97 protein-coding genes and 3 pseudogenes (1 of these 100 cut by a window edge) are annotated in these 114,142 nt (G+C 63.2%); 43 read left to right on the top strand and 57 right to left on the bottom strand.

The annotated features are described in order from the left end of the window. Positions 1 to 33 precede the first annotated feature (33 nt). The 3 genes from OCX61_RS17985 to OCX61_RS17975 are packed head-to-tail and all read left to right on the top strand — an operon-like array spanning position 34 to position 1,480. Positions 34 to 447: a thiol-disulfide oxidoreductase DCC family protein gene (locus OCX61_RS17985; RefSeq protein ID WP_261940738.1), complete on the top strand. Its 414-nt coding sequence runs from the start codon at positions 34 to 36 to the stop codon at positions 445 to 447. Next, complete coding sequence (gene folE, locus OCX61_RS17980) at positions 432 to 992, top strand: GTP cyclohydrolase I FolE (protein ID WP_261940737.1); 561 nt, start codon at positions 432 to 434, stop codon at positions 990 to 992. The genes OCX61_RS17985 and folE overlap by 16 nt, the downstream gene beginning before the upstream one ends. Before the next feature lie 35 nt (positions 993 to 1,027). Next, a complete protein-coding gene (locus tag OCX61_RS17975) occupies positions 1,028 to 1,480 on the top strand; it encodes a DUF3429 domain-containing protein (RefSeq protein ID WP_261940736.1) in 453 nt (150 codons plus the stop codon). 112 nt (positions 1,481 to 1,592) lie between these two features. Here OCX61_RS17975 and OCX61_RS17970 read toward each other — a convergent pair whose 3' ends face one another. Next, a complete protein-coding gene (locus OCX61_RS17970; protein ID WP_261940735.1) occupies positions 1,593 to 1,895 on the bottom strand; it encodes a putative quinol monooxygenase in 303 nt (100 codons plus the stop codon). A 29-nt stretch (positions 1,896 to 1,924) separates the two neighbouring features. Next, positions 1,925 to 2,917, bottom strand: a complete 993-nt coding sequence (locus OCX61_RS17965) for a zinc-binding dehydrogenase (RefSeq protein ID WP_261940734.1) — start codon at positions 2,915 to 2,917, stop codon at positions 1,925 to 1,927. Positions 2,918 to 3,018: 101 nt separating this feature from the next. Here OCX61_RS17965 and OCX61_RS17960 point away from each other — a divergent pair, with 101 nt between their 5' ends. Beyond that, entirely contained in the window at positions 3,019 to 3,921 is a 903-nt protein-coding gene (locus OCX61_RS17960; protein WP_261940733.1) for a LysR family transcriptional regulator, read from the top strand. Positions 3,922 to 4,028: 107 nt separating this feature from the next. On the opposite strand, the gene OCX61_RS17955 is transcribed toward OCX61_RS17960, so the two are convergent. Beyond that, positions 4,029 to 4,283: a hypothetical protein gene (locus OCX61_RS17955; protein WP_261940732.1), complete on the bottom strand. Its 255-nt coding sequence runs from the start codon at positions 4,281 to 4,283 to the stop codon at positions 4,029 to 4,031. A 316-nt stretch (positions 4,284 to 4,599) separates the two neighbouring features. Beyond that, positions 4,600 to 5,481 (bottom strand): LysR substrate-binding domain-containing protein, encoded by an 882-nt coding sequence (locus OCX61_RS17950; RefSeq protein ID WP_261940731.1) that lies wholly within the window; start codon positions 5,479 to 5,481, stop codon positions 4,600 to 4,602. A 115-nt stretch (positions 5,482 to 5,596) separates the two neighbouring features. Here OCX61_RS17950 and OCX61_RS17945 point away from each other — a divergent pair, with 115 nt between their 5' ends. Beyond that, positions 5,597 to 7,087 carry a UbiD family decarboxylase gene (locus tag OCX61_RS17945; RefSeq protein WP_261940730.1) on the top strand — a complete coding sequence of 497 codons (1,491 nt, stop codon included), beginning with the start codon at positions 5,597 to 5,599 and terminating at the stop codon, positions 7,085 to 7,087. Then, positions 7,084 to 7,704: a UbiX family flavin prenyltransferase gene (locus OCX61_RS17940; RefSeq protein ID WP_261940729.1), complete on the top strand. Its 621-nt coding sequence runs from the start codon at positions 7,084 to 7,086 to the stop codon at positions 7,702 to 7,704. The genes OCX61_RS17945 and OCX61_RS17940 overlap by 4 nt, the downstream gene beginning before the upstream one ends. A gap of 194 nt (positions 7,705 to 7,898) precedes the next feature. Here OCX61_RS17940 and OCX61_RS17935 read toward each other — a convergent pair whose 3' ends face one another. The 6 genes from OCX61_RS17935 to OCX61_RS17910 all read right to left on the bottom strand — a co-directional run bounded on the left by OCX61_RS17935 (position 7,899) and on the right by OCX61_RS17910 (position 14,094). Further along, entirely contained in the window at positions 7,899 to 8,843 is a 945-nt protein-coding gene (locus OCX61_RS17935; protein ID WP_261940728.1) for a PDR/VanB family oxidoreductase, read from the bottom strand. Then, a complete protein-coding gene (locus tag OCX61_RS17930) occupies positions 8,840 to 10,270 on the bottom strand; it encodes an amidohydrolase family protein (RefSeq protein ID WP_261940727.1) in 1,431 nt (476 codons plus the stop codon). The genes OCX61_RS17935 and OCX61_RS17930 overlap by 4 nt, the downstream gene beginning before the upstream one ends. A 16-nt stretch (positions 10,271 to 10,286) precedes the next feature. Further along, positions 10,287 to 11,015: an ABC transporter permease gene (locus OCX61_RS17925; protein ID WP_315973282.1), complete on the bottom strand. Its 729-nt coding sequence runs from the start codon at positions 11,013 to 11,015 to the stop codon at positions 10,287 to 10,289. Between the two features lie 85 nt (positions 11,016 to 11,100). After that, positions 11,101 to 11,955 carry an ABC transporter ATP-binding protein gene (locus OCX61_RS17920; RefSeq protein WP_261940725.1) on the bottom strand — a complete coding sequence of 285 codons (855 nt, stop codon included), beginning with the start codon at positions 11,953 to 11,955 and terminating at the stop codon, positions 11,101 to 11,103. Between the two features lie 66 nt (positions 11,956 to 12,021). Continuing rightward, positions 12,022 to 13,047 carry an aromatic ring-hydroxylating dioxygenase subunit alpha gene (locus tag OCX61_RS17915; protein ID WP_261940724.1) on the bottom strand — a complete coding sequence of 342 codons (1,026 nt, stop codon included), beginning with the start codon at positions 13,045 to 13,047 and terminating at the stop codon, positions 12,022 to 12,024. Between the two features lie 36 nt (positions 13,048 to 13,083). Next, positions 13,084 to 14,094 carry an ABC transporter substrate-binding protein gene (locus OCX61_RS17910; RefSeq protein WP_261940723.1) on the bottom strand — a complete coding sequence of 337 codons (1,011 nt, stop codon included), beginning with the start codon at positions 14,092 to 14,094 and terminating at the stop codon, positions 13,084 to 13,086. A 638-nt stretch (positions 14,095 to 14,732) separates the two neighbouring features. Here OCX61_RS17910 and OCX61_RS17905 point away from each other — a divergent pair. Next, a complete protein-coding gene (locus OCX61_RS17905) occupies positions 14,733 to 15,539 on the top strand; it encodes an outer membrane protein OmpK (RefSeq protein WP_261940722.1) in 807 nt (268 codons plus the stop codon). An 82-nt stretch (positions 15,540 to 15,621) separates the two neighbouring features. On the opposite strand, the gene OCX61_RS17900 is transcribed toward OCX61_RS17905, so the two are convergent. Then, positions 15,622 to 16,113 (bottom strand): DUF1543 domain-containing protein, encoded by a 492-nt coding sequence (locus tag OCX61_RS17900; RefSeq protein ID WP_261940721.1) that lies wholly within the window; start codon positions 16,111 to 16,113, stop codon positions 15,622 to 15,624. Between the two features lie 251 nt (positions 16,114 to 16,364). Here OCX61_RS17900 and OCX61_RS17895 point away from each other — a divergent pair, with 251 nt between their 5' ends. From OCX61_RS17895 to OCX61_RS17885, 3 genes are read left to right on the top strand one after another with little or no spacing between them, the layout of a single operon-like run. Continuing rightward, positions 16,365 to 16,670 carry a DUF6482 family protein gene (locus OCX61_RS17895; protein ID WP_261944334.1) on the top strand — a complete coding sequence of 102 codons (306 nt, stop codon included), beginning with the start codon at positions 16,365 to 16,367 and terminating at the stop codon, positions 16,668 to 16,670. An 8-nt stretch (positions 16,671 to 16,678) separates the two neighbouring features. Further along, on the top strand, positions 16,679 to 18,205 hold the full coding sequence (locus OCX61_RS17890) for a cryptochrome/photolyase family protein (protein WP_261940720.1): 1,527 nt from the start codon (positions 16,679 to 16,681) through the stop codon (positions 18,203 to 18,205). Beyond that, entirely contained in the window at positions 18,202 to 18,357 is a 156-nt protein-coding gene (locus OCX61_RS17885) for a DUF2256 domain-containing protein (RefSeq protein ID WP_261940719.1), read from the top strand. The genes OCX61_RS17890 and OCX61_RS17885 overlap by 4 nt, the downstream gene beginning before the upstream one ends. Before the next feature lie 56 nt (positions 18,358 to 18,413). Here OCX61_RS17885 and OCX61_RS17880 read toward each other — a convergent pair whose 3' ends face one another. Then, complete coding sequence (locus tag OCX61_RS17880) at positions 18,414 to 18,860, bottom strand: PAS domain-containing protein (RefSeq protein WP_261940718.1); 447 nt, start codon at positions 18,858 to 18,860, stop codon at positions 18,414 to 18,416. Positions 18,861 to 19,014: 154 nt separating this feature from the next. Between OCX61_RS17880 and OCX61_RS17875 the strand changes: the two genes are divergently transcribed. After that, a complete protein-coding gene (locus OCX61_RS17875) occupies positions 19,015 to 19,902 on the top strand; it encodes a MerR family transcriptional regulator (RefSeq protein ID WP_261940717.1) in 888 nt (295 codons plus the stop codon). 6 nt (positions 19,903 to 19,908) lie between these two features. Here OCX61_RS17875 and OCX61_RS17870 read toward each other — a convergent pair whose 3' ends face one another. From OCX61_RS17870 to OCX61_RS17820, 11 genes are all read right to left on the bottom strand, one after another. After that, a complete protein-coding gene (locus OCX61_RS17870) occupies positions 19,909 to 20,694 on the bottom strand; it encodes an ABC transporter ATP-binding protein (protein WP_261940716.1) in 786 nt (261 codons plus the stop codon). A gap of 11 nt (positions 20,695 to 20,705) precedes the next feature. Further along, on the bottom strand, positions 20,706 to 21,461 hold the full coding sequence (locus OCX61_RS17865; protein ID WP_261940715.1) for an ABC transporter permease: 756 nt from the start codon (positions 21,459 to 21,461) through the stop codon (positions 20,706 to 20,708). Positions 21,462 to 21,471: 10 nt separating this feature from the next. Then, complete coding sequence (locus OCX61_RS17860; protein ID WP_261940714.1) at positions 21,472 to 22,224, bottom strand: ABC transporter permease; 753 nt, start codon at positions 22,222 to 22,224, stop codon at positions 21,472 to 21,474. Positions 22,225 to 22,422: 198 nt separating this feature from the next. Continuing rightward, positions 22,423 to 24,870 carry a TonB-dependent receptor plug domain-containing protein gene (locus OCX61_RS17855; protein ID WP_261940713.1) on the bottom strand — a complete coding sequence of 816 codons (2,448 nt, stop codon included), beginning with the start codon at positions 24,868 to 24,870 and terminating at the stop codon, positions 22,423 to 22,425. Positions 24,871 to 24,936: 66 nt separating this feature from the next. Further along, on the bottom strand, positions 24,937 to 27,180 hold the full coding sequence (locus tag OCX61_RS17850; protein WP_261940712.1) for a TonB-dependent receptor: 2,244 nt from the start codon (positions 27,178 to 27,180) through the stop codon (positions 24,937 to 24,939). Between the two features lie 207 nt (positions 27,181 to 27,387). Beyond that, the gene (locus OCX61_RS17845; RefSeq protein WP_261940711.1) at positions 27,388 to 28,446 is read right to left on the bottom strand and encodes an ABC transporter substrate-binding protein; all 1,059 of its coding nucleotides are present in this window, start codon (positions 28,444 to 28,446) and stop codon (positions 27,388 to 27,390) included. Next, positions 28,443 to 29,507: an ABC transporter substrate-binding protein gene (locus OCX61_RS17840; RefSeq protein WP_261940710.1), complete on the bottom strand. Its 1,065-nt coding sequence runs from the start codon at positions 29,505 to 29,507 to the stop codon at positions 28,443 to 28,445. Before OCX61_RS17840 ends, OCX61_RS17845 begins: the two co-directional genes overlap by 4 nt. Positions 29,508 to 29,526: 19 nt before the next feature. Further along, positions 29,527 to 30,675 (bottom strand): LLM class flavin-dependent oxidoreductase, encoded by a 1,149-nt coding sequence (locus tag OCX61_RS17835; protein ID WP_261940709.1) that lies wholly within the window; start codon positions 30,673 to 30,675, stop codon positions 29,527 to 29,529. Positions 30,676 to 30,888: 213 nt separating this feature from the next. After that, positions 30,889 to 32,739, bottom strand: coding sequence for an ABC transporter ATP-binding protein (locus OCX61_RS17830; protein WP_261940708.1), 1,851 nt, complete (start codon positions 32,737 to 32,739; stop codon positions 30,889 to 30,891). Beyond that, positions 32,732 to 34,507 carry an ABC transporter ATP-binding protein gene (locus tag OCX61_RS17825; protein ID WP_261940707.1) on the bottom strand — a complete coding sequence of 592 codons (1,776 nt, stop codon included), beginning with the start codon at positions 34,505 to 34,507 and terminating at the stop codon, positions 32,732 to 32,734. The genes OCX61_RS17830 and OCX61_RS17825 overlap by 8 nt, the downstream gene beginning before the upstream one ends. A 93-nt stretch (positions 34,508 to 34,600) precedes the next feature. Next, positions 34,601 to 35,833 carry an acyl-CoA dehydrogenase family protein gene (locus OCX61_RS17820; protein WP_261940706.1) on the bottom strand — a complete coding sequence of 411 codons (1,233 nt, stop codon included), beginning with the start codon at positions 35,831 to 35,833 and terminating at the stop codon, positions 34,601 to 34,603. 378 nt (positions 35,834 to 36,211) lie between these two features. Between OCX61_RS17820 and OCX61_RS17815 the strand changes: the two are divergent. The 7 genes and pseudogenes from OCX61_RS17815 (at position 36,212) to OCX61_RS17785 (ending at position 44,540) form a co-directional block, all read left to right on the top strand. Then, positions 36,212 to 37,272 (top strand): annotated as a pseudogene (locus tag OCX61_RS17815) (ABC transporter substrate-binding protein). Positions 37,273 to 37,290: 18 nt separating this feature from the next. Then, complete coding sequence (locus tag OCX61_RS17810) at positions 37,291 to 38,022, top strand: class II aldolase/adducin family protein (protein ID WP_102683988.1); 732 nt, start codon at positions 37,291 to 37,293, stop codon at positions 38,020 to 38,022. 51 nt (positions 38,023 to 38,073) lie between these two features. Then, positions 38,074 to 39,261 (top strand): LLM class flavin-dependent oxidoreductase, encoded by a 1,188-nt coding sequence (locus OCX61_RS17805; RefSeq protein WP_261940705.1) that lies wholly within the window; start codon positions 38,074 to 38,076, stop codon positions 39,259 to 39,261. Between the two features lie 10 nt (positions 39,262 to 39,271). After that, positions 39,272 to 40,846, top strand: a complete 1,575-nt coding sequence (locus OCX61_RS17800) for an ABC transporter substrate-binding protein (RefSeq protein ID WP_261940704.1) — start codon at positions 39,272 to 39,274, stop codon at positions 40,844 to 40,846. Continuing rightward, complete coding sequence (locus tag OCX61_RS17795) at positions 40,839 to 41,915, top strand: ABC transporter permease (RefSeq protein ID WP_261940703.1); 1,077 nt, start codon at positions 40,839 to 40,841, stop codon at positions 41,913 to 41,915. Before OCX61_RS17800 ends, OCX61_RS17795 begins: the two co-directional genes overlap by 8 nt. Beyond that, positions 41,908 to 42,735, top strand: coding sequence for an ABC transporter permease (locus tag OCX61_RS17790; RefSeq protein ID WP_261940702.1), 828 nt, complete (start codon positions 41,908 to 41,910; stop codon positions 42,733 to 42,735). Before OCX61_RS17795 ends, OCX61_RS17790 begins: the two co-directional genes overlap by 8 nt. Next, complete coding sequence (locus OCX61_RS17785) at positions 42,732 to 44,540, top strand: dipeptide ABC transporter ATP-binding protein (protein WP_261940701.1); 1,809 nt, start codon at positions 42,732 to 42,734, stop codon at positions 44,538 to 44,540. The genes OCX61_RS17790 and OCX61_RS17785 overlap by 4 nt, the downstream gene beginning before the upstream one ends. Positions 44,541 to 44,561: 21 nt before the next feature. Here OCX61_RS17785 and OCX61_RS17780 read toward each other — a convergent pair whose 3' ends face one another. The 6 genes from OCX61_RS17780 to OCX61_RS17755 all read right to left on the bottom strand — a co-directional run bounded on the left by OCX61_RS17780 (position 44,562) and on the right by OCX61_RS17755 (position 53,479). Then, the gene (locus tag OCX61_RS17780; RefSeq protein WP_261940700.1) at positions 44,562 to 45,650 is read right to left on the bottom strand and encodes an LLM class flavin-dependent oxidoreductase; all 1,089 of its coding nucleotides are present in this window, start codon (positions 45,648 to 45,650) and stop codon (positions 44,562 to 44,564) included. A gap of 27 nt (positions 45,651 to 45,677) precedes the next feature. After that, entirely contained in the window at positions 45,678 to 48,254 is a 2,577-nt protein-coding gene (locus OCX61_RS17775) for a TonB-dependent receptor plug domain-containing protein (RefSeq protein WP_261940699.1), read from the bottom strand. A gap of 146 nt (positions 48,255 to 48,400) precedes the next feature. After that, on the bottom strand, positions 48,401 to 49,954 hold the full coding sequence (locus tag OCX61_RS17770) for an ABC transporter substrate-binding protein (protein ID WP_261940698.1): 1,554 nt from the start codon (positions 49,952 to 49,954) through the stop codon (positions 48,401 to 48,403). A 4-nt stretch (positions 49,955 to 49,958) separates the two neighbouring features. Further along, the gene (locus OCX61_RS17765; protein ID WP_261940697.1) at positions 49,959 to 51,158 is read right to left on the bottom strand and encodes an LLM class flavin-dependent oxidoreductase; all 1,200 of its coding nucleotides are present in this window, start codon (positions 51,156 to 51,158) and stop codon (positions 49,959 to 49,961) included. Between the two features lie 12 nt (positions 51,159 to 51,170). Then, entirely contained in the window at positions 51,171 to 52,394 is a 1,224-nt protein-coding gene (locus OCX61_RS17760; protein ID WP_261940696.1) for a lipase family protein, read from the bottom strand. A gap of 11 nt (positions 52,395 to 52,405) precedes the next feature. Continuing rightward, positions 52,406 to 53,479: an ABC transporter substrate-binding protein gene (locus OCX61_RS17755; protein ID WP_261940695.1), complete on the bottom strand. Its 1,074-nt coding sequence runs from the start codon at positions 53,477 to 53,479 to the stop codon at positions 52,406 to 52,408. Positions 53,480 to 53,772: 293 nt separating this feature from the next. Between OCX61_RS17755 and OCX61_RS17750 the strand changes: the two genes are divergently transcribed. The 3 genes from OCX61_RS17750 to OCX61_RS17740 all read left to right on the top strand — a co-directional run bounded on the left by OCX61_RS17750 (position 53,773) and on the right by OCX61_RS17740 (position 57,316). Beyond that, positions 53,773 to 54,831, top strand: coding sequence for a sigma-54 interaction domain-containing protein (locus OCX61_RS17750; protein WP_261940694.1), 1,059 nt, complete (start codon positions 53,773 to 53,775; stop codon positions 54,829 to 54,831). Between the two features lie 315 nt (positions 54,832 to 55,146). After that, positions 55,147 to 56,709 (top strand): glycosyltransferase family 39 protein, encoded by a 1,563-nt coding sequence (locus OCX61_RS17745; RefSeq protein WP_261940693.1) that lies wholly within the window; start codon positions 55,147 to 55,149, stop codon positions 56,707 to 56,709. A 97-nt stretch (positions 56,710 to 56,806) separates the two neighbouring features. Next, positions 56,807 to 57,316, top strand: a complete 510-nt coding sequence (locus tag OCX61_RS17740; protein WP_261940692.1) for a hypothetical protein — start codon at positions 56,807 to 56,809, stop codon at positions 57,314 to 57,316. Positions 57,317 to 57,334: 18 nt separating this feature from the next. On the opposite strand, the gene OCX61_RS17735 is transcribed toward OCX61_RS17740, so the two are convergent. Continuing rightward, on the bottom strand, positions 57,335 to 57,514 hold the full coding sequence (locus OCX61_RS17735) for a hypothetical protein (RefSeq protein ID WP_261940691.1): 180 nt from the start codon (positions 57,512 to 57,514) through the stop codon (positions 57,335 to 57,337). 143 nt (positions 57,515 to 57,657) lie between these two features. On the opposite strand from OCX61_RS17735, the gene OCX61_RS17730 reads away from it, so the two are divergent. Continuing rightward, on the top strand, positions 57,658 to 58,536 hold the full coding sequence (locus OCX61_RS17730) for a LysR substrate-binding domain-containing protein (RefSeq protein ID WP_261940690.1): 879 nt from the start codon (positions 57,658 to 57,660) through the stop codon (positions 58,534 to 58,536). An 87-nt stretch (positions 58,537 to 58,623) separates the two neighbouring features. Here OCX61_RS17730 and OCX61_RS17725 read toward each other — a convergent pair whose 3' ends face one another. The 3 genes from OCX61_RS17725 to OCX61_RS17715 all read right to left on the bottom strand — a co-directional run bounded on the left by OCX61_RS17725 (position 58,624) and on the right by OCX61_RS17715 (position 63,982). After that, a complete protein-coding gene (locus OCX61_RS17725) occupies positions 58,624 to 59,079 on the bottom strand; it encodes an REP-associated tyrosine transposase (RefSeq protein ID WP_261940689.1) in 456 nt (151 codons plus the stop codon). Positions 59,080 to 59,241: 162 nt separating this feature from the next. Further along, positions 59,242 to 60,596 (bottom strand): IS3 family transposase gene (locus tag OCX61_RS17720; protein ID WP_409261959.1). Its coding sequence is split into 2 segments (ribosomal slippage): positions 59,242 to 60,123 and positions 60,126 to 60,596, totalling 1,353 coding nucleotides; the frame shifts between segments, so codons are not numbered across the junction. Between the two features lie 2,168 nt (positions 60,597 to 62,764). Continuing rightward, complete coding sequence (locus tag OCX61_RS17715; RefSeq protein ID WP_261940687.1) at positions 62,765 to 63,982, bottom strand: amidohydrolase family protein; 1,218 nt, start codon at positions 63,980 to 63,982, stop codon at positions 62,765 to 62,767. A gap of 280 nt (positions 63,983 to 64,262) precedes the next feature. On the opposite strand from OCX61_RS17715, the gene OCX61_RS17710 reads away from it, so the two are divergent. Next, positions 64,263 to 65,417 carry an MFS transporter gene (locus tag OCX61_RS17710; protein ID WP_261940686.1) on the top strand — a complete coding sequence of 385 codons (1,155 nt, stop codon included), beginning with the start codon at positions 64,263 to 64,265 and terminating at the stop codon, positions 65,415 to 65,417. Positions 65,418 to 65,483: 66 nt separating this feature from the next. On the opposite strand, the gene OCX61_RS17705 is transcribed toward OCX61_RS17710, so the two are convergent. From OCX61_RS17705 to OCX61_RS17695, 3 genes are all read right to left on the bottom strand, one after another. After that, positions 65,484 to 65,669, bottom strand: coding sequence for a hypothetical protein (locus OCX61_RS17705; protein ID WP_261940685.1), 186 nt, complete (start codon positions 65,667 to 65,669; stop codon positions 65,484 to 65,486). Positions 65,670 to 65,968: 299 nt separating this feature from the next. After that, a complete protein-coding gene (locus OCX61_RS17700; RefSeq protein WP_261940684.1) occupies positions 65,969 to 66,742 on the bottom strand; it encodes an AraC family transcriptional regulator in 774 nt (257 codons plus the stop codon). A 33-nt stretch (positions 66,743 to 66,775) separates the two neighbouring features. Next, positions 66,776 to 68,011, bottom strand: a complete 1,236-nt coding sequence (locus tag OCX61_RS17695) for an MFS transporter (protein WP_261940683.1) — start codon at positions 68,009 to 68,011, stop codon at positions 66,776 to 66,778. Between the two features lie 358 nt (positions 68,012 to 68,369). Between OCX61_RS17695 and OCX61_RS17690 the strand changes: the two genes are divergently transcribed. Further along, positions 68,370 to 68,657, top strand: coding sequence for a DUF3303 domain-containing protein (locus OCX61_RS17690; protein ID WP_085674329.1), 288 nt, complete (start codon positions 68,370 to 68,372; stop codon positions 68,655 to 68,657). A 9-nt stretch (positions 68,658 to 68,666) separates the two neighbouring features. Here OCX61_RS17690 and OCX61_RS17685 read toward each other — a convergent pair whose 3' ends face one another. Then, positions 68,667 to 68,903 carry a hypothetical protein gene (locus tag OCX61_RS17685; RefSeq protein WP_261940682.1) on the bottom strand — a complete coding sequence of 79 codons (237 nt, stop codon included), beginning with the start codon at positions 68,901 to 68,903 and terminating at the stop codon, positions 68,667 to 68,669. Beyond that, a complete protein-coding gene (locus tag OCX61_RS17680) occupies positions 68,896 to 69,675 on the bottom strand; it encodes an MlaA family lipoprotein (RefSeq protein WP_261940681.1) in 780 nt (259 codons plus the stop codon). The genes OCX61_RS17685 and OCX61_RS17680 overlap by 8 nt, the downstream gene beginning before the upstream one ends. 168 nt (positions 69,676 to 69,843) lie before the next feature. Between OCX61_RS17680 and OCX61_RS17675 the strand changes: the two genes are divergently transcribed. Together OCX61_RS17675 and OCX61_RS17670 are read left to right on the top strand one after the other, a co-directional pair. Further along, positions 69,844 to 70,554 (top strand): response regulator, encoded by a 711-nt coding sequence (locus OCX61_RS17675; protein ID WP_261940680.1) that lies wholly within the window; start codon positions 69,844 to 69,846, stop codon positions 70,552 to 70,554. Continuing rightward, positions 70,551 to 71,906 carry an ATP-binding protein gene (locus OCX61_RS17670; protein WP_261940679.1) on the top strand — a complete coding sequence of 452 codons (1,356 nt, stop codon included), beginning with the start codon at positions 70,551 to 70,553 and terminating at the stop codon, positions 71,904 to 71,906. The genes OCX61_RS17675 and OCX61_RS17670 overlap by 4 nt, the downstream gene beginning before the upstream one ends. Here OCX61_RS17670 and OCX61_RS17665 read toward each other — a convergent pair whose 3' ends face one another. The 3 genes from OCX61_RS17665 to OCX61_RS17655 form a co-directional block, all read right to left on the bottom strand. Continuing rightward, the gene (locus tag OCX61_RS17665; protein ID WP_261940678.1) at positions 71,907 to 72,371 is read right to left on the bottom strand and encodes a nuclear transport factor 2 family protein; all 465 of its coding nucleotides are present in this window, start codon (positions 72,369 to 72,371) and stop codon (positions 71,907 to 71,909) included. A gap of 404 nt (positions 72,372 to 72,775) precedes the next feature. Further along, the gene (locus tag OCX61_RS17660) at positions 72,776 to 73,219 is read right to left on the bottom strand and encodes a hypothetical protein (protein WP_261940677.1); all 444 of its coding nucleotides are present in this window, start codon (positions 73,217 to 73,219) and stop codon (positions 72,776 to 72,778) included. Next, the gene (locus tag OCX61_RS17655) at positions 73,216 to 73,782 is read right to left on the bottom strand and encodes a hypothetical protein (protein ID WP_261940676.1); all 567 of its coding nucleotides are present in this window, start codon (positions 73,780 to 73,782) and stop codon (positions 73,216 to 73,218) included. Before OCX61_RS17655 ends, OCX61_RS17660 begins: the two co-directional genes overlap by 4 nt. 79 nt (positions 73,783 to 73,861) lie before the next feature. On the opposite strand from OCX61_RS17655, the gene OCX61_RS17650 reads away from it, so the two are divergent. After that, the gene (locus OCX61_RS17650; RefSeq protein ID WP_261940675.1) at positions 73,862 to 74,335 is read left to right on the top strand and encodes a sn-glycerol-3-phosphate transporter; all 474 of its coding nucleotides are present in this window, start codon (positions 73,862 to 73,864) and stop codon (positions 74,333 to 74,335) included. Between the two features lie 76 nt (positions 74,336 to 74,411). Here the strand turns inward: OCX61_RS17650 and OCX61_RS17645 are convergent, their stop codons facing one another. The 6 genes from OCX61_RS17645 to OCX61_RS17620 all read right to left on the bottom strand — a co-directional run bounded on the left by OCX61_RS17645 (position 74,412) and on the right by OCX61_RS17620 (position 80,317). Next, positions 74,412 to 75,581: an MFS transporter gene (locus tag OCX61_RS17645; protein WP_261940674.1), complete on the bottom strand. Its 1,170-nt coding sequence runs from the start codon at positions 75,579 to 75,581 to the stop codon at positions 74,412 to 74,414. After that, positions 75,578 to 75,922: a MoaF-related domain-containing protein gene (locus tag OCX61_RS17640; RefSeq protein ID WP_261940673.1), complete on the bottom strand. Its 345-nt coding sequence runs from the start codon at positions 75,920 to 75,922 to the stop codon at positions 75,578 to 75,580. Before OCX61_RS17640 ends, OCX61_RS17645 begins: the two co-directional genes overlap by 4 nt. Then, a complete protein-coding gene (locus OCX61_RS17635; RefSeq protein WP_261940672.1) occupies positions 75,919 to 76,866 on the bottom strand; it encodes a TIGR03571 family LLM class oxidoreductase in 948 nt (315 codons plus the stop codon). The genes OCX61_RS17640 and OCX61_RS17635 overlap by 4 nt, the downstream gene beginning before the upstream one ends. Positions 76,867 to 76,870: 4 nt before the next feature. After that, positions 76,871 to 77,674, bottom strand: a complete 804-nt coding sequence (dkgB, locus tag OCX61_RS17630) for a 2,5-didehydrogluconate reductase DkgB (RefSeq protein WP_261940671.1) — start codon at positions 77,672 to 77,674, stop codon at positions 76,871 to 76,873. A 512-nt stretch (positions 77,675 to 78,186) separates the two neighbouring features. Next, positions 78,187 to 78,681 (bottom strand): DUF934 domain-containing protein, encoded by a 495-nt coding sequence (locus tag OCX61_RS17625; protein WP_261940670.1) that lies wholly within the window; start codon positions 78,679 to 78,681, stop codon positions 78,187 to 78,189. After that, positions 78,665 to 80,317, bottom strand: a complete 1,653-nt coding sequence (locus OCX61_RS17620) for a nitrite/sulfite reductase (RefSeq protein ID WP_261940669.1) — start codon at positions 80,315 to 80,317, stop codon at positions 78,665 to 78,667. The genes OCX61_RS17625 and OCX61_RS17620 overlap by 17 nt, the downstream gene beginning before the upstream one ends. Before the next feature lie 214 nt (positions 80,318 to 80,531). Between OCX61_RS17620 and OCX61_RS17615 the strand changes: the two genes are divergently transcribed. Further along, positions 80,532 to 81,608 carry an ABC transporter substrate-binding protein gene (locus tag OCX61_RS17615; protein ID WP_261940668.1) on the top strand — a complete coding sequence of 359 codons (1,077 nt, stop codon included), beginning with the start codon at positions 80,532 to 80,534 and terminating at the stop codon, positions 81,606 to 81,608. A 276-nt stretch (positions 81,609 to 81,884) separates the two neighbouring features. Here OCX61_RS17615 and OCX61_RS17610 read toward each other — a convergent pair whose 3' ends face one another. Beyond that, a complete protein-coding gene (locus tag OCX61_RS17610) occupies positions 81,885 to 82,103 on the bottom strand; it encodes a DUF2970 domain-containing protein (RefSeq protein WP_054885148.1) in 219 nt (72 codons plus the stop codon). 151 nt (positions 82,104 to 82,254) lie between these two features. Next, a complete protein-coding gene (gene metH, locus OCX61_RS17605) occupies positions 82,255 to 85,962 on the bottom strand; it encodes a methionine synthase (protein ID WP_261940667.1) in 3,708 nt (1,235 codons plus the stop codon). A 181-nt stretch (positions 85,963 to 86,143) separates the two neighbouring features. Between metH and OCX61_RS17600 the strand changes: the two genes are divergently transcribed. From OCX61_RS17600 to OCX61_RS17580, 5 genes are all read left to right on the top strand, one after another. Next, a complete protein-coding gene (locus OCX61_RS17600) occupies positions 86,144 to 88,444 on the top strand; it encodes a fatty acid cis/trans isomerase (RefSeq protein WP_261944333.1) in 2,301 nt (766 codons plus the stop codon). Positions 88,445 to 88,677: 233 nt separating this feature from the next. Beyond that, entirely contained in the window at positions 88,678 to 89,712 is a 1,035-nt protein-coding gene (locus OCX61_RS17595; protein ID WP_261940666.1) for an acyltransferase family protein, read from the top strand. A gap of 58 nt (positions 89,713 to 89,770) precedes the next feature. After that, a complete protein-coding gene (nfuA, locus tag OCX61_RS17590) occupies positions 89,771 to 90,355 on the top strand; it encodes a Fe-S biogenesis protein NfuA (RefSeq protein WP_016393607.1) in 585 nt (194 codons plus the stop codon). Between the two features lie 197 nt (positions 90,356 to 90,552). Beyond that, positions 90,553 to 91,161 (top strand): SCO family protein, encoded by a 609-nt coding sequence (locus tag OCX61_RS17585; RefSeq protein WP_060511040.1) that lies wholly within the window; start codon positions 90,553 to 90,555, stop codon positions 91,159 to 91,161. Then, the gene (locus OCX61_RS17580) at positions 91,161 to 91,649 is read left to right on the top strand and encodes a copper chaperone PCu(A)C (protein ID WP_261940665.1); all 489 of its coding nucleotides are present in this window, start codon (positions 91,161 to 91,163) and stop codon (positions 91,647 to 91,649) included. The genes OCX61_RS17585 and OCX61_RS17580 overlap by 1 nt, the downstream gene beginning before the upstream one ends. A gap of 48 nt (positions 91,650 to 91,697) precedes the next feature. On the opposite strand, the gene OCX61_RS17575 is transcribed toward OCX61_RS17580, so the two are convergent. After that, positions 91,698 to 91,925, bottom strand: coding sequence for a hypothetical protein (locus OCX61_RS17575; protein WP_027593874.1), 228 nt, complete (start codon positions 91,923 to 91,925; stop codon positions 91,698 to 91,700). Between the two features lie 42 nt (positions 91,926 to 91,967). Here OCX61_RS17575 and OCX61_RS17570 point away from each other — a divergent pair, with 42 nt between their 5' ends. Continuing rightward, on the top strand, positions 91,968 to 92,141 hold the full coding sequence (locus tag OCX61_RS17570; RefSeq protein WP_261940664.1) for a hypothetical protein: 174 nt from the start codon (positions 91,968 to 91,970) through the stop codon (positions 92,139 to 92,141). A 183-nt stretch (positions 92,142 to 92,324) separates the two neighbouring features. Then, positions 92,325 to 93,569 (top strand): MFS transporter, encoded by a 1,245-nt coding sequence (locus tag OCX61_RS17565; RefSeq protein ID WP_261940663.1) that lies wholly within the window; start codon positions 92,325 to 92,327, stop codon positions 93,567 to 93,569. A gap of 53 nt (positions 93,570 to 93,622) precedes the next feature. On the opposite strand, the pseudogene OCX61_RS17560 reads toward OCX61_RS17565, so the two are convergent. The 7 genes and pseudogenes from OCX61_RS17560 to OCX61_RS17530 form a co-directional block, all read right to left on the bottom strand. Next, a pseudogene (locus OCX61_RS17560) lies at positions 93,623 to 94,454 on the bottom strand (helix-turn-helix domain-containing protein). Then, a complete protein-coding gene (locus tag OCX61_RS17555; protein ID WP_254480475.1) occupies positions 94,451 to 94,765 on the bottom strand; it encodes a branched-chain amino acid transport AzlD family protein in 315 nt (104 codons plus the stop codon). The pseudogene OCX61_RS17560 and the gene OCX61_RS17555 overlap by 4 nt, the downstream one beginning before the upstream one ends. Then, complete coding sequence (locus tag OCX61_RS17550; protein ID WP_315973258.1) at positions 94,762 to 95,463, bottom strand: AzlC family ABC transporter permease; 702 nt, start codon at positions 95,461 to 95,463, stop codon at positions 94,762 to 94,764. Before OCX61_RS17550 ends, OCX61_RS17555 begins: the two co-directional genes overlap by 4 nt. Before the next feature lie 175 nt (positions 95,464 to 95,638). Continuing rightward, on the bottom strand, positions 95,639 to 96,328 hold the full coding sequence (locus tag OCX61_RS17545; RefSeq protein ID WP_261940661.1) for an SEL1-like repeat protein: 690 nt from the start codon (positions 96,326 to 96,328) through the stop codon (positions 95,639 to 95,641). Positions 96,329 to 96,484: 156 nt separating this feature from the next. Further along, a complete protein-coding gene (locus OCX61_RS17540; RefSeq protein WP_261940660.1) occupies positions 96,485 to 97,579 on the bottom strand; it encodes a hypothetical protein in 1,095 nt (364 codons plus the stop codon). A 41-nt stretch (positions 97,580 to 97,620) separates the two neighbouring features. After that, positions 97,621 to 98,250 (bottom strand): LysE family translocator, encoded by a 630-nt coding sequence (locus OCX61_RS17535; RefSeq protein ID WP_261940659.1) that lies wholly within the window; start codon positions 98,248 to 98,250, stop codon positions 97,621 to 97,623. 2 nt (positions 98,251 to 98,252) lie between these two features. Next, positions 98,253 to 99,035: a YqcI/YcgG family protein gene (locus OCX61_RS17530; RefSeq protein ID WP_261940658.1), complete on the bottom strand. Its 783-nt coding sequence runs from the start codon at positions 99,033 to 99,035 to the stop codon at positions 98,253 to 98,255. A 161-nt stretch (positions 99,036 to 99,196) separates the two neighbouring features. Here OCX61_RS17530 and OCX61_RS17525 point away from each other — a divergent pair, with 161 nt between their 5' ends. From OCX61_RS17525 to OCX61_RS17490, 8 genes and pseudogenes are all read left to right on the top strand, one after another. Beyond that, complete coding sequence (locus tag OCX61_RS17525; protein ID WP_261940657.1) at positions 99,197 to 100,117, top strand: LysR substrate-binding domain-containing protein; 921 nt, start codon at positions 99,197 to 99,199, stop codon at positions 100,115 to 100,117. A gap of 90 nt (positions 100,118 to 100,207) precedes the next feature. Continuing rightward, positions 100,208 to 102,568 carry a DNA polymerase II gene (locus OCX61_RS17520; RefSeq protein ID WP_261940656.1) on the top strand — a complete coding sequence of 787 codons (2,361 nt, stop codon included), beginning with the start codon at positions 100,208 to 100,210 and terminating at the stop codon, positions 102,566 to 102,568. Between the two features lie 78 nt (positions 102,569 to 102,646). Continuing rightward, positions 102,647 to 107,131: an NEL-type E3 ubiquitin ligase domain-containing protein gene (locus tag OCX61_RS17515; protein WP_261940655.1), complete on the top strand. Its 4,485-nt coding sequence runs from the start codon at positions 102,647 to 102,649 to the stop codon at positions 107,129 to 107,131. A 69-nt stretch (positions 107,132 to 107,200) separates the two neighbouring features. Next, entirely contained in the window at positions 107,201 to 111,637 is a 4,437-nt protein-coding gene (locus OCX61_RS17510; RefSeq protein ID WP_261940654.1) for an NEL-type E3 ubiquitin ligase domain-containing protein, read from the top strand. A gap of 215 nt (positions 111,638 to 111,852) precedes the next feature. Beyond that, positions 111,853 to 112,413: a DUF4174 domain-containing protein gene (locus OCX61_RS17505; protein WP_261940653.1), complete on the top strand. Its 561-nt coding sequence runs from the start codon at positions 111,853 to 111,855 to the stop codon at positions 112,411 to 112,413. A gap of 133 nt (positions 112,414 to 112,546) precedes the next feature. Then, positions 112,547 to 112,786: pseudogene (locus OCX61_RS17500) on the top strand (HvfA family oxazolone/thioamide-modified RiPP metallophore); the annotation flags it as partial. An 89-nt stretch (positions 112,787 to 112,875) separates the two neighbouring features. After that, complete coding sequence (locus OCX61_RS17495) at positions 112,876 to 113,712, top strand: HvfB family MNIO-type RiPP peptide maturase (RefSeq protein WP_261940652.1); 837 nt, start codon at positions 112,876 to 112,878, stop codon at positions 113,710 to 113,712. Then, positions 113,693 to 114,142: the 5' portion of an HvfC family RiPP maturation protein gene (locus OCX61_RS17490; protein WP_261940651.1), read on the top strand. The gene runs 246 nt beyond the window's last position; the window shows 450 of its 696 coding nt (coding positions 1–450); the start codon lies at positions 113,693 to 113,695; its stop codon lies off the right edge, out of view. Before OCX61_RS17495 ends, OCX61_RS17490 begins: the two co-directional genes overlap by 20 nt.

Genomic DNA, 114,142 nt, shown 5'->3' with positions numbered 1-114,142 from the left:
ATACAAAACCTGTACAAAATTGAGGTGTTGTACATGTTTTGCCAGTGGCCTTTGACCCTTTACTTTGACGGGGCCTGCCCATTGTGCGCCAGAGAGGTGGCCTTCCTGCGCAGGCGTTCAACGGCAGCAAGGCTCATCCTGATCGATATTGACGGTGATGACTTCGATCCCACTCGGTTCGGCCTGACGATTGAGCAACTGAGATCGTGCTTGCACGCAAGGTTCGCGAACGGTCAGTGGGTAACAGGCTTGGACGCTACACTTTGGAGCTGGCGTGCTGCCGGTGTGGGGATGTGGGCAGCTCCACTGGCTTGGCGTCCGCTCCGTCCTTTGCTTTCGGTTTTGTACAGGTTGTTCTGTCTTTTAAGGCCAAGTTTGGCATGGTTACCCCATCCCGAGGGTAGGCAGCGTTGCAAAGGCGAGGCATCAAAATGTCACATTCGCTAGCCGAGCATTATCGCGAAATCCTTGTTGGCGTTGGTGAAAACCCACAGCGAGAAGGGCTTTTGGACACGCCTCAACGCGCTGCCAAAGCGATGCAATATCTATGCAATGGCTATACCCAAAGCCTGGCTGAGATAGTCAATGGTGCTTTGTTCGAAAGTCACAATGATGAGATGGTGATCGTTCGCGATATTGAGCTGTACTCATTGTGCGAGCATCACATGCTGCCGTTTATCGGCAAAGCGCATGTCGCCTACCTTCCAACAGGGCGAGTACTAGGGCTTTCCAAAGTGGCGCGCCTAGTCGATATGTTTGCCCGCCGTTTGCAGATTCAAGAGAATCTGACTAGACAGATTGCGTGTGCCATGCAGGAAGTGACTGATGCGGCAGGGGTCGGGGTAGTTATCGAGGCCAAGCACATGTGCATGATGATGAGAGGTGTAGAAAAGCAAAATTCAGTGATGATTTCATCGGTAATGTTAGGTGAGTTTCGAGACTCGCCGACTACCCGGCACGAGTTCCTCAAACTCATTGGTCGAAACACCTGATATCTGATACTGAACCGTATAGGAAGGGCGAGCCAATGAGTGCAGTTTCCAGTACGTTATCTCCAAGTCGCTTTGCAGTCCTTGGTTACGGTGGCTTGCTGCCGTTTGTTGGTGTGGCACTGCTGATGTGTTTGGCGACTGATTATCGAGACCTCCTGTCTGTTGCATTGGTTGGCTACGGGGCGGTGATATTGAGTTTTGTCGGGGCCCTGCATTGGGGGTTCGCTATGATATTACAGGGGTTACCTGCGAACGAGCGGCAGGTGAGGCTCGCGTGGAGTGTCATTCCAGCACTCATCGGTTGGGTTAGCATGTTGTTACCTGTGTCATGGGGCTGCTTGGTATTGGCCTTTGGCTTCATTGGGCATCTTTGGCAAGATCGTAAATGGGTTGATATTGTGCCTGGGTGGTATTGGCCTATGCGAGTACGTTTAACCATCGTGGCAAGCGTGTGTTTGCTTGTTGGTGCGCTTGTGGTGGTCTTTTAAAACTGAAATAACTATTCCGATGTTAGTGTCTGAGTCATCACTGAGGCATTACCACCTAGACTAGGCTAGCCCTTTGGTTGGGGCTTGTTCGGGGCCTGACGCTATTAACTGACTACATGACTTTCTCAAACGTATCGATGGTCGGTTGTTCGGCCAGCATGCTTGCAGCTTTTAAGGAAAAATTTAGATAGTGCGGCTGCAGCGTGTGTTCATCCAAAGATTTCTGACTTTTCCAGATCTCATAAATCATGAAATCAGTAGGTACATCCTCTGATCGATGTAGGGTGTACTGGATACATCCCTCTTCTTTTTGAGAGGCCTCGACCAAGCTGCGGAGCTCGGTGAGTAGGCCTTCTTCCAGACCTTCTTCCGCTTTCAATCTAGCGATAATCACAATGGGTGAATTGTTGGGCATACGATCTTTCTCCAAAGCGGGAAGCCGGTTTACCGAGTGATGACGACTTTACCTATAGCCTTTCCGGACTCCAGGCGTGCATGAGCTGCTTTTACACCTTCCGCTGTGAACGGATGTCGTTCGTCTATAAGGGGCTTGACTAAGCCGCGATCCACCAAACTGCTCAGCTTTGTAAGAATCTTGCCGTGATGACTACGGTCAAGATCATGGATGATTGAAACCGCCATGAAGACCAAGTCCAGCCGTAGTGCCTTGAAATGCATATCTGTGAGGTCGTAGGTGTCATAGCCGATGATGGATATGACGTGGCCCTTGAGCTTGGCAGCCTTCAGCGAGTTTGTGAGCACGGCGCCGCCGAGCGTATCGAACACTGTGTCAAAGCCAGAGCCGTTGGTAATACGGCTGGTGTATTCTTCTGGCGATTCTTCCCGGTAGAAAGCGACATCGTCGGCACCCAGGGAGCGGGCAATCTCTGCTTTCTGTACAGTCGAGACCGTAGTGGCAACACGGGCTCCCATGAGTTTTGCCAACTGAATGCCGATGTGGCCGACGCCACCCGTTCCACCATGAACCAAGACTGCATCATCCGGCTGGATGGAGGCTCGATCAATCAAAGCTTCCCAGGCAGTGATTGCCACGAGCGGAAGACTCGCCGCATCAGCAAAATGCAATGAGGCGGGCTTGAGAGCGATCAATCTTGCGTCGGCTTCAACTTTCTCCGCCAAGGCGCCAGGAATACCCACGATTCCTCCGACGCATCCATAAACCTCATCACCTACCTTGAATTGGCTAACGCCTTCACCCACGGAGCTGATGATGCCGGCGACGTCCATATGCAGGATGGCTGGAAAGGTGAGACCTGCGGTGCCTTCGCTCCCGCTGCGAATCTTGGTATCAACCGGGTTAACACTGGTGGCCATAACATCAATGACGACGTGGCCTGGGCGTGCTGAAGGGGGAGCTGTTTCGATTTCTTCAAATACTTCCGACTGGCCGTGCTGGTTTATCACGATTGCTTGCATCGATTATCGCTCCGCTTGAAAACCCAAAATCTATCAGCAATGCAAATTCGCGAATATGCTATTCTTGTTGCTTCATTCGGTCTTAAAAGTTGTTAATTTTTATGCTCGACTCCCTTGATGAGCTTCGCTTGTTTCTTGCCGTTTATGAGGAGGGAACCATCCGTGCGGCGGCGCAGCGACTGGGTCTCACAGCGGCGGGAGGGAGCAAGAAATTGCTTGCCCTTGAGGATCGACTAGGGCGAAGGCTTTTTAACAGAACGACTCGGAAATTAAGTCCAACCGCTGATGCCGAAAAGCTCCAACGGTTTGCCAGGCAGATACTGGATGGCGTCATGGAGGCGGAGCGGACTTTTTCTGAAGCGCAGGACGTCTCAGGATCTTTACGTATCACAGCTTCTGCCACGTTCGCACAGGGCTACCTTGCTCGAGTGCTGAGCAGCTTTCTAGCTGCCTATCCGAAGGTTGTAGTAGATCTTCACCCTACCGACCAGGTCGTCGATGTCGTTGCAAAGGGGTTCGATTTGGCCATCCGTCATGGGGTGTTGGCGGATTCTTCCATGATTGCCCAGCGTATAAGCGATTCGCGGCGAGTAATTTGTGGTGCTCCCGGGTATTGGGACAAGGTCGGGGTACCCCGGTTGCCTAGAGACCTTTCGAATCTGGATGGTCTCATTGTGGGGAAAGAGGTTAATTGGTCACTGTCCAAAGGTGGTAGCCAGCAATCGATCAAGATCAAGCGCCGATTCGAATCGAGCCAGGCGGAGGTCGTCAGGCAGATGGCGTTGGATGGCCATGGCATCGCGCTCTTGGCAGACTGGCATGTCAAACCCGATCTTGTATCAGGTAGGTTGGTCGAGGCGTTGCCCGATTGGAATGTGGAACCGAATGTAGGCGTCTATGCCGTGTACCCGTCCAGGGAGAATATGGCCCCACCTGTGCGAGCGTTCATCGAGCACTTCAAAGAATGGGCTACGATCCATCCGATCGAGGCCGAGGTAAAGTGAGTCGCGCCCAGGCGCATGAGTTGGCCAACGGTTATGCTCAGGCCGAGCAGCGGGACAGGCCCAGAAGCTCTGGGCCAACAGTGCAGGAGGCCATTGCACTCAATGATCTAGACGAGGGCGAAGTCCGTTATCCGGCCGTTCCCGTCGATCGCTACTGTGAGCACCTGAGGGTCGCCAAGGGCTAAATCCAACTCCGTATACGCAAACTGCCAGCGCAATAGCCTCACATCACCCCAAGTCTCACATTTTTCGGAAGGGCCAAACAGACGCTCGAGTTCACTCAATGTGGATTGTCCGCGAATGACGAGTTTCAGTTGCTCTTCAACCGGGGTTGAACTACTGCTGCAGTCTTCGAGCAGCATCTGATGCTCTAGAACGTTCAATAGACGATATGAATCCGCTCGCATCGACTCAATAGGCTCCGAGTAACAGATCGTTAGTTTGTAGAACAATTAGCAATGGACGCGGATTCTAATCATGGAATGTACCGAATGGTACAAAAAGGCGACAAGGGGTAGCGTGCAACCTGATTAGCGCTGTGGCAATTCTGCTCAAGCCGCAGGAGAGATGAGCAAGCATTCGTGTGAAGCGCCCCTGGTTTCCCGGGCATTCTCCAGGCTCACAAAATGGCGTTTCTCATACCGCTGGCGACAGCTGCATGCACTGCCGTGTCGGCGTTCAAAGAAGCTCAAGAAAGCGCTCGATCGCCGGAGTCACTCGTCCTGCATCCCAGATGTACCATAACTCGGAATAGGCGCCCTCATCGGCCAAGGGCCGGAAACACACCGTCGGCATGGTCAGGTTGGCAATTGATGCCGGAACGATACCGTACCCCAAGCCTGCTGCCACGAGCCCGAGGATGCTTGCCACCTCGGGTACCTGCCATGCCACCTTGAGCGTTACTCCAGCGCGCTGCGCCAAGGTGCTGACGATTTGCTGAATAGCAAAGTTGGAAGGGTCGCTGAAACTGATCAAAGGTTCGTCAGCCAGCTCGGAAATAGTCAATAGCGGCTTCACCAGCAAAGGGCTGTCACTTGGCAAAGCCACGATCAGCGGATTACGCACACCGGCTTTTTTAACATGGTTCGGCGCGAGCACTCCGAGAGGGCCACGCACGACTGCGATGTCGATTTCACCACGCAGCAGTGACTGCAGTTGTTCCTCGATACGCTGTTCATCGAGCGTCAACGCAATGCCGGGAAACCTATGGCGCAGGCGCTTGAGCAGTGCAGGAAATTCAGGCTCGAACATCGCCGAACCGATATACCCCACGTGGATCGATCCCAGCTCGCCTCGTGCTGTGCGTTGAGCGACTTCGTTGGCGTGCCGGTGCATGGCAAGCAGGCGCTGCACCTCTGTTCGATACGCTTGCCCTGCGATCGTCAGCTCGATGCCACGCTTGCGGCGCAAGAACAGCTGCACGCCTGTTTCCGTCTCCAGCTTCTTGATTTGCTGGCTAAGAGCCGGTTGCGCAATACCCAGCCGCTCAGCAGATTTACCAAGATGAAGGGTTTCGCACACGTCGAGAAAGTAGGCCAGGCGGCGCAGGGAAGTGTTCATGAGCTAATCATAAGTTTTTTCTTATCGATAATGCACCTTCTGCTGTATGGTTTCAGCGCTCTTTTCCCTTCATCGTTTACCTCATCTTACGTGCAGCCAAGCGAGGTAACGACCCATGGAAAAGCAGCCTATCAATGACCTGCGCACTGCCCTGGCACGATTGCAGGCACATCCGGGGCAACTGCTGGAAACCAGTCACCCTGTGAGCCCCAAAGCGCAATTGGCCGGGGTATATCGCCGTGTGGGGGCAGGTGGCACGGTCAAGCGACCGACTCAGCTTGGCCCGGCGATGATCTTCAACAACATCGAAGGCTATCCAGGCTCACGGGTTCTGGTCGGGTTGATGGCTAGCCGCGAGCGGGTGGGCCTGTTGCTGGACAGCGCGCCCGACAAGCTTGCAGAACGCATGGGTGAGGCAGTCCAAAATCCAATCGATCCGGTGATGGTCGACCGTGCCGATGCACCGTGCCAAGAGATCGTGCTTGATGCCCGCGATCCTGACTTTGACCTGCGTACCCTACTGCCGGCGCCGACCAATACTGCTGAAGACGCAGGCCCGTTTTTCTGCTTGGGTCTGGTGCTGGGCAGTGATCCGGATGAGGGGCATACCGATGTGACGATCCACCGACTTTGCGTCCAGGATCGCGATAAGCTGACGATCTTCTTTGCTCCAGACCGCCATATCGATCACTTCCGTCAGAAGGCTGAAGCCGCCGGCAAGCCCCTGCCGATTACCATCAACATGGGGCTCGATCCCGCCATCCCAATCGGTGCGTGCTTCGAAGCACCGACCACGCCGCGGGGTTTCGATGAACTGAAAATTGCAGGGGGCCTGCGCGGCCAGGGTGTCGAGCTCGTTGACGCGGTGACCGTGAAGCAAAAGTCGATCGCCCGAGCGGAAATAGTGATCGAGGGTGAGATCCTCCCGAACGAGCGGATGCGCGAGGATATCAACACAGATACGGGGCACGCGATGCCTGAGTTTCCCGGCTACAACGGCCCGGCCAATCCTTCTCTGCCGGTCATTCGGGTCACCGGCGTCACCATGCGGCGCGGGGCGATTCTGCAAACCCTCGTCGGGCCCGGGGAAGAGCATACAAGCCTTGCAGGTATCCCTACTGAGGCCAGTATCCGAAACGCCGTCGAACTGGCGATGCCAGGCTTCTTGACCAATGTTTACGCTCACACCGCCGGCGGCGGGAAATTATTGGCGATCCTTCAGGTTGCCAAGCGCAAGGCAAGTGACGAAGGGCGTCAACGCCAGGCTGCGCTTATCGCACTGGGTGTGTACCGGGAACTGAAAAACGTGATCATCGTGGATGAGGATGTAGACCCCTTCGACTCCGACGATGTGCTGTGGGCCATGCAAACCCGCTATCAAGGCGACATGGACACGCTCTTCATCCCCGGCGTTCCGGGGCATGTGCTGGATCCTTCGCAGGGGCCTGAATACAACCCCGCGCTTCTGGTGCGTGGCCTGACCTGCAAGACCATCTTCGACTGCACCGCGCCGTTCCACTTGCGCGATCATTTCACTCGTGCGGAATTCGTCGACGTCGACCCACATCCATACGCGCCAGAGCTTTTCCCACGGAGTAACGCATGAGTAGTTCACGACAGCGTCTGGTAGTCGGCATCAGCGGCGCTACTGGGATTATTTACGGCATCCGGGCCCTGCAAATGCTGAAGGCACTTGGGGTCGAAAGTCACTTGGTGGTATCCAAGGCGGGCGAGATGACGCGCGCATACGAAACGGATCTCAGCCGTGATGAGTTGTACTCACTGGCTGACCATGTGCACCGGATTGGAGACGTGGGAGCAAGCATTGCCAGTGGCTCGTTCCGCACCCTGGGCATGCTGATAGCCCCTTGTTCGGTACGTACCTTGGCTGAGGTTGCCAGCGGGGTCACGACCACGCTGCTTACGCGGGCGGCGGACGTCGTGCTCAAAGAGCGGCGCCGGTTGGTACTCATGGTTCGTGAGGCTCCGCTGCACTCAGGCCATTTGCGCAACATGCTGACTGTGAGCGACCTGGGAGGCGTTATTCATCCGCCAGTGCCGGCATTTTACACGCGCCCTAAAACGCTCCAGGATGTTGTCGATCATTCGGTAGCACGTGCGCTCGATAGCTTTGGATTGGAAGTAGAGGATATGCCGCGCTGGGGTGAAAACATTGATGTCTCGCCCAGTGCCCGCAAACACACCGAAACCACCGTCAACTAGCAATCGTCCATCTGGATGTGGCGTTTCAGCGCGACATACGCCAACGGGGCCCGGCAACGTGTAAAAAACGCCGCCGATCAGTGCCACGCTGAGCGTTGTGCTGATTAGCGATGTCGCGCTGGTGGTGCCTGCGATCATCCCGGCCTGCGCATCGTTCATTCCTGCCAGTGCCGCCTCACCTCATCTGCCCGAGGTCAGGCATCCAGCGCCAGGCGAGCACCGCGTGCGCCCGAGACGCAGGGGGCGATCCATTCCCCACTGTTGCGCTGGGCCTCGCTGAGGCAGTCGTCACGGTGCAACGGCTCGCCATCGGTGACCCGGCACAGGCAGGCACCGCAGATGCCCATGCCGCAGGAAACAGGCAGCTCCACCCCAGCTCGCGCGGCGGCCTGCACCAGGCTTTCGCCGGCGCGGACTTGAACCTCGCACCCGCTGCGTTGCAGCACCAGGACACAGCTACCGTCAGCCTGGGCTGGCGCCTCGACTGCTTTGAAGTGTTCGCGGTGCAGCGCAGTGGCAGGCCAGCCAAGGGCCAAGGCGGCCTGCTCGACACTTGTCATGAACCCGGCTGGCCCGCAGCAATACACGCTGGCCTCAGGTTGCCAGGCTGGCAGTTGCTCAGCCAGGCACTCGCGAACCTGCGCAGCGCGCAGGCCTGCGAACACTTCAGGTTGCGGCCCCTGGCGCGGGACAAGCGGTGCCTGGTGCACGTGCCGGGTGAAATACAGCAGGCGCACCGCGCGGCCCTGCAGCTGGCAGTGGCGGTACATGGGCAACAGGGGGGTGATGCCGATGCCGGCCGCCACCAGGATCACCGGGCCGGTGCCAGACGCCAGGGCGAACTGGTTGCGTGGCGTGCCGACTTCCACGCAGGCCCCCAAGCGCAGCTGTTCATGCAGCCATTGCGAACCACCCCGCGAAACAGGCTCACGTTTGACAGCCAGGTACAGGTGGCCGTCTTCGGGCAGGCTGATCACCGAGTACTGGCGCACCAGGCCGTTGCCCAGGCGCAGATCGACATGGGCGCCGGCGGCCCAGCTGAAGGGCAAGGGGCCGCCGCCGGGCAGGTCCAGTTCGATACCCAGCACGTCTTCGGCTTCCAGGCGCAGGGCGCGCACGTGCAAGGATACCCAGCTCATGCGCGCACCCCCGCTGCCCGTTGCAGACGCACCACGGCCTCGCGGGCCTGGTGGCCCAGCTCAGTGAGGTCGATACCAGGGAGCGTGTCGTTTTCCACCCGCAGCTGGCCGCCAACCAGCAATGCCCGCAAGGTCGGCCGCCCACCGCCGACCACCGGTGCAATACCCAGGTCATGCAGCCCAAAGTAGCGCGGCTGATCAAGCCGATAGAGCGCCAGGTCAGCCGCCATCCCCACCTGCACTGTACCCACCGCGTCAAGCCCCAGCACCTGGGCGCCACCGGCCGTGCCCCAGCGCACCACGTCCTCCACGCAGGCGACATGCGCGCCGCCTTCGCGTGTGCCTGCGGCATGGCCGGGCAAAGCCCGTTCGCCGCCCTTGGCTCGTTGCATGAGCCAGGCGGCATGGGTTTCGCTGATCATGTCACAGGCTTCGTTGGAAGCTGCCCCGTCCACCCCGATCGAGATCGGCACGCCCGCTGCCTCCAGGGCGACGATATCGGCGATGCCACTGCCCAACCTGGCGTTGCTCTGCGGGCAGTGGGCGACGCCGGTGCCGGTTGCGCCCAGCAGGCGGATTTCCTCGGTATCGAGCTTGACCAGGTGGGCGAACCAGACGTCCGTCCCGAGCCACTCGTGCTCGGAACAGAAGGCCACGGGTGAGCATTGATGGCGGCGCTGCACTTCGTTCTGGTACTCCACCGTCTCACTCAGGTGACTGTGCAGGCGGATCCCCAGCTGGCGGGCAGCGCGGGCCGTTTCACGCAGATGTTCCGGTGGCATCGAGTAGGGCGGGCTGGTCGGTGCCATCACCACGCGGCGCCAGGCGTCGGCGGCGCTGTCGTGGTAGGTGCGCACCAGGCGCCCGACATCGTCCAGGTACTGCTCCAGGGTTTCCGGCCCTGCGCTCGTCGGCCCCTCGGCCTGGCGCACCTGGGTTGCGCCGCCTCGGCACAGCACGAAGCGCAGGCCCAGCCGCTGGGCTTCCTCGAACAGAATCTGCGCGCTGTCGAAGGCCATGCCTGGCAGGTAGAGGTAATGATGGTCGGCGACCGTACTGCAACCGGAGCGGGCCAGTTCCACCAGGCCGATGCGCGCGGCCAGGCGGAAGCTGTGCTCGTCGAACAGCCCGCGGTAGCGATAGGGGACAGCAGCCAGCCATGCCCCGAGGTTCTGGTCGATGCCTGCCGGGATGCCCTTGAGCAGCGACTGGAACAGATGGTGGTGGGTGTTCACCCAGCCTGGGTAGACCACGCAGTCGGTCGCATCGAGCACCTGCTCGCCGGGTTGTGGCTGCAAGGCGCCAAGGGCCGTGATGCGCCCGTGGCTGATGCGGATATCGGGCCCGGCATGGCGCGCTGCTGCGCCACGCAGGCCGGTGAGAATGGCGCTGGCGTTACGGATCAGCCAGCTGTCGGAATACGTCATGTGAGTCTCCAAGGGCCTAAACCAGTTCACTTTCGTGCCAGTGACGCAGGCTCAGGCGAGCCAGTAGGGCCATCAGGCTGAACAGCGCGACGCCAGTCAGGGCGATCAGCACCAGGGCGGCGAACAAGCGCGGGATGTTGAGCTGAAAGCCCGCTTGCAGGATCTGGTACGCCAGCCCCGCGCTGCTGCCACCGGTGCCGGCCACGAACTCGGCCACCACCGCGCCGATCAGTGCCAGGCCGCTGGCAATCCGCAGGCCGGCGAAGAAACACGGCAAGGCACTGGGGATGCGCAGGCGCAGCAGCACCTGCCAGCGGCTGGCGCGGTTCAGGCGGAACAGGTTGAGCAGCCCGGGGTTGACGCTGCGCAGCCCCAGCACGGTATTGGCGATGATCGGAAACACTGCCACCAGGGTGGCGCAAATCACCAGCGCCAGTGTCGTGTCGCTGCACCAGATGATGATCAGCGGTGCAATGGCCACCACCGGCGTCACCTGCAGCAAGATGGCGTAGGGGAACAGGCAGGCCTCGACCAGGCGGCTCTGCACGAAGACGAACGCCGCCAGGGTACCGATGATCACGGCGAGGGCGAACGAGAGGAAGGTGATCTTCAGGGTCATCCACAGCGCGCCCAGCAACATCGGGCCATCACTGATCAGCGTTCGGGCGATGTCGGCCGGCGAGGGCACCAGGTAGACCGGCACCTGCCAGGCAATACATGCCAATTGCCAGAGACCCAGCAGCACGGCGCCAACCAGCAATGGCGAAGCGATGCGCAATACGGTGGGGTTGTGTAGCCAGGGAGCGGGAAGTCGGTTCATGGCGGAGCTCTCAGCAGTGCTCGCTGTTGGCCTGGGCCAGCAGCCGGGACAGGTGGGCGCATTGGGCGATGAAGGCCGGCGAGGTGCGGTAGGCCTCGTCGCGTTCCAGCGGGCCATCGATGGCGACATCGGCGATCACCCGGCCGGGGCGGGCGCCCATCACCACCACGCGCGACGACAGGTACACCGCCTCGAAGATGCTATGGGTGACGAAGACCACCGTCAGGTCGCGCTCTGCCCAGAGGCGGCGCAGGTCGGTGTCGAGCTTGTTGCGGGTGAACTCATCAAGCGCACCAAACGGCTCGTCCATCAGCAGCAGGTTGGGCTCGGTGGCCAGCGCCCGGGCAATCGATGCGCGCATCTGCATGCCGCCCGATAGCTCGCGCGGGTAAACCCCGCCGAATGCACCCAGGCCCACCTGTTCCAGCGCTGCCTGCACCTTGGCCTGGCTGTGGGCCCGGGGCACACCGGCCAGGTCCAGAGGCAGCCGTACGTTGTCTTGCACCTTGGCCCAAGGCATCAAGGTGGCTTCCTGGAACACCATCGCCAGGCGCTGGCTTGCTCCGCCCGCTTGTGGGTCACGCTCCTGGGCCTCCTTGCCCCACCAGCGCACATGGCCGGCAGAGGGTTGTTCCAGGCCCGCGAACATCTTCAACAAGGTGCTTTTGCCGCAACCCGAAGGGCCCAGCAACGAGACGAACTCGCCGCGCTGGATCGCCAACCTGACGCGGCGCAAGGCGTGGGTGCCATTGCTGTAGGTCTTTTCAACCTGGTTGGCGAACAGCGGGGTCTCGGCGCTTATGACATCGGCAGGCAAGTTTGCCTGTGGGCGGGCGTCGGCTTCGGGCAAGGTCTGTATCAACATGGGCGCTTTCCCATTTGGCTATGAGCGGTGGCAGATGCCCCGGCGCACCGGGGCGCTGAACGGCTGTCAGTGGCTGGCGAACACTTCGCTTTCGCCATGGGCTTCGAGCAAGCCCAGCAATTGCCGGCGAATCACCAGCCCGGGCTTGTCCGAGGGCATGTGCAGCTCGACGCGCCGACGGGTATCGACACAGGCATCGGGGTCGGTGGCCTCGAGAATGTCGCGGTCTTCGGCGGTGATCGCTGCGTCCCAGTCGATCAGCGCCTGGGTCGAGCATTGAGCTTCGCTGTCGTTGCGGTACAGCCACTGCACCAGCATCAGGCGCCCATCGTCGATCGGCGTGGCGCAGTTGTAGATGATGTGATGGATGCCGCTGTCCGGGTACATGCAGCCAAAGCGTCGCGAAAATGGCAGGTAATAGCGGTTGACCAGGTGGCGTTCGGTGATCGGTGCGCGGCTGCCGGTGATGGCGAAGCTTGCCTCAGGGTTGCGGATTGGCACGCGGGTCTCGGCTTCGAAGCCGTAGTCGGTTTCGCGGAACTCGTAGCTGGCCGGTTGCGGCTGGTCGAACAAACCGAAATTGGCCTTGTGCACAAAGGAGAAGTGCGAGTTGTCGAATGAATTTTCCATGACCCGAAGCGGGCTGGTTTTCCATTCTTCGTAGAACTGGAAGATGCGCCGGTAGCCGGGTGCGCCGTCCTCGGGGAAGTCGGGTATTGGCTGCAGCGGATCGTCCAGGGCCACCCAGGCATAGCCATAGCGCTCCTGGCAGTGATAGGCCTTGACGGCGGCACCCGCTGGGATCGCACCTGTCGGGTTCTGCGGGATCTTCACGCATGCGCCGCTGCAGTCGTATTCCCAGCCGTGGTAGCCGCAGGCGATGTTGCCGTCTTCGCTGACGAAGCCTTTGGATAGCCTGGCGGTGCGATGGCAGCAGCGGTCGCGCATCGCCACCGGGGTGCCATCGGGGCGTTTCCACAGCACCAGGGCTTCACCCAGCAGGGTGAAGGGTTTTGGCCCATCGTCCAGCGCGGACATCGGCAGAAGGGCGTACCAGAAACGGCGCAATACAGGTTGTTTGGTGACCAACATGATTCGGCTCCTTGCAGTTGGAAGTGACGGGCCGGGTTAGCGGCTGGCGGTGCTGGGCAGCACGCTGAGGTCTTGTACGAAGCGTGTGGTGTAGGCCTTCTGCCAGGGCGCGGTGGCGCCGAGCAGGCCGGCCTCGACCATGAAGTCGCGGGTGGCTTGCCAGCGGGCGTCGCTCATGGTGCCGATGCCTCGGGTAGCCGCATCGCCTCGGGTCAGCAACTGGTGTTGCTTGAGGGTCGAGACGCCCCAGGCCAGCAGCTCATCGCTCATGTTGGGGTTGTCGCGCTTGATCAGCGCATTGCCTGGGGCGGGGTTTTCCAGATAGCGCTGCCAGCCCTCCAGCGAGGCCCGCACGAACGCGGCCACGCGCTGTGGGTGTTGCTCGATGATGTCCTGGCGGGTGGCTATGGTGGAGCCATAAGGCGGGTAACCGGCATCGGCGAACAGAAAGAAGTTGGGTTTCTGACCGGCCTTGATGGCCTGAAACAGCTCCGAACTGGCGTAGGCCTGCTGGGTAGTGTCAGGGCCTGCGAGGAACGGTTGCAGGTTGAAGGTGTAGGGGCGCGCCTGGTTGTCCTTGAGCTGGTATTTGCCTTTGAGCCAAGGCCACCAGGTTTGCTGGCCGGAGGTGGACACCAGCACCTGCTTGTCTTGCAGGCGGTCCAGGCCGCTGATGTCCGCGTGGGTCATCAGGCCTTGCGGGTCGCCCTGAAACGGGGCGGCCACCGCTACCACCGGCAGGCCTTGCTCTACGCTCTTGAGAATCTGCAGGTCGTAATTGACGATGAAGTCGGCCTGTTTGCTGACCAGCAACTGCATGCCGTTGACCTGGGGGCCACCCATGCGGATGGTCACGTCCAGGCCTTCGCGCTGGTACAGCCCCTCTGCCAGGGCCTGGTAGAAGCCACCCTGTTCGGCCTGGGCGTACCAGGAAGTCAGCAGCACGACTTTGTCGCCGGCCATGGCCAGGGGTGCGCCGGCGAGCAGCGCACCGAGCCCTGTCAGCAGCGAGCGAAGCGGTCGAGTCAAGCCAAAGCGGTTTTTCATGATTGTTCTCCACCTCGATTCGAAATCCGTCGGGGGGCCAGGTCAGCCCCTCGGCGAGAAGACCGAGTGGAGAAGCGACGCAACTGGAGAAGGGCGAGCGTTCACGGCTGACACTGCTCTCTTGCCCAGGGCCCAAAGGCCGCGCGCAAACATCCACTCGGATGTACGCCCGTTCAGGGGCGCAAGAGCAATGTCCCATGCCTGATCAAGGCACTGACCGCTTCTACTCGAAAGTCTGTAAAGCCAGAAGCGTGCCAGTTCCTGCAAGCCACCCAGCGCCATGGCAGATGGCAGCTTGCAGGGTGCTGCCGGGGCAGGGCAGTGTGCCGCGACGGTGCATGTTGGTGCCTGCCGGCGCCATTAAGGTGCTCAATGTGAGTGCCGGATGGTATTCATTAGGTTGCCCAATTGGTCACAATAGTTGCGGTTCGCTGTATTCGATCGACTGGCACGCGCCCTGCAAGGGCATGCCCGAGTAGAAGCGGTCAGTGCCTTGATAAGGCATGGGACATTGCTCTGGCGGCGTCACGCCGCACACCCGGCAAGGGTGGCACCATGCGCAGTTGCGTGGTCAGAGGCGAGGTCTGTCCGCTGTCCCTTGCCGGTGAACTTCACCGACCTCGACCCAAGGGATGCCCATGAAACTCAACCCACTCGCCTGGTTCTGCCACAGCCTCCTGCCGCTCTGCACGCTGGCAAGTGCCAGTGCCCAGTCCGCCCCGCTGATGTGGAGCGACAACAGCCTCAGCTACCTCTATGGCCACAACTACAAGGTCGATGGCACCGGTAACGACATTCAGCAGACCATCACCTTCGAACATGCCAGCGGTTGGACGTGGGGGGATGTGTTTCTGTTCGTCGACAACAAATGGTCGAACGGATTGTCCGGCAGCGAGGGGTATACGTATTACGGGGAGTTCTCTCCGCGGCTGTCGCTGGGCAAGATCAGCGGGCAGAACCTGCGCTACGGTGTGATCAAGGATGTGCTGATCGCGGCGACCTACGAGCGCGGCGAGGGGCGCATTCGCCGATACCTGCTGGGGCCTGCAGTGGACCTGCAACTGCCAGGTTTCGATCGCTTCTCGCTCAATACCTACTATCGCAAGCCCGATGGCATCACCGGCAAGGCATCGGGGCAGTGGCAAATCAACCCGACCTGGGCCATGACTCTTCCGCTGGGGCGTTCGGACATTCTCTTCGACGGTTACCTGGAATGGTATGTGAATGACGTCGGTCGCAAGGGCACCTCGAACTATGTGGCCAAGAGTTTTCACTTCAACCCGCAGATCAAGTACGACGTCGGCAAGGCGTTGGGGTACACGGCCAAGCGGTTTTACGCCGGTGTGGAGTGGGACTACTGGTCAGACAAATATGGGATCGAGGACAGCCATGGGTTCCCGACCGATCAGAATGCGCTGAGTGTATTGCTCAAGGCGCATTTTTGAGCCTGCCAGGCTGAACTGACGACCCGTAGCCGCCGCTGGCAAGTGGAAGTGACCGCAAGGGTGGCGGCGGCACGTGGAGCGCTCAGAGCAGAATATAGTCGCTGTATTGCCGTAAGCCGCCATGGGTGCCTTCCATCAGGTGCACGTAGCGGCCGTTCACCCAGTCGATCGGCAAGCAGTCGTCGACATCCAGCACCGTATCGGTATGCGGCTTGAGCCAGCTTGCCTGCAGGCGTTGTTTGCCCAGTTGCCTGGCCTCGGCCTTATCCCTGGCCACCACCAGCAGGTAGCGGTGAGCCTCGCCAAATGTCCTGTCCTCGTAGCCGCCAAGGTTGATGAAGAACAGGCGGGGCTCGTCCGGGCCCGGCGCCACGTCACTGAACTCGACACGGTACCGGTCAATACCGTCGACCTCCATCCATGAGTCGATGTGCAGGCCTGGGCGGCTGCCGAACCAGGCCTGGCACAGTTGCGGGTAGGCCTGGTCAAGGGAGTCAGCCTGCACGAACACCACATCGTGTACTTCGATGCTGGCCCGTGGATGGCGACCACCGAGCATGACTATGTACAGCATGAGCAATTCCTTCCAGTTCCGCTTTGCGTCGTCCGTTACCCGTTGGCCGACAGGAGCGAACCGACTATTGAAATCTATACAAGGCGATATAATATCTGTACAAAATACAATTGTTGTACAGTATTTTTGGCGTGATCGAGGTCAGTATGGCGCACTCTGCTGCGCAGATGACGACATCCCTGATCAACCGCTCGAGTTGTGAAGAGGGTTCCGATCACCCTGTTCTCCGCCGCCTGCCCGAGGGGCACACCATGAACCTGATCGCGCTCACTCAATTGATCTCTACCGGCGAGGCAAAGGAACTTGAACTGCTCTCCCTGGAGGGGGGCTTCTACCTGCTTCGCGCCTTGACCGACGCTGGCCCTTTGACATTGAACGATGCCCATGGGCAGCCCGTTCGTGTGCGCTCCACGACCGAACTGCGGCAGGTGCTGGCAGACCTGCCCCCGGTGCCTTGCATGCTGGTTCAGCAGGTGGTGCACGATGAGATGTGCGGGCAACGTGACGGCCCCATTGCGCCGCTGCGTCTGCCGATATCGCTCACCCGCCAGTGGTAGCCAGAACGATGCGCCTGGGCCTGGTGCTGGGTGACCAGCTGTCGTTCGACTTGGCAAGCCTGGCCACGCTTGACCCTGCCCGCGATGCTGTTCTGATGGCGGAAGTGGAGAGTGAGGCCCGGTACGTGCCGCATCACCCGCTCAAGATCGTTCTCATCTTCAGCGCCATGCGCCACTTTGCCCAGGCCCTGCGTGAGCGGGGTTGGCAAGTGCATTATGTCGAGCTCGACGCTGACGGCAACAGCGGTAGCATCGTTGGCGAGTTGCGTCGCTGGCAGCAGGCCTTGGGCGCCACGCACATTCACCTCACCGAGTGCGGCGAGTGGCGCTTGGAGCAGGCTTTGCGCGACGCCGCATTGCCCCTTGTGTGGCATCGGGATACGCGTTTTCTGTGCTCGCGCGAAGCCTTCGCGCGCTGGGCCCACGAGCGACGCCAGCTGCGCATGGAGCACTTCTACCGAGGCATGCGCAAGCGAACCGGCCTGCTCATGGAGCCCGACGGCAGTCCGGCAGGTGGGGCCTGGAATTTTGATGGCGAGAATCGCAAGTCGTTACCTGGCCAGTTGCGCGGGCCGTTCGCTGCGCATTTCGCCCAGGACGGCATCACGGCAGCGGTGATCGCCCTGGTACGTCAGCGCTTCAGCGACCACTACGGGGCCATCGACGGCTTCGACTACCCCGTGACCCATGGCGAGGCACAACAGCTCTGGCAGCATTTTCTGGACTTCGGCCTGGCGGCTTTCGGTGACTACCAGGACGCCATGGCCGAAGGCGAGCCGTATCTGTTCCACGCGCGCATCAGTGCGGCGCTGAACATCGGGCTTCTGGACGTGCGTTGTCTGTGCCAGGAGGTCGACAGGGCTTGGCGCGAAGGGCGGGTACCGCTCAATGCAGCCGAAGGTTTCATTCGCCAGTTGATCGGCTGGCGCGAATATGTGCGGGGCATTTATTGGCTGCGCATGCCGGAGTATGCCGGGCTCAATTACCTGGGCAACGAGCGCGCGTTGCCGCAATTCTACTGGACCGGGCGCACCCGCATGCGCTGCATGGAGCAGGCTATCGGGCAAACCCTGCGGTTGGGGTACGCTCACCATATCCAGCGGTTGATGGTTACCGGCAACTTCGCCTTGCTGGCCGGTATCGTGCCTGGCGCGATCTGCGAGTGGTACCTGGCGGTCTACATGGATGCCTTCGACTGGGTCGAACTGCCCAACACGCTAGGCATGGTCATGCATGCCGATGGCGGCTATCTGGGGTCCAAGCCCTATTGCGCCAGTGGTCGTTATATCCAGCGCATGTCCAATCATTGCAAGGCTTGCAGCTACAGGGTCGACCAGGTGATCGAGGAAGATGCCTGCCCGTTCAATGCCTTGTACTGGCATTTTCTTATTCGCCATCGCTCACTGCTTTCGGCTAACCCGCGCCTGGCGCTGGTCTATCGTAGCCTCGATGGGATGTCGGCCAGCCGCCGCGATGCGGTGTGGCAGCGTGGCCAGTCACTGTTGGCGCGGCTCGATGCCGAGCAAGTGGTATGAAAAAGAGCCATCTGCCCAGCAAGGTCTGCGTGGTGTGCGGCCGGCCGTTCAACTGGCGCAAGCGCTGGGCGCGCTGTTGGGAGCAGGTGCGCTACTGCTCCGAGCGATGCCGCAGGTCAGCGCCACGCCGCAAGGCGCCAGAGCAGGCGTAGGGCGAAGGCCCGTATCGGCACCCGTAGCAGGCCTGTTTCCATCGCGCCCGGTTTAGTCAGCGCTCGGCCTGCCCCAGTTGTCGGCGCAATTCAGCCACTTCAGCCTCTAGCTCGCGTACCTTTTCCTCAGCGAAAATCTGTGCTGTGACGTCGCGCTGGATACCGATGTAGTACGTCAGCTGATCCGCCTCGTTGCGCACGGGCGTGATGGACAACTCGTTCCAGAACAGGCTCCCGTCCTTGCGATAGTTGCGCAGCACCTGGCGGCAGGGGTTGCCTTCGCGGATCGCCTCGCGGACGGCTGCAAGGCCCTCTTGGTCATGATCCTTGCCCTGAAGAAAACGGCAGTCCTGATAGAGGATGTCGTCGGCGCAGTAGCCGGTCAGCCGTTCGAACGCGGGGTTGGCGTAGATAAGGATGCTGTCGTCGCCTTCCTGCTCGGCGACGACGATGCCATCGTTTGAATGCTCGACCATCAGTTGCAGGAGTTTCGCGTTGATCATAGGGCCCACCTACAGGCGTTTCGTATGCGATAGGCGCAGCGTAGCTTCTGTACAGAAGGCTCAGGCGCCGTAAGTTGCATGATGAACCAAGGAGGCTCGTCGCAGAAGGTGCATATGGGTTTAGAATGTTCTTCCATCTGGAAACCCCTTCGTGATGACTGACGCCACCCCACCCGATTTGCTACCCATGCGCGATGTGGTCAGCTTGACCGGCGTCAACCCGGTGACCTTGCGTGCCTGGGAGCGGCGCCATGGATTGCTCAGCCCGCAGCGCACCGAGGGCGGCCATCGCCTGTATACGGCGCGAGATGTCCAGCGCATACGCGACATCTTGCATTGGACCGGCAACGGCGTGCCGATCAGCAAAGTCGGCGACAGGCTCGCAGGCCAGCCTGAGGTGTCTGCCCAGCAGCGTTCTGCCTTTGACCAATGGCGCGCCGCCGTGGAATCCGCATCCAAGGCATTCGATGTTCAGGCACTGGAAGGCATCCATGGTCAGTTGTTCACACTCTTTCCCAAGGCCACCGTGCTGCGAGACGTGCTGATGCCGGTGTGGCATGACTTGGCTTCAGGGGCGGCGCCAGGTCAGCGTAGCCAGTGGTTGTTTCTCGACACGTTCTTGCGCGCCCGCTTGCTGCTGCGTCTGCAGATGAACCAGGTCGACGCGCCGCGGGTGTTGCTTGCCGCTGCCGAGGGCCAGGCCGAACTCAAGGTGTTGTGCACAGGGCTTCTGTTGAGCAGCGAGCAACAGCGTATCGAAGTGCTCGGTTGCGGGCAGCCGCTGGAAGAGCTCCCGATGGTGTGTGCGGCCATGCAGCCTGCGGCGCTGGTGATAAAAGTTCAGGCGCCGGTAAGCCCCACCTTGATCAGGCGCTTGCGTGCGTTGCAGATGGCGATCGTGTGTCCGTTGGCCTTGATAGGCGACGGGCTGGCCGATTCACAACCCGCCTTGAGTGGCACCGCGCTGTTCCTGCTGGACGAGGGCGGCGCTGACGCCGCGCGCATGCTGAACGCCTTGCACCGTGGTGCGCTTGACCTTTGACCCAAGTCAGGTTCCGGCCAGTTCTTGCACCAGACGCTGTTTGAGCTCGTGCAGGCGTGCGCTGTCTCGTCGGCGTGGATGGGGCAGGGAGATGCTGATGTCTTCCTTTATCCTGCCAGGCTGCGCATCCATCACGATCACCCGGTCACCCAGGTAGAGCGCCTCTTCGATGTCATGGGTCACCATGATCACGGTGCAGCGCTCCTGTACCCAGATGCGTTGCAGCTCCTGCTGCAAACGCACCCGGGTCAAGGCATCCAGCGCGCCGAGCGGTTCGTCCAGCAACAGCACCTTGGGCTTGTTCACCAGTGCCCGGGCAATTGCCGCGCGCTGGGCCATGCCGCCAGACAGCTGGTGCGGATAGGCCTGCTCGTAACCGCCCAGGCCCACCAGTTCGATATGCTCGGCCACCAGCCGGTTCTTTTCAGCTGTTGGCAACCTATGGTTCTTCAAGGCCAGGGCAATGTTCTGCTGCAGGGTCATCCACGGGAACAGGCGGTGGTCCTGGAACACGATGCCGCGCTCAAGGCCCGGCCCGCGCAGCGCCTGCTGGTCCAGCAGGATCTGCCCCTGGTAATCCTGGTCAAGGCCGACGATCAGCCGCAGCAAGGTCGACTTGCCGCAGCCGCTGGCGCCGAGAATGCTGACGAACTCGCCGGGGCGAATGTCCAGGTCGATGCCTTCGAGTACCGGCACCGGCTTGCCCTTGAGCGGGTAGGTCTTGCTCAGGCCGCGGATGGTCAGGGCGCCAGGGCTGGCGCTGGTGGGTAAGGCATGGGCGATAGCGTTCATGATAGGGCCTTTCAACGGGTGGGCTGCCAGCGCAGCAGGCGGCGGGTAAGCAAGGAACACAGCCAGGACATCAGGTAGCCGCACAGGCCGATACACAGCACGCAGACCACGATGATCTCCATGCGCGCCGCGGCCTCGGCGTTCATCATCAGGCTGCCAAGGCCAGCCCCGGCGGACAGGAACAACTCGCTGCCTACCGAGGTTACCCAGGCAAAGGCCAGCGCTTGCAAGACGCCGGCGGCAATGCCTGGCAACGCCGCCGGCAGCAGGATCAGCCACAGTTGCTGCCAACGGCTGAGCATCAATACTCGCGCGGCTTCACGGTGCGGGCCGGCGACCTGGCGCAGGCTTTCAAAGGTGTTCAGCACCATCGGGTACAACGCCGCCAGGCTGACGATCAGCAGCTTGGCGCCTTCACCGTTACCCAGCCACAGGGCAATCAACGGGATCCAGCCCAGCATCGGCACCTGGCGCATGGCATGGAACAGCGGCGCGATCAGGCGGTTGGCCGGTACGGACAGGGCCATCAGCGCCCCCAGGCCGACACCGCCGACGATGCCGATGGCGAGGCCGCTGCAGGTGCGCAACAGGCTCGCCCACAGGTTGACCAGCAACTCGCCGCTGGCCAGCAGTTCGGCCAGTGCGCTACCTACCTGCGCCAGCGGTACGAAGGCATAGGCGCCAGTCGCGCCCTGGCGCGAGGCGTATTCCCAGGCACCGAGCAGCAACAGCGGTAACACCAGGCTACGCACATTCTGCAGTTTCATCGCATCCTCCTCAGCGGCTTTGCCAGGCAGACAGGCGCCGCTCCACACGGCGCAGGGTGAAATCCAGGCAGAAACCGATCAGCCCGGTCAGCACCACGCCGACCATCACTACATCGATGCGCAGCATCTGCCGGCCCATCTCGATCATCTGCCCCAGGCCGCTGTCGGCCGCCAGCAGTTCGCAGGCCACCAGCACCACCCAGGCACGGGTGAGGGCCACGCGGATACCGGTGACAATGGCCGGGACCGCGGCGGGCAGGGCAATCCGGCCTACCAGGGTGGGCCAGCGCAGGCGGTACACCGCTGCCACTTCGAAATGACTGCGCGGGATCGCGCGGATGCCTTCGCAGGTGGCCAGCGCCACCGGGAAGAACGCGGTCTTGGCGACGATCACCACCTTGAAGGTTTCGTCGACGCCGAACAGCAGCACGAACATCGGGATCAGCGCAATGCTCGGCACCTGGCGCAGGGTATGGAACAGCGGCGCGCAGTAAGCCTCCACGGTTTTCGACAGGGCCAGTGCCGCGCCAAAGGCCAGGCCGGCCAGTGCGCCACTGCTAAAGCCCAGGGCCAGCCGCGACAGGCTGCCGGCCAGGTGCTCCTGCAGCTCGCCGCTGGCCAGCAGGTCGGTGAGGCTGCGCCACACTTCCAGCGGCGGGATCAGCAGGTTGGCCGGAAACAGTCCGGCATTGGCCACCACGGCCCAGAGGGTGAGCAGGGCCAGGGGTGAGATGAACCAGGTAAGGGACGAGAGCACGCGCATGGCTGGCCTTGGAAGAGCAGAGGGTAACGGCTTATCGCAAGAGCTGTGCCAGGCGGCGCAGGCCCTGGATTACAGGGCTGCAGGGAGGCGGGTGGTGCTGGGGAAGCAGCGGGGTGTTGCTGCAGCAGCAGTCGGTCAGCAGTGTCGGTGTTGGCGGCTTCGCGGGTTTGCCCGAGAAGCCGCCCACTCGTTTTCAGATCAGAAATCGTAACTCACACTGGTGTAGTAGAACGCCCCCTGCGCCCCCTCCGGGCTGGTAATGGAGTATTTCGGCACGCCATACAGCTGCGCGCCCTTGAGCTTGTCCGGGTGGCTGTCGAACAGGTTGATCGCGCCCGCCGACAAGGTCAGGCCCAGGTCGAAGTGGTACGACACGTCCAGGTCGGTAACCCACTGCGGGCTGAAGGTCTGGTCCAGGGCGGGGTTGGCGGCGTTGCGGTTCTGCCACTCGCCATAACGGCGCTGGGCCACGGTGACGCTCCAGCCGTCATACAGCCAGTTGGCGCTGAGGGTCAGCTTGTCCTTGGGCGTGCCGTCTTCGATCAGGCCCTGGGTGTTGCGGCCGATGATCTGGTTGCCGGGGATGTTGCCCACGTCGTCCAGGCCGGTGATGCGGGTGTTGTTGCGCGCATAGCCGCCATTGAAGTCCACGCGCCCCCAGCGGCCCACGTCCAGCTGGTAATGGCCGGCCAGCTCGAAGCCGTCGGTGCGGGTGTCGGCGATGTTGGTGTAGAACGCCGCGCTCTGGATGTTGGCGTAGGGCGTGCCGGCGAAGATCGGGCCGACCACCGATGCGGGCAACTGGTCGGACAGGGTGATGCGGTTGTCGATGTCGATGCGGTAGGCGTCGAGTGTGACCGAGGCGTTGGGCAGTGGCTGCCAGACCAGGCCCACGGAGAAGTTGGTCGACTCTTCCGGTTTCAGCGCCTTGCCGCCGAGCAAGGCTGCCTCTGGGCTGTCGGCGCGCAGGGTGCGCTGCTGCACCTCGACCCAGTTGCCACTGCCCGGTGGCTGTTCCACCACCTGCACGCTGAATGACGACAACCCGCTCTGCACCAGCGAGGGCGCGCGGTAGCCGGTGCTGGCGCTGGCCCGTGCGGCAATTTGCGGGGTGAAGTCGTAACGCAGCGACAGCTTGCCGTTGGTGGTGTCGCCAAAGTCCGAGTAATGCTCGCTGCGCACCGCCACGCCGGCCTGGAATTTCTCGGTCAGCTGGGCTTCGACATCGAAGTAGGCACCGATCACGCGGCGGTCCAGCGACACCGCATCGACCTGGGTGATCCCCGAGTAGTAACCAGGAATGCGTCGGCCCGTAATGGGGTCGATGGTGTTGAACAGCGGCCCGTTGGACCAGCCGGCAGCGTCGCCCTCGCTGAGGTCGTAGTTTTCCTGGCGCCAGGCCAGCCCGGCGGACACGGTCAATGGCTTGAACAGCCACTCGTTGGCGAAGTCGCGGGTCCAGTCCAGGGTCAGGTTGGTCTGGTCTGCTTCGCGGCGGCCGGTATAGATGGTCGACGGGCTGATGGTGCCCCAACTGGGGTTGATGGCGTTGCGGTCGGTGGAGTCGACGCGGTTGTTACCGTAGTTCAGTGCCAGGTCGAAGTTGCCCAGAGTGTCGTTTTCAAAGCGCAGGCCACCGGTGACGGCATAGTCTTCCAGGCCGTAGCGGGTGACTGGCAGACGGCCGTCCTGGTAGCGCGCCAGGGCTACGCTGCCATAGTTGCTGCGCAGGGTGGTGGGTGGGTCGAAGAAGTTTTCGGCGTCGGTGTTCTTGTGGGCGTAGGTCGCGAAACCATAGGCGCTCAGGCCCTCGCTCAAGCCCATTTCGGCGTTGGCGGTGAAGTTGTACTGGTCCGAGACATTGCCCGAGCCCCAGCGCCAGTTGCGGTAGCGGTTGTTCTGCTCGCGCGGTGTGTTGATGCTGGTGGAGCCGGGGTAGAAGAGGCGGTTGTCGTCACGGGTATCGCTGGCGGGGTCCTGGCTGCCGGCGTCGAAGGCCAGGGTCAGGAAGCCGTCGTTGGGCAGGGCAAAACCCTTCCAGCCGCTGAACTTGCGCTGCAGGCCGTCGCCTTTCTTGTAGCCCCCGAAGCGGTAGCCGGCGTTGCCGCCTTCGTCGCGCTCCTTGAGCACGATGTTGATCACCCCGGCGATGGCATCCGAGCCGTACTGGGCGGCGGCGCCGTCGCGCAGGATTTCCACCCGTTCGATGGCCGACAGCGGGATCAGGCTGAGGTCCACTGCTGCTGCGCCCCGGGCGTTGACCAGGCCCTGGCGGGTGACGTTGGCGCTGGTATGGCGGCGCTTGCCGTTGACCAGCACCAGTACCTGGTCCGAAGCCAGGCCGCGCAGCGAGGCGCCTTGGGCGATGGAGCCGGCAAACGCACCTTGCGGCGACTGTGGGAAGCTGAAGGAGGGCGACAGCGCGGTAAGCGCGGCGGACAGGTCGCTGGCACCGGTTTGCTGGAGTTTTTCGCCGCTCAGCACATCGACCGGGGCGGCGCTTTGCAGGGCGGTGACGTCGCTGCGATGGGTGCCGACCACGACAACGGTGTCGAGGCGGTCGTTGGGTTCGGCGGCGAATGCGGGCACGGCAAGGCCGGCGATGGCCAGGGCGATGGCGCTGGCCAAGGCGGTGGGATGGGGCATGGAGTATTCCTTTTATGCAGCGTGATGCTTTGGGGCTGCTGCACAGCAGCCCCAATGGCTTGATAATCAGAACCGGCTGGTAACGCTGAGCCCGACGGTGCGCGGGTCGCCGTAGGTGATCACGTACTGCCCGGCGGTGCCGTTGGGCCGGCCGTGCACCTGGTAGCGGCGGTCGGTGAGGTTGTTGACGAAGCCTGTCACGCTCAGCTTGTCGTCATGGCTGAACCAGCTCAGGCGGGCGTTGGCCAGGGTGTAGTGGGGTTGGCTGAGGGTGGAATCGACGCTGCTCTGACGGTCGGCCAGGAAGTACTCTTTGTCACGGAAGCTCACGTCGCCGCCGGCCACCAGCTTGCCGCCCACTTCCAGCGGGATGGTGTAGTCCGCACCCAGCGACACCACGTTGCGCGGCGAACGCACGAAGCTGTTGCCGCTGTAGTCGCCGGTCACTGCGCCGGTGGTGGGGTTGGTGTTCTTGAAGTCGGTGTATTCGGTGTCCAGGAACGATACCGCTGCGCGCAGGTGCAGGCGTTCGGTCGGTTGGCCCTCGATTTCAAGTTCCGCGCCCTTGACCTTGCCCTTGGCGCCGTTGGTCAGTGCGGTGGTGAGCACGCCATTGTTCACCGTCAGCAGGTTCACCTGGATGTCGGAGTAGTCGTAGTAGAAGATGTTCGCGTTGACCGTCAGGCGGCGGTCGAACCACTCCGACTTCAGCCCCAGCTCGTAGGCGTCCAGCTTTTCCGGGTCGACCGTGGTCAACTGCGCCAGGCTGGTCGACAGCCCGGTGTTGAAGCCGCCCGAGCGGAAGCCGTGGGCGTAGCGGAAGAACACCCGCAGGTTGTCGTTGATGCGGTATTCAGGCGTCAGGTCGTAAGTCCAGGCTTCCCAGGTCTTGTCTTCCTGGCGGTTGCCGTTGGTGCCTGCTCCGGCCAATGGGATCAGCGGGCCACTGGCCGTGGCACGGGTCAGCTGCACCAGGTCCAGGTCGATGTCCTTTTTCTCCTGTGTCCAGCGCAGGCCGCCGGTGACGCTGAAGTCATCGGTGAAGTCGTAGGTCAGGTTGCCGAACAGGGCGTAGCTGTCGGTGCGGTGATCGTAGCCCAGGTCGCGGAGCGCGGTGGTGCCCACCTGGTTCGAGCCGGTACCGTTGGGGGTCGGTCCCGGCGTGACGATACGCTGCGCAGAGCTGTCCAGGTCTTCATGGAAGTAGTGGGTGCCCACCAGCCAGTGCAGAGGGCGGTCTTCCGGCGAGGCCAGGCGCAGCTCCTGCGACCACTGGCGGTAGCTGTTGTCGGTGATGGCCGCGCCGTTGACCTCGTAGGGGGTGTAGTCGGCATCGCTGGTCGAGCGGTTGCGGATGTAGTCGTAGGCGCTGATCGAGGTCAAGGTGTAGTCGCCCAGGTACCAGTTGAAGGTCAGCGAGGCGCCGTCGTGGTCCAGGCGATAGTCTTCATTGACGTTCAACGAGATGTCGCGCCCGTGCGGGCGTTCGTAGCCGACGTTGTAGTAGCGGCCCACCGGCAGCGAGCCGTTGCTGCCGTCGCCCTTGAACTGGCGGCTGTGCAGCTTGAGCAGGGCGTCCAGGTCAGGGTTGAGCTGGGCCAGGAACTGCAGGCGGATGGCCTTCTTGTTCACGTCGCCGTAGGTGTTGCCATCGAAGTCGTTGTTCTGGAAACCGTCGCGCTCCTCGGAGTACAGCGCTACCCGCCCAGCCAGTTTTTCATCCACCAGCGCACCACCGATGGCACCGGTGACGATGCGCTCGTTCTTGGTACCGAAGCCGACCGTGCCGTAGCCGTCGGTGTCGAAGGTCGGCTTTTTCGAGATCACGTTGACCGCGCCGGCCGTGGTGTTCTTGCCATACAGGGTGCCTTGCGGGCCACGCAGGATTTCGATGCGTTCCAGGTCGAACAGCGGCCCACCACCGGCGATGGGCGCGTTGAGGTACACGTCATCGGCGTAGATGCCCACCGGGTAGACCGTCGCCGCGCCGGTGTCGCCGGTGCCCAGGCCGCGGATGTACCAGCGCGGGCGACCGTCGCCGTCGGGGTTCTTGGCCGAGGCGTTGGGCACGAAGGTGGTGATGTCGCCCATCGCGCGCACCCCGTCGGCGGTGATGCTGGTGCCCTTGATGGCCGACACGGCGACCGGGACTTCCTGCAAGGTTTGTTCGCGGTGCTGGGCGGTGACGGTGACGGTTTCCAGGGCCGGTTCGTTCTTGTTGTCTTCGTTGGCGGCGATGGCCTGGGTGCCGGTGCCGGCCAGCAGCAGCGCAAGGCTGATCTGGCGAGCGAGTGGATGACGTTGGTGCATGGTGGATCTCCCCGTATGTAAAGCGTTGTTGGGGAGGGCTAGAGCAGGGACTGTGCCACATTGCTAACTAATTGATTTGTATGGATTTAATGCCTGAGCTTGGACAGTCTTGCAGGTTGGGCAGCAGTGGGGTGCTGGGCGGGTGCTGCTGGGGCAGCAATGGGGTGGCAGAAATGGCTGGGGCTGCTGCTCAGCAGCCCCAACATCTTAAACGGCCAAGCGCGAGGTCGAGCCGATCACATTCTCCAGCACGCGAAAATCAATCCACTCCCGCACATCAAAGCGCCGAGGTATGAACCCCCACCTGAACAGGAATTCGGTAAAGTCCTGCAGCGCCTCGATCGAGCGGCTGTCCAGCGTCGTGCGCAACCGCCGGTGCGCATCGTCGCCATACGCCGCCGCTACCCAGTACTCGCTGGTGTTGAGCTCACGCGCCAGAAAGCGCCGAGTCTCTTCGGGGTTGGCCCAGGCCCATTGCTCGGTGCGCAGTACCGTGTCGACCAGCGTGCGGCTGGCCTCGAAGTGGTTCTCCAGCAAGTGCCGGTCGACGGTCAGCGTGCGCGGCGTGCCGTTGTTGCTGCGGATCAGTGGGTCGGGGTGGCTGCCGGTGTCCACCACCACGCGCAGGCCGAACTCATGGGCCAGGTGTACCGCATGGGCGCCCTTGAGGAAGATGGCGTCGATGTCGCCACGCAGCAGGCCGATCAGCTCATTGTTGCGGCGGCTGAAGCGGCTGGTGTCCAGGCTCACTTCGGCGCCATACAGGTGCTGCTTGGCATCGTCGCTGTAGGTGCCGCCGTAGGGGTAGTCGACCAGCTCCACATCGGCCACCGCCAGGCCCTCGAGCTTCAGGGCGTTTTCCAGCCCGCGCAGGGCCTGGGCACGGGTGAAGTCGATCTGCACATTGGCCCACTTGGGCAAGCCGAAGCGGCGGTTCTTCAAGTCGCGGATACTGCGTACACCACTTTCTTCGGTGGTGAGGATCAACTGCACCTCATCGCTCCACGACAGCCCCAGCACGCGGGTCTCGACGCCGCTGGCGTAGGCCCAGATCGCCGGGATGTTGCCGCCGTGGCGCACCGAGTTCTGCAGGTGGTGGTCGTAGTGGGCCTCGCGCACCTCGCGTTCGCTGGACTCGCGCAGCGACTGGATATTGGTGCCGAATGGCGCAAAGGCCTCGGCCAGGCGCCCCGACTGCACGGCAATGCCGAGGCCGGTGGGCACCGGGCTGTGGGTGTACCAGAGGGTTTCCAGGGGCTTGGTCATGGGGTAACGGGTTTCCTGTCCATGGGGGTGGGGGCCAGCAGCTGGTCCAGGGGTTGGCGGGCGATCCAGTCGCGCACCTCGAAGCGCGCCGGAATGAAGCGCCAGCGTTCGAGGAACTCGACAAAATCCTGCAAGGCCACGATGGCCTGCTCGTCCAGGCGGGTGCTCAGGCGCAGGTGGGCGTCATTGCCATAGGCCACTTGCACCCAGTACTCGCTGCTGTTGGTTTCCCGCGCCAGGTAGCGGCGGGTTTCATCCGGGTGCTGGTGCGCCCAGCGCTCGGCGCGCAGCACCGAACCGAGCAGGGTGCGTACCACCTGTGGGTGCTGCGCCAGCAGGTGGCTGTCCACCGCCAGGGTGCGTGGTGTGCCGTTGTTGCTGCGGATCAGTGGGTCGGGGTGGCTGCCGGTATCGATCACCGTGTGCAGGGCAAAGGCGTGGGCCAGTTGCACGGCGCTGGCACCCTTGAGGAAGATGGCGTCCACTTCGCCGCGCAGCAGGCCAGCCAGCTCCAGGTTGCGGCCTTCGCTCTGGGTGCTGGACACCGGTGTGCCGGCCACGTTGCGTACTGGGCGGTCGCTGAAGGTACCGTCGTATCGGTAGTTGACCAGCGCCACGTCGCCCACTTGCAGCCCTTCGAGCTTCAAGGCGTTTTCCAGCCCGCGCAGGGCCTGGGCACGGGTGAAGTCGATCTGCGCGGCGGCCCAGTCAGGCAGGCCGAAGCGCCGGCCCTTGAGGTCTTTCACGCTGTGGATGCCGCTGTCCGGCCGGGTCAGGATCAACTGCGCCTCATCGGCCCACGACAGGCCGATCACGCGGGTTTCGCGGCCCTGGGCGCGGGCCCAGATGGCCGGGATGCTGCCGCCATGGCGTACCGAGTTGAGCAGGCTGTGGTCGAAGTGCGATTCGCGCACCGCCTGCTGGTCGGCTTCGCGCAGCGATTGCACCTGGGTGCCGAGGCTGGCCAGGTCGTCTTGCAGCCAGCCTTGCTGCACGGCAATGCCCAGGCCGGTGGGCACCGGACAGCGGGTGTACCACAGGGTATCGAGGGGTTGGCTCATGTTCGGGCTCCGGTCGGGATCAGGCGCTGGCCTGCAAAGGGGAAGTGGTCGCCTGTTGCACCAGCGGCAGCACTTCCTGGCCGATGCGCAGGGCCTCTTCCAGGTGCGGGTTGGCGGCGAGGATGAAGGTGCTGAAACCGGCATCGCGGTATTCGGCCAGGCGTTCGGCGATGTGCTGGTGGCTGCCCACCAGGCCCACGGTAGGGCCTGGCTTGGCCTTGGCAAAGCCGGCCCACAGGTTGCGCGCCAGGATCAGTTCGTCGAAGCCCTGCAAGCCTTGGTGATAGGCCGCCTGCCGTGCGCCGCCCACAGAGTCCGAACCGGTCACGAAGCCCTTGGCGCTGGCGCTGGCTTTGCCTTCCAGGCGCTCGAACTGCTGGCGCAGCTCGCGCCAGGCCTGTTCTTCGGTTTCGCGGGCGAACAGGTCGACGCGCAGGCCGAAGCGCACCGTGCGGCCTTGCTTGTCGGCCAGTTCGCGCACCCGCTCGATATGCGGCTTGAGCTTGTCGATCGGCTCGGCCCAGTTCAGGTATACGTCGGCATGGCGCGCGGCCACCTCCAGCGCGGCATCGGAAAATCCGGAGAAGTACACGCCCGGTTTGCGTTCGTGCTGCAGGCCTGGCGGCAGGCTGCCGTTCTCCAGGCGGTAGATGTCGCCATCGTAGGAGAACTTGTCCTGCGCCCACAGGCCCTGGATCACGTCGAGGAATTCGCCGGTGCGCTTGTAGCGCAGGTCATGTTCCAGGAAATCGCCATTGGCGCGTTGGCTGGCCGGGTTACCGCCAGTGATGATGTTCCAGTCCAGCCGGCCACCGCTGAGGTTCTGCAGGATTGCCGCCTGCTGGGCGGCATAGGCGGGCAGGGTCCAGGTGGCCTGGAAAGCGATCAGGAAGCGGATGCGCCGGGTTTCGCGGGCCAGCGCGGCGGCGGCAATCCACGGCTCCGGGCCGGTGGGCAGCAGCGCGCCCTCGAAGCCGGCCAGCTCGGCGGCCTTGGCCACCTGGGCGATGTAGTCGATGTAGGTGAAGCCGTCGGCCTGGCCATCGGGCAGGCGGCCGGGGGCGATGTTGCCGGCGCGGTGTACAGGGTTGCCACGGTTGTGGCGGTCGGTGGACAGCTGCGGGCCGTCGGTACCCAAGGGCAGGCGCCAGAAGAATTCGGTGGTCATGGGGACTCCTGAAGAGGCAGGGTGTGCGAGTGGGGGAGGTGGTGCAACGGCTGTGCCATGGATGGCTGAGGCCTGTGGGGCGGGGGCTTGCGGGGGTGGGCTGAGGGATATGTGCTGCTGTAGCAGCAATCAGGCAGCAGTGGATGCTGGGACAGCAGCATGAACAGGTCCGGCCTCTTCGCGGCGGTTCGACGCCGCGAAGAGGCCGGCAAGTCAGACCTCGATTTCTTCGGTTGCAACCTCTCCAGCACTGCGCAAATACGCGTCGTACAGCGCCGTATAAGCCCCACCACGGCCGATCAGTTCAGCATGCGGCCCTTGCTCCACCACCTTCCCATGCCGGACCACTGCAATCCGGTCAGCATCACGAATAGTCGCCAACCGGTGGGCAATGATGATCGCCGTGCGCCCCTGGCAGAGCCGGCGCAGGGCACGCTGGATGCGCCGTTCGGTGTGCACGTCCACCGCCGAGGTGGCTTCGTCGAGCACCAGCACCGCCGGGTCGGCGAGGTACGCCCGCACCAGGCACACCAACTGGCGCTGGCCATGGCTCAGGTGCGCGCCCAGCGGGCCGACTTCGGTGTGGTAGCGCTGCGGCAGGCGCTCCAGCACTTCGTCGGCACCCAGCTCGCGGGCCGCGGCAATCAGTTGCGCATCGCTGGCAGCTGGCGAGGCCAGGCGCAGGTTGTCGAGGATGCTGCCGCTGAACAGCACGTTGTCCTGCAGCACCACGCCCACGTTGCGCCGCACGTCATGCTGGGCCAGGGCACGCAGGTCGATGCCATCCAGCTTCACGGCGCCGTCCTGCACTTCGTAGAAGCGCGTCAGCAGCTGTACCAAGGTGCTTTTGCCATGCCCCGAGGGGCCGACGATGGCTATCACTTCACCCGCACGAATATGCAGGTCGAGCCGGTCAATCACTGGCCGTGGGCTGTTTGGCAGATAGGCAAAACCGACCTTTTCGAAGTCCACCTGGCCGTGTGCCCTGGCCAGCGCTCGTGGCGCAGGTGGGTCGAGTACCTGCGGGCGTGTGTCGAGCAACAGGAAGATGCGCTGGGCCGAGGCACTGCCGGTGGCATAGCGCTCGAACAGGTCCGACAACTCCTGCAGCGGGCCGAGGAACAGAAACACGTAGAACAGGCTCTCTGCCACTTGGCCAACGCTGACCTTGCCCCCGGCCAGGCCGTGGGCGCCGACCAGCAACAGCACGGCCATGCCGGCGGTGCTGAGCAACGCGGTGAACGGGGCGAACCAGCCAGCGCGCAGGCTGCCGCGGATCAGCGCCTGGTTGAAGTCTTCCAGCAGCCTCCGGTAGCGGGCCTGGTTGATCTGCGCTTGCCCGCATTGCTGGATCAGCCGTACCCCGCTTACGCTTTCCACCAGATGTGCGGTGAAGCGGCTGCGTTGCTCCGCCACCTTGGCCCAGTTGCGCTGCGACACCCGCTTGAAGCGCCAGGTGGCCACGGCCAGCAACGGTACAGTGGCGGCCAGGCTGTAGAAGAAACTGGGCTCTATGCGCCACAGCATCACCGCAGCCAACCCGCAGCGCAGCAGGGCGCCCAGGAGTTCTGGTGGGCCTTGTACCAGCAGTGGCTCCAACGCATCGACATCACGGTCAACGCGGGAAATGATTCGTCCGGCACGGGTCTGGTCGAAGTAGTTCACCGACAACGCCTGCACATGGGCGAACACCTTGACCCGCAGGTTGTTGAGCACGCCGATCGCCGCGCGCCCGGCAATGAACTGCGATACCCCGGCCAGCAGAAAGCGCCCCAGCCAGCTCGCCGCCAGGCCAAGGCCCAGCCACAGCACCAGGCGTTCATCGAGCAGCCAATGGTCGGCACTGTGTACCAGGCCCTTGTCCAGCAGTTCGCGCACGAACCACGGGCGCAGGAACACGGTAAACACCAGCAGCAGCTCGATGCCGATCACCGCCAGGATCTGCCCACGAATGGGCCGCAACAGCGGCAGCAGGCGGTGGAACATACCCCGGTCCAGTGCCTGGCGGGCCAGACGCTGCTCGATGTCGATATCGCTGGCGGGCGTGTGTTGCACATCAGTCATGGTCGACCCCCAGCAAATCGCGGTAATGGGCATTGTTCGCGCTCAGTTCGGCATGGCTGCCGCTGGCGCTGATACGGCCGTTTTCCAGCATCAGAACGCGGTCGGCCTGCAGCAGGGTGGAGAGGCGGCTGGTGATCAGGAGCAAGGCCGGGCCTTGGCCGTGTGCACTGTGCAGGTGGCGGATATTGTGCAGCACCTGGCGTTCGCCCAAGGCATCCAGGGCGCTGGTGGCGTCGTCCAGGCAAAGGATGTCGGGCGCACCAAGCAGCGCCCGGGCCAGGCACAGGCGCTGGCGCTGGCCGCCAGACAAGGTAACGCCACGGTCACCCAGCGGCGTATCCAGGCCGTGGGGCAGGCGCGCCAGCACATCCTCGGCAGCGGCCAGGCGCAAGGCTTCGCGCAACTGGGCGTTGCTGGCTTGCGGCGCGGCCAGGCGCAGGTTGGCGGCCAGGCTGTCGGAGAACAGGAAGCTTTCCTGCGGCAGTACGTGAACGCGGCGGCGCAGGTCAGCCAGGTCCAGGTTGCGCACGTCATGCCAACCGCCGGCATCACTGCCTACCTGCACGCTGCCGTGCTCTACGTCGGTAAGGCGCGGCAGCAGGCTGGCCAGCAGGCTCTTGCCGGTACCGGTGGCGCCGACCAGCGCCACTACCTCACCGGGTTGCAGGGTCAGCGAGCAGTCCTGCAACACAGGCCGAGCAGCCTGCGCGGCACTGACCTGCACCTGGTTCAGCTTCAGCCCCAGCGGCCCGGCAGGCAGCGTGGCATGGCCACCGAGGATGGCCGGGCGTTCGTCCAGCAACTGCCAGATGCGTTCGGCGCTGGCGCGGGCATCGGCGAAGGTCTGCATCACCCGGCCGATGCCTTCGATACGGAACACCAGCGTGGTCGCCACCAGCAGCGAGGTGACCAGTTCACCGATGCCCAGGGCACCGGCCGCCACGCGATGGGCGCCGTAGACCAGGATCCACACATGTCCCAGCGCCACCACGGCCTGGGGCAGCGGAATGCGCGAACTGGCGTAGGCGAGGGCGGCGCGGGCGTGATGGGTGAACACCTCGACCTGGCTGGCGAATCGGGCGATACGCTGGCTTTCCAGGCCGAAAGCCTTGATCACCCGCACGCCGCCGATGCCTTCGGCCAGGTCCTGGCTAACCTGGTCATAGGCGGCGCCCACGGCACGGTCCAGGGTTACCAGGCGATCGGTCTGTACCACGAACAGCCACAGCCCGGCGCCGGTCAGCAGCAAGGGCACCAGGCCCAACAGCGGGTCGTACCAGCTCAACAGGCCGACGGCGGCGATCACCACCAGCGGTGTTTCGATGATCTGCCGCCAGAAGGTGATCAATGCATCGCGCACCTTGTCGGCATCGCGGGTGGTGCGGGTGACCAGTTCACCCATGCCGTGGCGCCAGTGGTAGCCAAGGTGCAGGCGCTGTACCTGGTTGAGGATGCGTTCACGCAGGCGCGTGAGCAGGGCCTGGCTGAGCACCAGCGACAGCACGGCGGCGGCGTATTGCAGCAGGCCGCGGCCCAAGGCGATGGCCAGCAGCAGCCACAACCAGTGCCAGGCGATGCTGGCGTCCAGGCTGCCATCAGCCAGGCGCACCACGGCGCGACCGGCGCTGACATCGTCGACCGCGTGGCCGATCAGCCACTGTTGCCAGGCCAGGCCGAGATTGCCGGCCATGTACAAGGCTGTGACCAGGGCGAAGCGCCAAGGCATTTCGCGATAAATGGCCAAGGCCCGAAGTAGAGGGTGGTTCATGTAAATGCTCGATCAGAATGCGACGCCGCCCCCCTGCAGGAGCGGCCTTGTGTCGCGACAGGGGCGCAAGGCACCCCCCGCCCAAACCTGGTTTCAACGGCGGGTAGCGCCCTGGTTTTCCTTGGCATTGAGCACTGCCGTGTACTCCCCAGGGTCCGCCCCGTTCAGGTAGTAGTTGCCGACGTTGTGCAGCCGCCAACGGATCGGGTCGTGGGTGGTGTGTACCCGCGCATTGCGCCAGAAGCGATCGAGGTTCCACTTGCTCAGCGACGCGCTGGCGCCCAGCAGCGAGAACAGGTCGCTGGAAATCTTCAGTGACGCCGCATCGGAATGCGCACGGGCAGTGGCCACCGAAAGAATCAGCTCATCCTGCAAGGCCTTGTTTTCCGGGTCGCGCTCGTGATCGTCAAACACCCGCGCGGCCTCGCGCAGCACCGACTCGGCACCGCGCAGGGCCACGGCATATTCACCAACCTGGCGGATCACATGGGGCTCGTCACTGGCGCGCTCGACGCCGCTCTCCACCCAGGCGCGGGCATGCTCGCGCAGGTACTCCACGGCTGCCTGCAAGGCGCCAGCGGCGATGCCGGTGTCGATGGCCGCGTGAAGGATCTGTGGGAAGGTCAGGCCGGTGCGCTTCATCAGCCCGCTGCGGCGGGTCAGGTAGCGCTCGTCGAGCACGATATTGTCGAAATTCACCGTACCGCTCACCGAGTTCTGCTGGCCGAAGGCTTGCCAGTCATCGACCAGGGTCAGCCCGGGGGTGTCACGGTGCAGCAACACGCCAACACCGCCGTCTTCGCTGGCGGCGGTGAGCGAGATCCACTCGGCCAGGTATGAGCCTGTGGAGTAGAACTTGCTGCCGTTGAGCACCCACTGGCCATCGGCGTTGCGTTCGACGCGGGTCTTCAGGGCGAACTTGTTCTTGCCGCCGACTTCGGCCAGGGCATTGCCGAAGCGCTTGCCGGCCAGTACATCGGCGATCAGCCGGTCGCGTACTTCATCCGGGTAGCCGGTAAAGATACCGCGCAGCATCACGTTGTGAATCTGCAGCAACTGGCCGACGCCGCCATCGGCGGTGGACACCAGGCGCACGGTTTCGACCACGGTCTGCACCGAGGCACCGAGGCCGCCGAACTGGCTGGGCACCGCGATGGCGGTCAGGCCGCTGCTGGACAGCAGCTCGGCCTGGCGGCGGGGAAGTTGGCCGTTGTTGCGCGGGTCGGCGGCCAGTTCGGCGATTTGCCCGGCAACCTCGCGGGCGACTTCGATGGCCTCGGTTTCGCTAGTCAGGCGGCGGGCGGGGGAGGGTTCTATGGCGCTCATTGAGGAATCTCGGTTTGTCTGAAGGGGCCAGTGCGCCTGCTTCGCGGGTAAACCCGCTCCCACAGGGAACCGCGATGCCGGAGCTTGCGCGGTTCCCTGTGGGAGCGGGTTCACCCGCGAATGGCCACACCGCGGTCCCAAGCCCTTGAGCAATATCTTTGCCACCCCCTCTTCAGGCCCCATCCTTCAAGGCTTCCACGGCATCTTGCTGCTCCAGCAACAGCGCCTTTGCTGATCTGGCAGCACCCCTCCCGCAATCTTGCTCCCAGCCCAGCAAACGGCGCCCATGAGAAACGGCAGACCCCACGTAAATCAAGGCCTCCAGCGGTTGGCACGCTCACTGCAATGGTGCTTCCACGACGCCCAAGGAGCCACCCCATGTCCCTCGTAACCCCCACCGCAAAACGCCTGACAGACGACCCGTCCGCCCTGGAGCGAATCTGGTTCACCCGCTGCCCCGTGCCCACCGCCTCAGGTATCGCCTACAAGCTCGGCTGGCTGGAGCAGGAATTCGCCGCCGACGGTCTGCCGGTCTCGACCTTGCAGGAGGCTCGCCAGCTGGGCCACCACCACTACGATCACCAGCTGCCCGGGCTGTTCCGCGAAGGCGGCAACGTACCGGCGTTGGCTGCGCGCGCTGCCGGCTCGCCCAGCCGGCTGATCGGCCTGACCTGGATCGAAGAATGGCAAACCATTCTGGTCCGCCCGGACTCCGGCATCCGCAGCGCCGCCGACCTGCGTGGCAAGCGCCTGGCTCTGCCGGCCTGGGGCGACAGCCGCCCCGGTAGCATCGCCCGGGCCATGAGCCTGCACGGCTACAAAGGCGCCCTGGCGTCGGCTGGCCTGCAGCTGGGTGATGTGCAGTTGGTGGAAGTGGCCCTGCTCGACCAGGCCAACGCTGCAACCCCGCAGCTGGGTCTGCAACGGCTGTGGTCGGGGCTGGAGTACCTGGCACGTGGTGAAGTCGATGCGGTGTACGTGAAGGGCGCGGCAGCGGCAGATGCGGCACGTCGGCTGGGCCTGGTGGTCGGCGTCGACCTCGACCTGCTGGCTGACCCGCGCCACCGCATCAACAACGGCACGCCGCGACCGATCACCGTGCACCAGCGCCTGCTCGACGAGCACTTCGATCTGGTGGTGCGCTTCCTCGCCCAGACCTTGCGTGCCGCAGATTGGCTGCCAACAACCGCGACGCGCTCAACCGCATCCTCGAAGAAGAAACCCGCGCCGGCAGCCAAGGCGTGGCGCAGGCCTACCGGGGTGACTTCCACACCACCCTGGCGCCTGACCTGTCCGAGCAACGCCTGGCCTTCCTTGGCACGCAAAAGGACTTCCTGTACCTGCACGGCTTCCTCGAGGCCGACTTCGCCATCGCCGACTGGGTCGACCCGCGGCCCCTGCAAGCTGCCCATGAACTGCTGGCCCAGCGCCGCGCCTGACCTGACTGGAGATTGAACATGACCGTACTGATCAACGAACGCCCCGTCACTGCCGAACTGCAAGCCTTCATCGACCAGGTGGTGGCCGAAGCCGAAGCGGCCTTCAGCGTATTCCGCGAAACCAACACCATCACGGCCAATGGCACGGTCGGTTTCATCGAACGCGTGCCCGGCGAAGAACTGCTGGTAGCGGTCAACTACGGCGGCCCGTGGAACCACCGCAAGCCGCTGCAGGCCACGGTGACCGACTTTTCCGGCAACGTCATCGTCGGCAAGGGCAAAGGTGGCCTGGGCCGCTACACCAAGCTATTCCAGACCCACGCCGACATCACCACCGTGTCACACGTGCACAGCCCGTACCTGGGGGCCTGGGCGCAAACCCACCGTACCTTGCCGTTCCACTATGTGCCGGTGCAGCGCTACCAGCTGGCCCGCGAGCTGCCGGTGTACATCGACCGGCGCCAGGCCGAGGTGGACTTCATCCTCGACAAGATCGCCGAGAACCCGTTCAACCTGGCAATCCTGGAAGCCAATGGCGGCGCCACGGTGTGGGGCAAGCAGGGGCTGCGAGCCACGGCGGAGTTCATCCTGTTGCTGGAGGAGGGCGCGCAGATTCAACTGTTGGCCGATGCCTTGGGTGGGTCGCGGCCATATGGACCGGGGGTGCTGACCCAGCAATGGAAAATGAGCGGGTTGTATGAGCGGGCAACCGAACTGGGCCTGGTGCCGGGTATCGATCGGCGTAGCTGATGTGAACGCTGGGGCGCTGCGCGCCCCCCTTGCAGAAAAGGACTCACCCCCATGGCAGTAAAAATACTCTGGTACCTCACCACGCCGGACGGCCCGCACCCCTGGGAGCCTGAAGGCCGCTGGCACACCGACTTCGAGCACCTCAAGCAACTGGCCATCGCCGCTGACCGCCTGGGCTTCTTCGGCTCGCTGCTCGGTTCCAGCCCCAATGAAAGCCTGGCCGTGTCGGCAGCGCTGATCGACGCGACCAAGCGCCTGCGCTTCCTGGTAGCCCAACACCCGGGCGAGCTGTCGCCAGCCGTGTTGGCCAAATGGGCGCTCACCTTCGACCAGTTCTCCAACGGCCGCCTGCTGTTCAACGTGGTCAACGGCAACGACGCTGGCCTGGCCACCCTGGGCGTGCATTACCCGCACGATGAACGCTACGATTTCAGCCTGGAATACTGGCGCGCCTTCCAACGCTTCTACGCGGGCGACACTGCCGGCTACGACGGCCGCTACGTCAAGCTTTCACCGCGTTCTCCGGCGGCCGCCTCCCACCCGCTGGGCGGCTGGCACCCACCGAAGCAGAAGCCTGGCATCCCGCTGTGGGGCGCTGGCACTTCGGCACCGGGCGTTGCCCATTCCGTGCAGCTGCTGGATGTCTACCTGAGTTTCGCCGATACCCCGCAAAAGCTCGGTGACAAGTTCCGTCGTGTGGCGGCCGAAGCCGCCAAGCTCGGCCGCGAGCTGACCTACGGCACCCGCCTGCAGGTGATCGTGCGCGAGACCGAGGAAGAAGCCTGGGCCCATGCCGAGCGCTTGCTGCAGCGCACTTCGCTGGCCACTGCAAGGGCTGCCATCGAACGCCAGTTGCCTCCCGGGCAAACCATCGACAGTTACGTCAGCGACGACCCGCGCATCCAGCGCAACCTCGATAGCATCCGCGCCGGGCGCCTGCCCACAGCCCGTGAGCTGGAAATCTACCCCAGCGTCTGGCTGGGCCCCAGCCTGTTCGGTTTCAACATACTTGGCCCGGCGGCCGGCACCTACCTGGTCGGCAGTGCCGAGCAGGTGGCCGAGCGCATCCGCGAATACGAAGCCCAGGGCACATCGGCCTTCATCCTCTCGGGCTTCCCGCTGATCGACGAGGCCCACCGGGTGGCCGACCTGTTGTTCCCGTTGCTGGACCTGGACCATGGCTTCGACGTACCGCGCCTGGGTACTGCCAGCAAACCCGGCGTGGCACAACCGGCGTAAGGAGAGGGTGATGAGCGAGCTGTTTTCGCGCCGGGTGTTTCTCGGCAATAGCCTGGCCGTCGGTGGCGGCCTGCTGCTCGGTGGCGGCCTGCTCAGTGGCTGCGACAGCGGCGCGCCGGCAGCCGCCACGGCGCTGCTGCCGGGTACGCCGGTGCGTGGCGGGCGCTTGCGGGTGGGCATTATCGACGGCGACCAGGCCGGTAACCTCGATGCCCACAAGCCGGTGGGCGGCGGCATCATCCGTGGCTGGGCACTGTACGCCAAGTTCTGGGAATGGAACGCCGATGTCAGCACGCGCCTGGCGCTGGCCGAGTTCGCCGAGCCGAATGCCGATGCCAGTGCCTGGACCATCCGCCTCAAGCCGGGGCTGGAGTTCCACCACGGCAAAAGCATCACCGCCGACGACATGTTGTTCTCGATCCTGCGCCTGACCGACCCGCAACTGGCCTCGCCATTCGCCGGGCTGGTCGGCGCTATCGACCGCCAGGCCCTGCGCAAGCTGGACGAACGCACGATAGAGATCCGCTTCAAGCAGGGGCAGAGCTTCTACCCGCTGGACGAAACGCTGATCAGCTTCGGCGGCATCGTGCCCACCGACTACCATCCGGTGACCAACCCGGTGGGCGCGGGGCCGTACCGGCTGAAAAGCTTCATACCAGGCCAGCGCTCGCTCTACACCCGTTTCGAGCACTACTACAAGCCCGACCGCCCCTATGCGGACGAGCTGGAAATCATCGAATTCAAGGACCAGGTGTCGCGCGCCGCAGCCTTGCGCGCCGGGCAGATCGATGTGGCGAGCGGTGTGCAGGCCGAGCACAGTGCGTTGCTCAAGGCTGACCCACGGCTGCGCTTGTATGCCTCGCCAACCACCTCGTTTACCGGTTTCAACCTGAACCTGGCCAAGGCGCCGTTCCAGGATGTGCGCGTGCGCCAGGCGTTTCGCCTGCTGGCCGACCGCCAGGAGCTGGTGGCGCGTGGCCTGAATGGTTTTGGCCGGGTGGCCAACGACCTGTATTCGCCCCACGACCCCACCTACAACCACGCCATTGCCCAGCGCCCCTACGACCTGGACCAGGCCCGTTCGCTGTTGCGTCAGGCGGGGCAGGACGATTTGCGCGTCGAACTGACCACCACACCAGGACCTGGCGTCAACGCCGCGCTGGTGTTTGCCCAGCAGGCTTTGAAGGCCGGGGTGCAGGTGAAGGTCAATCAGGTGGACGGGGCAGTCTTCAACGGGCCGCAGCGTGAGCAATGGCAGTTGTCGCCGAGCTCGACCCCGGCGCGCGGCTTTCTTGCTTCAGCACTGCACAACGATGCGCCGCAGGCCATCTACAACCGCAGCAACTTCCACGACCCACGCTTTACCGAACTGTTCCAGCAGGCCTTGGCGCAGCCCGACCTTGCCCTGCGCAAGGCCCTGGTGCACGAAGCCCAGGCCATCCAGCACGAACGTGGCGGCTTGCTGGTCTGGGGCTTTTGCGACGTGCTCGATGCCGCGTCGGACAAGGTCGGCGGGCTCACCCCGGAACAGACCACCTTCGCATCCTGGCGCTTCGACGAACTCTGGTTGAACCCCAATGCCTGATACACGACAAACGCCCCGCACGCCGGCCTGGCTGGCCTGGTTCATCGGCCGCCTCGGTTACGGGCTGCTGACCGCCTGGGTGATCAGCCTGGTGGTGTTCATTGCCACCCAGGCACTGCCCTCGGACCCGGCGCGGGTCATTCTTGGCCCGGATGCGCCGCTGCAAAGCATCCTCACGCTGCAACGGCAACTGGGGCTCGACCAGCCGATCCTGTTGCAGTACCTGCGCTGGCTGGGCGCGGCGCTTCGCGGTGACCTCGGCATTTCGCTGGACTCCCAGGTGCCGGTGGCGCAGCTGTTGTTTGCCCGCTTGGGCCACACCCTGGCGCTGCTGGCCGGGGTGCTGGCGCTGGTGGTGCCGGTGGCCTTGCTGCTGGGCGTGAGCCTGGCATTGCGGCGCGACAGCCGGGTGGACCGCTGGGGCCTTTCAGCGTTGATCCTGCTCAAGGCCACGCCGGGTTTTCTGTTGGCAATCGGCCTGGTGCTGTTGTTCTCCATGCCGGGCATGGGCTGGTTGCCGGCGGTGTCGATCCTCGACCCGCAACTGCCGTTGTGGCGACAGTGGCCGTCGCTGGTGCTGCCGGTGCTGGCCCTGAGCCTGACGGCCCTGCCGTACCTGACGCGGATGGTGCGGGCCTCGATGATCGAGGCGCTGGAATCCGACTATGTGATCGCCGCACGCCTGCGCGGCATTCCCGAGCGGCGCATCGTCTGGCGACACACGTTGCCCAACGCCCTGACACCGGCGATCCAGGGGGTGGCGCTGACCTTGCGTACGCTGGTCGGTGGTGCGTTGCTGGCCGAAGTGATCTTCAGTTTCCCGGGCATCGGCACCACGCTCAACGCGGCAATCCAGATGCGTGACCTGCCGATGATCCAGGGCGTGGTGCTGGTCATCACCCTGGCGGTAGTGCTGATCAATTTGCTCGCCGACCTGTTGACGGTATTGCTCACTCCCAAGCTGCGCACCGCGCGCCGGGTGCGGATGATCCGCCGGGTACGGCGTGGCATCCGCCCGTGGTGGCGCCGTGCGCGCAGCACCCCTGCCCAGGAGGCGACCCATGACTGATTGCCGTTGGCTGGCCGACGCGCAGGTACGCCGCGGCGCGGTGATCACCTTGCTGATAACGCTGCTGGCAGCGATCGGCCCCTGGCTCGCGCCGCATGCGCCCACGGCCATGGTCGGGCCGGTGTATGGCGCGCCGGCCGCTGGGGCGCCGCTTGGGCACGATTTTCTTGGCCATGACCTGCTGTCGCGGTTGCTCAGTGGTGGTCTGTCGGTGCTGTGGATGTCGGTGGCTGCGGCCACCCTGGCATTGCTGGTCGGCACCAGCCTGGGCCTGTTGGCCGGGTTTTCGCGCAGGCGCCTGGACCAGGCGATCAGCTGGGCGGCCGATGTGTCGCTGGCGTTTCCGGACCTGATCCTGGTGTTGCTCATCGTGTCCATGCTCGGCCGGGCGCCGTGGCTGATCGTGCTGACCGTAGCCATTGCCTTCACGCCTGGGGTCGTTCGCCTGGCCCGTGGCAGCGCGGTGGCCGTGGCCGGGCAGGAGTTTGTCGAGGCCGCGCAGATGATGGGCTACCCGCGTTGGCGCATCCTCTTCCAGGAAATCCTGCCAAACATCCTCACGCCGCTGCTGGTGCACTTCGGCAACATGCTGACCTGGGCGGTGGGCATGCTTTCGGGCCTGAGCTTCCTCGGTTACGGCGTGGCGCCGCCGGCTGCCGACTGGGGCCTGATGATCAACGAAAACCAGGCCGGCCTGCTGGTGCAGCCCTGGGCCGTGCTGGCACCGGCGGTGCTGATCGGGGTGTTTGCCTATGGCACCAACATCCTGGCCGAAGGCATTGGCCGGGCCAGTGCACGGGTTGCGGAGAAACAGCCATGAACATGCCGCTGAATAGTGCGGGCGAGGTATTGCGGGTCAGTAACCTGCGGGTAGAACTGGCCGGCCAGGTGGAGGTGCTGGCCGAGGTTTCCTTCAGCCTGGCGGCGGGGGAGATCGTGGGCCTGGTGGGCGAGTCCGGTTCGGGCAAGACCACCTTGGCGACGGCCTTGCTGCGCCATGCCCGACAGGGCGCGCGAATTGTCGGCGGGCAAGTGAGGGTGGCCGGGCAATCGCTGCTGGAACTGCAAGGCGAGGCCTTGCGCCTGGCCCGCGGAGGCCTGGTCGGCTACGTGGCCCAGGACCCGGCCACGGCGCTGAACCCGGCGTTGCGTTTGGGGACCTTGCTGCGTGAAACCCTGTTGGCGCACCAGCCCAGGCTGTCGCGTCAGGCGGTGCGCCAGCGCATCGGCGAAACCTTGGTGGAGGTGGGCCTGCCCGCTGACGATGCCTTCCTGCGATGTTTCCCGCACCAACTGTCGGGTGGGCAGCAACAGCGGATAATGCTGGCGCTGGCGTTTGTCTTGCGGCCCAGGCTGATCGTGCTCGACGAGCCCACCACCGCACTGGACGTTACCACCCAGGCCCATGTGTTGCAGACCCTCAAGCGGCTGTGCCGCGAACACGGTGTGGCGGCGTTGTACGTCACCCACGACCTGGCGGTGGTGCGTGAGCTGGTCGACCGGGTCATGGTGATGTATGCCGGGCGGCTGGTGGAGATGGCCGGGCGCGAGGCGCTGTTTGGCATGCCCGCGCACCCTTACACCCGTGCCTTGCTCGCGGCCATCCCTGACGTTGTTCGTCGCCACCCGTTGCAGGCCATTGCCGGGCATGCGCCGGCACCCGGGCAGCGCCCGCATGGTTGTGCGTTTGCGCCACGCTGCGACAGGCGTCGTGCCGAGTGTTCGGTGATCGAGCCGCCGTTGCTGACGCTGGGTGGCAAGCACCAGGTCGCCTGCCTGTTGCCGCACCAGGAACCGCGGCGCCTTGGGCTGGCGGCTGTCGAGGCGCTATCGGTACCGAGCGAAGCGGTGTTGCTGGAGGTTCGCGGGCTGGATGTCGCTTACGATCGCCAGGTGCTGTTCGATGTCTCATTGTCTGTGGGGCAAGGGGAGTGCCTGGCACTGGTGGGTGAGTCGGGCTCGGGCAAGACCAGCCTGGCCAGGGCCATTGCCGGGCTGGGCGAGAACGTTCAGGGGCATATGCGTTACGCCGGCCAGCCTCTGGCATTTGCCGCGCGCCAACGTGATGCCCGGTTGCGTCACCAGATCCAGTATGTATTCCAGAACCCTTATCGGGCCTTGAACCCCAGGCAGACGATCGCGCAAACCCTCAGCGCGCCGTTGGCGCACTTTTTCGGGGTACGGGGCAGTGAAGCGCGCCGTCGGGTCGAGGCGGTGCTGGAGCGGGTGTCGCTGCCGGCACGCGTGGCCGACTTGTTCCCGCATAGCTTGTCGGGTGGGGAACGCCAGCGGGTGGCGATTGCCCGGGCGCTGATCTGCGAGCCGAAATTGCTGGTGTGTGATGAGATCACTTCCGCGCTGGATGTGTCGGTGCAGGCGTCAATTCTGGCCTTGCTGCAGCGTTTGCAGGGGGAGGGGCTGACTTTGTTGTTCGTCACCCATGACCTTGGAGTGGTGCGGGCGATTGCCGATCGGGTACTGGTGCTGCGTCAGGGGCGAGTGGTGGAGCAGGGCAGTGCCGAGCAGGTACTGGATCGGCCGGCTGATGCCTACACGCAAGAATTGCTGGCGCATTCGCCGAGCCTGGGTGGGGATGGCAGCGGCTTCACCCGCGAACATGGGTGAAGCCGTGCACATGCAGCGCAATTACCCCACAAATCGTGCCTGGCGCCGGCGCACTTCCTCGCGTACCGCCGGGATCACCCAGCGGCCGTAGTCCACCGTGTCATACAACGGGTCATAACCTCGGTTGAGAAAGGTACTCACCCCAAGGTCGACATAATCGAGCAACGCCTGGGCTACAGTCTCCGGCGTGCCCACCAGCGCGGTGGTATCGCCATAGGCACCCACCGCAGTCGCCGTCGGCATCCACAACGCCCGATCGTGCCGGTCGCCGCGGGCGGCGGCGGCGAGCAGGCGTTCGGAACCGGTGCCCTTGATGCGCTTCTGCCAGGGGCTGCCTGCCGCGAACTGCGGGTTGGCCTTGATCTGAGCGAGGATCTGTTCGGCACGTTGCCAGGCCAGCTCCTCGGTGGCCCCCAGGATCAGCCGCACCGACAAGCTCACCCTTGGCGCCGTCACGCCTGCGGCGTTCGCGGCAGCCTTGAGCTTGCCGATCTGTTCGGCGACACCGCTCAGCGGCTCACCCCACAAGGCATACAGGTCGGCATGCTTGACCGCGATCTGGTAGGCGATGTCGGACGAGCCACCGAAGGAGATCGGGATATGTGGCTGCTGCAAAGGTTTCACCGGTGAGAAAGCGCCCTTGATGTTGAAGTAGCGGCCCTCGAAGTCGAACGGCTCCTCGGCCGTCCAGGTACGACGGACAATCTCAAGGTATTCGTCAGCACGCCGGTAGCGCTCGGTCTTGTCCAGCAGCGTGTCCCCCTCTTGCGGCTCGGCGGTAATGCCGGTGATCGCATGCAGGCGGATGCGCCCGCCGCCGGTGGTGTGGTCGAGGGTGGCGAATGCCCGTGCAGCCACCGTGGGCGCGGTCAGGGCCGGGCGGTGGGCGATCATGAAACCAAGGCGTTCGGTGTGCGCGGCAGCATAGGCGGCAATCTGCAGGCTGTCGGCGCTGCCAGGGCCGCTGGCGATCAGCACCCGGTCGAACCCGGCATGCTCATGGGCACGGGCGTGGTGACGGATGAACGGCAAGTCGAAGTCCGCTGTTCGGATGCCACGGGTCTCGGACCACTGGCGGGGGAAGATCATGCCGACGAATTCAATGGACATGGCGGGGGCCTTTCAGGTTGAGGGTGATCAGAACTGGTAATCGACCTGGGCCAGCAGCGTGCGGCCCGGCATCGGTTGCAGGAACGTATTGGTCGAACCGGCCAGGCCACTGACGAAATTCAGCTCGTCGGTGACGTTGAGCATGCGCACCGTCACACCCCATTGCGGCTGGCGGTAGTACACGGCAAGGTCGAGGTTGTATTCGTCCGGCACTTTCAGCGTCTTGCTCAGGTTCAGGTACCAGCTGCTGGTCCACCAGCCTGAAAGCTCGGCGCCAAACCCGGAGTCGAAGCGGTAGTCGATATAGCCACCGGCGTTGTATTCAGGAATCTGCACGGCATCGAACTTGCCGGACGGGCGCTGGTTGAGGCTGTTGTTGTCGCCGAATACGGTGCCGTTGTCGGGGATGAACCCGGCCGAGGCGAACCCGGCCTGGCTGGTGAACTCGTTGTAGGCGCTGATGCGGCTGAGGTTGAGGCCGCCGCGCAGGTGCTGGTCCTGGTAGCGCAGGGTCGCTTCCCAGCCTTTGACGATCAGCCGGGCAATGTTGTTGTTGCTGTCTGGCGACTGGTCGCGGGCCTGCCGGTAGGCCGCCAGGGTCAGGAACAGCTGGTCGGGTACCGCCTCTACCTTCAAACCTGCCTCATGCAGCACGCTCAGGCTTTCGAAGGCCAGCGGGTTGAGCAGGTTGGCCCCGCTGCCACTGCCCCAGCCCAGGCCGTTGGTGAAGAAGCCGGTGTTCACCGCCAGCGAGCGGTCGAAGGTGTAATACAGGGTGCTGTTTTGCGTGGGTTTGAAGTAGGGGCTGACTTGCACCGAGAACAACCGGTAGTTGTTCGAGTCCTTGCGCGGGTTGCCGCCGGGCAGCACGAAGGGGTTTTCGATGCGCGCGTCGATCCAGCTGCGGCTGGCGCCAACGTTCAGGCCCAGGCGCTCGCCCAGGCGCAGGTTGTGCTGGCTGAACAAGGTCTTGGTGGCCCAGGTGCTGTCGGCGGTGTACGGCGCCACCGATTCGGCATACAGGCCGTGCCCGGCCGGGTACATGGCGGGCAGGTTGAGCCAGCCGTAGTAGCTGGAGAACTGCGGCACGCCAGGTTGGCCGATCCATGCAGCGTTGCCACCGGCGGGGTTGCGGCCGCTCAGGCCGAGCAGGTCGCCGGGGTTCTTCAAGGTCGGGTCGAGAGTCAGGTCGTAGGCGTTGATGGTGCTGCCGAAGCTGTTGTTGGCGGCGATCGACTCGTTGCGCTCGCGGCGGTAGATCAGCCCGCTGTTGCTGTCGTCGATCAGGGTCAGGTCGCCCAGTTGCCATTGGCCGCGGGCGCGGAACTCGAAGCGGTTGTCGAAGATGTCGTCCTTGCCCTGCACCTGGAACGCGCCCACGGCGTCGGTGGTGTCGGTGGAGTGTTGGAAGAACGTACTGTTGGCCAGGGTGATCGAAGAGGTCAGGTCACCTTCGACACGCAATTGCGTGGTGAAGCGCCGCGAGCGGTTTTCATCCTGCGCACGCTGGCCGGTCTGCGATGACAGCGAAGTCAGGCCATTACCGGCAAGCGACGGGTCGTAGACCCAGCCTCGCAGGGAGCCGGGGTTGGCCTGGGTGTTGGGTGACGCGCCGCGGAAGCTGCCATCGACCACCTGATACTGGCCTTGGGCATTGCGCTGTCGCTGCACCCAGCCAAGCACCTGAGCGTCTGCAGCGCCGGACGACAGCACCGGTGACCATAATGTGGTGCCGTTCTGAATGATCGGCGTGGCGCGGCCGGCGTAGTACTTGCCGTGGTCGACCAGGTCCTGGGTGGCTCGGTTCCAGCCGTGGGTGATGTTGTAGTCGTAGTAGTCGTCGTAGGCGGCGTTCCAGTCCACCCGCAGGTTGTCATTGCGCCAGGCCAGCGCACCGTAGAAGGCGTCGAAGTTGTTCTCGACGTTGTCGTAGAAGTCATCCTGGCGCTGGCGGGTGATGCTTACCCGGTAGGCCAGGTCTTCGGCCAGCGGGCCGGTGTTGTCGATGCTGAACTTGCTGGCATCGCGTGACTCGCCGTCGGGGATCCAGCTGCCGATCTCACCGCTGAGCTTGGTGCGGTAACGGTTGAAGTCGGGCTTCTTGCTCAGGTAGTTGACGTAGCCGCCGCTGCCGCTGACCGAGCCGTAGGTCACCGACGACGGCCCGGCGACGATGTCGGCGCCCTCGTAGGCGTTGAAGTTGGCAGGGTGGCGAACGCCGTAGGCGCGCTGGCCATCCTGGAATACCTCGGTGTTCTGCCCGCGCATCTGCGGAGCGATGCCGGCGTTCTGACCACCGCCGCGCGTGATGCCGGGGGCGTACTTGACCAGGTCGTCGGAGCTACGGATCGGGTCGTTGGCCAGTTGTTCGGCATTGATCTGGGTGACCGAGCGCGGGGTGTCGAGCACTTTGGCTTCCAGGCCGCCGTAGATCGAGGCAGGCGGACGGGTGGGCAGGGCGTCGTCGTCGCGCTGCTTGGCCTGCACGGTGACGGTTTGCAGCTGGGTGTCTTCGGCGTGGGCCAGCGGCGAGCTGGCGGCCAGGATGGCCAGCGCCAGGGCGCTGGGCTGGAATCTTGGGTGCAGCAAGGTAACGCGGGGCATTGGCTGGGCCTCGTTCAATAGTAGGAATGTGGGAGAAACGAGGGCGCAGCCGCGCCTGCGGTTATGGATTGCCGGGATGTGCTACACGGTCTCTGTGAGGGCGGGTAAACCCGCTCCCACAGGGGGAGGGGGCATGGCGCTGGAGCTCAGGTTTTCAGCCATAGGCTCTCGAACCGCCAGGTACTGAACAGCGACTGCTCTGCCTGCGCGCCACCCACGCGGGTGCTGACGCTGTCGAGCAGGTCGGCAAAGCCCCAGATCAGCATGCCGCCGCGTTCGTACTGAATGCGTTGCGCCTGGTGCACCAGTGCCTTGCGTTGCTCCAGGTCCGGTTGGGCCATGGCGGCAAGGAAGGCCTCGCTGAATTCGCGGTCGTGAAAGTGGGTCTTGTTGGCCACCGCGAACGGCGCATCGGTGTGGATGGCGCTGGCCAGGAACGGCGCACCGATGCTGCCGCCGGTACTCAAGGTCCAGTCATCGCGCTGCGGTCCCTGGAAGGTGGCCAGGTCGACCTGGCGCACGTTGAGTGTCACGCCGATGCGCCGGGCCTGTTCGGCCAGCACCAGGGCCGAAGCCAGGCCCGGTCCAGGGGTGGTCACCAGCTCCACCTGCAACTGTTCATGGCCGGCTTCGCGCAGCAACTGCGCTGCGCGCTGCGGGTCATGGGGGCGCGGGCCGATGCTGTGGTCGAAGGTTGGGTCGAACGGTGCATACAGGTCGTTGGCCACCCGGCCCTGGCCATTCAGCGCACGGCGCACCAGCTCCTCACGGTCGGCCAGCAGGCGGAACGCCTCGCGCACCCGTGGGTCGTCGAACGGCGCCTTGGCGGTGTTCATGTCGAACGACAACCAGTTGCCGCTCACCGACTTCAGCAGGCGCAGCCGTGGGTCGGCTTGCAGGACCTGCAGATGTTCGGTGGACATGACGTTGGCCATGTCGATCTGCCCGGCGCGCAGCGCCGCCAGGCGGCCGGTCTGGTCCTTGAAGTCGATGATTTCCAGTTCATCGGCATACGGTTTGCCAGGCTTGTAGTAATTGTCGAAGCGGGTGAACAGCGAGCGCTGGCCTGGGGTGAAGCTTTTCAGTTTGTACGGCCCGGCGCCGACCGGGTTGGTGACCGGGTGGTAGTCCACCGGCACGATGCCGCCGAAGTTGACCCAGGTTTCCGGCAGTGGCAGGTAGCTGCGCCCCTCGCGAAAGCCCAGGCGCACGGTACGCTCATCCAGCTTGACCAGGTTGTCGCGGTCCACCCAGTGCAGCAGCGCCGCATAGGGCGAGGCCAGCTGCGGGTCGGTGAGGCGGCGGATGGAGAAGATCAAATCGTCGGCGTCGATGGTCTTGCCGTGGTGGAACTCCAGCCCCGGCTTCAGGCGCAAGGTCCAGCTGCTGGCGTTGGCATTGGGCTCGGCGAACTCGGCCAAGGCCAGGCGTGGCTGCATCTGCTCGTCCCATTCCCACAACTTGCTGTACAGGGCAAAGCCACGCACGATGCCGCTGCCGACAGGCTTGTGGGCGTCGAGGTTGCCGCTCTGGCTGCCGTCGATGATGCCCAGGCGCAGGCGCCCGCCATGGCGTGGCTCGTCGGCCACGCCAGGGTTCGGGTTGTCGGCGGGGCCGCAGCCGGCCAACAGCCCGCCGGCCAGTACGCCGGCGTGGCCGAGAAAGCTGCGCCGGCTCAGTGGGTAACCGTCCCAGGCCATGGCGTCAGGCTCCGTTGCTGGCGTGCAGTGGCACGGGTTCGGCTAGCGGGCGGGCAAGGGCTGCACGCTGCTCACGAAAGTGCGGCAGGATGTGCTCACCGATGCGGTAGGCTTCTTCCAGGTGCGGGTAGCCGGCGAGGAAGAACAGATCGACACCGATGCCGTGGTACTCGCGGATGCGCGCCACCACGTTGGCATAGCTGCCCACCAGCGCGCAGCCCGGCGGGATGCCGATGTAGCCGAAGCCGGTCCATACGTTGGGGTGGATGAAGAAGTCGTCGAAGGCCTGTTGTTCGTCCTTGTCGTTGTAGTCATGCTCGTAGCTCAGCTTGCGCGCCGTGCGCAGGCCGGCGTGAGCGGCGCGGGCCTTGACCGTGCCCTTGGCCACCCCCTCGTCGAAGAACCGCTTGGCCTCGGCCAGCGCTGCGTCTTCGGTTTCGCGGGCGATCACGTCGATGGACAGGCCGAAGCGAATACCGGTGCGGCCCCACTTCAGCGCGCGGGCGCGGATATCTGCGATCAGCGCGGCAATCTCGTCCGGGTGTTCAGCGCGCATCAGGTAGAAGTCGGCGTGCTTGGCGGCGAACTCCCGTGCTGCCACCGACGAGCCGGCCGTGCAGATCAGCGGCAGCTCGGCCTTTTTCAGCGGGCCGCGCAGGCCACCACCTTCGGCGCGGTAGTAGGTGCCGTGGTAATGGAACTGCTCGTGGTGCCAGTAGCCGCGCACCACGTCCATGAACTCGGTGGCGCGGGCGTAGCGCTGGTCATGGTCTTCGAAGTCGCCGACCTGGCGCTGGATGGCATCCGAGCCGCCATTGATGATGTTCCACACCAGGCGGTTGCCGGTGGCGCGCTGGTAGGTCGCGGCCTGCTGCACGGCCACCCAGGGGGTGTAGTGATAGGGCTGGAACGCGGTGACGAACTTCAGCGTGCGGGTTTCCCGGGCCAGTAGCGAGCACACCGTCCACGGTTCTTCGCCAGTGGGGGCGTTGACCATCAGCGCGCCGCCAAAGCCGTTTATTTCAGCGGCGCGGGCGATTTGGCCGAGGTAGTCGATATAGCTGAAGTGGTCACCCACGGCAAACCCCGACACCGCACCGGTGCTGGGCCCGCCCGCATGCCAGTCGCCGCGGTTGCGCGGGTCGCCGGGGAGAAACTGGGTTTCGCCATGCAGGGGCAGGCGGGTAAAGAATTCGATGCTCATGGGCTGGCCTCCTTACTGGACGCTTGGGCTGCAATTGGGGGTGACCGGCTGGTCGCTGATGACCTGGCGAGCGAACGGGATGGAGTCCTTCAGCGACGCATTCACCGTTTCGCTATGGCCCAGGCCCTTGTACAGGTGGCCCTGCACCACCGAGCCGGCTTTGCAGGCATCCTGCATCAGCGCGACCTGGGTGGCGGCAGCGGGGGTCTTGTCCTCGGCGCCGGTGCCAATGAAGATCGGCTGGGCAAGCTTCAGGGTCGGGTACGACACCTGCGCCAACCATGGCTTGAGCTGGTCGCCCTTGTAGTCTTTCTTGGCGTTGGCCGGGGTCAGGCCGGTGCCGACCACGTCGCTGACCAATGCTGACAGGCAACTGGTGCGCGCTTGCTCGAACAGCGGCAGGGCCTTGTCGGTGTAGAAGTCGCGCGGATCGATGCTCGGGTCATACTGCTGCGCGGCCAGCAGGGTGTAGAAGCCATAGGCCAGGGCCGGGTCGACCTTGTCCTGGTCCTGTTCACCAACGTTCTTGGCGCCCACGGTGTAGATCACACCCGTGCCGATACTGCCCTTGACGCCCAGCTTGGGCGCGTAAGTCGCTGCATAGGCCCCGGCGGCAAAGGCCCCGGCACCCCCTTGCGACTGGCCAATGATCAACACCTTGTCGGCCAGCCCCGGCACGCCGGCGACCACGGCCTTGGCCGCATCGAGAATGCCGTAGGCGGCCATGCGGTTGTTCAGCAGCGGGTGGCCGCCCGGCACACCGAGGCCCTGGTAGTCAGTGGCGACAATGGCATAGCCTTCATCGAGCCAGCGATTGAGGTATTGCACGTCGCGGTAGCTGCGGCCAGCCCAGGACGGCGCGCAGATATCCGCAACGCCGACGGTGCCATGGCCCCAGCTGGCGACCGGCCAGCCGCCTGCAGGTGCCTTGCCTTTGGGGATGAACAGCGCACCGGAAACCACGATTGGGGTCTTGCCGTCGATACCATCGAGCGAGGTGTATAGGATGCGTTGCGCGCTGGCCGCATTGGGCAGGCTGAGGGCCTGCTCCAGCGGTTCGCTGCGCAGCAGTTTGCCGGGCGTGGCGGGGATTGCCTTGGTCCAGGTGTAGAAGGCCGACACACGGCCATCGCCCTGTTGCGGGTCTGGTTTGGGGGCGTAGGTTTCGGCGGCCAAGGCGCCGATTGACAGTGCCAGGGCGCTGAGACCGAAGACGAGCGAAGCAGGCAGTTTCATGGGAAAGTCTCTCAAGGTTGTTGGCTGATCTGGGCGTCGAGGGATGGCCAGTAATGGGTCAGTTGCAGGTCGATCAACGCCTGGCGGGTAAAGCCCGTGGCCAGGTCGCTGGTAATGTCGTAGGGCGTGCGGATCAGCCGGTTGGCCAGGGCGTACTGGCCAAGGGCGTCGTAGTGGGCCTTGAGCTGGGCATCGCTTTTCGGTGCCCAGCGCGCCTTCCAGGCCACCGGGTCGTCCTGGTCGTCACGGCGCAGCACGCTTTCGCTGACGCCGGCGCGCGAGGACAGCGCGTAGTAGGCGTCGCGGTTCTGCTCCTGGGAGATCCACCAGGCCGCCCGCACCCAGGCTGTGGCGACCAATTGCGTCAGGTCGGCGTGCTGCTGCACGAAGCGGTCGGTGCCCCACAGGTCGGAGACCAGCCGCCAGTCGTTGGCACCTTGTTTGGTCGACCAGAGGATGCGCGCCACGCCTTTGTCTTCCAGGGCGTAGGCTTCGTTGAGCAGCACGGCGGCATCCACCTTACCGGCAGACACCGCAGCGGCACCGACCTGCGGGTTGAGGTTGGCGATCTTGAAGTCGCTCAGTTGCAGGCCCTGGCTCTGCAGGAAATTGCTGAAGGCGAATTCCCATGGCCGGCCGCGGTGCAGCGCCAGGCGTTTGCCTTTGAGGTCCTGGATGCTGCGTGCCGTGGAATTGCTCGGCACCACCAGGTAGATGTTGTTGCCGCTGCCGCCCGGGACCACCAGCTTGCCCGGCACCTGGCCGGCACCGGCGATGACCGAGGGCAGGTCGCCGCGTACGGCAAAGTCCAGGCTGTCGTTGCTGAAGCCTTCGTTGATCTGCGGCCCGGCGCCGGCATGGGGCAGGGCGGTCCATTGCAGTTTCACGCCGCGAGCGGCCAGTTGCTGTTCCAGCCAGCCTTCTTCGATCACCCGCCCAGGGATGCCGCCAAACACTGGCGCACCGCCCTGGGTGAAGGCGACGATGGCGATGCGCACCGCCGCCGGTGGCTCGGCTGCCAGCGCAGCCAGGCTGAGGAACAGGCCGCCCAGCAGGGTGAGGGCGTGACGCCAGGGATTGTTCATGTGCAGCTCCAGGCAAAGGTTCTACAGGCCAGGAGCGAAATGCATGCCAGCATGCAGTGAAGTGGCTACAGCCCTTTATCTAAAGGGGCTCCAGCCATAAGCAAGGGGGCGTGAAGAGCAAGGGCTGCTGATCGGCGGGCAGGGCAGTGCTGGCGGATTGCTGCTGTAGCAGCAGTCGATTGTTGAAAAATCGAATATTTCCAATTCGAATATCTAAATATTAATTAATAATTTTTTGATCTAATTTGTTTCATGCACTATGGGGCTGCGCGTCAACTGCCAGGAATGCCCCCATGTCGCTGATCACCCACCCAAATGCCCGCGAGCTGACCAAGTCGGTACGCGCCACTGTGCTCGTGTTCAAGGACCCGCGCTCCCAGGAGCTGCTCAGCCGTATCGAGCGCCTGGCGCCCAGCGAGGCCAATACCCTGATCATCGGCGAAACCGGCACCGGCAAGGAGCTCGTCGCCCGCCATATCCACCACCTCAGCCGCCGTGGGCGTGAGCCATTCGTGGCGGTGAACTGCGGCGCATTTGCCGAAACCCTGGTGGAGAGCGAGCTGTTCGGCCATGAGAAAGGCGCTTTTACGGGCGCTACCAGTAACAAGGCCGGCTGGTTCGAGGCGGCCAATGGCGGCACGTTGTTCCTCGACGAAATCGGCGACCTGCCGTTGAACATGCAGGTGAAGTTGTTGCGAGTGCTGCAGGAGCGTGAGGTGGTGCGCCTGGGCTCACGTACGCCGATACCGATCAATGTGCGGCTGGTGGCGGCAACCAACGTCAACCTGGCTGATGCGGTGGTGGCAGGGCATTTTCGTGAGGACTTGTTCTACCGGTTGCACGTCGCAACAATACGCCTGCCGCCCTTGCGTGAGCGGCCTGGAGACATCCTGCCGCTGGCGGAATTCTTCATCGAAGAACATTGCCGACGGCTGGGTTACGAACGGGCATCGCTGAGCCCGGATGCCGAGCGCAAGTTGCTGGCACATAGCTGGCCGGGCAACATCCGCGAGCTGGAAAATGCCATTCACCATGCGTTGCTGGTGTGCCGCTATCAGGTGGTGGCGCCGGCGGACCTGCACTTGGTCGATATCCGGCCACAGGTGGCGGCGCCTGTTGCTCAGGCTTACCTGCCGGCAGCGAGCGCGGCACCGCCTGAATTGGAAAGCGCTTTGCTGGCGCTATTCGAGCAGAATGTCCCGAACTTGTATGAGCATATCGAGGAGACGGTGTTCAGGGCGGCGTATCGGTATTGCCACGGCAATCAGCTGCAGACCGGGCGCTTGCTGAACATCAGTCGCAATATCGTGCGGGCGCGGCTGGAAAAAATCGGCGAACTCTCTAAAACGTGATGGCTGTCCATATCATTGCCATCTGATCAGACGTGCAGCCCAGGTCAAGCGACCTGGTGTCGGCTGAAGTCATTGTTTTCCCCTCAACGTCTGCGCTGCCTGGGCTGGCCTTCAGCAAGCCAGTTCCCACAGTGGCAGCCTGTTTTTTCGCAACAGGCGACAAGGACGGTAATGATTCTGGCTTTTCAACTCCTTCGTAGCCGTGCGCTGGCTGCAGCTGAGATGTTGGGTCCAGCTTGAACATGTAGCCCCGATGACTGCTAGCCTTATGTCGCGTGAATGCATTCTCAGGGGCTGTGCTGGGTTGGAGGAAGCATGAAGTTTCACGAATTCAAGATCAGTGGGGAAAACCTGACTCCCGCCAAAGCGAAGCCATTCGAGACATTCACGCCATGGGCCGCAAAGCTCTGGCCGCTGCCAATCCTGTTGCTCGCCACGCTGGTCCGGCTGTATGGCTCAACCGCCTCCGCCATATGGTGCGACGAGGGTTCCAGCTTGTTGATGAGCCAGTACTCGCCTTCGCTCATCTGGAGCCACAGTGCCCATGATGTACACCCACCGCTTTACTTTCTCCTTTTACACATCTGGATAGGCGCATTTGGGGATAGCCTGTTTTCGATCAGGTTCCTCAGCGTGTTGACAGGTATCGGTACTGTGGGCCTGGGCATGTGGCTGGTCTATCAGGTCGCAACCCGTCACGCTGCAATCGTGGCTGGCGTGTTATTGGCCTTGCTGCCCATTGCAGTGCGTTATAGCCAGGAAGTACGCATGTACTCACTGATGGGGCTTTGGTTGCTGGGCGCAACCCTTGCACTGGTCTATTGGGTGAGAAAACCTGAGCGGCACCGTTACCTTGTCATTTATGTCCTGTTAATGACGGCAAGTTTCTACACTCATTATTTCACTGGGCTTTGCGCGCTGTCTCACTGGGCCTATCTGACAGTCGTGCGCAGCGAAAAACGCCGACTTGTCACACTGCCAGCATGGTGGGTCGCCAACAGCTTCATCGTCATGTTGTATGCGCCCTGGATACCCGGCCTGATTGACTTGCTGCGGCACCTTGACCAACTCAGGGCGGGTGGCGACATCGGCTGGATTGAGCCCATCACCATGGCTTCACTGCCATCGACCCTCTGGCAGTATCTGACCCTTAGCGATGCCCAGAATCTGAGGTGGCCGCTCTACCTTGCATTGCCACTGGCGCTGGTGCTGGTAACGGGCGCTGTCTGCCTGTGTGATCGAAGTGCGTATAGATTTAATGTCCTACTGGCGATCTATACGTTTGTTCCGCTGATCGTCGTATTTCTGGTCTCGTGGAAAGTACCGCTGCTGGTCGAACGCTACTTGATGTTTTCCGCCTTGGGGTTGCCGATGATACTGGCAGTCGCGATTGATCAGCTAAGGCGTCACTTTCGTTACGCCGCATTCGCCATGTTGGTGACGGTGCTGACGGTAGAGCTGGTCGGTCTGCATAATGACTACCAGACCGATGATGAGCAGTTCGACAAGCTGGTCAACTACGTCAATGAAAACTATCAGGCGAATGACCGTATCGTGGTCAGCGATCTTTTCTGGTATTTCAGCTATGTCTACTACAACAAGACCGGCTCGGTGCCGCTGCTCTATACACCGCCACGCGCCGATGGTACTTCCGGACGGCCAGGCGATTACGGCTTTGGCACGCTGGTCAACAGCGACGCCGACAGGGTCTATCTCGACAGCCTTGAAATGCTACCCTTGGGCCAGACGCGCGTGTGGTTGGTCAGCAACAGCGCGCCGCCCGATGATTTCGCCTCCATTCCGGGTAATTGGAACAAGGTAAGCACGCTCAAGGTCGGGGATACCCAAGTGCGTCTTTACACGTTGAGGCGACAGTAGAAACCCTGGATTGCCCGTCGCGCTTGATCCGCGTACGTATTGCTCCGTCGACACCACAGTCACATAGCCAGACCGCAACGCTGTCATCAGGAACAAAATGAGAAAGTCCATCACCGTAGCAATCGCATTACTGGCACCGCTGGTACTCGCGGCCTGCGCCACAACCGGCTCAGGAAAACCGCCCAGCGAAACGGCAGTCACAACTGCCAGATACCAGAAAAGTGACTTGTACGGCCTCTGGTACTCCAACGCCGATGACGGGACCTCCCAGGCGTTGGCGCTGTTGCTGCTCAAGGCAGATGGTTCAGCAACCGACTTTCTGATCGTCAGTGACAAAAACGCGATGCAAAAAATCGTACAGCAATCGTCATGGTCGTATGACGCTGAACGCAATGTGTTCGAGCAAACCGTCAGCGAAGTCTCTACCCAGAACGGTAAGGCCCCCGCGACAGTCACTCATCCCCATGAAGTCATTCGCGCATCCGTCGAACTGGTCAAGCTGGATAACAAAGTGATGGGCATCAAATTCAAAAGGGAAGATGGCGAGGTCACCGGTTACCTCAAGGGCAGTGCCGCCATGCTCGAAAAGCTCAAGCACATTCGGTAAGCGCCTACCCGTAAAGCCTTAGCGTTGAGTTTTCTGCCGCTGCAAGCGCTGGATACGGTTGACCGCGATCTGCACGCAGGCCGCCACTACGCACAGCAAACCGATTTTCCAGCTGCCTTCAAGACCAAAATGCTCAGCCAGTTTCCCCGCGATGATCACGCATACGAAAATGGCCACAGGCAGGATCAGTTTGTTCATCAGGACTTCCACGCAGGGGCAAAGAAAGGCCCAAGTCTACTTCACTGGGCTTGCTCGGTGACAACGGACAGCAATAAGCGCTCCTGCGTGGCTCAGCTTCAGGCATCATGCTCCCAGCCCCGTTCGAAAGCCGACCTCCGCCAATGACCGACAGCACCAAACCCAACCGCGCCATCTACGACCTGGACATGCTCCGCGCCGTGGTCATGGTGGCCGACTGTGGCAGCTTCACCACCGCCGCCGCGCGCCTGCACTCCACCCAGTCCACGGTCAGCCAGAAGGTGCGCCGGCTGGAGGAGATGGTCGGCCACCAGTTGCTCGACCGCAGCAACCGCGAGGTGCACCCGACCGACGCTGGCGAGACGCTGTTGCGCTATGCACGGCACCTGCTGGCGGTCAGCAATCAGCTGAGCGAAGCGATGTCGGGCGGGGTCTCGGTCACGGTGCGCATCGGCCTGCCGGACGATTTTGTCGCGGGCAAGACGATGCAGGCGCTGGCCGCGTTCAACCGGCTCAACCCGACCGTCAAGCTGGAGATCACCGGGGGCCTGAGCCGCGACCTGATGAGCACCTATGACCGTGGCGAGCTGGACCTGGTGCTGGTCAAGCAGCGGCGCCACAGCCGCGAGGCCAATGCCTGCCAGCCGGAGCGTATCGAGTGGATCGACAGCGCGCAGTATCCGAGCTTCGCCCAGGACCCGATCCCGCTGGTGACCTTTCCGCCGCGTGGCCTGTACCGCGATGACATGATCAGCGCGGTGGAGGCCATGGGGCGCAGTTGGCGCATCGGCTTTACCAGTTCCAGCCTGGCGGGTATCCAGGCGGCGGTGGCCAATGGCTTGGGTGTCAGCCTGTTGCCGTCGCGGGTGGTGACGCCAGGGCATCGGGTGCTGGGGGCGGAGGAGGGGTTCAAGCCGATTCGGGTGTTCGAGGCGGCGATCTTCCATCGGCCCACGGCGGATCCGATGGTCAAGGAGTTGGCCGAGATTCTGATCGGCATCCTGCGCGCCGAAGCTGAATAAGGGGGTGCTGCCTTGCAGCCCATCGCCGCGGTTCGTCGCCACGACAAGCGCGGCTCCCACGGGTGTGGAGTAGCCTGCTCGGCATGATCAGAGCCAGATTGCATCCCAATGTGGATAGTCGCCGACGCTCTCGACCAAGCCTGCTCGCTTCGGGTTCATGATGATGTACCGCGCCACTGCCTGGACATCTTCTTCACGGCATAGCGCCCGGTCATGAAAGCCTTTCTGCCACAGTTGCCCGCTTCGTCCTCTGTGCCGGTTGATCATCAGGGTGCTTCGCGACTTCACGCGCCGCATCAGTTGCCTCAAGCTCATTGGCCCGAGCTCGACCAGCCAGTGGAAATGGTCAGGCATCACCACCCAGGCCAGAGATCGGGCGGCGCCTTCCTCTTGCGCCTGACGGAATTGATTCACCAGCACACGGGCTGAGTGAAATTCACTGAAGATATGCGCCCTGCCCAACGTCGTGCTGGTGAGCAGATACAGTCGACTAGTTTCTGAGAACCGGCCAAGTCTCAATTGCTCTGAATGGGGACGGTCCATGTTCTCTGCCTCCTGATGATTTACCCCTCAGGCTAGCGGCCATGAGTCTATCGATGGCGTGAGAATTGGCACTTGGTGTGTCTCTAGGGGGCTGCTTCGCAGCCCATCGCCGGCAAGCGCGGCTCCCACAGGGTTGGACTGCCCCCCAAAAGTTGGACAGTTTTAAGCTGCCGCCTGGGTCCTGTACTCGACAGGGCTCAGGCCATTGAGCTTCAGCTTGATGCGGTCATGGTTGTAGTAGTGAATGTACTCATCCAGGCCTGCTTTCAATTCATCAATACTCTCGAAACGCTTTAGGTAGAAAAACTCTGACTTGAGCGTCCCGAAGAAGCTTTCCATAGCCGCATTGTCCAGGCAATTGCCTTTACGAGACATGCTCTGTTTCACGCCGCGACTGCGAAGCTTGTGACGATATTGAGCCTGCTGGTACTGCCATCCCTGGTCGGTGTGGAGCACTAGCTTCGGCTTTTCTCCCAAGGTATTGAGTGCCTTATCCAGCATATTTCCAACCAGGCTGTACTGGGGGCGGCTAGCCGTCTCATAGGCGATGATTTCCCCGTTGTACAAGTCCATCACCGGCGAAAGATAGAGCTTCTGTTGAGCCACCTTGAACTCGGTTACGTCACTCACCCATTTTTGGTTAGGACGCTGGGCGACGAAATTTCGCTCCAGCAAATTCGCCGCTATCTTGCCCACGGCACCTCGGTAGGACTGATATTTCTTGGGGCGTACCAGTGACTTCAACCCTAGGGCAGCCATCAGTTTCTCGATGACCTTCTTGTTGACCTGCACCCCCTCCTTTCTAATCACGAGTGCAACGCGTCGATAGCCGTAGCGCCCTTTCTCTTTGTGATAGATCTGCTGAATCTTCTCGTTAAGCTCGGCATATTTGTCCGGCTTCTGCTGGCTTTGCACCTGATAATAAAAGGTACTGCGAGCCAGCCCGACCAGCCCCAGCAGGTCAGGCAAAGGAAATCTACGTTTGAGCCTGGAAACGATCAGGGCTTTTTCCCCGATATTCGTTCCTTTTCCTCCCGTAAAGCCTTGAGCTCCTTTAAAACAGCATTCTCCATGCGCAGGTATTCGAGCTCCGCCATCAGTTGGTCTCGGGACTTTTGCGAGTCGTCGGTATCTGTGGGTTTTGCAGGTTTGATCTTCTTCGGCACTTTGATCGGCTTTTTCTGGCGGTCGACGGGAGCTACAAGGTCACCACTGTAGTACTGCCGCTGCCAGTTGCCTATCCGCGACGATTGGCCGAGGCCAAAATGCGCTGCGGTTTGCCGCATAGAAAGACGATGCTCGTGCATGTAGCTGACCACCTGCCGCTTAAAATCGTCGTCATAACCCCGCCCAGGCGAACGTGGAGGAAGGCTGGAATTGCGCTGATAGCTGGAAACCCATCGGCGCAGCAGGCTGAAGTCGATACCGAAATGTTGGGCTACCTTTCGGAAGCCATTATTGCCATCCAGGTAAGCGGTGATGGCTGTGAGCTTGAACTGCTCTGTGTACTTGCCCATAGGTCCCCCAAGGGTTGGATTTTTTGTCCAACTTCTTGGGGGCAGTCCAGGGTTCGTGCAAGTGCGCGGGACTTCCAGCTGGCGCAAATCCTGTGTGGGAGCCGCGCTTGCCGGCGATGGGCCGCAGAGCGGCCCCAGAGAGCGCTCTGGCGACGCAATTCGGCAGGCCTTACTGCCCCAGTTGCGATCTGAGTGGGGACAGTCCATGTTCCGTGCCTCCTGATGATTTGTCCATCAGGTTAGCGGCCATGAACTTATCGCAGGCGTAACAATTGGCAATTGGTGTGTCATCAGGGGGGCTGCTTCGCAGCCCATCGCCGGCAAGCGCGGCTCCCACAGGGTTCGTGCAAGTGCGCGGGACTTCCAGCTGGCGCAAATCCTGTGTGGGAGCCGCGCTTGCCGGCGATGGGCCGCAGAGCGGCCCCAGAGAGCGCTCTGGCGACGCAATTCGGCAGGCCTTACTGCCTCAGTTGCGATCTGAGTGGGGACAGTCCATGTTCCGTGCCTCCTGATGATTTGCCCATCAGGTTAGCGGCCATGAACTTATCGCAGGCGTAACAATTGGCAATTGGCGTGTCATCAGGGGGGCTGCTTCGCAGCCCATCGCCGGCAAGCGCGGCTCCCACAGGGTTCGTGCAAGTGCTCGGGACTTCCAGCTGGCGCAAATCCGGTGTGGGAGCCGCGCTTGCCGGCGATGGGCCGCAGAGCGGCCCCAGAGAGCGCTCTGGCGACGCAATTCGGCAGGCCTTACTGCCCCAGTTGCGATCTGAGTGGGGACGGTCCATGTTCTCTGCCTCCTGATGATTTACCCATCAGGCTAGCGGCCATGAGTCTATCGATGGCGTGAGAATTGGCACTTGGTGTGTCTCTAGGGGGCTGCTTCGCAGCCCATCGCCGGCAAGCGCGGCTCCCACAGGGTTCGTGCAAGTGCTCGGGACTTCCAGCTGGCGCAAATCCTGTGTGGGAGCCGCGCTTGCCGGCGATGGGCCGCAGAGCGGCCCCAGAGAGCGCTCTGGCGACGCAATTCGGCAGGCCTTACTGCCTCAGTTGCGATCTGAGTGGGGACAGTCCATGTTCCGTGCCTCCTGATGATTTGCCCATCAGGTTAGCGGCCATGAACTTATCGCAGGCGTAACAATTGGCAATTGGTGTGTCATCAGGGGGGCTGCTTCGCAGCCCATCGCCGGCAAGCGCGGCTCCCACAGGGTTCGTGCAAGTGCGCGGGACTTCCAGCTGGCGCAAATCCTGTGTGGGAGCCGCGCTTGCCGGCGATGGGCCGCAGAGCGGCCCCAGAGAGCGCTCTGGCGACGCAATTCGGCAGGCCTTACTGCCTCAGTTGCGATCTGAGTGGGGACAGTCCATGTTCCGTGCCTCCTGATGATTTGCCCATCAGGTTAGCGGCCATGAACTTATCGCAGGCGTAACAATTGGCAATTGGTGTGTCATCAGGGGGGCTGCTTCGCAGCCCATCGCCGGCAAGCGCGGCTCCCACAGGGTTCGTGCAAGTGCGCGGGACTTCCAGCTGGCGCAAATCCTGTGTGGGAGCCGCGCTTGCCGGCGATGGGCCGCAGAGCGGCCCCAGAGAGCGCTCTGGCGACGCAATTCGGCAGGCCTTACTGCCCCAGTTGCGATCTGAGTGGGGACAGTCCATGTTCCGTGCCTCCTGATGATTTGTCCATCAGGTTAGCGGCCATGAACTTATCGCAGGCGTAACAATTGGCAATTGGTGTGTCATCAGGGGGGCTGCTTCGCAGCCCATCGCCGGCAAGCGCGGCTCCCACAGGGTTCGTGCAAGTGCTCGGGACGTCCAGCTGGCGCAAATCCTGTGTGGGAGCCGCGCTTGCCGGCGATGGGCCGCAGAGCGGCCCCAGAGAGCGCTCTGGCGACGCAATTCGGCAGGCCTTACTGCCTCAGTTGCGATCTGAGTGGGGACAGTCCATGTTCTGTGCCTCCTGATGATTTGCCCATCAGGTTAGCGGCCATGAACTTATCGCAGGCGTAACAATTGGCAATTGGTGTGTCATCAGGGGGGCTGCTTCGCAGCCCATCGCCGGCAAGCGCGGCTCCCACAGGGTTCGTGCAAGTGCTCGGGACGCCCAGCTGGCGCAAATCCTGTGTGGGAGCCGCGCTTGCCGGCGATGGGCCGCAGAGCGGCCCCAGAGAGCGCTCTAGCGACGCAATTCGGTAGCGAACTGCGCAGCCTTCAATTGCAACTGTGCAGGCCCGCCCCAGAACGCGCCATGGCGCACGATCACCCGCTCATGAATGGCCGCTGCCACCGCCGCCGCAGCATTTGGCGCCTTGAACAGCACGAAGCTGGCTTCATTGCCCACCCTCAACCCGTAATCCTGCTTGCCCATCACCCCGGCGCTGGCCACGGTCGCCATCTCCAGCGCTACCCGCAATTCCTCGTCGGTATTGAAGCCCGAGCGGTAGCTGACCAGCATCGCCCGTTGCAGCATGTCGCCGTTGCCATAGGGCCACCAGGCGTCCTGGATGTTGTCGTTGCCAGTGAACACCCGCACGCCACCAGCACGCAGGCGCAGTACGGGCGGGAAGGCGTGTTCGCCGGGAGCGTTGGTCATGATCGACACGCCGGCACGGGCCAGCACTGCTGCGCTGCGGTCGACTACCGCGTCGCTGACATCGCCCAGGCCATAGGCGTGGCTGACCGCAACCAGGCCTTGCATGCCCAGTGCCTGGGTGCGGGCGGCGATGCGTTCGAGCTGGGCGATGCAGGTGTCGCCGGGCTCATGCAGGTGGATGTCGACCTTCACGCCATGCCGCTCGGCAATGCCGAAAACGATATCAAGCTGGGCTTCGGCGTCGCCATCCAGGGTGGTCGGGTCGATGCCGCCGACCACCTGCAAGCCCTCGCGCACGGCAGCTTCCATCACTTCGGCGGTGCCGGGGCAGCTCACCACGCCGGCTTGTGGGAAGGCCACCAGCTCGATGTCGATCAGGTCTTTCCACGTGTCCCGGGCTTCGAGGATGGCGCGCAGGTTGGCCAGGCCGGTGGTGGCGTCGACGTCGACATGGCAGCGCATGGCCAGGGTGCCGAACGAGGCGGCCTGGCGGATCAGCGCGTCGGCACGCTCGACGATCGGTGGGGCGCTGGCGAGCTCGCGCTTTTCCACGGCCAGCCGCTCGCGCAGGCTGGCGACCGGCTGGTGCGGGCGCCAGCGGTCGCCGACAAAGCTCTTGTCCAGATGGATGTGGCCGTCGACGAAGCCGGGCAGCACCAGCAGCCCTTCGAGGTCGATGGTTTCATCGGCGGCGATGCTGGCGCGTTGCGGGCCGATGTGGCTGATGCGGCCGTTGCGTACGGCGATGTTCAGGGGCTGGCCATCGGCATCGATGGCATTGATGAACTCACGGTCGTTCATGAGGGGGCCTTTTTTCCGAGGCTTGGGTAGCGCCATACGGTAGGGAGGATCCCGCTCCCTCACAAATTAATTATCAGGATCGACCGCAGTGCATTTCTTGATGCAGGCAGGGCAGCGGGCTGTATTAAAAAGCCCACTGAAGTCGATTCCGATAATTAACTTTCAAAGCCTTCGATCTCGGCCCAGGATGGCCCTCGTGACCAGCCCAACCCCCTGCTACGGGGCTTTCGGGCCGGTTCAACACCCACAATAAAAACAAATGCCGTGTCGGAGTCCTCCCATGACCAATGATTCCAAGCTGCTGCGTGCCGCCTTGATTTTCATTGCCTGTACATCATTCATCGTCTGCGGTGTGCAACCCATTTTCATGGGCTTGCTCACCGAGCAACTGAGCCTGTCACTCGACCAGCAGGGCTGGGTGGTGTCGGTCGAGATGATCGGCATGACCCTGGGCACCTTGCTGTGCCCGATCCTGATGAAGCGCCACGGCGGGCGCAGTCTGTGCCTGTGCGTCGGTGCGCTGTGCGTGGCCCTGAGCGTGGCCACGGCTTTTGCCACCAGCAACACGATGTTGCTGGTGGTGCGCCTGGCGGCCGGCACCTGTGCGGGGCTGGTGTATGCCTATGCGGTGTCGACGCTGGGCCGTTTGCCCAACCAGGACCGTTCATTTGGCCTGATGTTGCTGTTGCAGACGCCGGAGTACTCGTTGTTCAGCGCAGCGCTGCCGTTGCTTGCCGCGCAGAGTGGGACGGTGACCGCCTTGAGCGCGTTCGGCCTGTGGTACCTGCTGATTTGCGGCGCCAGCCTGGTCTTGCCGCGGCGCCCGGCGCTGTCACTGGCCAGCGGTGAAGGCTCGCCGGCCCAAGTCGGCTCGGCGCGCACGGGGTGCACGGCGCTGCTGGGCATGCTGTTCATGCAGATCGCCATTTATTGCGTGTGGGGCTTCATCGACCAGCTGGCGCGTGACCAAGGCATCGCTGGTGTCGATATCGGCTGGGCGTTCGGCCTGTCGGCCATCGGTGGCTTGCCCGGGGCCGGGCTGCCGAGCCTGCTGGGGGCGCGGGTCAACCGCCAGCTGATGATTGCGCTGGGGCTGGTGGCGGTGTTCATCTCCATTGCCATGCTCACTGGCCACACCCGCACGCCGATGCAGCTGTTCGTCGCGCTGCTGCTGATCAACTTTGGCTGGGTGCTGTCGTTGTCCTACTACATGGCGTTGATCACCACCAACGACCCGACCGGCAAGCTCACGCCGCTGGTCAGCATTACCTTGATGGGCGCGGCAGCGGTGACCCCGGCGCTGATCGCCCTGCTGGTGGAAGGCTCCAACCAGCAACTGATCTTCCTGCTGGGCACCGGGGCGCTGGTGATTGCCTTTGCCGTGACCTGCCTGGGGGCAGGGACCAAGGCCGTGCACAGCAAGGCGGCTGTCTGAGCGACCGGGCCAAGGCCGCAAGGCCATGTGCAAACCGCGCCCCGCGCTGACGGGGCGCTTGCCTTGCTACTGCAGCGTCGGCGGTTTGGCCGCCGCAGGCAATGCGGCCACGACTGCTTCTATCCGCGCAATGTCACGCGCCAGTCGCTCTGCATCTTTGTGTTTGCCTTCGGCCTTCAAGCGGTCCCGCTGCCGTCGCAGGTTGAGCAAGTTTTTCTGCAAGGCCAGGCCAGATTTATTGTATTGATCCATGTTTCTCTCGTGCCATTGGCATCCGTGCCGCTGTAGGAAAAACGGACCGTAGCAGCCCCAAAATCCTCTGGATACTGAGGTTTCATACAGGAAAAGGCCGTTGCCGCGATTCTGCCTACACTGGGCTGGCGAAACGTCCTACAAATACCCTCGCTATTTGTTTCAACTCATGTGCAACAAATGCCCGTCGGATGCCCGGATTTGCTGAGCATTGCAGGGTTGGATCTGGTTCACGCGCACGGGCAGCGCAGCCACGTTGATTTCCGCCGCAGCTGAAACGTTATGTAGCAATGTTCAGGTCACTTGAAGAACTGACTGGGGGTGATGCCGAACTGGCGCTTGAACATGCTGGCGAACGCGCTGGGGCTGTCGTAGCCCAGCGTGCCCGCCACATCGATGATGCGCTGGCCCAGGGCGATGCGTTCCAGCGCCTGCATCAGCCGCGCCTGCTGGCGCCACTGGCCGAAGGTCATGCCGGTTTCCTTGCGGAACAGGCGCTGGATGGTCTTCTCGTCGACGCCCAGGTGCGCGCCCCAGTCGGCCACGGTCGAGGTGTCGTGTGGGCGCTCGTGCAGGGCCGAGCAGATGGCCCGCAGGCGCGCGTCGCTGGGGTGCAGCAGCTTCAGCGGCAGGGTCGGCAGCACGCAGATTTCATCGAGGATCAGACGCATGATCCGCGCTTCTCGCGAGTCCTCGACAAACGGCCCCGTGAAGTCGACCGACGCCTTGATCAGCTCACTGAGCAACGGCGAGATGCTGATGGCCTTGCTCTGTTGCGGCATATCGGTTGCTGCATCGGGGCGCACGAACACGCTGCGCATCTTCACGTCACCGACGCAGCGAATCGCATGCGGCTGGCCGCAGGGCATCCAGATGCCGCGGCTGGGTGGCACGGTCCAGCGCTCGGCCTCGGACTCGACCAGCATCAGGCCCTTGATGGCGTAGATCAGCTGGTGCTTGGCATGCGAGTGAGGGGCGATGTACCAGTCCGGCGGGTAGTCGGTTGCCCGGCTGCCCACCTCCCAGGGCCATTCATCGACCTCCATCAGCAATTCGTGCTGGGGTTTGACCATGATGCTCTCGTGCAGTCCGGCAAGCGCCGCATCTTAGCAGCAGCGGGTAGGCTGCGCCTTCGAACGGGTCGCCGGCAGCAGTGCGGTGGCCAGGCCGAGCAGCGGCAGGAACGAAATCACCTGATACACCCACTCGATGCCATGCAGGTCGGCCAGTTCGCCAAGGCCCGCGGCACCGATGCCGCTGATGCCGAACATCAGGCCGAACATCACCCCTGACACCATGCCGACCCGGCCAGGCACTGCCTCTTGGGCGTACACCACCAGCGCTGCGAAAGCCGAGGACATCACCAGGCCGATGGCCACCGCCAGCACGGCGGTCCAGGCCAGGTTGGCGTAGGGCAGGGCGAGGGCGAACGGGGCCACGCCAAGGAAGGAGACCCAGATCACCGCCTTGCGCCCGATGCGGTCACCCACTGGCCCACCGGCAAAGGTGCCCAGGGCCACCGCGGCAAGGAATACGAACAGGTACAGCTGGCTTTGCTGCACGCTCAGGCCGAAGTGCTCGATCAGGTAGAAGGTGAAGTAGTTGGTGAACGACGCGATGTAGACGAACTTGGCGAACATCAGCACGGCGATCACGCCCACGGCCCGCCACATGGCGCCCTTCGACAGCCCTGGCGCCTGTTGCCCGGCCAGGCCCTTGAGCTGGGTCTGGCCATGGCGCAGAGTCCAGCCGGTGATGCGCAGCAGCACGAAGATGGCCAGGCCGGCCGCCAGCATGAACCAGGCGATGGCCGGCTGGCCGTGGGGGATGACGATGGCGGCGGTCAGCAGCGGGCCGATCGCCGAGCCGGTGTTGCCGCCGACCTGGAAGGTCGACTGCGCGGTGCCGAAGCGCCCGCCGGAGGCCATGCGCGCCACCCGCGAGGCTTCCGGATGGAAGGTTGCCGAACCGATACCGACTACGGCAGCGGCGACCAACAGCATCTCGTAACTGTTGGCGAACGCGAGCAGGGCGATGCCGACCAGGGTGAACAGCATGCCGGTGGGAAGCAGGTATGGCATGGGGCGCTTGTCGGTGTACATGCCGACCCAGGGCTGCAGCAGCGAGGCGGTGACCTGGTAGATCAGGGCGATCCAGCCGATCTGGGCGAAACTCAGCGAGAAATCACGCTTGAGCATCGGGTAGATCGACGGCAGCACGGCCTGGATCAGGTCGTTGAGCAGGTGGGCGAATGCAGCGGCGCCGACAATGCGGACCAGGAAGCCCTGGGGTTGGTCGGCAGCGCTGGCGGCAGGGGCCAAGGTGGCGGCAGGAGTCGTCATGGGCGAGGCTCTTTTTCGAGTGATGGCAAGGCATTGCCCGAGGGAGGTTATCCAGCCGGGCAATGCCTGTCTCACGTCGAACAGGCACTCACTGTCGCGATTCGGACATTCAATCGGCCAGGCTACAAGGATTGCGCCAGTCTTCGGCGGCTGAGCAACACAGTTGCTTGCACAGGTACCGTTCGATCCCTGTGGCAGCGGGCTTGCCCGCGAAGAGGCCGGTACAGATTCCGACAATCAGCCGGGCAATGGGCTGCTCATCCTGCTATGCCTAAACATGGCGCATTCACCCGCTCCAGGCCCCGGCGCCCCCGGAGCGCGTGTTTGGCACAGGTGCCGAGCGACTGGGAGGTGCCACATGCTTTTCATCATTCAATGGAGCATTGCCCCGGAAAACCGCAACGCCGTCATGGCCCGCTTCGCCAAGACCGGCGGCCTGCCACCTGCCGAGCTGAAGGTCCATGGCCGTTGGCATGCGGTAGGCGAGCTGCAGGGCTTTGCCGTGGTTGAAAGCAATGACCTGCAGCCGGTGTTGCAGTGGACTATGGACTGGAGCGACCTGGCGCACATGCAGGTCAGCCCGGCGATGACCGATGCCGAACTAGGCCCGATACTGGTGGCCGCCGTGAGCAAGATGACGCATTGAGCACCGTCATCAGGATGGCTGGGGTGTCGTGCCTTCCTTGGCCATCCACTTGAGCAATGCGGCGATCGGTACCCGGCGATGCACTTCGTGACGCTGGGTATCGCCACCACTGCCGTAACGTTCCCGATAGCGGCTGACAATCAGTTCGCGCCCATCCGCCGAGACGCGGGCTTCGAGTTCGTGCAACAGCACCGGCTGCTCGGCCCCGCATTCCACACGGCGGAACAGTGAAACAGCATCATTCACCGGTATTGCCTCCCTGACATTGGTCCGGGCGCTTGCCGGGTGCGCCGAGTTTGCCCTCGGCAACCTGGTTGGCACGCTGCTGCGCGGTGTAGTCGCGCAGGGCCTGGTAGTAGTCCGGCTGAGTGCGCAGTTTGTCGGTCAGCGGTAACGCCTGCGCCCGGCCATCCACCACGCCACCGGCCATGGCCACGGTGCCCAGGGTCTGGACCGTATCGCTGTTGTCGCCGAACGGGTCCAGCGCCAAGCCCAGTACCCGGCCAGTTGCATCGCGCAGGTTGTGCGTGCCCAGCAGCGGCAGCTCGACGATCGGGCCATCGGCGATGTTCCACACGCCGAAGGTCTGGCCGAAGTCCGACTCATGGCGGGCAAGCCCCATCTTGCCGGAGACATCGATCAGGCCGGCCACACCGAGGGTGGTGTTGAAAATGAAGCGGCTCAGGCTGGTCATCGCCCGTTGGCCGTTGCCTTGCAACAGGTCGTTGGCGAATACCTTGGGCTCACCGAAGTTGGCGGCGAAGTTGTGCATGCCTTGCTGGGCGAAGTTCGGCAACGCGGTATAGCCACGGGCGACCGGCGCCAGCAGGTAATCGTCGACACTGCGGTTGAAGGCGAACACGGCGCGGTTGGCCGGTTCGGCCGGGTCGCTGAGCTGATGGGCAACAGGGCCGCAGGCGCCGGCCGGCGAGCGCTGGCTGCAGCCGCTGGCAGCGAGCAGCGACAAGGCAAGGACCGTGTTGCGGGCAGATAGCCAGGCAGCAGAAGGGGTTTGCATAGGCACATTCCTGTGAAGAAGTGGCGCCGATGCTGCAGGGGATTGATTGCCTGGGAATGTCCGAATTATCTCGCGGCTGACACTTTGTTTCCGGATTGAAATATATGACGGCGGCCCGGAGATGGCCTTACAGTACGCCGTAATTGCCTTTGTTCGCGGTACCTTTGTGTGAGCCATTTGCTGATTGTTGACGATGATCTTGAAGTACTCGACCTGCTGCAGAAGTTTCTACGTCAGCACGGCTATGAGGTCGATGTAGCCCGCGATGGCAAAGGGCTTTGGCAAGCCCTGGAACGGCGGGTACCGGACCTGGTGATTCTCGATGTGATGCTGCCGGGCGACAGTGGCCTGGTGCTGTGTCAGCGTTTGCGCGCCGAGCACAAGGTGGCGGTGATCATGCTCACCGCCATGGCCGAGTTGAGCGATCGCGTGGTTGGCCTGGAACTGGGCGCCGATGATTACCTGACCAAGCCCTTTGCCGCCCGCGAGCTGCTGGCGCGGGTGCGTGCTGTATTGCGCCGGGTCGGTGAAGCGGCGGCAGGCGTGGCCGCCAACCCGTGCACAGTGCTGGAGTTTTCCGGCTGGCAACTGGATGTGCTGCGGCGTGAGCTGCGCTCACCAGAGCAGGTGATGATCCCGCTGTCCAACGGTGAATTCGAACTGTTGCTGGTATTTGCCGAGCATCCGCGGCGGGTGCTCAGTCGCCAGCAATTGCTCGACCTGGCCCGGGGTGAAGCCTACGAGGCCTATGACCGCAGCATCGATGTGCAAGTCAGCCGGCTGCGGCGCAAGCTGGAGGGCGACGCAGGCGCCGAACCGCTGATCCGCACGTTGCGCAATGCCGGCTACCTGTTCACGGCCAGCGTGGTCAGGCGATGAGCGTGTTTGCCAAGCTGTGCAAGGCCCTGCCACGGCCACGGATCACCATCGCTCGCTGGATAGCCCTGACCACCCTGACGGCGATGCTCATCCTGTTGTTGCTCAAAATGCTGTTCAGCCTGTTGCTGAGCGTGTGGGCACAGCCGCCGTTGCTGGAAAGCGGGCTGATCGAGAAGGTCGCCGCCGTGACCCGCATTCTGGATGCCGCGCCGGTCACGCAGCGGGCCAACATCGCCAGCGCAGCGGGTGATGGTTCTTATACCGTGCAATGGTTGCGCAGCCATGACGAAGCCGGTGTGCCTGAGCTGGTCGATGCCGAATTTCGCAAGGGCGCAGCCACCCTGCGAGCCTTGCTGAAACGGCCAGACGCGCGGATCCAGACCTTCGAACCGTCCGATCTGCCGGAATATGCACCGGCGCGCGGCTATGCCCTGATGATCGAACTGACTGACAAGAGCTGGGTGCTGTACCGCGCCACGGACCGCAGCTGGGGCCTGGACGAACTGCCGCGCAACCTGATCATCCTCGCCTTGATGCTAGCGTCCAGCCTGCTGGTCGCGCTGTTTGCCGCTCGCTATCTGGCCCGCCCGCTTGAGGGATTCGCCGAGGGCGCGCGGCGTTTCGGCAAGGACTTCAATGCCCCGCCGATCCCGGTGGTCGGCCCCCATGACCTGCGCCAGGCCATTCTTGCCTTCAATGCCACCCAGGCGCAGCTCAGGCACTTCGTGAACGACCGCACACAGATGCTGGCGGCGATTTCCCACGACCTGCGTGCGCCATTGACACGCATGCGCCTGCGTGGCGAGTTCATCGAGGACGGCGACCTGCAGGCCAAGCTGTTCAAGGATGTCGACGAAATGCAGGCGATGGTCGATGCCGCGCTGGAATTCTTTCGCGACGATGCGCGGCTTGAGCAGACCACGGCGTTCGACCTGGCCGAGATGCTGCAGACAGTGGTGGAAGACTTCAAGGACGCGGGCATCAAAGTTGCCCTCGATGCACCGCGGCGCTGCGTTTACGTTGGGCGGCCGGTGGGTATCAAGCGGGTGCTGGTGAATTTGGTCGATAACGCGGTCAAGTATGGCCTGGCGCCTGAAATGCGCTTGGCGGTTACTGCCGAGCACCTGGAAATCAGCGTGCTGGATCGCGGCCCGGGTATCGCGCCGCAATTGCAGGAGCGAGTGTTCGCGCCGTTTTTCCGCATCGAAGGTTCGCGCAATCGCGACACCGGCGGCGTCGGGCTTGGCCTGCCAGCGGTGCGTGCGATCGTGCTGGAGCAGGGTGGCAGCGTGACCCTGGCCAACCGGCCGGGCGGTGGGCTGGAGGTCAAGGTCAGCTTGCCGGTGGGTTGATCAGAGCCCCAGCTCGCTCAGGCCAGGGTGGTCGTCCGGGCGCCGGCCCAGCGGCCAGTGGAACTTGCGCTCGGCTTCAGCGATAGGGTGTTCATTGATGCTGGAAAAGCGGTTCTGCATCAGGCCATCGTCGGCGAATTCCCAGTTCTCGTTGCCATAGGCGCGGAACCATTGACCGCTGTCGTCGTGGTATTCGTAGGCATAGCGCACGGCGATGCGGTTGCCGGTGAAGGCCCACAGTTCCTTGATCAGGCGGTACTCCAGTTCGTGGTTCCACTTGCGGGTCAGAAACGCCTCGACCTCGGCGCGGCCACGGGGGAATTCGACGCGGTTACGCCAGGCGGTGTCGACGGTGTAGGCCAGTGCCACTTTGGCCGGGTCGCGGCTGTTCCAGCCGTCCTCGGCGAGGCGGACCTTCTGTATGGCGGTTTCGTGGGTGAAGGGAGGCAGTGGTGGGCGGGACATCGGGGTGGCTCCTCGGCAGTGGTTGGCAGGGAGTAGCGTAGTACTCGCTGGCGTGGCCGAGAATCCGTGTGTTTGGCATTTCATTATTGCGTTTGGTGGAACAGTGAGCGTGGCTTCAAGTGCATGTCTTGAGACTTACGGCGCCTATGAGATCGAGCGCCGCCCGCGCGGCGCATCGCGAGCTGCGCTCGCTCCTACGTTTGTTTCGGGCCAATCATTCCTGGGGGATTATCGCGCGCACGCCTTGGCGCACGGCGCGATATCGTGTCGTACCAACAAGGCAGTCGCGCGCGCCTGTCACAGGCGTTACTGGCCCGAAACAAACGTAGGAGCGAGCGCAGCTCGCGATGCGCCGCGCGGGCGGCGCTCGATCTCCCAGGCGCAGAAAGTATCAAGCCGGGCCTTCAGCGCAAACGCAGCCCCTCATCCACCCCCTCCAGCATCACCCTGAAAAACGGATTCGAAGTCGCCCGCGAAAAGCTCCCCGCATCCACGATCAGCACCCCACGCTCCCCGCGCATGTTCAAGCTGCCCAGGTTAACTCCGTAATTCTCCTGGCCACCCGGCGGTTGCCCATACAGCGGATCATCGATGGGGAAGGGCAGCGCCACATGGGACAGCGAGATCAGGTTGGCCGGATAGCTCGCGGCGATCAGGCGCTCGTCGGCCTTGCTCGCCTGGGCGGCAAAGCGTGACGACCTGAGCTGCGCATTGCCGGGACCGCGGGTGGCAACCAGGGTGCGCGCGTAGGCGCGGGCCTGGGGGGTGAACATCCTGTCGCGCAGGGCGGCCACCGACGGCCGGAGCATCTCATCGATACCCAGCGAAGCGTTGGTGTCGAAGATCACCAGTTCGCTGCCATTGGCGGGCAGATGGTCGTACAGATCGGTCTGGATGGCTTGGTGCTGACCGTACCATCGACCAGCGATGGGTAGGTGAGGATCGGCGGTAGCGGCAGGCGCGGGGCGACCACCACATAGCCCAGGTCCTGAAAGTGCCGGGCGAAGTGGCGCAGGCTGCACGGCGAGTCGGTCAGTCCGTGCAGCAGCACCACCGCGCCCTTGGCGGCCTGCCTGGGTTCGGCGACATAGGAGCGGTTCCAGTCATGGCTGAGATTGCCCGGGAACACCCGGCTGCTGGTGGCGAAGCGGTTGTAGGCGGACTGCCCCGCGCTGGGCGGGTGTTCGCGCATCTCCCGGTTGAGCGCGTTGAACACGCGCTGCTCCGCCGCGAGGTAATCGCCCCAGCTGGCGCGGTCGATGTCACTCACCGGCATCTCGTCAGGCACATAGGTGTGCCACGGTTCGAGCTGGAAGTCGGCGATCGCGGTAATACGGAAGGCGAACAGTGCAGTGATCAGCAAAGTCAGTACCAGGAGCACCACGGCTGCCAGCAAACGGCGAATTGTCATCATTCCTCCCGGGCTTTTTCTATGGCGCGATCGACCTGACGCGGCTAGTGTCACTGGATCGTCCAGCGAGGCATCGAGCATGAACAGGACGTCAATTGCAGCGATCGGGCTGCTGGCAGTGAGTCTGGCCGCGAATGCCGGAGAAGGCGAGCGAGAAGGGGACTATTGGTACGTGCAGACCAGCGCCTACACCAAACACTGGACCCACGACCCGGATCACAACAACCACCAGGAATTGATCGGTATCGAGCGCATCTACACCGACGGCCTGCTGTGGGGCGCGGCGACTTTCAAGAACTCGTTCTCCCAGCGGTCGTACTACGCCTACCTGGGCAAGGTCTGGGAGCATGAGCGCTATCCCGTGTATGCCAAGCTGAGCGCCGGGTTGATCGAGGGCTACAAGGGCGAGTATGACGACAAGATACCGTTGAACCACTTCGGCATCGCGCCGGTGATCATCCCGTCGTTCGGCGCGCACTGGGGGCCGGTGGGGGCCGAGTTCGTGGTGCTGGGAGGGGCTGCGGGGATGATCAATGTGGGCTTGCGGTTCTGATTTGTACCGTCAGCATCGTCGAGGTCACTGCAGGAGCCTTGCCGGGGTGCCGGACCGGCAAGGCCGCTCCTGTAAGTCAGGCGGTGCCCAGGGTTTTTTCGGCGGCCTTGTTGCGCCCACCCAGCCACACCAGCAGCAACCCGGCAGCCGCCAGCACGCCTCCGGCCATCGGTACTGCGGCGTAACCGAGGTTCAGGCTGATCACCGCGCCGCCCAGGGCGGCACCCACGGCGTTACCCAGGTTGAACGCACCGACGTTGATCGAAGATGCCAGCCCAGGTGCTTCGATGGCGGCGATCATCACCCGCATCTGTAGCGGCGGCACCACGGCGAAGGTGAACATGCCCCACACCAGCAGGGCGATGGCAGCACCGACATGGCTACCCAGCACCAGCGGCATCAACAACATGATCACTGCCAGAACGCCGAGGAAGATCCGTGCCGAGCCATCCAGCGACCAGTCAGCCAGGCGGCCACCCAGGCTGTTACCCAAGGTGAAACCAACCCCGATCAGCACCAGGCCAAGGGTAACGAAACTGTCCGAGGCGCCGGTCAGTTCCGCCAGCACCGGCGCCACGTAGGTGTACAGGGTGAACATGGCGCCAGCCCCCAGCACCGTGGTGGCCATCGCCAGCAGCACGCTGGGGCGGGCGATCACCGCCAGCTCCTTGCGCACATGCGGCACGCTGCCGCGTTCACCCTTGGGCAGTGCGTACCACAGGGCAGCCATGGCCAGCAGCCCGAGCACCGCCGTGCCGGCGAAGGCCATGCGCCAGCCGACCTGTTGGCCAACCCAGGTGGCTGCCGGCACACCGCCGATGTTGGCGATGGTCAGGCCCATGAACATGGTCGCCACGGCACTGGCCTGTTTTTCCTTGGGCACGACACTGGCGGCCACCACGGCGCCAAGGCCGAAGAAGGCGCCATGGTTGAGGCTGGTGACCAGGCGCGAGGCGAGCAGGGTGTAGTAATCCGGTGACAACGCCGAGAGCAGGTTGCCCAGGGTGAAGATCGCCATCAGGGCCATCAGCGCCGCGCGTTTGCCGAAGCGGCTGAACAGCAAGGTCATGATCGGCGCGCCGACCATCACGCCGATGGCATAGGCGGTAATCAGCATGCCAGCGCTGGGGATGCTGACGTCGACGCCCTGGGCGATCACCGGCAGCAGGCCCATCGGCGTGAACTCGGTGGTACCGATGCCAAAGGCACCGATGGCCAGGGCGAACAGGACGCGTCCGGCGTTCATAGGGCCGGCTCCTTCGCGTCGAGCTCGGTCAGCGGCCCTTCCATGCGGTGGAAGCTCAGGTCGCTGGCGGTGAAGAAGGCCTGCGAGCGGCCGCTGCCAAAGTCATCGACATGCACCACGGTGGCGCCATCGGTCTCTTGCCAGGAGATCACGTAGACCCCTTTGGCGATCTGCCGCCATTGGCACTCGGCGGCGCCGCTGGCACCGGCATAAGGGCCGCTGATGATGGCATAGCGCACCTGGCGGCCATCGTCGGAGTAACTGTTGTGTGCGGCCAGGCCGGGGTATTTGACCTGGAAGCTGCGGCCTGCGAAGGCCGGCAAGGGGGAGGCGGTACTCATCGGATTGTCTGCGTCAGTTGGGTTTCATGGAATTGCGGCAGGACGTATTCGGCGATCTCATGCAAGGTTTCGTCCAGCGGGCGCACATTGCGCCGCAGGTGCAGGCCGACATGGTCGACGCCAGCGGCGCGCAGGGCGGCGAGTTCGCTGGCCAGTGCCTTGCGCCCACCGTGGAAACCGAAGCGCCAGCGTTGCAGGGGTTGATCGGCGTTTTCCGCCAGGTCCAGGTGGATGAAGCTGCTGTAGGGCTTGCTGCCCGCCACCGCCCGCCAGGCCGCGACGCGGCGCTGGTGGTCGTCCGGTGTGCCGGGGTAGGCCAGGCAGCCGTCCATGTTGGCACCGATCCAGGCCGGGCTCTGTTGCGCCAGGCCGGCCACCAGCAACGGCAGTGGCGCACTGGTCGACGGCAGCACCGCCATGCCTTCGGGCAGGTGGCCGTGGGCACCGTCACGCAGCAGTGCCAGCTGTTCGCGGAAGGTGCTGCCACGCCCCTCGAAGTCGCGGCCGAACAACGGGTATTCCACGGGGCGGTCGCCGCTGGCCACACCCAGCAGCAGGCGGTTGCCTGACAGGTGCTGGATACTGGCGGCGGACTTCAAGGTCAGCAGCGGCTCGCGGATCGGCAGCACCACCGCAGCGGTGCCGAGCAGGATGTCGCGGGTCACCCCCGCCAGGTAGCCAAGGTAGCTGAACACCTCGAACACCTGAGCGGCATCGCCGAACGATGGGTCGTACAGCGGCACGTCGCGGATCCACAGGGCTCGGTAGCCCAGGCGGTCGGCCAGCGTGGCGAGTTCGGCGTGCTGACGCAGGTCCGGCTCGCCGAACTGGCGGCCATCGCGGCGCCGGGCCTGGTCGCCGGCAGGCGTCCAGTCGTGGTCCAGCGGTGCTTCCAGGCCGATGCTGAAGCCACCAGCGGTCAGGCGTTCGAGGGGCATGGTCATGGCATCAGTCCCAGATTGGCGCCAAGCCTGCTGGGCTGACTTCGCGGCCATTGCGCTCGAGCGTGGCGATACGCGCCATGTCCTCGTCATCCAGGCGCAGGTCACGGGCGAGCAGGTTGCTGGCCAGGTTCTCGCGCTTGGTCGAAGACGGGATCACGGCGTAACCCAGCTGCATGGCCCAGGCCAGAGCGACCTGGGCGACGGTTGCCTTGTGCTTGTTGGCGATCTCGGCCAGCACCGGATCTTTCAGGACCTTGCCGTAGGCCAGGGTCATGTACGAGGTGACGGTGATGCCCTGTTCCTTGAGGAACGCGGTCAGCTTGCTGTTCTGCAGGTAAGGGCTGAGCTCGATCTGGTTGGTGGCGATCTCGCCTTTGCCGACCACGGCGATGGCCTGGCGGGTCAGTTCGATGTTGAAGTTGGACACGCCTATCTGGCGGGTCAGGCCCAGCTTCTTGGCTTCGGCCAGGGCTTTCATGTATTCGGCCAGCTCGACGCCGTTGTCGGGGGCCGGCCAGTGGATCAGCAGCAGGTCGACGTAGTCGGTGCGCAGTTTCTGCAGGCTGTCGCGCAGGCTGGGGACAAGCTTGTCGGCGGCGTAGTGGTCAACCCAGATCTTGGTGGTGATGAACAGCTCGCTGCGTGGCACGCCGCTCTCGGCGATGGCCAGGCCGACGTCGGCTTCGTTCTTGTAGATCTGGGCGGTGTCGATGACCCTATAGCCCAGTTCCAGGGCGGACTTGACCGAATCGATGACGGCTTGGCCGGTCAGGCGGAAGGTGCCTAGGCCAAAGGATGGAATGCTCATGGATCTGCTCCTGGTGAGTGAAAGGTGAGCCGGATTGAGACGGGTCGCTCAGGGTCGGCTGATCTTCAAGTGGGGAGCAGTGTGCGGGTTTACCTGGGATTGATTAAGACAGGGCGAGGCCAAGGTCATTTGACTGGGAGGCAAGAATAAGTCGTTGTGCCGTGATTCATCTGAGGGAATGAGGCGTAATCCTGTGCCGGCCTCTTCGCGGGTGAACCCGCTCCCACAGGTTCAATGCTTACCTCAAGGCATGCGCAATCCCTGTGGGAGCGGGTTCACCCGCGAAGAGGCCGGCACAAGCAGCACAAGACAGTTGCTCCCACAGGGTATGCGGACCGCTTGCGAACTCAGTCCTCTACGCGACAGCGCAGCCCACAGGGCTGGGTGATCTCCCACAGGTTGCGGCGTGGTCCCTGTGGGAGCGGCGGTTCGGCGCCCCGGTTCACCCGCGAAGAGGCCGGTAAACGAAACGGCCCGCCAAAAGGCGGGCCGTCGGGCGTTGCAGGTGATGATCAGCGGCGGCGGAACAGTGGCAGCGGCTCGTCAGTGGCGGCCTGGTAGGTCACCGAAAAGTCCTTCAGACTCTGCAGCGCGTCTTCCGGGTCCTTGTCGGCACGGATGGCGAACGCGTCGAAGCCGCAGCGGGCCATGAAGAACAGCTGGTCACGCAGCACGTCGCCGATGGCGCGCAGCTCACCCTTGAAACCGTAGCGGTCACGCAGCAGGCGCGCATTGGAGTAGCTGCGCCCGTCAGTGAACGCCGGGAAGTTCAAGGCGATGACCTGGAAGTGCTGCACGTCTTCGCCTATTTCCTCTGCTTCCTGGTCGCTGTCCAGCCATACGCCCAGGCCGCCATCGCGGGCCTTGAGCAGGTGGGCATGGTCGCGCCACATCTGCAGCGGGACGATGTAGTCATCGCAATTGGTCAGCTCGTCGATCGATGTTTCCTTGGGCAGCAGATGCCAGGTTTCGTCGACGATCTGGTTGTTCTTAATGATTCGCTGCATAGACGCGTTCCTTGAAGGGGTCGATGCCGATACGCTGGTAGGTGTCGATGAAACGCTCTTCCTCGGTGCGTTGCTCGACGTACACGGCGATCAGTTTCTCGATCACATCGGCCATGTCTTCCTGGGCGAAGGACGGGCCGAGAATCTTGCCCAGGCTCGCATCACGCGCGGCATTGCCGCCCAGCGAAACCTGGTAGAACTCTTCACCCTTCTTGTCCACCCCGAGGATGCCGATGTGGCCGACGTGGTGGTGGCCGCAGGCGTTCATGCAGCCAGAAATGTTCAGGTCGATCTCGCCGATGTCGAACAGGTAGTCCAGGTCGTCGAAGCGGCGCTGGATGGATTCGGCGATCGGGATCGACTTGGCGTTGGCCAGCGAGCAGTAGTCACCGCCCGGGCAGCAGATGATGTCGGTCAGCAGGCCGATGTTCGGCGTGGCGAAGCCGCTTTCGCGCAGTTCCATCCACAGCGCGTGCAGCTGGCGCTGCTCGACATCGGCGAGGATGATGTTCTGCTCGTGGGAGGTCCGCAGGAAGCCGAAGCTGTAGCGCTCGGCGAGGTCGGCGACGGCGTCCAGCTGCTTGTCGGTGAGGTCGCCAGGGGCAACGCCGGTCGGCTTGAGCGACAGGGTCACCGAGACGTAGCCAGGGCGCTTGTGGGCGCGGGTGTTGCGCGAGCGCCAGCGGGCGAAGCCAGGGAACTCGGCGTCCTGGGCGCTGTAGTCGACGTTGTCGAGGGCCAGGTAGGCAGGGTCGACGAAGTGGCGCGAGACGCGCTGGACTTCGGCTTCGGTCAGGGTGGTGCTGCCGCCACGCAGGTGGACCATTTCGGCCTCGACCTTCTCGGCGAACACTTCCGGGGTCAGGGCCTTGACCAGGATCTTGATCCGCGCCTTGTACTTGTTGTCACGGCGACCGTAACGGTTGTACACGCGCAGGATGGCGTCGAGGTAGCTGATCAGGTCCTGCCATGGCAGGAACTCGTTGATGAACGAGCCAACTACCGGGGTGCGGCCCAGGCCACCACCGACCAGCACGCGGAAGCCCAGCTCGCCAGCGGCATTACGCACCGGCTCCAGGCCGATGTCGTGCACTTCGATGGCCGCGCGGTCTTCTTTCGAGCCGTTGATGGCAATCTTGAACTTGCGTGGCAGGTAGGCGAATTCCGGGTGGAAGGTGGTCCACTGGCGGACGATCTCGCACCAGGGGCGCGGGTCGACGACTTCATCCGCGGCAACACCGGCGAACTGGTCGGTGGTGGTGTTGCGCAGGCAGTTGCCGCTGGTCTGGATGGCGTGCATCTGCACGGTAGCCAGCTCGGCGAGGATGTCCGGGATGTCTTCCAGCGCCGGCCAGTTGAACTGTACGTTCTGGCGGGTGGAAATGTGGGCGTAGCCCTTGTCGTAGTCGCGGGCGATCTTGGCCAGGGTGCGAACTTGCGTGGCGTTCAGCTGGCCGTACGGCACGGCGACCCGCAGCATCGGCGCGAAACGTTGGATGTAAAGGCCGTTCTGCAGGCGCAGAGGGCGGAATTCTTCTTCGCTCAGCTCACCGGCCAGGTAGCGGCGGGTCTGATCACGGAACTGCTTGACGCGGTCCTCGATGATCCGCTGATCGTACTCGTCGTATACGTACATAAAAGTCCTGTCTCAGGCTGCATGCAGCTATTCGCGCGCACGGCCGCGCACTCCGGTTCGGAGCCGGAGAACGATAGCAGGTTGGGTTTATGCGCTAAAGTGATGTTTTTGCATATGAAAAGAACCAAACGAACTAAGTGAGACTGACTGGCATTTGTTACCCCTGCGTGCGACGGGTTTATACTCGGTGGTTTGTTTCAAAGGGTATATCCGCATGCTCAAGGCGCTTTGCCAAAGCTTGTGCCTGAGCCTGCCACTGGCAGCTTCCGCTCAGGCCGCCTCGGTGGTCTTTCTCAATCCTGGCCACGCGAACGAGACGTTCTGGACCAGCTACTCGCGTTTCATGCAGGCCGCCGCCGATGAACTGGGCATGACCCTGCGGGTGGAGTACAGCGAGCGTGATGCGGCGCTGGCGATGAGCCAGGCCCGGGCGATCCTCAAGGGCCCGCAACGGCCGGACTACCTGGTGCTGGTCAATGAGCAGTACGTGGCACCCGAGATCATCCGCCTGTCCCAGGGCACCGGGGTCAAGCTGTTCATGGTCAACAACGGCCTCACCGCCAGCCAGGCCAGGAGCATCCAGGCCCAACCCGACAAGTACGGGCAGGTGCTCGGTACCTTGACCTCCAACGACCAGCAGGCGGGCTTTCGCATGCTGCACGAGATGGTCGCCTTGCTGCCACGTGACAATGAGCCGATCGACCTGGTGGCCTTTGCCGGGGTCAAGACTACCCCGGCTTCACAGCTGCGCGAGGAGGGCATGCGCCAGGCGCTGGCCGACTTCCCCCAGGTGCGCCTGCGCCAAGTGGTGTATGGCGGCTGGAACCGCGAGCGCGCCTACGAGCAGGCGCAGCAACTGCTGTCGCGCTACCCGAAGACCCGGCTGGTGTGGGCAGCCAACGACCAGATGGCCCTCGGCGCCATGCAGGCGTTCGAGGAGGCCGGGCGCAAGCCTGGGCGCGATGTGGTGTTCGGCGCCGTCAACAGTTCGCCTGAAGCCTTGCGCGCCCGTATCGACGGGCGCCTTGGCGTGCTGATGGGCGGGCATGCCACATTGGGCGGCTGGGCCATGGTGCTGCTGCACGACGACGCCCTTGGCCTGGAGGTCAACCGGGATGGCAAGCGTGAGCACATGCTGCCTGTGCTGCAATCGATTGACCAGGCCAAGGCGCGGCGCTGGCTGAAGCTGCTGGAACGGGACGATTACGGTGTCGATTTCCAGCATTACAGCGCCGAAGGGCGCCCGCCGAGCTACCAGTACCCGTTTCTGACGTCACCCGTCGACTATTGAAAGACCTTGCTTGAGAGAAGGGCATTGCTCGTCTTAACTGCTGGTGGTGAAGTGCATTCCCATAACCACTACAAGAGGCAATGCAATGGGAAACTCAACCAAGGTCCGCAAAGCTGACAGCAGTGTCGATGCCTGGGCGATTCTCTGCCTGATCGTCCTGGTGGTGGTCACTGCCGTTTATTGGGTCAGCCACCAGTGACTTGAAACTCAAGACCGTGATGCAGCCAGAACGCCTGCGGGAGGGAATCCCGCAGGCGTTTTCGTTTTACAACGCGATCAGCGGGCCGTGAGGTGCAGCGCCAGTTGCACCAGGCCGATCAGCACGGCGATGAACACCAGGGTGAACAGCGTGCCCAGCACGATGAAATGGCTGGCCTTGCCATGGGTGAAGTCGCGGGCGCGGTTCTTGCCGCTTTGCACGCCGAAGGCGGCGGCGAGGATGCTGTGCAGCATCTGCCAGAAGGTCGGCGGCTTGCCTTGGCTGGAATCGTCCATGGTGGCTCCTGAAGAATCAGAGGCAATCAAGAACAGTGTAGGCAATGACTGAGAGGTTGCCTGTGCCGGTCTCTTCGCGGGCACGCCCGCTCCTGCAGGAGCATGCGATCCCTGTGGGAGCGGGTTTACCCGCGAAGAGGCCGATGCAGATTTAGCTGTCGTAACCCAGGTTAGGCGCCAGCCAGCGCTCGCTCACGCTGACATCCTGGCCCTTGCGCGCGCTGTAACGCTCGATCTGGTCCTTGTCCACCTTGCCCACGGCAAAGTACTGGGCCTGCGGGTGGGCGAAGTACCAGCCGCTGACCGCCGCCGCCGGGAACATGGCGAAATGCTCGGTAAGGAACACGCCGCTCGGCCCGGTCTCGCCAATCGCGCTGCCATCGAGCAGGCGGAACAGGGTTTCCTTCTCGGTGTGGTCCGGGCACGCCGGGTAGCCTGGGGCAGGGCGGATGCCGCTGTACTGCTCCTTGATCAGCGCCTCGTTGTCCAGGTGCTCGTCGCGGGCATAGCCCCAGTGCTCTTTGCGCACCTGCTCGTGCAGCCACTCGGCGCATGCCTCGGCCAGGCGGTCGGCCAGCGCCTTGACCATGATCGAGCTGTAGTCGTCGCCCTTGTCCTGGTACGCCTTGGCCACTTCCTCGGCACCGATGCCAGCGGTGGTGATGAAGCCGCCGACGTAGTCGGTGACGCCACTGGCCTTCGGCGCGACGAAGTCGGCCAGGGACAGGTTCGGCTTGCCATCGGGCTTGATGGTCTGCTGACGCAGGTGGTGCAGGGTGGCCAGGGCCTGGCCGTCTTCCCCGTAGACTTCGATGTCGTCATCGGCGACCTGGTTGGCCGGCCAGAAGCCGAACACCGCGCGGGCGCTGATCAGCTTCTCGTCGATCAGCTTGTCGAGCATCTCGCGGGCATCCTTGTACAGCGCGGTGGCCGCTTCGCCGACCACTTCGTCGGTGAGGATGCGCGGGAACTTGCCGGCCAGGTCCCAGGAAATGAAGAACGGGGTCCAGTCGATGTACTCGGCCAGGGTGCGCAGGTCGATGTCTTCCAGCACCTTGACGCCCGTGAACGAAGGTACCGCTGGCTGGTAGCCGGCCCAATCGTACTGCGGCTTGGCGGCGATGGCCTGGGCGTAGCTCAGGCGCTCGGTGCGGGCGCTGCGGTTGGCGGTGCGCTCACGCACTTCCACGTAGTCCTGGCGGGTCTTTTCGACGAAGCCCGGCTTGAGTTCCTTGGACAGCAACTGGGTGGCCACACCCACCGCACGCGAGGCGTCGGTGACGTAGACCACCGCGTCGTTGCTGTACTTCGGCTCGATCTTGACCGCGGTGTGGGCCTTGGAGGTGGTGGCGCCACCGATCATCAGCGGCAGGTGGAAGTCCTGGCGCTGCATTTCGCGGGCGACGTGGACCATCTCGTCCAGCGACGGGGTGATCAGGCCGGACAGGCCGATGATGTCGCACTGCTGTTCGCGGGCGGTCTGCAGGATCTTCTCGGCCGGCACCATCACGCCAAGGTCGACGATGTCGTAGCCGTTGCAGCCCAGTACCACACCGACGATGTTCTTGCCGATGTCGTGCACGTCGCCCTTGACCGTGGCCATCAGGATCTTGCCTTTGGCTTCTGGCTTGTCGCCTTTCTCGGCTTCGATGAACGGGATCAGGTGCGCCACGGCCTGTTTCATCACGCGAGCCGACTTGACCACCTGTGGCAGGAACATCTTGCCGGCGCCGAACAGGTCGCCGACCACGTTCATGCCGTTCATCAGCGGGCCTTCGATGACTTCGATCGGGCGCGCGCATTGCTGGCGGCATTCTTCGGTGTCTTCGACGATGAAGGCGGTGATGCCCTTGACCAGCGCGTGTTCCAGGCGCTTTTCAACGGGCAGCGAACGCCACTCTTCGTTTTCCACTTCCTTGGTCGCGCCGCCGCCTTTGTAGTCGTCGGCAATCGCCAGCAGGGCGTCGGTGCCGTGCGGGGTGCGGTTGAGCACCACGTCCTCGACCTTCTCGCGCAGCGCGGCCGGGATCTCGTCGTAGATCTCCAGCTGGCCGGCGTTGACGATACCCATGGTCAGGCCGTTCTGGATCGCGTGGTAGAGGAACACCGAGTGGATCGCCTCACGCACCGGGTTGTTGCCGCGGAACGAGAACGACACGTTGGAGACACCGCCCGAGCTCAGCGCGTGTGGCAGGTGATCGCGGATGTAGGCACAGGCCTCGATGAAGTCGACGGCATAGTTGTTGTGCTCTTCGATGCCGGTGGCGACGGCGAAGATGTTCGGGTCGAAGATGATGTCTTCCGGCGGGAAGCCAACTTCATTGACCAGGATGTCGTAGCTGCGCTGGCAGATTTCCTTCTTGCGCGCGGCGGTGTCGGCCTGGCCGACCTCGTCGAAGGCCATGACCACCACGGCGGCGCCATAGCGCTTGCACAGGCGGGCGTGGTGCTTGAACTGCTCGACGCCTTCCTTCATGGAGATCGAGTTGACGATGCCCTTGCCCTGGATGCACTTCAGGCCTGCTTCGATCACCTCCCACTTCGACGAGTCGATCATGATCGGCACGCGGGAGATGTCCGGTTCACCGGCGATCAGGTTGAGGAAGCGGACCATGGCGGCCTGGGAGTCGAGCATCCCTTCGTCCATGTTGATGTCGATCACCTGGGCGCCGGCCTCGACCTGCTGCAGGGCGACTTCCAGGGCTTCGGTGTAGTTCTCCTCACGGATCAGCCGGGCGAACTTGGCGGAACCGGTGATGTTGGTGCGCTCGCCGACGTTGACGAACAACGACTGGCGGTCGATGGTGAACGGCTCCAGGCCCGACAGGCGGCAGGCCTTGGCGATTTGCGGAATCTCGCGCGGCTTGTACTTGGCCACGGCCTCGGCGATGGCCTGGATGTGCCCCGGGGTGGTGCCGCAGCAGCCGCCGATGATGTTGAGGAAGCCGCTGGCGGCAAATTCCTCGACCACCGCCGCCATTTCGGCCGGGGTTTCGTCGTACTCACCGAAGGCGTTCGGCAGGCCGGCGTTGGGGTGGGCGGACACGTGGGTGTCGGCCTTGGTTGCCAGCTCTTCCAGGTACGGGCGCAGGTCCTTGGCACCGAGGGCGCAGTTCAGGCCCACGGAGATCGGCTTGGCGTGGCGCACCGAGTTCCAGAACGCTTCGGTGGTCTGGCCCGACAGGGTACGGCCAGAGGCGTCGGTGATGGTGCCGGAGATCATGATCGGCAGTTCGACGTTGTCGTCCTCGAACACCTGCTGCACGGCAAAGATCGCTGCCTTGGCGTTGAGGGTGTCGAAGATGGTCTCGATCAGGATCAGGTCAGCGCCGCCCTCGATCAGGCCACGGGTGGCCTCGATGTAGTTCGCTACCAGTTCGTCGAAAGTGACGTTGCGGTAGCCGGGGTCGTTGACGTCCGGGGAGATCGAGCAGGTGCGGCTGGTCGGGCCGAGCACGCCGGCGACGAAGCGAGGCTTGTCCGGGGTCTCCAGGGTCTTGGCATCGGCCACCTGGCGAGCGATGCGCGCACCCTCGACGTTCAGCTCGTACACCAGCGCTTCCATGCCGTAGTCGGCCTGGGAAATCTGCGTGGCGTTGAAGGTGTTGGTTTCGAGGATATCGGCGCCGGCATCCAGGTAGGCTTTCTCGATCGCGGCGATCACGTCCGGGCGGCTGAGCAGCAGCAGGTCGTTGTTGCCTTTCACGTCGCTTGGCCAATCGGCGAAGCGCGTGCCACGATAGTCGTGTTCCTCGAGGCGATAGCTTTGGATCATAGTACCCATGCCGCCGTCGAGGATCAGGATGCGCTCTTTGAGTGCGTTCTGGAGTGCTTGGAGACGAGCGCTGCGGTCGGACATAGGAACTACCTGGTCGGGCAAATATCAGAAGGTGCCGAATCATAACAAAGCTGCGCGGTTTTTAGGCGCACTGCCCATTTGCATGAATTTTGTTCATGTTGAATGGTCATCAGGCAAACAGAGCACCCAAGGACGACCAGGCAAAATCGTGATGGCTTTCAATACCCAGGACTTTCCGCACATGGTGCATCGTATCCTTGTCAGCGTCTTCGCTCTGCTCATCAGCAGCGTGGCGTTCGCACAGGCCCCCCAGTCGAGCCCGGTCATTTCCTACACCCGGGACATCCAGCCGATCTTCACCGAGAAATGCGTGGCTTGCCACGCCTGCAACGATGCCGCCTGCCAGCTCAAGCTGGAAAGCCCCGAAGGCGCCGTGCGCGGTGCCACCAAGGTGCCGGTGTATCAGGGCGAACGCAGCAAGGCCGTGCCTCCCACGCGGTTGTTCTACGATGCCCACGGTGAAGATGAGTGGCGCAAGAAGGGCTTCTATTCGGTGCTCGACAACCAGGGCAGCCAGGCTGCGCTGATGGCGCGCATGCTCGAGCTGGGGCACAAGACCCCGCTCACGCCCAACGCCAAGCTGCCCGACGAGATTGTGCTGGGGCTAAACCGCAACAACATGTGCCCGCTGCCCCATGAGTTCGACGCCTACGCTGGCGCCCACCCCAGGGAAGGCATGCCGCTGGCGGTCACCGGGCTGACCGACAAGGAATACGACACGATGCGCCATTGGCTCGCTGCGGGCGCGCCGGTCGAGTATCAGCCGATCCAGCCAAGCGCGGCCGAGGCCAGGCAGATCGCCGACTGGGAAGAACTGCTCAACCGCCCCGGGTCCACCGAGGCGCTGGTCGCCCGCTGGCTGTACGAGCACCTGTTCCTCGCACACATCTACTTCGTCGGTGGCGAGCAGGGGCACTTCTTCCAGTGGGTGCGCTCGCGCACGCCAAGCGGCAAGCCGGTCGACATCATTGCCACGCGCCGCCCCAATGACCCGCCGGGCACCGACTTCTATTACCGCCTGATCCCGGTGCAAGGCGTGATCGTGCACAAGACCCACATCACCTACCCGATGGGGCCGCAGAAGCTCAAGCGCGTCAAGCAACTGTTCTATGCCGGCGACTGGCACGCCACCGCGCTGCCGGGCTATGGCCCACGCCACCGGGCCAACCCGTTCGAAACCTTCGAGGCGATCCCGGCGGTGGCGCGCTACCAGTTCATGCTGGATAACGCCGAATACTTCGTGCGCACCTTCATCCGTGGCCCGGTGTGCCGCGGGCAGATTGCCACCGACGTGATCCGCGACAACTTCTGGGCGCTGTTCCAGGAGCCGGCCCACGACCGCTACATCACCGATGCCAAGTACCGCGGCGAAGCCACGCCGCTGCTGGCCATGCCGGGGCAGATCGACGACGTCGGCAGCGTGCTGAACCTGTGGCATGCCTACCGCGACAAGCGCAACGATTACGAAAAACTGCGCCGCGAGGCTTATGCCGAAATGCCCGCGCCGGGCTGGGCGACCCTGTGGGCCGGTAACGACAATGCGCTGCTGAGCATCTTCCGCCACTTCGACAGTGCCTCGGTGACCAAGGGCCTGATCGGCGATGTGCCGCTGACGGTATGGCTGTTCGACTACCCCTTGTTCGAGCGCACCTATTACCAGCTGGCGGTCAACTTCGATGTGTTCGGCAACGTTTCGCACCAGTTGCAGACGCGCCTGTACTTCGACCTGATCCGCAACGGTGCCGAGGTCAACTTCCTGCGCCTGATGCCCGCCGACCAGCGCGGCAAGATCCTCGGCAGCTGGTACCAGAACAGCGGCAAGGTGAAGATGTGGATGGATTATGAAGACATCGACACCGACACGCCGACGGGCATCAAGCTCGACCCGCGCGACCCCAAGCGTGACTTCGGCCTGAAACTGCTGCAGCGCACCGGTAGCCTGAATGCTGCGCCAGACCCGATCAACCGCTGTACCGGCGCCTATTGCTCACGGCCGCAGATGAGCGAGGAGTTGCGCAACGTCGAGCAGTCGCTCAGCCGCCTGGTGTCGCGCCCGGCTGCCGGTTTGAAGGTGATCAGCCAGCTGCCTGAGGCGACCATGCTGCGCATCGAAGGCGAGGGCGGCCAGCGCCAGGTCTACAGCCTGCTGCGCAACCGCGCGCACAGCAACGTGGCGTTCCTGCTCGGTGAGGCCTACCGCTACCAGCCGGGGCTGGACACCCTGACCCTGTACCCGGGCGTGCTCAGCAGCTACCCGAACTTCATCTTCAACATCCCGGCCAAGGATGTGCCGGAGTTCGTCGAAGACATGGAGTACGCCAAGGATGACGCGGCGAAGTTCGAGCGCATCGTCATGCGCTGGGGCGTACGCCGCAGCAATCCTGAGTTTTGGCGTTATTTCCATGACCTGAACACCTACATCAAGGAGACCGAGCCAGTGGAGGCCGGGGTGCTGGACATGAACCGCTACGAGAACCTCTGATCGGGTGGGCTGACCTTTCCGAATACGCTGCGGTCGGACTTGGTGGGTGGTCCTGATCGATTGCAGGGGGCTGCTTTGCAGCCCTTCGCGGGTAAACCCGCTCCCACAGGTACTGCGCTGGTCTTGAAGTCGGCACGGTCCCTGTGGGAGCGGTTTTACCCGCGAACGAGCGCGCAGCGCTCGCCTGGGCACTCGATGCGGGCCTCAATGCACCGGCAATCGCAGGGTATTCCATGCTGTATTCGCTTCAGGCACTGCGGGCGTTCGCCGCCTGGGTGGTGGTCTGCCACCATTTCATGCAGATCTTCTTCGACTTCCATGCCACCGGCCCCATCGGCCAACTGCTCACCGACCGCGGCGCCGTGGGTGTCGACATCTTCTTCGTCATCAGCGGGCTGGTGATCTACCTGTCGACCCGCGACAAACCCATCGAACCGCGTCAGTTCCTGCTCAACCGCGCCCTGCGCATCGTCCCGGCCTACTGGTTCTACACCGCACTGATGGCTGGGCTGTTGCTGGCGTTCAGCCAGTGGATGCCGCATCAGGCCTTCAACTGGCAGCACCTGCTGCTGTCGCTGCTGTTCATCCCTGCGGAAAACCCCGGTGGTTACGGCTTGTACCCGACCCTGAACGTGGGCTGGACGCTGAACTTCGAGATGTTCTTCTACCTGTTGTTCGGGCTGGCTTTTCTGGTGCGCCAGCGCCACCACCTGCTGCTGGTGACCGCTGCATTGCTGCTGGTCAGCGAGGTGCTGGGCCGCATGGGCGTGCTCAGCCGCTTCTACAACAACGACATCATCTACGAATTCCTGCTGGGCATCGGCCTGGGCGTGATGCATCGCCGCGGCCTGATCCGCGAAGGCCTGTGGCTGCCGCTGGCGGTGCTGGGCGTGGCAGGCTATGCGATCTATCACCTGGACGCTTCGCAACGCCTGCTGCACTGGGGCGTACCGAGTGCCATGATCGTGCTGGCGTTCATCGCCCTGGAGCCGTACTTCAAGGGCAACCACCTGCTCAAGGCGCTGGGCGACTGTTCCTACTCGGTGTACCTGATCCACGTGCTGGTGCTGTACGCCGGCTGGTTCGCCAGCCAGCGCCTGCTCCTTAACCCGTACCTGGTGTTCGCCGTATGCGTGCCGTCCATTGGACTAATGTCGTGGTTCAGCTATCAGTGGCTGGAGCGCGGCCTGTACCGGCGGATGCAGGCCTGGCTGGCGGCGCCGCGGGAGCAAACGCCGGCATTTGCGCTTTCCCGAGTCAATTACTAGGACTTTGTTCAAAGGCCAGGTTGGCGTACACTTGGCCGCAAGTCTGTGAGGAACTTCCATGAGCGCTATAACCATTACTGACGCCGCCCATGATTACCTGGCCGATCTGCTCTCCAAGCAGAATACGCCTGGCATTGGCATCCGTATTTTCATCACCCAGCCGGGCACCCAGTACGCCGAGACCTGCATCGCCTACTGCAAGCCGGGCGAAGAGAAGCCCGACGACGAACCCGTCGGCCTGAAGAGCTTCACCGCCTACCTCGACGCAGTCAGCGTGCCGTTCCTGGAAGACGCGCTGGTCGACTATGCCACCGATCGCATGGGCGGCCAGCTGACCATCAAGGCGCCGAACGCCAAGGTGCCGATGGTCAACGAAGACAGCCCGATCAACGAGCGTATCAACTACTACCTGCAGACCGAGATCAACCCGGGGCTGGCCAGCCACGGCGGCCAGGTGAGCCTGGTGGACGTGGTCGACGACGGCATTGCCGTGCTGCAGTTCGGTGGCGGCTGCCAGGGTTGCGGCCAGGCCGACGTGACCCTCAAGGAAGGCATCGAGCGCACCTTGCTCGAACGCATTCCGGAGCTCAAGGGCGTGCGTGACGTGACTGACCACAGCCAGAAAGAGAACGCCTACTACTGATCTTTCGAGGTCAAGGCCTAGCAACAAAGTGTTACGGTTTCAACCCCTGCGACAACAGGCCGCAGCCCGTATTCAAAGGGCTGCGGGCCATCACCGCCTTGGTCGGGTAGAAGCCCACCGGGTGTCATGCCAGAATGCCCCGGTTTTTCGGCCGGCCCGTCCCGAGGGTCGGCACCTTCCCTTTAAAGGATGGTTTCATGAATGATCAGTTTACCCGGCGCGCGGTTGTCGCCGGGATGGGCGTTCTCGGGCTCGGCCTGCTGGCAGGCTGCAACCCGGCCCGGGGGCTCGAGTTCAAGTACGGCAAGAACATGAGCAACGAAATCCTTGGGCGCAAGTTCAGCCTCAAGGACCCTCAGGGCAATGTCCGCACCTTGTCGAGCTTCTACGGCAGCATGCCGATGATCTTCTTCGGTTTCACCCAGTGCCCGGCTGTCTGCCCGACCACCCTGGCGCGTGCGGCTCAGATCAAGAAGCTGCTCAGGGGCCGCGACCGCGAGATCTTCCAGGTGGTGTTCATCACCCTGGACCCGGAGCGCGACACCCCGGAAGTGCTCGATGCCTACGTCAAGGCCTTCGACCCGTCGTTCACCGCCCTGACTGGCACCCCGGAAGAAATCGCCGCGGTGGCCAAGGAGTTCAAGGTGTTCTACGAGAAGGTTCCGGCCGGTGACACCTACACCATCTCTCACTCGTCCACCAGCTACGTCTACGATACACGTGGCACCCTGCGCCTGAGCCTGGGCCATTCGCTGAATGCCAAGGAATGCGCTGAAGACCTGGCAACCCTGATGGAGATTTGCTAATGGCAGTATCACTGCAACCGATCAAGCGCGGCCTGGCCGCCATCGCTTTGCTGGGCCTGGCCCTGCCAGCCCTGGCGCAGACCACCGTGAGCGACGCCTGGGTACGCGCCAGCGTGCCGCACCAGCCGTCCACCGGCGCCTTCATGACCCTTACCGCCAGCAGCGACAGCACGCTGGTCGGCGTGGCTTCGCCGGTGGCCAAGACCGTGCAGGTGCACGAGATGACCATGAACGGCGACGTGATGGGCATGAAGGAAGTCAAGGCCGTGGCACTGCCAGCCGGCAAGCCGGTGAGCCTGGACCCCAATGGTTACCACGTGATGCTGATGGGCCTGACCCAGCAGGTGAAGGAGGGCGAGAAGGTCCCGCTGACCCTGACCATCGAAGATGCCAAGGGCGCCAAGGAAACCGTCGAGGTGCAGGCAGAAGTACGCCCGCTCAACGCCGAGGCCGGCGCCGGGCATGATCACATGCACATGAATCACTGACAAACGAAAGGGCCGCATCAGCGGCCCTTTTTCATTGTGCTGAGCGCTTCAGCTACGGAAGCGTGGCAGCGGCCTGTCGAGGGTCAGCGAGGTCAGGGTCTTGCGGACCTGGGCCTCATCGGCCTCCAGCGCCTTGAGGCTGGCGCGGATCTTGCCCGCAGCGGGCACATCGCCCTGGCGGTCGATCCAGTCGGCAATTTCCTTGCAGGCACTGCTCAGGCAGGCTTGGCGCTGGTTCATCAGCGATATCAGGGTGGTGAGCTCTCTTTCGGACATGGCAGGATCCTCCGTTCAGCTCTGTCAGTGTAGCAGAGGGTTTTGCATACCTCTCTGAGCTTTGAGTCGAGCAATCTGAGCGTTGCCTGGGGATACGGACTTGAAGGTAAGGCTCGTTATATTTCGACAAAATTAAAAGAAATGTTTAATGCTGTTTCCGTTTTTGACGGTGTGGCGTTGAAATTAGGCGGTATAGTCATCCTGCTGCTTCTCTGACTCAAGCATTTGAGGTCAAGGGTCAGCTGTGTGTTGTGTAGGAAAAGTCGTCATATAAAATTAATTTTGCTGATTTTTTGAGTATCTTGTTACAGCTTGCTCTTTGAGTTTTAAGTGTGAAAGTCATAGGTTTCAGCGTCTGAATGTTGTTCCTGCAGCAGCAAGGACTGGAGGCGTGCTGAAATGTATGGGCTTAACCTAAATCGCGAAACGCGTGCTCTCGCGTTGGCGCACGGCTTTTCAAAATGCGGCGAATTTGCGTTTGAAACTGCTTTTGCTGTAGCAGTCGTAACGTTGGCCGATGCTGATCTATTATTGATAGGTGTTTCTTATTTCTTTCGCTACATTCCGAGTGTGGTATTTTCGCCTCTGGGTGGCTGGTTGGCAGATAATGGCGAAAAAAAGTGCACCTTGTTGGCGGCAGACTTGGCGAAGAGTATCGTGGGGCTTGTGTTCTTTGCCGTGTATAGCGCATATGGCGTGTCCACTTACTACTTACCGCTGGTAATAGGTTTGGCGATGATCATAACGGCGCTCGACTGCCTTCATGCGCCGACTTTTCGTGCTTTCTTTCCCGAGTTTGTCGAAAAAGAAAGCCTCGCGTCGATCAATAGTGGTCTTCAGGTTATTGAAGATGCAGCATCAATAATAGGGCCACTGATCTTCTCACTGTTTGTACTATTTTTGTCCCGAGAGGCTACGTTTCTCTTCTTCACCGGTTGCCTGAGCTTTTCAGCGTTCTGTATCGCCGGATTCAAGGCCTCTGAGCCATGTGCGCGGCAAACCTTTCATGGAGGGGCCATGATCCGTGATGCGGTTTGCAATGTGCGGAAGCTCAAGACCTTTAATGCACCATTGTTTGCCGTCATCAGCTGCACCACGGTCTGCGCAATGTTCGCAACTGCCGTGCTTCGCTTCGTGCTTCCTGCATCTGTGCTGGAGCAGTTCGATTCCGAAGCTGCGGTTGGCTATGTGTTTGCACTGCTTGCAGCTGGCACCGTACTGGGTGGTGTACTTTATATTCGATTCAATAAATGCACTACTTCACAGTTGGTGCTGCGGTACTGGGTTTTGTACGGCGCGCTATTTTTTACGGCAGCTGTGGCGCTTCAGTTCAATAGTTGGCTTTTCCTGTTGATTCTTTTTGTGGTCGGATTCATCGGTGCATTTGTCGACATCGCCATTGTCACTAACGTTCAATGCCTGTCGAATGATCATGAGGTCGGCAGGAATTTTTCTCTCTACTACTTCAGCGCGGTTATGGGGGACGCGGTTTCGGGGCTGGTTGCCAGCCTAGTCTTCGTGATTGCGGGGCCTGCCACTTTAATATGGATGACGCTCATGCTCTTCATTACACCCATGCCCTGGGCCTTGGCTGGACGTGCTCGTGAAGCTATCGAAAAAAGCAGTGCAAAGCGCCCGAGTTGAGAGTGGCACAGGGTTTGAAGCGCCTGAATTCTTATAGCTAAGGTAATCTGAATCTACTGCGTGCAAGCCTGCCGATAGGCCCCAGGCGTCACGCCATAAGCCTGCTTGAACTGCCGGCTCAAGTGGCTCTGATCGGCAAACCCCAGGGTGAACGCCACGTCGGAGGCCGCCAATCCGCTTTTCAGAAACTCCCTTGCCCGCGCCAGGCGCCGTTGCTTGAGCCAGGCGTGCGGTGGCAGGCCGGTGGCCTGGCGGAACACGCGGGCGAAGTGGAAGGGCGACAGGTTGACCGCAGCGGCCAGGGCCTCCAGTGACGGCGGGTCCGCCAACTGGCTTTCCAGCAGTTCCCGCGCACGCGCCACCGCCAGCGGTTCGTTGCCAGGGGCCGTGGGTTCGGGGCAATGGCCGTGGCGCTGCACCAGGGCCAGTACCGCCTGGCGCCAGGCGGTCTGTTGCTCCAAGGCGCTGGCACCGGCTTCCGACAGCTGGTGCAACTGGCTGAAGGCCTGCGCCAGGGCCGGGTCCTGGATCACGCTGTCATTGAAGCGCGGCATGCCGTGGCGGCTCAGCTCGAGCTCGTCCAGCACGCCGGTGACCCGTTCATGCTCCGGATAGAACCCTCGGTAACGCCAGCCGGCTTCGTGGGCGGTGGCGCCGGTGTGCAGCTCGTCCGGGTTGATCAGCACCATGCTGCCGACCGGCGCCAGGTGCTCGCTGCCACGGTGCCAGAAGCGCTGCGCGCCCGACTCGATCACGGTGAACACGTAGCCTTCATGCACATGGGGGGGCGAAGCGCTGCTGGAAGTAGCGCGCATGCAGCATCTCGACGTCGCCGAGGGCCGGCGCCTGCCAGAGGTGGGTCTGTTCGCGCAGGGGCGTGCTCATGCCAGCCAGCTGCGCAGCAGGAAGAAGATCAACATGCTCACCAGCATGCTCAGCAACACGCTGCGGGTCAACAGCACCAGCGCCACGGCCACCAGCGCGCCAAGCAGGTAAGGGTTAAGCGGGCTCAGGTCGAGCTGGTGGCCGGGCAGGAAGATGATCGGCCCACAGATTGCGGTGAGCATGCCGGGCACGGCGAAGCCGAGGAACTGCCGGGCGTTGGAGCTCAGGCGCAGGGGCAGGCGTGGCTCCAGGAAGGCGTAGCGGTTGAGGAAGACTACGGCGCCCATGGCGAAGATCAGTAGCCAGGTCATGGGCGGCCTCCGGTGAATTTCTGGCAGACGAAGCCGGCCGCCATGCCCAGCAGGCCGGCGGCTACCAGCGCGGTTTCCCAGTGCCAGTAGCTGAACAGCACTGAGCAGAACAGCGACACGGCCACGCACACCACGGTGGCGAGGTTGCGCACCAGTGGCGCGATCAGTGCGACGAAGGTGGCGACGATGGAGAAGTCCAGGCCTAGCTGGTCGAGGTGCGGAATGTTCTGGCCCAGCACGATGCCGGCCAGGGTGAACAGGTTCCAGGCGACGTAGAAGGTCAGGCCCACGCCGAGTGCATACCAGCGGTTGAACTGCTGCTGGTCGTAGTGGCTGGTGAGGGCGAAAAATTCATCGGTGAGCAGGAAACCCAGGCCCAGCCGCCAACGCAACGGCTGGTTCGACAGCACCGGGCGCATGGACAGGCCATAGAGCAGGTGCTGGGACGTCAGCAGCAGGGTAGTGAGCAGGATCGACAGCAGGTTGGCACCGCCCTTGAGCATGCCGATGGCCACCAGTTGCGCGGCGCCAGCGAAGACGATCGCCGACAGGCCCTGGCCTTGCCAGGCGCTGAGATTGGCCTCGATGGCCATGGAACCGGCGAGCAGGCCCCAGGGGGCGACGGCCAGGGACAGCGGCAGGATGGCGATGGCGCCGTGCAGGAAAGCTTGGCGGGCGATGGAGGGACTGCTGGGCATGATGGCTGCGACACATTTTGCGAGGTAGGGCAGCATGACAGAGCCGTGGGGCGGGTGGCTTGAACGATCTTGCTTGTTTGCTGCCTGCACTGGCCCTTCGCGGCTGAAGCCGCACCTACAGGGAAAGCGTTGACCTGCAGCAGCGGCTTCAGCCGCGAAGGGCCGGTACAGGCAATTATCGCCTGGTCAGCCGCTGCTGCGCCGCCACGCAGCCATTGATGTCCACGGCTTTCTGCAGCAGTGCCTGGCGATGTTGTGGATCCAGCTCACTGAGCAGCCGGTAGACCTCGGCCTGGTAGTCGCGCTGGCGCCCCCACTGCATCTGCAGCCCCTGCGGGTGGCTGCGGCTGCAGGCCAGGCGTGCGGCCGGCTGCGGGTAATAAGGTGCGTACAAGGTGGCCATGCTCGGGATCGCTTCGAGGGCTTCGCGGTAGGCCGGGCTGGTGTTGTAGGGGGCGCACCAGCTGGCAATCACTGTTGCCGGTGGTGCAAAGCCTTGTTTCAGGCTGGCTTCCAGCAGCGGGCAGGCGGCATCGGCGATCTGTGCTGCAGGCAGGTAAGTGGTGTAGTACAGCGCCAGGCGATACTGCGCCACCGGGTGGCCAAGCTCCACCGACTTTTTCAGCAACGCCACTGCCGTCGGCAGGGTCTGTGCCATCGCCCGGCCCTGGCGGTTGAGCTCCGGGTCAACGCCGATGGCGATGCGCAGGGTGCCGTTGTCGTCCTGGTTTTCGGCCTGCTCCAGCAGCGGCAGCGCCTGGCGGTAAAGCAGGTCGGCGTGTGGGTCGATGCGAACTTCGAGCGCGTTTGCGGTAACCGGCGACAGCGCGATGAGCAGCGCCGGCGCCAGGGCGGCGCGGCTCACAGGCGTGCCCCGGGTAACAAACGGGGCCAGCAGGCTGCCAGGTCAGGGTGAGCGGCTTGATGATTGATCACAACTGCGCGTACGCCTCGGGCGAATCGGAACGACGGGGTATTCTAGCCAAGCGCGGGCTGAAATCGAAACCCCGACGGTCGGCTGTCAGACCAGCTTGATCGGTGTGACCTTGCGCAGTGCGTGTCGTTCCTGGGCCAGCCCCAGTTTGGCAGTGATCACCTTGGCCAGGGCATTGTTGCCCAAGTCGTTCAGGTGCAGGCGGTCGACGAAGAGATCGGCGCCGAATACCGGCGAACTGCTGAGCATGCTGTTCATGTCGTAGCAGGGCACCGGGTCTGCCTGGCTCTTGATGCGGCGGAAGAAGGCTGTATGCAGCTGGCTGTCGAATGTGCCCTCAAGCAGGCGATCAAAATTCGCCGGTTGCTGTTGCAGGGCGGTCAGCATCGCCTGTTCACCTGTCGGCAGGGTTTCTCGGCACCAGGGCAGCAGGGGCTGAAGGATGAAGGTCAGGGTGGCGTGGCTGTCAGCCAGCATGCGGTCCCATTGGCGCAAGGTGCGGCCGATGCTGTCGGCGGCTCGCGCCAGGCGTTTTTCCGGGGCGGACAGCGGCCAGCTGGGGGCCGGTTCATTGCGCCGCGGTGCCAGTGCCTGGCCCAGGCGTTGCCACAGCGTCGCCCGGCGAGCCGGCCCAACAGGCGGCATGCCCTCGTTGAAACTGTTCAGGTAGGCCTGGAGAGCCTTGGCCTGTTGTGGTCCGTGCGGGCCGGCGAGGACTTCGCCGAGGGCCTCATGGGCCAAGGTGTTCAGGCCGCTGAGCAGCACCACATGGCCGACTTCGCCGAAGCGGTGCTGGTGGGTCAGGAACAACAGCAGTTCCTGGCTGGCGTTGAGCCCGCAGCCGGCCAGGCTCAGCCAGACTTCACCGGTCAGCATCGACAGGTGCGAGGCCACCGTATGTTCATCGGAGCTTGCGCCGATACCCAGGGCGGTGGAGCCGCCGACCAGCAGGTTGATGCGCGGTGCACCGCCGCGTTCGGCGGCGGAGAAGCGCTTGCCTGCGCAATGGCTGTAGCGCAGGCCAAGGGCATCGGTGTTGATGGTGCCGGAGCGGTAGCCGCTCTCGTGCACATGCAGGGTGTGCGGTGCGCGGCGGTTGCCCAGCAGCAGAAAACGCTGGTAGTCCTGATGCAGTGGCGAAGTGAGGCCCGGGACGTGCGTGGCGGCTGCGGACGGTGTCATGGGCGCTCCTTCCTGGCTGGCGTTGCGGCGGCGCAGGGCGTTCAGCCCGCCAGCTCCTTGAGGTTATAGGCCAGGCCACCGGCGGCGATCAGCAGCAGGACGACCCCCGAGGCCAGGGAGATCAGGCGGTTGCTGCGTTGCGAGGTGATCTTGCCAATGGCGAAGATGTACAGGCTGAGCACGGCAAAATCGATCAGCACCCACAACAGCGACAGCACCACCATGCTCTTGCCGAACGATTCGGTGATCTGGATGAACTGCGGGAAGAAGGCGATGAAGAAGATGATGTCCTTCGGGTTGGAAATGCCCACCATGAAGCCTTGCCACAACCCACCGCGCCCGGCTTTGGCCGGTTGTACATCGGCCTCGTCGGCGGCAGGCGCCTGCAGGCACTCGCGCAGGGTGCCCACGGCGATGTAGCCGATGAACAGGCAGCCCAGCAGGCTCATGCCGCTGAGCCAGGCCTTGTCGATGGCGGCACTGGTGAGGATGACCCAGGCGGCGGCGCCGATCAGTACCAGTGAGGCCCAGTTGGTGCCAACGGCGGTAAACATGGCCTTGCGCGAGCCGGAGGCCGCGGCGGTGTTGACGATCAGCGCCACCACCGGGCCAGGGGTGGCGATCAACAGCAGGACGGTGAGTGCGTAAGTCAGGGTCAGTGCGGTATTCACGGTCAGTTCTCGATCAGAGTGTCGGGTGTCGCATGGGCGTGGGCATGAAAGGGGCAGCGCGACGGATTGAGCGAGCCTGCTTCCTGCAGTTGGTACTGCTTCCATTCAAAATTGTCGTCCTGGCCAAAGAAGCCCAGGGTTTCGGGCATGACCCCGTCGTTGTAGTGGCGCACCCGATCTCGAATGCGGGCACGAATGCGTTGCCCGCTTTCGGTGCTGGCGTTGGCCACTTCGTCGAAGTTCTCCCGCGGGTTGATGACGAAGGTGATATGCGGGCCCAGGTTGCGGCTTTTCATCTGCTGGTGGCCGGGGAAGTTCATGTTGATGAACAGCGGCATGCCGGCATAGCAGAACGACCAGGCGTTGTCGTGCGGGTCGGTGGGGATCGCCTGTGGCCACGGATGCGGGTCACGGGCGTGGACCCCACGCAGTACCTTCCAGGCCAGCGCCTGTTGCTCGGCCAGGCTGGTGTCGATGGCCGTTTCGAGAAACACCACCAGCGGGCTGCCGATGCGCTGCTTGATAGGCACGGGGGTGATGGTGCGCACGTACTCCGCCAGGCCCTGGGCGATATCATCGGCCAGTTGCTCGGCACGGGCGAAGAGGATGTGGCAGGATGCGCCAGCTACTGCTTTGCGGCCGAACAGGCACGGAAAGTCGGGGTTGGCGAGCACGCTGCGAAAATGCTGTATGGTTTGGTGCGTCCAGTGCTGAGTGTTCCGTACATGTTCATCGGCCAGCTCTAGCGCATCCAGGCGATAGCAGTTTCCATAAACCGTAAACATGATTTCCCCAGGAGATTTAAGTAAGAGAGCGTTCCACTCTTATGCAGGCAGGTTGGATACTTATCTTTGTTATTTACCTGCATTTTCTGAGACGCTCTTCACGTTGTAAAACGCGTGGAACTATGACCTACTATTAGTCTCACTCATGCTTCGAGGGCATCATGTCGGAACGGATTCAAGCATTGCACGCCCTGCGTGCCTTCGAGGTGGCCTCGCGCTACGGCTCGTTCACCCGGGCCGCCGAAGAGCTGGCTTTGACCCAGGGCGCGGTCAGCCATCACATCAAGACGCTCGAATCCATGTTCGGCTGCGACCTGTTCGAGCGCCGTGGTCCCAAGTTGAGCCTCACCGAGCATGGGCGGCTGTTGGCCCAAGAACTGAAGGTCGGTTTCAAGATCATCGAGAACGCTTGTGCGCTGCTGCGCCAGGACCGCTATGGGTTGCGTCTGAAAGCCCCTTCGACGCTGACCGTGCGCTGGCTGCTGCGGGCGCTGGACGGCTTCAAGAAGCTCGAAGACAACTGCAGCGTGCAGCTGTCGAGCGTGTGGATGGACATCGACTCGGTGGACTTCTACTCCGAGCCCTACGATTGCGCCATCCTCCTGGCCAATGGCCGTTTCCCGGCCGATGTCGAGAGCATCAAGCTGTTCGATGAATGGCTGATCCCGGTGTGCCACCCTGACTACATGACCCAAGCGCAACCGGCGCTGGCCGACCTGCGCCAGTGTGAGTTCCTGCACCCGTCACCCGACCGCCGCGACTGGCGGCGCTGGCTGGCACGCATGGATGCACTGGACATCAGCATCGACCAGGGCCAGGTGTTCGACACCCTTGACCAGGGCATCTCGGCAGCTCAGCAGGGGCTGGGTATTTCGGTGGTCGACCTGGTGCTGGCCAGTGCCGACCTCGGCGCCGGACGCCTGGTGACCCCCTTCAAGCACGCGGTGTCGACCGGTGACGGGTACTACATGACCTGGCTCAAGAGCAGCCCGAAAGCACGGCAGATGCACAAGCTGCGCGATTTTCTGCTCGCCCAGGTGCCGCCGCTGGCCTACAAGGACATCAACTACCTGTACGGCTGAAACCCTGGTCCGGCACGTCGGCTTCGTACCGACGGCGCGCTGGCGTAGAATCGTCGCCATCAACCGTGCAGACGAGGCGAGGACCACGCAGTGGAGTTGCAACAGGGCTTTGTCCTGACCCGGCATTGGCATGACACGCCCGAAGGCACCTGCGTGGAGTTCTGGCTGGCAACCGATGCCGGGCCAAGGTTGTTGCGCCTGGCTGCGCAGGAGTCGGTGGCGTTCATCCCCCAGGCGCAGGCCGAGCACGCCCGTGTGCTGTTGGCCAGGGAGCAGGGGGTGCAACTCAAGCCGCTGCGCCTGAAGGACTTCGACCAGCGGCCGATGCTTGGCCTGTACACCCGTCAGCACCGTCAGTTGATGCAACTGGAACAGCGCCTGCGTGCAGCCGGGATCGACGTGTTCGAAGCCGATATACGCCCACCCGAGCGCTACCTGATGGAGCGCTTCATCACTGCGCCGGTGCAGTTCACCGGCCAGCCGGATGCCCAGGGCGTGTATTGCGATGCTCAGCTCAAGCCCTCGCCGGGATACCGCCCTGCGCTGCGCCTGGCCTCGCTGGACATCGAGACCAGCGAGCGCGGCGAGTTGTACAGCATCGCCCTGGAAGGCTGTGGCCAGCGCCAGGTATACATGCTCGGGCCGGCCAATGGCGCGGCCGATGAGCTGGATTTCGACCTGCATTATTGTGCTGACCGCGCCGAGTTGTTGCTGTGCCTGAACCAGTGGATGGCCGAGCACGACCCGGATGCAATCATCGGCTGGAACCTGATCCAGTTCGACCTGCGCCTGCTGCACGAGCATGCCAAGGCGCTGCAGGTGCCCCTGGCCCTGGGCCGCAACGCGGCGCCGATGTCCTTGCGCAGCCAGGCCGGCGGTGGCCACGTGTTCGCCGATGCGCCGGGGCGGCTGTTGATCGACGGCATCGAGGCCCTGCGTTCTGCGACCTGGAGCTTCCCTTCGTTCAGCCTGGAAAGCGTTGCCCAGACCTTGCTTGGCGAAGGCAAAGCCATCGATACGCCGTACCAGCGCATGGACGAAATCAACCGCCGCTTCGCCGAGGACAAGCCGGCCCTGGCGCGCTACAACCTCAAGGACTGTGAGCTGGTCACCCGTATCTTCGCCCATACCCGGCTGCTTGAGTTCCTCCTGGAGCGCGCCTCGGTCACCGGCCTTGCCGTGGACCGCAGCGGTGGCTCGGTGGCTGCGTTCTGCCACCTGTACATCCCGCAGATGCACCGCCTGGGCTTCGTCGCGCCTAGCCTCGGTAGCCGCCCGGACGAGGCCAGCCCAGGTGGTTTTGTCATGGACTCGCGCCCTGGCCTGTACGACTCGGTGCTGGTGCTGGACTACAAGAGCCTGTATCCGTCGATCATCCGGACTTTCCTGATCGACCCGGTGGGCCTGGTCGAAGGCTTGCGCCTGCCGGATGACGAGCATTCCGTGGAGGGGTTTCGCGGCGGGCGGTTCTCGCGTACCCGGCACTGCCTGCCGGCCATCGTCGAGCGTGTGTGGCAGGGCCGGGAGGCGGCCAAGCGCGAGGGCAATGCGCCTCTGTCGCAGGCGCTGAAGATCATCATGAATGCCTTCTACGGGGTACTGGGTTCCAGCGGTTGCCGTTTTTTCGACCCGCGCCTGGCCTCGTCGATCACCATGCGCGGCCACCAGATCATGCGCCAGACCCGGGCGCTGATCGAAGCGCAAGGTTATGAGGTGATCTATGGGGACACCGATTCCACGTTCGTCTGGCTCAAGGGCGGCCATGACGAAGAGGCGGCGGCGCGGATTGGCCGTGATCTGGTGGCACAGGTCAACCAGTGGTGGCGCGAACACCTGCGCACGACACTGAAGCTGGAAAGCGCGCTGGAGTTGCAGTTCGAGGTGCATTACCGGCGTTTCCTGATGCCGACCATCCGCGGTACCGACGAGGGCAGCAAGAAGCGTTATGCCGGCCTGGTGCAGCGCGCCGATGGCAGCGAAAACATGGTCTACAAGGGCCTGGAATCGGTGCGCACCGATTGGTCGCCGCTGGCTCAGCGCTTCCAGCAGGAACTGTACGGGCGGATCTTCCGTGGCCAACCCTACCGTGAATATGTCATCGAGTACGTGCGCCAGACGTTGGCGGGCGAGCACGACGCGTTGCTGGTGTACCGCAAGCGCCTGCGCCGGCCCTTGGCCGACTACCAGCGCAATGTCCCGCCGCATGTGCGCGCTGCACGCCTGGCAGATGATTACAACGGCCGCCTGGGCCGCCCTCGGCAATACCAGCGCGGCGGCTGGATCAGCTACCTGATCACCACCGCAGGCCCCGAGCCGCTGGAGAACCTGCAGGCGCCGATCGACTATGAGCACTACCTGAGTCGGCAACTGCAACCGGTGGCCGATGCCATCCTGCCTTTCGTCGGTGATGACTTCAGTGCCCTCACCGATCGCCAGCTGCTGTTGTTCTGAGCCGCGGGGTAGCTATGTAACCCATGCCGGCAAGCCTGGGAATTAGCGTTGCCTCTTCATAAGACGTGAAGGTGCGACATGAAACAAGGTAACGACCCTCTTGAAGATCGCTGGCTGGCGATGGAACAAGGCTTTCAGGACGCCATGATCGCCCGCAGCCTGCCAAGCTGGGTTGCCCGGCTCCGGCTGGATTCTGCAAGCGGCAGGCAAGGGCCGGCGCTGACTGCCGGGCAAATGGTGGCGCTGCAGCAGGCACTGAAGGCCAGCCTGGTCTGCCGACAACGGCTGAGCCTGGACCTGGCGCGTATTCAGGGCATCCAGCAGTACTGCAAACCGCTGTTGCAGCAGGCCCTGCGCGAGAGCCTGTATGCCTCGGTCGATTGCGAGTCGCTGTACTACCGACATTTTTATTTTCCCATCACCGGCAAACCCGAATTCGCCACAGGTCATTTGCCGCAGCGGGAAAAAGCCAGTCACGATTCGCCCCTGCTTGATGCAGCCCTGGCCAACTTCTCCGAAGCGCAAGCCAGCGGGCAGGCCCTGCCGCGCAGTGATCGCGTGGTGGAGCGCGATGGCTCGACGTTGCGGCTGATGAGCGCCCAGGCATTCGCCAGAGGGTGCCGCAAACTGGACCTCGGTCAACGCTACCAGGATCACCTCGCCGCCATTCTCGATGCACCCGCCGCACAGACTGCCAGCGGGCATGCCGTGAGCGCATCATTGAAAGAGCAGCAATCGGCGACCTGGCTGGTCGACGCTTGCCGGGCGCATGCCGAGGGAGTGCTGACGGTCACCGAGCTGGAACTGGTGTTTGCCTTGTGCCGTGGCGACTGGCCTGGGTCGCCCGCCGGTTACCCGGTACGGGCACGTCAGCTGACGGTTTACCAATGCGCGCTCGAACAGATCGTCGTGCTCGAAATCGACGGCGCCGCCGGGTTCGGCGCGAACCGGCGAGTACTGGTGCATGTTCCCGCAGACCCAGTCAGCCCATGGAGCGCGGCGATGGACCTCGATACCTTCATTCGCCGCACGCTGGGCAAGCGCCTGGCCGATGAGGCCTACCAGCGTTTTTTCAGCCGCTTCGTGCGCCGCCGTGACCAGGCGTCGTTTTTTGCCAGGGTTGGTCTTGAACTGATGGACGTGGTCGAGGCCGCTTCGCGGGACATGGACCAGCACATGGTCGATTATCCGTTGCCGCTGTTCGATCACCTGGCCCAGGCCCGGATCGAACAGATCAAGGCCGATGCAGCCTTCATCGCCGTGCCGGTCAAGGTGCTCGATCGCGAGGTCCAGCAAGCGCGCCAGGCGCGCTTCATCTCGGCCCTGTGGACGGTGGCGGGGCTGGCGGGGCTGTTCGTGCCGGCAGTGAATGCCGTGGTTCTGGCCGCAGTCGCCTGGGATATGCTCAAGCATGTGTTTCATGCCGCGGAGGCCTGGCGCGAGGGCGATGTTCGGGCAGCACAGGACCATCTGCTGAGCATTCTGGGCACCGTCATTGCGGGCGGCGCCACCGCCGTGGCAGTGCGTGCGCTGAGTCGGGAGTGGAACCTGGTCGACAGCCTGGTGACGGCTCGCCTCGAAGATGGCCGCGAGCTGCTTTGGCAGTTCGACATGGTGCCTTTGCGCAGCGTCGCCCCCCCGGTCCAGGCGCTGTCTGATGAACAGGGCATCTATCGCCTGGGCGACAAGTGCTGGGTACGCATGCAAGGTCATTTCTACGCAGTGCGCCAGCTCGACGACGGGCAGTGGCAAGTGCTGCCCCGCGACGGCCACGGTCCCATGTTGCGCCACAACGGCGCGGGTGCCTGGCGAGTCTGGTGCGAATCGCCGCTGGAGTGGGACGACCCCTATGCGCTGTTCCGCCGCCTGGGTAACGATTTCGGGCAACTGAGCGACGAACAGATCGATCAGGTGGTGGCCATTCATGCCATCGACGCCGATCAGTTGCGCGGCTTGCACGTCTGTGGTCGTGCGCCGCAAGCTTGCCTGGTCGATTCCGTGAGCCGAGTATTGCTGGCCAGGCGCATTCAGGCGTTGGTCAGTCAACTGCAAAGCGGTACTGCACCTGACCCTGAACTGCTTGAACGCGTGCAGCGCTGGGAGGGAGCTGAGGGGCTATCGCCGCAGGCCTTGGCAACACAGGTATGGCGCCGGCGCCGGTCATTCCTGCAGCAGCTTTACTACGAAAAATACCCCGTCACGGCGGATACCCATGAGCTGCAGCGCAGTTTCCCCAGCTTGCATCGCCTGGGCGCCGAGGAACTGTTGAATGGGGCCAGCCAGGCGCATCTGGAACTCTCGGCGGCCGCACTGGCCAGGCGCATCCGCTGCCTGCGGGTGCACGAAGCACTGCTGTTCGACACCCCGCAGAGCCTGGACCTGGCCCGTGTGGTGCTCAGGCTGGCAGAGCAACTACCGGGTGCCGACGACGCCCCCGCCTGGCAGTTGTTCGACGGTGACGCGCTGGAGCCGGTGAGCCGCTCCACGGTCGGGCAGCCGTTGTGGCGCCTGCGCCATCGAGGCGGCGAGTTCCAGCTCAGCGGTGAAAGCGGCGCCAACGTGGGGGAGCCCGGAGACCTGTTCGATGTCATGGCCAGTGCTTGCACATCCGAACAGCGTGCCGTATTGGCGCTGGGGGAGCCATTCGCTTCGCAGTTGCGGGCTGCGCTGGCCAGCCGCCTGGCGGGGCAGCAAGACAAGCTGGCAGAGTGGCTCGGTATCAGGCGTGATCCTGGCTTTTTCCGGATGCCACAACAGTTGGGTGATGGTCGGGTCGGCTACCCGCTGAGTCAGTGGCGCCGCCGCCTCGGGCTGCAACGGCAGCGCCCCGTCAGCCTGCTGGCAGAGTTGCGTGATCTGTACCCTGGGCTGGACGACGAAGCGGTCGCGCGCTGGCTCGATGACATGCGAGCGTCGCAACGAAGCCCGGCTACCGAGTTGCAAGCGCTGCGGCAACAGCTCACGGCCTTGCGCCAGTGCCTCAGGGCCTGGCAGTTTTCCACCGTTCGCACCTGGCGCTGGAAGGCACGCAGGGAGTTCGCCCAAGGGCTGCTCGAATGCTGGCGCTATCAGGTGCCGCGCCAGCTTGGTGCGGTTGCCGAAGAGCACGCCTACATGTTCAGCACCTACGGCAGCGACCTGGACGCGTTACCCGCACTACCGCCCGACGTCAGCTTCGCCCATGTGTCGGAAATCGGCTTGCGTACCTTGCAACTGCGCGAAGTGCCGGAAAGCTTCCTGCGGGCCTTCCCCTCGCTGAGTTCACTGAGCGTGACCAACTGCCGGTTGCGCAGCCTGTCGCTGCCTGAGGCCATGGCCGCTCGCTTGAAGGTGCTGGACCTGTCGGGCAACCAGTTGCGAATGGACGAACCCCTGCATAGCGCGCTGGCGCGTGCCGGTTCACTGGTCTACCTCAATCTTTCGCACAACCCGCTGGCGCGCGCGTTTGCGCTGGAGGGCATGCCTGATCTGCGCACATTGTTGCTGTGCAACACGCAGTTGGTCGAGATGCCCGTGGGGGTGATGCAGGCGGCGCGGCTCACGACCCTTGACCTGGGCGAAAACCGCATTGCTGCGCTGCCATTCGCCTTCTACCGTTCCAGGCTGTGGCTTGGCGCCAGGGTGCGGCTTAGCGGCAATCCACTGGCGTTGGCTGCGGACGCCTGGCATGAAGTGGGCGACGGCGAAGTACCGCTCAAGCTGCGCTGGCTCGACCTGGTTGCCCGTGAGCAGCGTGACCGGATGGCCGACATCTGGGGCAAGCTCGATGGCAAGCCTGCTTCAAGGGACTTCTTCCACCTGCTGGAGCGGCTGACCACCTCGGCCGATTTTCAGGACGGGTTTCTGGCCCGCTACCTGGCGTTGCGAGTGTTCAGAATGCTGGCCTATATGTCCGAGCGCCCGGCGTTGCAGGCACAGTTGTACGAGCATGCGCTGACCGAGCATTGCCAGGACAATGCGACCCTGCGCTTCAGTGACCTGGAAGTGCGAGTGCGGGTCTGGAAGGCTTTGCACGGCGAATTGTCAGGCGAGCGCGAATGCGCGTTGCTGCACCTGGGGGCGCAGTGCTGGCGGCTGGACACGCTGGATACGGTGGCCGGGATGCATGCCATTGCAGCGGGCCGCCCGGAAGAGTCGATCGAGTTCGCGCTGGCCTATCGATTGGCCTTGGCAGATACGCTGGATCTGCCTATCGAACATGACGAAATGCTCAACCCTGGGGTGGCCAACCTTGCAACCTACGACCTGGTCAATGCCCAGCGCCTGGTCAGGTCTGCCCAGTCAAGCGATGCATTGGTTGACTACCTGCTTACCCAACAGTTCTGGCGCGAGCACCTGACGCAACAGTACCAGGCCCGGCTGCGTGTGCCGCAAGCCTTGTACGATGAACTGGAGACACTGCTCTCAAGCGACGCCGGGCAGGTGCAGATCGACCGCCTGCAAGCGCGCATCCAGCAGCGCGAGCGTAACCTGCTGGAAGCGCTTTCTCGCGAAGCCATTTCCCGCAACCTGCCCCTGGTCTTCATACCGCCGGTTGTACCGCAGCCATCGCTGCGTGAGTAGTAGTTATCTAGCCTGGGCCAGGCACTTGAACCGCCTAACCTCGTGCCTTCGAAAACGACGGAGGCATTTATGGGCATACCTGATCGAGCGCTCACGGCGGAACAGCATCTGGCCATGGAGCAGGCATATCAAGACAAGCTGATCGCCAAGCGCCTGCCTGGCTGGCTGGGCAGGCTGGATAGCGTGCAGCTGGATGCCGTCAGCCAGGCGCTCAAGGCCTGCCTCGTGCATCGACATCAGCTTGCTACCCGCCTCGCGGGTCTGCAGCCTGTCGATGCCTTCGTCAAGCGGGCATTGAACCAAGCCTTGGCGGGCCGATACGAGCGCGACGTGGATGTCGACCTGTTGTACCTGCGCCGCTGGTATTACTACTTCACCGAGAAGCCGACATGGGCCACCGGGCGCTGGCCGCAGATGGACCGGGACTACACCGACACGCCGCTGTATCAGGCTGCGTTGAATAACTTCACTGCCCAGGAAGCGGCCGGGGAGGGTGAGCCCAGGCGCAATGGCCTGTTCGATGTGTTGGGCAAGGAGCTGGGGCAACGGTCGGCGGCTGACTTTGCGGGGCTCTGCCGCAAGCTGGACCTGGGCGCGGCTTATCAGCAGCATCTGAACGCCGTGCTGGATGACGCGTTCAGGGCAACCCTGGCGCAGATGCTGCGCCAGGGTCTGCTGGTCGATGCCTACAGGGCAAGAAGCGACGGGGCGCTGGATGACCGTGAACTGGAACTGATCATCACCTTGGCGAAGGAATCGCGCCTGCAGCAGCTGGACGGTTCGGTGGTGCGCTATCGGCAACTGCAGCTCAGTGGCTGCGACGTGCAACAGGTCATTGTGCTGCAGGTGCTTGACGAGGGTTTGTTGCGCAATACCACACGGCGAATCCTCGTGTACATTCCGGGCGATCGCAATGGCGCCTGGAGCGGCCACCGGAGCCTGCAAGGTTTTGTTGGCGAAGTGCTGGAGCAGCGCCTCGGGGATCGGCAATACCAGCAGTTCTTCTGCCGCTTCATCAAGCTTCGTGATCAGCAGCGATTCTTCGCCGCCTATACCCGCGGCAGCCTGACGGGGCACCTGCTGAGCGTCAGCGAGGCGCTTTTCGATCATTTGCCAGCAGCACGTATTGCCCAGATAAAGGACGATGCGGCGATGCTCGTCACGCCAACGGCCCACGTGGACCGAGCCCTGCAGGCGCAACGCGACCAGCAGTTCAAGCAGCAAGGATGGGCTTTGGGGAGCCTGGCAGGGTTGTTCGTACCGGCGCTGGGCGGCGTGATGCTGGCGGTAACCGTCTGGGAGCTGCTGGGCGAGGTATTTCAGGGTATCGACGACTGGCGCGAAGGGGATAGCCAAGCAGCGCTGGAACACTTGACCAAGGTCGCCAGGGATGTGGCACTGGTCGCGCTCACCGGGGTTGCCATTGGTCTTGCGCGGCGGGCCTGGACGGGCTCCAGCTTTGTCGATGGCCTGGTGCCGACGCAACTGGAAGATGGCAGTGAAAAACTCTGGGACCAGAACCTGCAGGCATACCGGCGCGCGGCGCCCGGCGCGGATAGCGAGTCGGATGCCTTGGGTATCCATGCCGAGGGTGAGCATGACCTGGTGGAACTGGACGGGCATTGGTACAGCATCGTGCAGCGCAGCGAGGACGAACAATGGCAGATACGACCACAGCAGGGGCACGGCCCCCTGTTACGCCATAACGGCGCTGGCGCCTGGCGCTTATGGTGCGAACGGCCTTCCCATTGGGCTGACCCGCGTTACCTGTTCCGGCGCCTGGGCAGTCCCTTCAGTCAGTTGAGCGACCGTCAGGTCGATCAGGTGCTGGCCAATCAGGGGCTGGCGAGTGATGATCTGCGCGCCTTGCACATGTACGGCAGGGCGCCGGAGCCGGCGCTGGTCGATGCCGTGTTGCGCGCGCGCCTGGCCGGGCGCGTGGCACAACTGATCGAACATTTGCGTGCGGGGCGTGTGACCGAGGATTCGGACGCGCTCGCCTATGCCCGGGCCTTGCCCGGTGCGGCAAGCTTGTCTGGACCCGCGCTGGGCGAACTGGCCTGGGCCAGCCGCCAGGCGTTGTGGCAGCAATGGTACGAAGACTTGCAACTGCCTGAGTCTGCGAGCATCGCCACACTGCGCCGGGCGTTCCCCAGTTTGCATGTGCTGGGCGCCGATGCTGTGCTGCGTGCGGCGACCAATGCCGATCGCCTGGCGTTGTTGGACTTCGGCCGCATCACCCTCGGGCTGGCCAGGTTGGCAAGGGCCAGTGCGATACATGCCCGGGTCTCACGTGTGATCGAGGCAATGCAGATCGATACCCCGCAGCACCTTGACCTGGCGCGCGCTGCGCTGCGCCTGTTTGAGAACATTGACCAGGGCGCAAATAGGGCTGCTTGGCGGCTGTTCGACGACCAGGCGCCGGGACCGCTGCTGACCACCCGAGGCTCAGGAACACCCATTGACCTGATCCATCGGCAAGGTCAGTTCGCACTTCGCGATGCACAAGGGCTGGGTGAGCCGGGTGATTTGTTCGAGGTCATGGCCCGCGCGCTTCCTGCCGCACAGTGGAACGCGCTGGGGCTTGCGCAGCCGCTGGCAGCTAGCTTGCGGCAGGCCTTTGCCGAGCGCGCGGTCGAGCAGCGTGCGCAGATGCCAGCGATGCTCGGTGTAGCACGCCAGCCGGCATGGTGGGTTGCGCCGCAACGGGTCGGCAAGTGTGTCGGGTATCCGCTCAGTTGCTGCCCAGGCTGGTTCGATGCCTTCACGTTCCGGCCGCGCTCGCTGGCAGCACGGGTGGCGGAGCTGTACCCGGATTTCGACGACGACGAGCCTCAGATTCGCCGTTGGCTGGAGGATGTTCGCGAGTCGGGACGCGACGTTGCACTACTGATTGGGGAACTCGAGCAGCAGCTGCAGGTGCTTAATCGTCAACTCAAGGCGTGGGCCCATCGTGCCCCCACTGCCAGGCAGCGCCAGGCGCGGCGGGAGTTCAGGCGCGGGCTGATCGACTGCTGGCGCTATATTGTGCCTCAGCAGAGTTACCGCAACCGTTACGAAGAGGGGTACAGCTGGCGCTGGATCGGCCGTGACGTGGACGAGTTGCCGGAGTTGCCTGTCGAGGTGAGCTTGCCGCATGTCAGGGTGCTGCAGTTTGAGCAATCGGGTCTGAAAGAACTGCCAGACGGGTTCCTGCGCGCCTTTCCCAATGTCTGTACCCTGGAATTGTCGGGCAACAACTTGCAGCGGTTGCCAGCACAACTGGTGCAACTCAGCCGCTTACGGGCGCTGGACCTCTATGACAACCAGATCGAACTGGACCCTTCTCAGTCCACGCTGCTAGCCGGCTGCGAGTCGCTGCTTTACCTGAACCTGTCTAGAAACCCGCTGCGTGCCAACTTCTCGGTGCAGGCGATGCGGGATCTGGTCGAGCTCAGGTTGCGCGACACGGGCATCACGCGGTTACCGATCGGTGTGATGGAGCTGGAGGACCTGCAGGTGCTCGATATGGAAGGCGACCGGCTTGCTGAGCTGCCCGAAGGGTTTTACGACTCGCCGGTCTGGCGTCGTGGCAAGGTCACCCTGGAGGGTAATGATCTATCACCTGCCGAACGCGAGCGGCTGATCGAAGCCAGGGTCGCCAGAGGCATGGGGGGCGTGTTGCCAGCGCCTGGCAATGTGCCGACCCGCCTGCTCTGGCTGGATCGCCAGGGCCATGAGCAACGTGCACCGTTTGCCTCGCTCTGGTCAACGCTTGAGGATGAGGACGGATGCGAACATTTCTTCAGCCTGCTCAAGGAACTCACTCAGTCCGCCGATTTCAGCGGCGCGCAAGGGAGCGACCTGGCGCGGCGGGTGATGGAAATGATGCAGCAGATGGCTGACTTCGCCCCCTTGCGCGACGAGCTGTTTGCCGCTGCCCAGATTGAGACTTGTGGCGACGGCGCCGCCATCCATTTCAGTGAACTGGAGGTAAGGGCCTTGGTGTGGCACGCCGAGCACGAGGCGGCCGGTGCCAGTCAGTCTCAGGTGCTGGCTAGGCTGGCAAGACGCCTGTGGCGGCTGGCGCGGCTCAATGATTATGCATTGCGCGACTTTCGCTCCCGGCAACAACGATCGCCAGAGCTCGAGGAAATCGAGGTGGTGCTGGCTTACAACATTCACTTGCGCGACGAACTCGATTTGCCGATCAACACGCAGATGATGCGTTTTCCTGCTTCCGCCCTGGTCGACGCCCGACGGGCAGCACAAGCTGCGGCCTGGGTGACAGGGCAGGAGACCGACGACGACCTGGCAGAGTGGATGGTGCAGTGCCGTTTCTGGCAGCGCTATCTGGAGAAGGCTCACGCACAGGCTCTGCGTGTTCCTGACCATTACCGCAAACAGCTGGCGGCCCTGCATTCCGAAGCTGAGATCCAGGCCCTGCAGGCCGTGATCGAAGTGGATCAGCATGAGCGCAAGCTGGCGTTGACACGGCAAGCGCTGCAAGGGGTGGAGGCACCATGAACCCTGCAGAAGCGAGCGCAGCACAGCGCCGGGTTGGACTATGCTCTGGTCATATGCCTTGGCTGCTGCGCTTGGCTAGGATCAGCCTGGGGCTCCCGGTAATGGCCAGTTACCTTTCGCCTGCCCCAATGCGCGTCAGGTGGTTTAGGCTTTTGTCGGATCTTTCTCCCTGATCCGTAGTCTTTTGGTTTATCGAGAGAAATAAGGAGATTCGCATGCTCGTCCGGTCAATGACCCTCGCCACCTTGCTCGCTGTTGCTGGCCCACTGCTTGCGGCTGACAGTGATGCGCCGCTGGCCAAGGAACTGGGCAAGGCCAGGCCATTGGTCGTCATCGCTCCGAGCAGTGCCGACCCCACCTTGAGGGGGTTGAACGAGGATCTCAAGGATCCTGCCACCCAGGCGGGGTTCAAGGAGCGCAAACTGGTGCTGTTCAGCGTTGCCCAGATGATGGGCAAGCGTGAGGACAAGAACCTCGAACAGCAGACCACCATGGCCCTTATTCGTGAACTCAAGCTGGGCGCCAGCAAGGGCACCAAGGTGATCCTGGTGGGCATGGACGGTGAGCGTCACGTGCTCAAGGATGATGAATCAGGCGGGAAGATCGACACGCAGGTGATCTTCAAGGCAGTCGATGAGCTACCGGCGAGTGAAAAGGCCGTGAGCGCGCCGGAACCTGTGGCGGCGGTACCTGAACCCAAGGCCAAGGACAGCAAACCAGCCAAGCCAGCCAAGCCAGCCAAGCCAGCCGCTCCCCCTAAACCCCTGGAGGATTGATCGGCGAGTGCAGGGGGCGTATCTGTCAGCACGGTAGGGCGACTCCTACATGACATGCCAATTTCGGTGATTCAGCCGCGTGGCAGAACTGCGGCCTAATGGCTCCACTTCTCAAGCAAAGTGGAGCTGCATCATGACTGAAGCACGTAAAACCCTTGGCCTGCTCGGCGCTGCACTGATTGGCGGCATGGCAGTCGGTAGCAGCGCGTTTGCCGTCGAACCGCTGCCGCAGTGCTACCTGCTGGCTGATGCCAAGGCGCAAGCGGAAGGTAAATGTGGTGAAGGCAAATGCGGTGGCGATAGCAAAGCCGAGAAAAGCGAAGGCAAGTGTGGTGAAGGCAAATGCGGTAGCAGTGGCAAGGCCGGCCCCGATAAAAGCAAATCCTGATTGAGTTGCCGACTCAACGACAACGCCCCTCCTGCATGTCAGGCGGGGCGTTTTTCTTGACAGGGGATTCAATGATGAACAGCACACCCTTGCTCACCGGCCTCGGCCTGCGCCGTGGCCTGATGCCCGAACTGCTCGACCTCACCCCAGGTGCAGTGGACTTTCTGGAATGCGCACCGGAAAACTGGATCGGCGTTGGCGGTGCCTATGGCCGAGGCCTGGCGCAACTGGCCGAGCGCTATGCGCTGAGCTGCCATGGGCTGTCCCTGTCCTTGGGCGGGAGCTTGCCACTGGACCGGCACTTCATGCAGCAGCTTCGGCGCTTTCTGGATCGCTATCAGGTGCGCCATTACAGCGAGCACCTGAGCTACTGCAGCGACGATGGGTACCTTTACGACCTCATGCCGATACCGTTTACCGAAGAAGCCGTGCATCAGGTCAGTGCGCGTATCCGCCAGGCGCAGGATGAATTGCAGCGGCGAATTGCCGTGGAGAACATCAGCTATTACGCCGCGCCTTATCAGGCGATGACTGAGTTGGAGTTCGTCTGCGCAGTGCTCGATGAAGCCGACTGCGACCTGTTGCTGGACGTCAACAACGTCTTCGTCAATGCCTGCAATCACCGCTACGACGCCAAGGCGTTCCTGCGCGGGCTACCCGCAGCACGCGTGGCAGGGATGCATGTGGCGGGCCATTACCAGGAGGCGCCGGATCTTCTGGTCGATACCCATGGCGCGCCGGTGAAGGACGCTGTATGGGGCCTGTTCGCCAGTGCCTGCAAGCGCTTCGGGGCTGTGCCTTCGGTCCTGGAGCGCGATTTCAATTACCCGCCGTTGGCCGATTTGCTCGCAGAGGTCGAGCGCATGCGAGCCATTCAACAGGAGGTAGCGCTTGAGCAGCACATTGCGTAACCAGCAATTCACCCTGGCGCGGCATCTGCGAGATCCGCTGCGCCATGCCCCCCCTCCGGGGCTGGAGGCTCGGCGCCTGAAGGTGTACCGCGAGTTGTTCTACGGCACCATCGAAGGGCTGCTGGCGAACAGTTTTCCAGTGCTTCGGCAAACGCTTGGCGAGCAGTGCTGGCATGCGCGGGTGCATGATTTTTATGCCAGCTACCGCTGCAAAACGCCATTGTTCACCGAAATCGCCGGTGCTTTTGTCGACTACTTGCAGGACGTGCAACCAGAGGCTTCGTGGGAGGTGGAACTGGCCCATTACGAGTGCGTCGAGACACAGCTTTACCTGAGTGATGCCCAAGACCCGCCCCATGACCCGAAGGGCGATTTGCTGGAAGCAGAACCCGTGCTGTCGTGCACGGCAAAGGTATTGGCCTATCACTGG

Origin of the sequence: Pseudomonas sp. LRP2-20 (assembly GCF_024349685.1) — a bacterium.
In the GTDB taxonomy this organism is placed as follows: Bacteria; Pseudomonadota; Gammaproteobacteria; order Pseudomonadales; family Pseudomonadaceae; genus Aquipseudomonas.
This window is presented reverse-complemented; position numbering and strand designations above follow the sequence as displayed.

Coding starts and splice junctions, on each gene's coding strand:
- OCX61_RS17985 (WP_261940738.1), top strand. CDS start 34: ATGTTTTGCCAGTGGCCTTTGACCCTTTACTTTGACGGGGCCTGCCCA.
- folE (WP_261940737.1), top strand. CDS start 432: ATGTCACATTCGCTAGCCGAGCATTATCGCGAAATCCTTGTTGGCGTT.
- OCX61_RS17975 (WP_261940736.1), top strand. CDS start 1,028: ATGAGTGCAGTTTCCAGTACGTTATCTCCAAGTCGCTTTGCAGTCCTT.
- OCX61_RS17970 (WP_261940735.1), bottom strand. CDS start 1,895: ATGCCCAACAATTCACCCATTGTGATTATCGCTAGATTGAAAGCGGAA.
- OCX61_RS17965 (WP_261940734.1), bottom strand. CDS start 2,917: ATGCAAGCAATCGTGATAAACCAGCACGGCCAGTCGGAAGTATTTGAA.
- OCX61_RS17960 (WP_261940733.1), top strand. CDS start 3,019: ATGCTCGACTCCCTTGATGAGCTTCGCTTGTTTCTTGCCGTTTATGAG.
- OCX61_RS17955 (WP_261940732.1), bottom strand. CDS start 4,283: ATGCTGCTCGAAGACTGCAGCAGTAGTTCAACCCCGGTTGAAGAGCAA.
- OCX61_RS17950 (WP_261940731.1), bottom strand. CDS start 5,481: ATGAACACTTCCCTGCGCCGCCTGGCCTACTTTCTCGACGTGTGCGAA.
- OCX61_RS17945 (WP_261940730.1), top strand. CDS start 5,597: ATGGAAAAGCAGCCTATCAATGACCTGCGCACTGCCCTGGCACGATTG.
- OCX61_RS17940 (WP_261940729.1), top strand. CDS start 7,084: ATGAGTAGTTCACGACAGCGTCTGGTAGTCGGCATCAGCGGCGCTACT.
- OCX61_RS17935 (WP_261940728.1), bottom strand. CDS start 8,843: ATGAGCTGGGTATCCTTGCACGTGCGCGCCCTGCGCCTGGAAGCCGAA.
- OCX61_RS17930 (WP_261940727.1), bottom strand. CDS start 10,270: ATGACGTATTCCGACAGCTGGCTGATCCGTAACGCCAGCGCCATTCTC.
- OCX61_RS17920 (WP_261940725.1), bottom strand. CDS start 11,955: ATGTTGATACAGACCTTGCCCGAAGCCGACGCCCGCCCACAGGCAAAC.
- OCX61_RS17915 (WP_261940724.1), bottom strand. CDS start 13,047: ATGTTGGTCACCAAACAACCTGTATTGCGCCGTTTCTGGTACGCCCTT.
- OCX61_RS17910 (WP_261940723.1), bottom strand. CDS start 14,094: ATGAAAAACCGCTTTGGCTTGACTCGACCGCTTCGCTCGCTGCTGACA.
- OCX61_RS17905 (WP_261940722.1), top strand. CDS start 14,733: ATGAAACTCAACCCACTCGCCTGGTTCTGCCACAGCCTCCTGCCGCTC.
- OCX61_RS17900 (WP_261940721.1), bottom strand. CDS start 16,113: ATGCTGTACATAGTCATGCTCGGTGGTCGCCATCCACGGGCCAGCATC.
- OCX61_RS17895 (WP_261944334.1), top strand. CDS start 16,365: ATGAACCTGATCGCGCTCACTCAATTGATCTCTACCGGCGAGGCAAAG.
- OCX61_RS17890 (WP_261940720.1), top strand. CDS start 16,679: ATGCGCCTGGGCCTGGTGCTGGGTGACCAGCTGTCGTTCGACTTGGCA.
- OCX61_RS17885 (WP_261940719.1), top strand. CDS start 18,202: ATGAAAAAGAGCCATCTGCCCAGCAAGGTCTGCGTGGTGTGCGGCCGG.
- OCX61_RS17880 (WP_261940718.1), bottom strand. CDS start 18,860: ATGATCAACGCGAAACTCCTGCAACTGATGGTCGAGCATTCAAACGAT.
- OCX61_RS17875 (WP_261940717.1), top strand. CDS start 19,015: ATGACTGACGCCACCCCACCCGATTTGCTACCCATGCGCGATGTGGTC.
- OCX61_RS17870 (WP_261940716.1), bottom strand. CDS start 20,694: ATGAACGCTATCGCCCATGCCTTACCCACCAGCGCCAGCCCTGGCGCC.
- OCX61_RS17865 (WP_261940715.1), bottom strand. CDS start 21,461: ATGAAACTGCAGAATGTGCGTAGCCTGGTGTTACCGCTGTTGCTGCTC.
- OCX61_RS17860 (WP_261940714.1), bottom strand. CDS start 22,224: ATGCGCGTGCTCTCGTCCCTTACCTGGTTCATCTCACCCCTGGCCCTG.
- OCX61_RS17855 (WP_261940713.1), bottom strand. CDS start 24,870: ATGCCCCATCCCACCGCCTTGGCCAGCGCCATCGCCCTGGCCATCGCC.
- OCX61_RS17850 (WP_261940712.1), bottom strand. CDS start 27,180: ATGCACCAACGTCATCCACTCGCTCGCCAGATCAGCCTTGCGCTGCTG.
- OCX61_RS17845 (WP_261940711.1), bottom strand. CDS start 28,446: ATGACCAAGCCCCTGGAAACCCTCTGGTACACCCACAGCCCGGTGCCC.
- OCX61_RS17840 (WP_261940710.1), bottom strand. CDS start 29,507: ATGAGCCAACCCCTCGATACCCTGTGGTACACCCGCTGTCCGGTGCCC.
- OCX61_RS17835 (WP_261940709.1), bottom strand. CDS start 30,675: ATGACCACCGAATTCTTCTGGCGCCTGCCCTTGGGTACCGACGGCCCG.
- OCX61_RS17830 (WP_261940708.1), bottom strand. CDS start 32,739: ATGACTGATGTGCAACACACGCCCGCCAGCGATATCGACATCGAGCAG.
- OCX61_RS17825 (WP_261940707.1), bottom strand. CDS start 34,507: ATGAACCACCCTCTACTTCGGGCCTTGGCCATTTATCGCGAAATGCCT.
- OCX61_RS17820 (WP_261940706.1), bottom strand. CDS start 35,833: ATGAGCGCCATAGAACCCTCCCCCGCCCGCCGCCTGACTAGCGAAACC.
- OCX61_RS17810 (WP_102683988.1), top strand. CDS start 37,291: ATGACCGTACTGATCAACGAACGCCCCGTCACTGCCGAACTGCAAGCC.
- OCX61_RS17805 (WP_261940705.1), top strand. CDS start 38,074: ATGGCAGTAAAAATACTCTGGTACCTCACCACGCCGGACGGCCCGCAC.
- OCX61_RS17800 (WP_261940704.1), top strand. CDS start 39,272: ATGAGCGAGCTGTTTTCGCGCCGGGTGTTTCTCGGCAATAGCCTGGCC.
- OCX61_RS17795 (WP_261940703.1), top strand. CDS start 40,839: ATGCCTGATACACGACAAACGCCCCGCACGCCGGCCTGGCTGGCCTGG.
- OCX61_RS17790 (WP_261940702.1), top strand. CDS start 41,908: ATGACTGATTGCCGTTGGCTGGCCGACGCGCAGGTACGCCGCGGCGCG.
- OCX61_RS17785 (WP_261940701.1), top strand. CDS start 42,732: ATGAACATGCCGCTGAATAGTGCGGGCGAGGTATTGCGGGTCAGTAAC.
- OCX61_RS17780 (WP_261940700.1), bottom strand. CDS start 45,650: ATGTCCATTGAATTCGTCGGCATGATCTTCCCCCGCCAGTGGTCCGAG.
- OCX61_RS17775 (WP_261940699.1), bottom strand. CDS start 48,254: ATGCCCCGCGTTACCTTGCTGCACCCAAGATTCCAGCCCAGCGCCCTG.
- OCX61_RS17770 (WP_261940698.1), bottom strand. CDS start 49,954: ATGGCCTGGGACGGTTACCCACTGAGCCGGCGCAGCTTTCTCGGCCAC.
- OCX61_RS17765 (WP_261940697.1), bottom strand. CDS start 51,158: ATGAGCATCGAATTCTTTACCCGCCTGCCCCTGCATGGCGAAACCCAG.
- OCX61_RS17760 (WP_261940696.1), bottom strand. CDS start 52,394: ATGAAACTGCCTGCTTCGCTCGTCTTCGGTCTCAGCGCCCTGGCACTG.
- OCX61_RS17755 (WP_261940695.1), bottom strand. CDS start 53,479: ATGAACAATCCCTGGCGTCACGCCCTCACCCTGCTGGGCGGCCTGTTC.
- OCX61_RS17750 (WP_261940694.1), top strand. CDS start 53,773: ATGTCGCTGATCACCCACCCAAATGCCCGCGAGCTGACCAAGTCGGTA.
- OCX61_RS17745 (WP_261940693.1), top strand. CDS start 55,147: ATGAAGTTTCACGAATTCAAGATCAGTGGGGAAAACCTGACTCCCGCC.
- OCX61_RS17740 (WP_261940692.1), top strand. CDS start 56,807: ATGAGAAAGTCCATCACCGTAGCAATCGCATTACTGGCACCGCTGGTA.
- OCX61_RS17735 (WP_261940691.1), bottom strand. CDS start 57,514: ATGAACAAACTGATCCTGCCTGTGGCCATTTTCGTATGCGTGATCATC.
- OCX61_RS17730 (WP_261940690.1), top strand. CDS start 57,658: ATGACCGACAGCACCAAACCCAACCGCGCCATCTACGACCTGGACATG.
- OCX61_RS17725 (WP_261940689.1), bottom strand. CDS start 59,079: ATGGACCGTCCCCATTCAGAGCAATTGAGACTTGGCCGGTTCTCAGAA.
- OCX61_RS17715 (WP_261940687.1), bottom strand. CDS start 63,982: ATGAACGACCGTGAGTTCATCAATGCCATCGATGCCGATGGCCAGCCC.
- OCX61_RS17710 (WP_261940686.1), top strand. CDS start 64,263: ATGACCAATGATTCCAAGCTGCTGCGTGCCGCCTTGATTTTCATTGCC.
- OCX61_RS17705 (WP_261940685.1), bottom strand. CDS start 65,669: ATGGATCAATACAATAAATCTGGCCTGGCCTTGCAGAAAAACTTGCTC.
- OCX61_RS17700 (WP_261940684.1), bottom strand. CDS start 66,742: ATGGTCAAACCCCAGCACGAATTGCTGATGGAGGTCGATGAATGGCCC.
- OCX61_RS17695 (WP_261940683.1), bottom strand. CDS start 68,011: ATGACGACTCCTGCCGCCACCTTGGCCCCTGCCGCCAGCGCTGCCGAC.
- OCX61_RS17690 (WP_085674329.1), top strand. CDS start 68,370: ATGCTTTTCATCATTCAATGGAGCATTGCCCCGGAAAACCGCAACGCC.
- OCX61_RS17680 (WP_261940681.1), bottom strand. CDS start 69,675: ATGCAAACCCCTTCTGCTGCCTGGCTATCTGCCCGCAACACGGTCCTT.
- OCX61_RS17670 (WP_261940679.1), top strand. CDS start 70,551: ATGAGCGTGTTTGCCAAGCTGTGCAAGGCCCTGCCACGGCCACGGATC.
- OCX61_RS17665 (WP_261940678.1), bottom strand. CDS start 72,371: ATGTCCCGCCCACCACTGCCTCCCTTCACCCACGAAACCGCCATACAG.
- OCX61_RS17655 (WP_261940676.1), bottom strand. CDS start 73,782: ATGACAATTCGCCGTTTGCTGGCAGCCGTGGTGCTCCTGGTACTGACT.
- OCX61_RS17650 (WP_261940675.1), top strand. CDS start 73,862: ATGAACAGGACGTCAATTGCAGCGATCGGGCTGCTGGCAGTGAGTCTG.
- OCX61_RS17645 (WP_261940674.1), bottom strand. CDS start 75,581: ATGAACGCCGGACGCGTCCTGTTCGCCCTGGCCATCGGTGCCTTTGGC.
- OCX61_RS17640 (WP_261940673.1), bottom strand. CDS start 75,922: ATGAGTACCGCCTCCCCCTTGCCGGCCTTCGCAGGCCGCAGCTTCCAG.
- OCX61_RS17635 (WP_261940672.1), bottom strand. CDS start 76,866: ATGACCATGCCCCTCGAACGCCTGACCGCTGGTGGCTTCAGCATCGGC.
- dkgB (WP_261940671.1), bottom strand. CDS start 77,674: ATGAGCATTCCATCCTTTGGCCTAGGCACCTTCCGCCTGACCGGCCAA.
- OCX61_RS17625 (WP_261940670.1), bottom strand. CDS start 78,681: ATGCAGCGAATCATTAAGAACAACCAGATCGTCGACGAAACCTGGCAT.
- OCX61_RS17620 (WP_261940669.1), bottom strand. CDS start 80,317: ATGTACGTATACGACGAGTACGATCAGCGGATCATCGAGGACCGCGTC.
- OCX61_RS17615 (WP_261940668.1), top strand. CDS start 80,532: ATGCTCAAGGCGCTTTGCCAAAGCTTGTGCCTGAGCCTGCCACTGGCA.
- OCX61_RS17610 (WP_054885148.1), bottom strand. CDS start 82,103: ATGGACGATTCCAGCCAAGGCAAGCCGCCGACCTTCTGGCAGATGCTG.
- metH (WP_261940667.1), bottom strand. CDS start 85,962: ATGTCCGACCGCAGCGCTCGTCTCCAAGCACTCCAGAACGCACTCAAA.
- OCX61_RS17600 (WP_261944333.1), top strand. CDS start 86,144: ATGGTGCATCGTATCCTTGTCAGCGTCTTCGCTCTGCTCATCAGCAGC.
- OCX61_RS17595 (WP_261940666.1), top strand. CDS start 88,678: ATGCTGTATTCGCTTCAGGCACTGCGGGCGTTCGCCGCCTGGGTGGTG.
- nfuA (WP_016393607.1), top strand. CDS start 89,771: ATGAGCGCTATAACCATTACTGACGCCGCCCATGATTACCTGGCCGAT.
- OCX61_RS17585 (WP_060511040.1), top strand. CDS start 90,553: ATGAATGATCAGTTTACCCGGCGCGCGGTTGTCGCCGGGATGGGCGTT.
- OCX61_RS17580 (WP_261940665.1), top strand. CDS start 91,161: ATGGCAGTATCACTGCAACCGATCAAGCGCGGCCTGGCCGCCATCGCT.
- OCX61_RS17575 (WP_027593874.1), bottom strand. CDS start 91,925: ATGTCCGAAAGAGAGCTCACCACCCTGATATCGCTGATGAACCAGCGC.
- OCX61_RS17565 (WP_261940663.1), top strand. CDS start 92,325: ATGTATGGGCTTAACCTAAATCGCGAAACGCGTGCTCTCGCGTTGGCG.
- OCX61_RS17555 (WP_254480475.1), bottom strand. CDS start 94,765: ATGACCTGGCTACTGATCTTCGCCATGGGCGCCGTAGTCTTCCTCAAC.
- OCX61_RS17550 (WP_315973258.1), bottom strand. CDS start 95,463: ATGCCCAGCAGTCCCTCCATCGCCCGCCAAGCTTTCCTGCACGGCGCC.
- OCX61_RS17540 (WP_261940660.1), bottom strand. CDS start 97,579: ATGACACCGTCCGCAGCCGCCACGCACGTCCCGGGCCTCACTTCGCCA.
- OCX61_RS17530 (WP_261940658.1), bottom strand. CDS start 99,035: ATGTTTACGGTTTATGGAAACTGCTATCGCCTGGATGCGCTAGAGCTG.
- OCX61_RS17525 (WP_261940657.1), top strand. CDS start 99,197: ATGTCGGAACGGATTCAAGCATTGCACGCCCTGCGTGCCTTCGAGGTG.
- OCX61_RS17515 (WP_261940655.1), top strand. CDS start 102,647: ATGAAACAAGGTAACGACCCTCTTGAAGATCGCTGGCTGGCGATGGAA.
- OCX61_RS17510 (WP_261940654.1), top strand. CDS start 107,201: ATGGGCATACCTGATCGAGCGCTCACGGCGGAACAGCATCTGGCCATG.
- OCX61_RS17505 (WP_261940653.1), top strand. CDS start 111,853: ATGCTCGTCCGGTCAATGACCCTCGCCACCTTGCTCGCTGTTGCTGGC.
- OCX61_RS17495 (WP_261940652.1), top strand. CDS start 112,876: ATGAACAGCACACCCTTGCTCACCGGCCTCGGCCTGCGCCGTGGCCTG.